At 70.1% G+C, this 98,615-nt stretch carries 106 protein-coding genes, 4 tRNA genes and 2 pseudogenes; 91 read left to right on the top strand and 21 right to left on the bottom strand.

Features of this window, described 5'->3' with window-relative positions:
• The 4 genes and pseudogenes from ACZ4XJ_RS30420 to ACZ4XJ_RS30405 all read right to left on the bottom strand — a co-directional run.
• Positions 1-350, bottom strand: a pseudogene (locus ACZ4XJ_RS30420) (2-oxoacid:acceptor oxidoreductase subunit alpha); the annotation flags it as partial.
• Between the two features lie 256 nt (positions 351-606).
• Positions 607-1,266: a response regulator transcription factor gene (locus ACZ4XJ_RS30415; RefSeq protein ID WP_362883886.1), complete on the bottom strand. Its 660-nt coding sequence runs from the start codon at positions 1,264-1,266 to the stop codon at positions 607-609.
• 260 nt (positions 1,267-1,526) lie between these two features.
• A complete protein-coding gene (locus tag ACZ4XJ_RS30410) occupies positions 1,527-2,846 on the bottom strand; it encodes a sensor histidine kinase (protein WP_468498039.1) in 1,320 nt (439 codons plus the stop codon).
• Positions 2,847-3,324: 478 nt separating this feature from the next.
• Positions 3,325-4,482, bottom strand: coding sequence for a sensor histidine kinase (locus ACZ4XJ_RS30405; protein ID WP_362883853.1), 1,158 nt, complete (start codon positions 4,480-4,482; stop codon positions 3,325-3,327).
• A 156-nt stretch (positions 4,483-4,638) separates the two neighbouring features.
• Between ACZ4XJ_RS30405 and ACZ4XJ_RS30400 the strand changes: the two genes are divergently transcribed.
• From ACZ4XJ_RS30400 to ACZ4XJ_RS30345, 12 genes are all read left to right on the top strand, one after another.
• On the top strand, positions 4,639-5,064 hold the full coding sequence (locus tag ACZ4XJ_RS30400) for an NADH-quinone oxidoreductase subunit A (RefSeq protein ID WP_362883854.1): 426 nt from the start codon (positions 4,639-4,641) through the stop codon (positions 5,062-5,064).
• On the top strand, positions 5,055-5,672 hold the full coding sequence (locus ACZ4XJ_RS30395) for an NADH-quinone oxidoreductase subunit B (RefSeq protein ID WP_468498038.1): 618 nt from the start codon (positions 5,055-5,057) through the stop codon (positions 5,670-5,672). Before ACZ4XJ_RS30400 ends, ACZ4XJ_RS30395 begins: the two co-directional genes overlap by 10 nt.
• Positions 5,673-5,847: 175 nt before the next feature.
• Positions 5,848-7,461: an NADH-quinone oxidoreductase subunit C gene (locus ACZ4XJ_RS30390; RefSeq protein ID WP_468498037.1), complete on the top strand. Its 1,614-nt coding sequence runs from the start codon at positions 5,848-5,850 to the stop codon at positions 7,459-7,461.
• Positions 7,458-8,426 (top strand): complex I subunit 1/NuoH family protein, encoded by a 969-nt coding sequence (locus tag ACZ4XJ_RS30385; RefSeq protein WP_362883857.1) that lies wholly within the window; start codon positions 7,458-7,460, stop codon positions 8,424-8,426. The genes ACZ4XJ_RS30390 and ACZ4XJ_RS30385 overlap by 4 nt, the downstream gene beginning before the upstream one ends.
• Positions 8,426-9,019, top strand: a complete 594-nt coding sequence (locus ACZ4XJ_RS30380) for a NuoI/complex I 23 kDa subunit family protein (RefSeq protein ID WP_468498036.1) — start codon at positions 8,426-8,428, stop codon at positions 9,017-9,019. Before ACZ4XJ_RS30385 ends, ACZ4XJ_RS30380 begins: the two co-directional genes overlap by 1 nt.
• Positions 9,016-9,666: an NADH-quinone oxidoreductase subunit J family protein gene (locus tag ACZ4XJ_RS30375; RefSeq protein ID WP_468498035.1), complete on the top strand. Its 651-nt coding sequence runs from the start codon at positions 9,016-9,018 to the stop codon at positions 9,664-9,666. Before ACZ4XJ_RS30380 ends, ACZ4XJ_RS30375 begins: the two co-directional genes overlap by 4 nt.
• Entirely contained in the window at positions 9,666-10,025 is a 360-nt protein-coding gene (nuoK, locus tag ACZ4XJ_RS30370) for an NADH-quinone oxidoreductase subunit NuoK (RefSeq protein WP_362883862.1), read from the top strand. Before ACZ4XJ_RS30375 ends, nuoK begins: the two co-directional genes overlap by 1 nt.
• On the top strand, positions 10,022-12,070 hold the full coding sequence (locus ACZ4XJ_RS30365; protein WP_468498034.1) for an NADH-quinone oxidoreductase subunit 5 family protein: 2,049 nt from the start codon (positions 10,022-10,024) through the stop codon (positions 12,068-12,070). The genes nuoK and ACZ4XJ_RS30365 overlap by 4 nt, the downstream gene beginning before the upstream one ends.
• Before the next feature lie 38 nt (positions 12,071-12,108).
• Positions 12,109-13,662: a complex I subunit 4 family protein gene (locus tag ACZ4XJ_RS30360; protein WP_383989244.1), complete on the top strand. Its 1,554-nt coding sequence runs from the start codon at positions 12,109-12,111 to the stop codon at positions 13,660-13,662.
• Positions 13,663-13,667: 5 nt separating this feature from the next.
• Entirely contained in the window at positions 13,668-15,215 is a 1,548-nt protein-coding gene (locus ACZ4XJ_RS30355; RefSeq protein ID WP_468498040.1) for an NADH-quinone oxidoreductase subunit N, read from the top strand.
• 205 nt (positions 15,216-15,420) lie between these two features.
• The gene (gene htpX, locus ACZ4XJ_RS30350; RefSeq protein WP_388888004.1) at positions 15,421-16,284 is read left to right on the top strand and encodes a zinc metalloprotease HtpX; all 864 of its coding nucleotides are present in this window, start codon (positions 15,421-15,423) and stop codon (positions 16,282-16,284) included.
• Positions 16,281-16,673, top strand: a complete 393-nt coding sequence (locus ACZ4XJ_RS30345) for a YccF domain-containing protein (RefSeq protein WP_362883867.1) — start codon at positions 16,281-16,283, stop codon at positions 16,671-16,673. Before htpX ends, ACZ4XJ_RS30345 begins: the two co-directional genes overlap by 4 nt.
• 394 nt (positions 16,674-17,067) lie before the next feature.
• Here ACZ4XJ_RS30345 and ACZ4XJ_RS30340 read toward each other — a convergent pair whose 3' ends face one another.
• The 3 genes from ACZ4XJ_RS30340 to ACZ4XJ_RS30330 all read right to left on the bottom strand — a co-directional run bounded on the left by ACZ4XJ_RS30340 (position 17,068) and on the right by ACZ4XJ_RS30330 (position 20,487).
• Positions 17,068-18,306: an APC family permease gene (locus tag ACZ4XJ_RS30340; RefSeq protein ID WP_362883869.1), complete on the bottom strand. Its 1,239-nt coding sequence runs from the start codon at positions 18,304-18,306 to the stop codon at positions 17,068-17,070.
• Between the two features lie 18 nt (positions 18,307-18,324).
• Complete coding sequence (locus ACZ4XJ_RS30335; protein WP_468498033.1) at positions 18,325-19,752, bottom strand: SulP family inorganic anion transporter; 1,428 nt, start codon at positions 19,750-19,752, stop codon at positions 18,325-18,327.
• A gap of 246 nt (positions 19,753-19,998) precedes the next feature.
• Positions 19,999-20,487 (bottom strand): YajQ family cyclic di-GMP-binding protein, encoded by a 489-nt coding sequence (locus ACZ4XJ_RS30330; protein ID WP_362883873.1) that lies wholly within the window; start codon positions 20,485-20,487, stop codon positions 19,999-20,001.
• A gap of 202 nt (positions 20,488-20,689) precedes the next feature.
• On the opposite strand from ACZ4XJ_RS30330, the gene ACZ4XJ_RS30325 reads away from it, so the two are divergent.
• A tRNA-Tyr gene (locus ACZ4XJ_RS30325) sits at positions 20,690-20,771 on the top strand.
• 195 nt (positions 20,772-20,966) lie between these two features.
• Here the strand turns inward: ACZ4XJ_RS30325 and ACZ4XJ_RS30320 are convergent.
• A complete protein-coding gene (locus ACZ4XJ_RS30320; RefSeq protein WP_468498032.1) occupies positions 20,967-21,215 on the bottom strand; it encodes a hypothetical protein in 249 nt (82 codons plus the stop codon).
• Positions 21,209-21,475 (bottom strand): hypothetical protein, encoded by a 267-nt coding sequence (locus tag ACZ4XJ_RS30315; protein WP_468498031.1) that lies wholly within the window; start codon positions 21,473-21,475, stop codon positions 21,209-21,211. The genes ACZ4XJ_RS30320 and ACZ4XJ_RS30315 overlap by 7 nt, the downstream gene beginning before the upstream one ends.
• A gap of 103 nt (positions 21,476-21,578) precedes the next feature.
• On the opposite strand from ACZ4XJ_RS30315, the gene ACZ4XJ_RS30310 reads away from it, so the two are divergent.
• Entirely contained in the window at positions 21,579-22,019 is a 441-nt protein-coding gene (locus ACZ4XJ_RS30310) for a DUF3574 domain-containing protein (protein WP_468498030.1), read from the top strand.
• A gap of 7 nt (positions 22,020-22,026) precedes the next feature.
• Here the strand turns inward: ACZ4XJ_RS30310 and ACZ4XJ_RS30305 are convergent, their stop codons facing one another.
• The gene (locus ACZ4XJ_RS30305) at positions 22,027-22,683 is read right to left on the bottom strand and encodes an SDR family oxidoreductase (protein WP_362883878.1); all 657 of its coding nucleotides are present in this window, start codon (positions 22,681-22,683) and stop codon (positions 22,027-22,029) included.
• A gap of 55 nt (positions 22,684-22,738) precedes the next feature.
• The gene (locus ACZ4XJ_RS30300; protein ID WP_468498029.1) at positions 22,739-24,028 is read right to left on the bottom strand and encodes an amidohydrolase family protein; all 1,290 of its coding nucleotides are present in this window, start codon (positions 24,026-24,028) and stop codon (positions 22,739-22,741) included.
• Positions 24,029-24,423: 395 nt separating this feature from the next.
• Between ACZ4XJ_RS30300 and ACZ4XJ_RS30295 the strand changes: the two genes are divergently transcribed.
• The 10 genes from ACZ4XJ_RS30295 (at position 24,424) to ACZ4XJ_RS30250 (ending at position 31,391) form a co-directional block, all read left to right on the top strand.
• Positions 24,424-24,496 (top strand) — tRNA-Thr (locus ACZ4XJ_RS30295).
• A 48-nt stretch (positions 24,497-24,544) separates the two neighbouring features.
• Positions 24,545-24,617, top strand: a tRNA-Met gene (locus tag ACZ4XJ_RS30290).
• Between the two features lie 88 nt (positions 24,618-24,705).
• Positions 24,706-24,870 (top strand): 50S ribosomal protein L33, encoded by a 165-nt coding sequence (gene rpmG, locus ACZ4XJ_RS30285; RefSeq protein ID WP_007265873.1) that lies wholly within the window; start codon positions 24,706-24,708, stop codon positions 24,868-24,870.
• Positions 24,871-25,055: 185 nt separating this feature from the next.
• Positions 25,056-25,508: a MaoC family dehydratase N-terminal domain-containing protein gene (locus ACZ4XJ_RS30280; protein WP_362883882.1), complete on the top strand. Its 453-nt coding sequence runs from the start codon at positions 25,056-25,058 to the stop codon at positions 25,506-25,508.
• A 1-nt stretch (position 25,509) separates the two neighbouring features.
• Positions 25,510-25,938 (top strand): MaoC family dehydratase, encoded by a 429-nt coding sequence (locus ACZ4XJ_RS30275; protein ID WP_468498028.1) that lies wholly within the window; start codon positions 25,510-25,512, stop codon positions 25,936-25,938.
• Positions 25,939-27,198: 1,260 nt separating this feature from the next.
• Positions 27,199-27,798, top strand: a complete 600-nt coding sequence (locus ACZ4XJ_RS30270; RefSeq protein WP_468498027.1) for a TetR/AcrR family transcriptional regulator — start codon at positions 27,199-27,201, stop codon at positions 27,796-27,798.
• 101 nt (positions 27,799-27,899) lie between these two features.
• The gene (locus ACZ4XJ_RS30265; RefSeq protein ID WP_468498026.1) at positions 27,900-29,354 is read left to right on the top strand and encodes a DHA2 family efflux MFS transporter permease subunit; all 1,455 of its coding nucleotides are present in this window, start codon (positions 27,900-27,902) and stop codon (positions 29,352-29,354) included.
• Positions 29,355-29,460: 106 nt separating this feature from the next.
• A complete protein-coding gene (locus ACZ4XJ_RS30260) occupies positions 29,461-29,859 on the top strand; it encodes a DUF3291 domain-containing protein (RefSeq protein WP_362884112.1) in 399 nt (132 codons plus the stop codon).
• A 45-nt stretch (positions 29,860-29,904) separates the two neighbouring features.
• Complete coding sequence (locus tag ACZ4XJ_RS30255; protein ID WP_362884114.1) at positions 29,905-30,960, top strand: UDP-N-acetylmuramate dehydrogenase; 1,056 nt, start codon at positions 29,905-29,907, stop codon at positions 30,958-30,960.
• Positions 30,961-30,974: 14 nt separating this feature from the next.
• On the top strand, positions 30,975-31,391 hold the full coding sequence (locus tag ACZ4XJ_RS30250) for a hypothetical protein (RefSeq protein WP_362884116.1): 417 nt from the start codon (positions 30,975-30,977) through the stop codon (positions 31,389-31,391).
• Here ACZ4XJ_RS30250 and ACZ4XJ_RS30245 read toward each other — a convergent pair.
• Together ACZ4XJ_RS30245 and ACZ4XJ_RS30240 are read right to left on the bottom strand one after the other, a co-directional pair.
• Positions 31,381-32,400: an adenosine deaminase gene (locus tag ACZ4XJ_RS30245; RefSeq protein ID WP_468498025.1), complete on the bottom strand. Its 1,020-nt coding sequence runs from the start codon at positions 32,398-32,400 to the stop codon at positions 31,381-31,383. The genes ACZ4XJ_RS30250 and ACZ4XJ_RS30245 overlap by 11 nt on opposite strands.
• 175 nt (positions 32,401-32,575) lie before the next feature.
• Positions 32,576-33,802, bottom strand: coding sequence for a pyridoxal phosphate-dependent aminotransferase (locus tag ACZ4XJ_RS30240; protein WP_388888044.1), 1,227 nt, complete (start codon positions 33,800-33,802; stop codon positions 32,576-32,578).
• A 191-nt stretch (positions 33,803-33,993) separates the two neighbouring features.
• Here ACZ4XJ_RS30240 and ACZ4XJ_RS30235 point away from each other — a divergent pair.
• The 10 genes from ACZ4XJ_RS30235 to ACZ4XJ_RS30190 all read left to right on the top strand — a co-directional run bounded on the left by ACZ4XJ_RS30235 (position 33,994) and on the right by ACZ4XJ_RS30190 (position 47,372).
• A tRNA-Trp gene (locus ACZ4XJ_RS30235) sits at positions 33,994-34,066 on the top strand.
• Between the two features lie 105 nt (positions 34,067-34,171).
• Positions 34,172-34,453, top strand: coding sequence for a preprotein translocase subunit SecE (gene secE / locus ACZ4XJ_RS30230; RefSeq protein WP_362884121.1), 282 nt, complete (start codon positions 34,172-34,174; stop codon positions 34,451-34,453).
• 84 nt (positions 34,454-34,537) lie between these two features.
• The gene (nusG, locus tag ACZ4XJ_RS30225; protein ID WP_468498024.1) at positions 34,538-35,503 is read left to right on the top strand and encodes a transcription termination/antitermination protein NusG; all 966 of its coding nucleotides are present in this window, start codon (positions 34,538-34,540) and stop codon (positions 35,501-35,503) included.
• A 184-nt stretch (positions 35,504-35,687) separates the two neighbouring features.
• Positions 35,688-36,122, top strand: coding sequence for a 50S ribosomal protein L11 (gene rplK, locus ACZ4XJ_RS30220; protein ID WP_351821568.1), 435 nt, complete (start codon positions 35,688-35,690; stop codon positions 36,120-36,122).
• A gap of 85 nt (positions 36,123-36,207) precedes the next feature.
• Positions 36,208-36,936: a 50S ribosomal protein L1 gene (rplA, locus tag ACZ4XJ_RS30215; RefSeq protein WP_362884124.1), complete on the top strand. Its 729-nt coding sequence runs from the start codon at positions 36,208-36,210 to the stop codon at positions 36,934-36,936.
• 190 nt (positions 36,937-37,126) lie between these two features.
• A complete protein-coding gene (locus ACZ4XJ_RS30210) occupies positions 37,127-37,993 on the top strand; it encodes an SCO4651 family lipoprotein (RefSeq protein ID WP_468498023.1) in 867 nt (288 codons plus the stop codon).
• Positions 37,994-38,289: 296 nt separating this feature from the next.
• On the top strand, positions 38,290-38,820 hold the full coding sequence (rplJ, locus tag ACZ4XJ_RS30205; RefSeq protein WP_030710304.1) for a 50S ribosomal protein L10: 531 nt from the start codon (positions 38,290-38,292) through the stop codon (positions 38,818-38,820).
• A gap of 110 nt (positions 38,821-38,930) precedes the next feature.
• A complete protein-coding gene (gene rplL, locus ACZ4XJ_RS30200) occupies positions 38,931-39,311 on the top strand; it encodes a 50S ribosomal protein L7/L12 (RefSeq protein ID WP_281204225.1) in 381 nt (126 codons plus the stop codon).
• A 566-nt stretch (positions 39,312-39,877) separates the two neighbouring features.
• Complete coding sequence (rpoB, locus tag ACZ4XJ_RS30195) at positions 39,878-43,360, top strand: DNA-directed RNA polymerase subunit beta (protein ID WP_362884127.1); 3,483 nt, start codon at positions 39,878-39,880, stop codon at positions 43,358-43,360.
• A gap of 97 nt (positions 43,361-43,457) precedes the next feature.
• Complete coding sequence (locus tag ACZ4XJ_RS30190; RefSeq protein ID WP_383989041.1) at positions 43,458-47,372, top strand: DNA-directed RNA polymerase subunit beta'; 3,915 nt, start codon at positions 43,458-43,460, stop codon at positions 47,370-47,372.
• Positions 47,373-47,517: 145 nt separating this feature from the next.
• Here ACZ4XJ_RS30190 and ACZ4XJ_RS30185 read toward each other — a convergent pair whose 3' ends face one another.
• Positions 47,518-50,052 carry a YfhO family protein gene (locus ACZ4XJ_RS30185; RefSeq protein WP_468498022.1) on the bottom strand — a complete coding sequence of 845 codons (2,535 nt, stop codon included), beginning with the start codon at positions 50,050-50,052 and terminating at the stop codon, positions 47,518-47,520.
• Positions 50,053-50,452: 400 nt separating this feature from the next.
• Here ACZ4XJ_RS30185 and rpsL point away from each other — a divergent pair, with 400 nt between their 5' ends.
• The 41 genes from rpsL to glmM all read left to right on the top strand — a co-directional run bounded on the left by rpsL (position 50,453) and on the right by glmM (position 79,591).
• Positions 50,453-50,824, top strand: coding sequence for a 30S ribosomal protein S12 (gene rpsL, locus ACZ4XJ_RS30180; protein ID WP_007265893.1), 372 nt, complete (start codon positions 50,453-50,455; stop codon positions 50,822-50,824).
• 2 nt (positions 50,825-50,826) lie between these two features.
• Positions 50,827-51,297 (top strand): 30S ribosomal protein S7, encoded by a 471-nt coding sequence (gene rpsG, locus ACZ4XJ_RS30175; RefSeq protein WP_330298073.1) that lies wholly within the window; start codon positions 50,827-50,829, stop codon positions 51,295-51,297.
• Positions 51,298-51,336: 39 nt separating this feature from the next.
• Entirely contained in the window at positions 51,337-53,469 is a 2,133-nt protein-coding gene (gene fusA / locus ACZ4XJ_RS30170; RefSeq protein ID WP_362882660.1) for an elongation factor G, read from the top strand.
• Between the two features lie 150 nt (positions 53,470-53,619).
• Positions 53,620-54,813, top strand: coding sequence for an elongation factor Tu (gene tuf / locus ACZ4XJ_RS30165; protein ID WP_281204230.1), 1,194 nt, complete (start codon positions 53,620-53,622; stop codon positions 54,811-54,813).
• Between the two features lie 222 nt (positions 54,814-55,035).
• Positions 55,036-56,220 (top strand): hypothetical protein, encoded by a 1,185-nt coding sequence (locus ACZ4XJ_RS30160; protein ID WP_468498021.1) that lies wholly within the window; start codon positions 55,036-55,038, stop codon positions 56,218-56,220.
• Positions 56,221-56,685: 465 nt separating this feature from the next.
• Positions 56,686-56,994 carry a 30S ribosomal protein S10 gene (gene rpsJ, locus ACZ4XJ_RS30155; RefSeq protein ID WP_003948644.1) on the top strand — a complete coding sequence of 103 codons (309 nt, stop codon included), beginning with the start codon at positions 56,686-56,688 and terminating at the stop codon, positions 56,992-56,994.
• 14 nt (positions 56,995-57,008) lie between these two features.
• Entirely contained in the window at positions 57,009-57,653 is a 645-nt protein-coding gene (gene rplC / locus ACZ4XJ_RS30150; RefSeq protein WP_281204232.1) for a 50S ribosomal protein L3, read from the top strand.
• 4 nt (positions 57,654-57,657) lie between these two features.
• The gene (gene rplD / locus ACZ4XJ_RS30145; protein ID WP_362882664.1) at positions 57,658-58,308 is read left to right on the top strand and encodes a 50S ribosomal protein L4; all 651 of its coding nucleotides are present in this window, start codon (positions 57,658-57,660) and stop codon (positions 58,306-58,308) included.
• Positions 58,308-58,631 carry a 50S ribosomal protein L23 gene (rplW, locus tag ACZ4XJ_RS30140; RefSeq protein ID WP_037792012.1) on the top strand — a complete coding sequence of 108 codons (324 nt, stop codon included), beginning with the start codon at positions 58,308-58,310 and terminating at the stop codon, positions 58,629-58,631. The genes rplD and rplW overlap by 1 nt, the downstream gene beginning before the upstream one ends.
• A 39-nt stretch (positions 58,632-58,670) precedes the next feature.
• The gene (gene rplB, locus ACZ4XJ_RS30135) at positions 58,671-59,507 is read left to right on the top strand and encodes a 50S ribosomal protein L2 (RefSeq protein ID WP_031146577.1); all 837 of its coding nucleotides are present in this window, start codon (positions 58,671-58,673) and stop codon (positions 59,505-59,507) included.
• 12 nt (positions 59,508-59,519) lie between these two features.
• Positions 59,520-59,801, top strand: a complete 282-nt coding sequence (gene rpsS, locus ACZ4XJ_RS30130; protein ID WP_008739713.1) for a 30S ribosomal protein S19 — start codon at positions 59,520-59,522, stop codon at positions 59,799-59,801.
• A 43-nt stretch (positions 59,802-59,844) separates the two neighbouring features.
• Positions 59,845-60,192, top strand: a complete 348-nt coding sequence (rplV, locus tag ACZ4XJ_RS30125) for a 50S ribosomal protein L22 (RefSeq protein ID WP_362882716.1) — start codon at positions 59,845-59,847, stop codon at positions 60,190-60,192.
• Entirely contained in the window at positions 60,192-61,034 is an 843-nt protein-coding gene (gene rpsC / locus ACZ4XJ_RS30120; protein WP_008739710.1) for a 30S ribosomal protein S3, read from the top strand. Before rplV ends, rpsC begins: the two co-directional genes overlap by 1 nt.
• Positions 61,035-61,039: 5 nt before the next feature.
• The gene (gene rplP / locus ACZ4XJ_RS30115) at positions 61,040-61,459 is read left to right on the top strand and encodes a 50S ribosomal protein L16 (RefSeq protein WP_030026326.1); all 420 of its coding nucleotides are present in this window, start codon (positions 61,040-61,042) and stop codon (positions 61,457-61,459) included.
• Entirely contained in the window at positions 61,459-61,683 is a 225-nt protein-coding gene (gene rpmC, locus ACZ4XJ_RS30110; RefSeq protein ID WP_008739703.1) for a 50S ribosomal protein L29, read from the top strand. The genes rplP and rpmC overlap by 1 nt, the downstream gene beginning before the upstream one ends.
• Complete coding sequence (gene rpsQ / locus ACZ4XJ_RS30105) at positions 61,683-61,967, top strand: 30S ribosomal protein S17 (protein WP_362882666.1); 285 nt, start codon at positions 61,683-61,685, stop codon at positions 61,965-61,967. Before rpmC ends, rpsQ begins: the two co-directional genes overlap by 1 nt.
• 109 nt (positions 61,968-62,076) lie before the next feature.
• Complete coding sequence (rplN, locus tag ACZ4XJ_RS30100; RefSeq protein WP_053682618.1) at positions 62,077-62,445, top strand: 50S ribosomal protein L14; 369 nt, start codon at positions 62,077-62,079, stop codon at positions 62,443-62,445.
• A gap of 2 nt (positions 62,446-62,447) precedes the next feature.
• Positions 62,448-62,759 carry a 50S ribosomal protein L24 gene (rplX, locus tag ACZ4XJ_RS30095; protein ID WP_030008468.1) on the top strand — a complete coding sequence of 104 codons (312 nt, stop codon included), beginning with the start codon at positions 62,448-62,450 and terminating at the stop codon, positions 62,757-62,759.
• Positions 62,759-63,310 carry a 50S ribosomal protein L5 gene (rplE, locus tag ACZ4XJ_RS30090; protein WP_030008469.1) on the top strand — a complete coding sequence of 184 codons (552 nt, stop codon included), beginning with the start codon at positions 62,759-62,761 and terminating at the stop codon, positions 63,308-63,310. Before rplX ends, rplE begins: the two co-directional genes overlap by 1 nt.
• A gap of 5 nt (positions 63,311-63,315) precedes the next feature.
• Positions 63,316-63,501, top strand: coding sequence for a type Z 30S ribosomal protein S14 (locus tag ACZ4XJ_RS30085; RefSeq protein ID WP_003956452.1), 186 nt, complete (start codon positions 63,316-63,318; stop codon positions 63,499-63,501).
• A 223-nt stretch (positions 63,502-63,724) separates the two neighbouring features.
• Positions 63,725-64,123, top strand: coding sequence for a 30S ribosomal protein S8 (rpsH, locus tag ACZ4XJ_RS30080; protein ID WP_007265911.1), 399 nt, complete (start codon positions 63,725-63,727; stop codon positions 64,121-64,123).
• A gap of 20 nt (positions 64,124-64,143) precedes the next feature.
• Complete coding sequence (gene rplF, locus ACZ4XJ_RS30075; RefSeq protein WP_362882669.1) at positions 64,144-64,683, top strand: 50S ribosomal protein L6; 540 nt, start codon at positions 64,144-64,146, stop codon at positions 64,681-64,683.
• Between the two features lie 2 nt (positions 64,684-64,685).
• A complete protein-coding gene (gene rplR, locus ACZ4XJ_RS30070; protein ID WP_008739696.1) occupies positions 64,686-65,069 on the top strand; it encodes a 50S ribosomal protein L18 in 384 nt (127 codons plus the stop codon).
• A 45-nt stretch (positions 65,070-65,114) separates the two neighbouring features.
• On the top strand, positions 65,115-65,717 hold the full coding sequence (gene rpsE, locus ACZ4XJ_RS30065) for a 30S ribosomal protein S5 (RefSeq protein ID WP_073912880.1): 603 nt from the start codon (positions 65,115-65,117) through the stop codon (positions 65,715-65,717).
• Positions 65,717-65,899, top strand: a complete 183-nt coding sequence (gene rpmD, locus ACZ4XJ_RS30060; RefSeq protein ID WP_053682614.1) for a 50S ribosomal protein L30 — start codon at positions 65,717-65,719, stop codon at positions 65,897-65,899. The genes rpsE and rpmD overlap by 1 nt, the downstream gene beginning before the upstream one ends.
• Before the next feature lies 1 nt (position 65,900).
• On the top strand, positions 65,901-66,356 hold the full coding sequence (gene rplO, locus ACZ4XJ_RS30055) for a 50S ribosomal protein L15 (RefSeq protein WP_008739693.1): 456 nt from the start codon (positions 65,901-65,903) through the stop codon (positions 66,354-66,356).
• 187 nt (positions 66,357-66,543) lie between these two features.
• A complete protein-coding gene (secY, locus tag ACZ4XJ_RS30050; RefSeq protein ID WP_362882671.1) occupies positions 66,544-67,860 on the top strand; it encodes a preprotein translocase subunit SecY in 1,317 nt (438 codons plus the stop codon).
• Positions 67,860-68,507 carry an adenylate kinase gene (locus tag ACZ4XJ_RS30045; protein ID WP_362882673.1) on the top strand — a complete coding sequence of 216 codons (648 nt, stop codon included), beginning with the start codon at positions 67,860-67,862 and terminating at the stop codon, positions 68,505-68,507. The genes secY and ACZ4XJ_RS30045 overlap by 1 nt, the downstream gene beginning before the upstream one ends.
• A 98-nt stretch (positions 68,508-68,605) precedes the next feature.
• Positions 68,606-69,457: a type I methionyl aminopeptidase gene (gene map / locus ACZ4XJ_RS30040; RefSeq protein WP_362882674.1), complete on the top strand. Its 852-nt coding sequence runs from the start codon at positions 68,606-68,608 to the stop codon at positions 69,455-69,457.
• Positions 69,458-69,595: 138 nt separating this feature from the next.
• The gene (infA, locus tag ACZ4XJ_RS30035; RefSeq protein ID WP_014047798.1) at positions 69,596-69,817 is read left to right on the top strand and encodes a translation initiation factor IF-1; all 222 of its coding nucleotides are present in this window, start codon (positions 69,596-69,598) and stop codon (positions 69,815-69,817) included.
• A gap of 71 nt (positions 69,818-69,888) precedes the next feature.
• The gene (rpmJ, locus tag ACZ4XJ_RS30030; protein WP_003956441.1) at positions 69,889-70,002 is read left to right on the top strand and encodes a 50S ribosomal protein L36; all 114 of its coding nucleotides are present in this window, start codon (positions 69,889-69,891) and stop codon (positions 70,000-70,002) included.
• Between the two features lie 199 nt (positions 70,003-70,201).
• Positions 70,202-70,582, top strand: a complete 381-nt coding sequence (rpsM, locus tag ACZ4XJ_RS30025) for a 30S ribosomal protein S13 (RefSeq protein ID WP_150518306.1) — start codon at positions 70,202-70,204, stop codon at positions 70,580-70,582.
• A gap of 54 nt (positions 70,583-70,636) precedes the next feature.
• Positions 70,637-71,041: a 30S ribosomal protein S11 gene (rpsK, locus tag ACZ4XJ_RS30020; protein WP_006376016.1), complete on the top strand. Its 405-nt coding sequence runs from the start codon at positions 70,637-70,639 to the stop codon at positions 71,039-71,041.
• 139 nt (positions 71,042-71,180) lie between these two features.
• Positions 71,181-72,203: a DNA-directed RNA polymerase subunit alpha gene (locus ACZ4XJ_RS30015; protein ID WP_008739666.1), complete on the top strand. Its 1,023-nt coding sequence runs from the start codon at positions 71,181-71,183 to the stop codon at positions 72,201-72,203.
• 97 nt (positions 72,204-72,300) lie between these two features.
• On the top strand, positions 72,301-72,765 hold the full coding sequence (rplQ, locus tag ACZ4XJ_RS30010; protein WP_281204238.1) for a 50S ribosomal protein L17: 465 nt from the start codon (positions 72,301-72,303) through the stop codon (positions 72,763-72,765).
• Between the two features lie 169 nt (positions 72,766-72,934).
• Entirely contained in the window at positions 72,935-73,786 is an 852-nt protein-coding gene (truA, locus tag ACZ4XJ_RS30005; RefSeq protein WP_362882676.1) for a tRNA pseudouridine(38-40) synthase TruA, read from the top strand.
• A gap of 66 nt (positions 73,787-73,852) precedes the next feature.
• Positions 73,853-75,472 (top strand): ABC-F family ATP-binding cassette domain-containing protein, encoded by a 1,620-nt coding sequence (locus ACZ4XJ_RS30000; RefSeq protein ID WP_468498020.1) that lies wholly within the window; start codon positions 73,853-73,855, stop codon positions 75,470-75,472.
• A gap of 107 nt (positions 75,473-75,579) precedes the next feature.
• Entirely contained in the window at positions 75,580-76,857 is a 1,278-nt protein-coding gene (locus ACZ4XJ_RS29995; RefSeq protein ID WP_362882680.1) for a glycosyltransferase family 87 protein, read from the top strand.
• A gap of 232 nt (positions 76,858-77,089) precedes the next feature.
• A complete protein-coding gene (rplM, locus tag ACZ4XJ_RS29990) occupies positions 77,090-77,533 on the top strand; it encodes a 50S ribosomal protein L13 (RefSeq protein ID WP_073912858.1) in 444 nt (147 codons plus the stop codon).
• Positions 77,534-77,575: 42 nt separating this feature from the next.
• A complete protein-coding gene (gene rpsI / locus ACZ4XJ_RS29985) occupies positions 77,576-78,097 on the top strand; it encodes a 30S ribosomal protein S9 (RefSeq protein ID WP_362882682.1) in 522 nt (173 codons plus the stop codon).
• A 135-nt stretch (positions 78,098-78,232) separates the two neighbouring features.
• Positions 78,233-79,591: a phosphoglucosamine mutase gene (glmM, locus tag ACZ4XJ_RS29980; RefSeq protein ID WP_362882684.1), complete on the top strand. Its 1,359-nt coding sequence runs from the start codon at positions 78,233-78,235 to the stop codon at positions 79,589-79,591.
• Positions 79,592-79,647: 56 nt separating this feature from the next.
• Here the strand turns inward: glmM and ACZ4XJ_RS29975 are convergent, their stop codons facing one another.
• The 3 genes from ACZ4XJ_RS29975 to ACZ4XJ_RS29965 all read right to left on the bottom strand — a co-directional run bounded on the left by ACZ4XJ_RS29975 (position 79,648) and on the right by ACZ4XJ_RS29965 (position 81,957).
• Positions 79,648-80,610, bottom strand: coding sequence for a DUF389 domain-containing protein (locus ACZ4XJ_RS29975; protein ID WP_362882685.1), 963 nt, complete (start codon positions 80,608-80,610; stop codon positions 79,648-79,650).
• A 31-nt stretch (positions 80,611-80,641) separates the two neighbouring features.
• Positions 80,642-81,661 (bottom strand): type I pantothenate kinase, encoded by a 1,020-nt coding sequence (gene coaA, locus ACZ4XJ_RS29970; RefSeq protein ID WP_383989078.1) that lies wholly within the window; start codon positions 81,659-81,661, stop codon positions 80,642-80,644.
• Positions 81,662-81,741: 80 nt separating this feature from the next.
• A complete protein-coding gene (locus ACZ4XJ_RS29965; RefSeq protein WP_468498019.1) occupies positions 81,742-81,957 on the bottom strand; it encodes a hypothetical protein in 216 nt (71 codons plus the stop codon).
• Positions 81,958-81,971: 14 nt separating this feature from the next.
• On the opposite strand from ACZ4XJ_RS29965, the gene ACZ4XJ_RS29960 reads away from it, so the two are divergent.
• From ACZ4XJ_RS29960 to ACZ4XJ_RS29925, 8 genes are all read left to right on the top strand, one after another.
• The gene (locus ACZ4XJ_RS29960) at positions 81,972-82,742 is read left to right on the top strand and encodes a hypothetical protein (RefSeq protein WP_362882688.1); all 771 of its coding nucleotides are present in this window, start codon (positions 81,972-81,974) and stop codon (positions 82,740-82,742) included.
• A 131-nt stretch (positions 82,743-82,873) separates the two neighbouring features.
• Complete coding sequence (gene glmS, locus ACZ4XJ_RS29955; protein ID WP_362882690.1) at positions 82,874-84,721, top strand: glutamine--fructose-6-phosphate transaminase (isomerizing); 1,848 nt, start codon at positions 82,874-82,876, stop codon at positions 84,719-84,721.
• A 26-nt stretch (positions 84,722-84,747) separates the two neighbouring features.
• Entirely contained in the window at positions 84,748-85,116 is a 369-nt protein-coding gene (locus tag ACZ4XJ_RS29950) for a holo-ACP synthase (protein WP_362882691.1), read from the top strand.
• A 27-nt stretch (positions 85,117-85,143) separates the two neighbouring features.
• Positions 85,144-86,556, top strand: a complete 1,413-nt coding sequence (locus tag ACZ4XJ_RS29945; protein WP_362882693.1) for an NAD(P)H-hydrate dehydratase — start codon at positions 85,144-85,146, stop codon at positions 86,554-86,556.
• Positions 86,557-86,665: 109 nt separating this feature from the next.
• On the top strand, positions 86,666-87,814 hold the full coding sequence (gene alr / locus ACZ4XJ_RS29940) for an alanine racemase (protein WP_362882694.1): 1,149 nt from the start codon (positions 86,666-86,668) through the stop codon (positions 87,812-87,814).
• A gap of 17 nt (positions 87,815-87,831) precedes the next feature.
• Positions 87,832-89,019, top strand: a complete 1,188-nt coding sequence (locus ACZ4XJ_RS29935) for an alpha/beta fold hydrolase (RefSeq protein ID WP_362882696.1) — start codon at positions 87,832-87,834, stop codon at positions 89,017-89,019.
• Positions 88,976-89,533 carry a tRNA (adenosine(37)-N6)-threonylcarbamoyltransferase complex ATPase subunit type 1 TsaE gene (tsaE, locus tag ACZ4XJ_RS29930; protein WP_383989247.1) on the top strand — a complete coding sequence of 186 codons (558 nt, stop codon included), beginning with the start codon at positions 88,976-88,978 and terminating at the stop codon, positions 89,531-89,533. Before ACZ4XJ_RS29935 ends, tsaE begins: the two co-directional genes overlap by 44 nt.
• Positions 89,534-89,699: 166 nt before the next feature.
• The gene (locus tag ACZ4XJ_RS29925; protein ID WP_383989097.1) at positions 89,700-89,885 is read left to right on the top strand and encodes a hypothetical protein; all 186 of its coding nucleotides are present in this window, start codon (positions 89,700-89,702) and stop codon (positions 89,883-89,885) included.
• Between the two features lie 71 nt (positions 89,886-89,956).
• Here ACZ4XJ_RS29925 and ACZ4XJ_RS29920 read toward each other — a convergent pair whose 3' ends face one another.
• Positions 89,957-90,514: a L,D-transpeptidase gene (locus ACZ4XJ_RS29920; RefSeq protein ID WP_468498018.1), complete on the bottom strand. Its 558-nt coding sequence runs from the start codon at positions 90,512-90,514 to the stop codon at positions 89,957-89,959.
• Between the two features lie 138 nt (positions 90,515-90,652).
• Between ACZ4XJ_RS29920 and tsaB the strand changes: the two genes are divergently transcribed.
• The 5 genes from tsaB to ACZ4XJ_RS29895 all read left to right on the top strand — a co-directional run bounded on the left by tsaB (position 90,653) and on the right by ACZ4XJ_RS29895 (position 94,032).
• Complete coding sequence (gene tsaB / locus ACZ4XJ_RS29915; protein ID WP_468498017.1) at positions 90,653-91,315, top strand: tRNA (adenosine(37)-N6)-threonylcarbamoyltransferase complex dimerization subunit type 1 TsaB; 663 nt, start codon at positions 90,653-90,655, stop codon at positions 91,313-91,315.
• A gap of 26 nt (positions 91,316-91,341) precedes the next feature.
• Complete coding sequence (gene rimI / locus ACZ4XJ_RS29910; RefSeq protein WP_383989250.1) at positions 91,342-91,824, top strand: ribosomal protein S18-alanine N-acetyltransferase; 483 nt, start codon at positions 91,342-91,344, stop codon at positions 91,822-91,824.
• A complete protein-coding gene (tsaD, locus tag ACZ4XJ_RS29905) occupies positions 91,817-92,950 on the top strand; it encodes a tRNA (adenosine(37)-N6)-threonylcarbamoyltransferase complex transferase subunit TsaD (RefSeq protein ID WP_362882704.1) in 1,134 nt (377 codons plus the stop codon). Before rimI ends, tsaD begins: the two co-directional genes overlap by 8 nt.
• A complete protein-coding gene (locus tag ACZ4XJ_RS29900) occupies positions 92,947-93,219 on the top strand; it encodes a hypothetical protein (RefSeq protein ID WP_362882706.1) in 273 nt (90 codons plus the stop codon). Before tsaD ends, ACZ4XJ_RS29900 begins: the two co-directional genes overlap by 4 nt.
• Before the next feature lie 144 nt (positions 93,220-93,363).
• Complete coding sequence (locus ACZ4XJ_RS29895; RefSeq protein WP_468498016.1) at positions 93,364-94,032, top strand: hypothetical protein; 669 nt, start codon at positions 93,364-93,366, stop codon at positions 94,030-94,032.
• Between the two features lie 28 nt (positions 94,033-94,060).
• Here the strand turns inward: ACZ4XJ_RS29895 and ACZ4XJ_RS29890 are convergent, their stop codons facing one another.
• The gene (locus tag ACZ4XJ_RS29890; protein WP_468498015.1) at positions 94,061-95,245 is read right to left on the bottom strand and encodes a class I SAM-dependent methyltransferase; all 1,185 of its coding nucleotides are present in this window, start codon (positions 95,243-95,245) and stop codon (positions 94,061-94,063) included.
• A 102-nt stretch (positions 95,246-95,347) separates the two neighbouring features.
• Between ACZ4XJ_RS29890 and ACZ4XJ_RS29885 the strand changes: the two genes are divergently transcribed.
• Positions 95,348-96,298: a polysaccharide deacetylase family protein gene (locus ACZ4XJ_RS29885; protein WP_468498014.1), complete on the top strand. Its 951-nt coding sequence runs from the start codon at positions 95,348-95,350 to the stop codon at positions 96,296-96,298.
• On the top strand, positions 96,298-97,185 hold the full coding sequence (locus tag ACZ4XJ_RS29880; protein ID WP_468498013.1) for a polysaccharide deacetylase family protein: 888 nt from the start codon (positions 96,298-96,300) through the stop codon (positions 97,183-97,185). The genes ACZ4XJ_RS29885 and ACZ4XJ_RS29880 overlap by 1 nt, the downstream gene beginning before the upstream one ends.
• Positions 97,186-97,210: 25 nt before the next feature.
• Here the strand turns inward: ACZ4XJ_RS29880 and ACZ4XJ_RS29875 are convergent.
• Positions 97,211-97,435, bottom strand: a pseudogene (locus ACZ4XJ_RS29875) (hypothetical protein); the annotation flags it as partial.
• Positions 97,428-97,562 (bottom strand): hypothetical protein, encoded by a 135-nt coding sequence (locus ACZ4XJ_RS29870; protein ID WP_362882713.1) that lies wholly within the window; start codon positions 97,560-97,562, stop codon positions 97,428-97,430. The gene ACZ4XJ_RS29870 and the pseudogene ACZ4XJ_RS29875, both read right to left, overlap by 8 nt.
• 179 nt (positions 97,563-97,741) lie before the next feature.
• Here ACZ4XJ_RS29870 and ACZ4XJ_RS29865 point away from each other — a divergent pair, with 179 nt between their 5' ends.
• Entirely contained in the window at positions 97,742-98,485 is a 744-nt protein-coding gene (locus tag ACZ4XJ_RS29865) for a GntR family transcriptional regulator (RefSeq protein WP_468498012.1), read from the top strand.
• Positions 98,486-98,615 lie beyond the last annotated feature (130 nt).

Raw genomic sequence — 98,615 nt, 5'->3', positions numbered from 1 at the left:
TTCATCGCGACCAGCACGTTCGGCGCGTCCCCCGGCGTCAGGATGTCGTGATCGGCGAAATGCAACTGGAACGACGACACCCCCGGCAACGTCCCCGCGGGAGCCCTGATCTCGGCCGGAAAGTTCGGCAACGTCGAAAGGTCGTTGCCGAAGGACGCCGTCTCCGAAGTGAAACGGTCACCCGTCAGCTGCATACCGTCACCCGAATCACCCGCGAAACGGATGATCACACGATCGACGCGGCGGATTTCCTTGCCGGATCCATCCGTACGGGGCGCTGCGCGCTGCCCCGCGATGGCTCCTCCGGCCCCGTCGGCCTGCTCGGCCGGGCTACTGACCTGGCTGGTCACTGAACTGGACCTCCTTCGAGGCTGGGCGTTCGTTCCCAAGGCCAACCCTACGTCCGCGGGGATGTCCAACCCTGGGTTTCCCACATCGTGGAACATCGCGCTGGACCGTGTGTCCAGCGGACGTCGTGCGCTACACGGATATTCCTAACCCCCCAGGGGCGATGTCGGGGGTCGAACCGCGCGACCCGCCGTCACCGCCACTGCTTCGCGTGCTTCCGACTTCCTGCGGCACTTCATCTGACAGAGTGTCAGTCGATCAAGATTTCAGATAGGTGAGAACCGCCAGAACGCGCCGGTGATCCCCGTCACTCGGGGACAGCCCCAGCTTCATGAAGATATTGCTGACGTGCTTCTCCACCGCCCCGTCGCTCACCACCAGCTGTTTCGCCACGGCCGAATTCGTGCGCCCTTCCGCCATCAGCCCCAGTACCTCGCGCTCGCGGGGGGTCAGCCCCGCCAGTACGTCCTGCTTCCGGCTGCGCCCCAGCAGCTGGGCGACGACCTCGGGGTCCAGCGCCGTACCGCCCCGCGCCACCCGCACCACCGCGTCCAGGAACTCCCGTACCTCGGCCACCCGGTCCTTGAGCAGGTACCCCACACCGGTGGTGGAACCGGCCAGCAGTTCGGTGGCGTACTGCTCCTCCACGTACTGCGACAGCACCAACACCCCGATCCCCGGGTACTCGCGGCGCAGCCGCACGGCGGCCCGCACCCCCTCGTCGGTGTGCGTCGGCGGCATCCGTACGTCGGCCACCACCACGTCCGGCAGCGCGTTCTCCGCCGCCAGCTCCGCCACCGTCTTGATCAGGGCTTCCGCGTCCCCGACGCCTGCCACGACGTCATGCCCCCGGTCGGTCAGCAGCCGGGTCAGGCCCTCACGGAGCAGCACTGAATCCTCGGCGATGACCACCCGCACCCTGTCGTCCACGTTTCAGCAGCTCCCGCATCGTCACTCGTCGTCCGCACACCCACATCCGTCACCGGGCGTGCCCGGCATGGCCAAGCATCCCAGCCCGGTGGCGCGGAACGGCCCGGTCCGGCCAACCCGTATGCGTACGGAGGGAGTTTCCGGGCACGGAAGGGGCCCCGGCGGTGTTGCGCGCCGGGGCCCGAGCGGTGGGGCGTTGGTAGGGCGTTGGGGTGGTGGTGCGGTGCGGAGTGCCGCGCGGCCGTGGGTCAGGGCCGCCAGGGGAGTTCGGCGGTCACCGTCGTCCCGTGGCCGGCGGCCGAGTCGACGACGAGCACGCCGTCCACGGCGTCCAGCCGCTCGGTCAGCCCCGCGAGCCCGCTCCCGCTCCCGACGCCGACGCCGACGCCCACGTCCGCCCCGCCCCGGCCGTCGTCCGCGACCTGGATCAGCAGGCGCTCACCGGACTTCCAGACGTCGACGGAGGCCGAACGGGCCCGGGCGTGCTTGCTGACGTTCTGCAGCAGCTCGGAGACGGTGAAGTACGCGATCCCCTCGATGGCGGCCGCCGGGCGGGCCGGCAGGTCCACCGCCACCCGCACCGGGACGGTGCACCGCGAGGCCACCGAGGACAGCGCCGCGTCCAGTCCGCGGTCGGTCAGGACGGCCGGGTGGATGCCGCGGGCGAGGTCGCGAAGCTCCTGGAGGGCCACCTTCACCTCGCCGTGCGCCTCGTCGACCATGCGGGCGGCGGCCCGCGGGTCCTCGGCCAGCTTCTCCTTCGCCAGCCCCAGGTCCATGGCCAGCGCCACCAGCCGGGCCTGGGCGCCGTCGTGCAGGTCGCGTTCGATGCGCCGCAGGTCGGCGGCGGCGGTGTCCACGACGACGCCGCGGTCCGACTCCAGCTCGGTGACCCGGCTGTCCAGGCGGGAGGGGCCCAGCAGCCCCGTGATGAGCACCCGGTCGACGGTGGCCAGCGCGCGGATGACCCAGGGCGTGGCCAGGGTGACGGTCAACCCGATCAGGCTGGTCGCGGCGATGGCGAGCGGCGAGTCGAGGTAGAAGGAGTAGTCGTCGTTCTGGAACAGCTGGAGGCCCGGCTGGTCGCTGAACGCGGGGAACACCCAGAACCACAGCGGGTACAGCAGGTAGCCCCACCCGGCCGCCCACAGCGTGAGCGACAGGACGAACGCGAACACCGCCCACGGGAAGTGGATCACCGAGTACAGCAGGTGCCGCCAGGCGCTGCCGCTCTTGAGTAGCGCCCCCACGGCCGGCAGCAGTCCGCTCTTGGCCGCCCGGATCGGAGCCGGATCGGCGAGCGGCACCCGCAGCAGACCCCGCACCCGGGCCCGCTCCACCTGACCGAAGCCCCGGCACATCGCCAGCACGCCCGCCAGCACCGGAACGCCGACGAAGGTCACCAGCAACCCGGCGCCGAGGCTCACCCCGGTGACGGCCAGCGAGAAGTACAGGGTGCTCAGCGGCAGACCGAGGAGCAGGTACGTCAACTCCCGCCAGGTCCGCGCCGCCAGCGGCGCCCGCAACACCTCGACGACCCCCCGCCCGCCGTCCTTGCCGTCGCCCATGTCCGACCCGCCCTTCGCGTCATCCCCGGTGCCCGGATGTCCCGGTGTCCCGATGCCCCCGTGTCCGGGTACACCTCCACAGTGCCGCCGCGGCCCCGCCCCGGACCATGCGGCGGGTCGGCGTCCGCGCAGGGGGGTTATCCCCACCCCGACCGCCACCCCGACCGCCACCCCAACCGCCGCCGCGACGACCCCGGACGGGGCGGGGCGTGTACGCGGCGTGCGGGGTCGGCCGGGGCGGCCCGGCCGACCCCGCACGCGGACGGGACCCCCGCCCGCGTGGGCAGGGGTCCCGGTCGGTGCCCGGTGGGGCCTGGGTACGGTCGCGCCGGGCGGTGCCCGCCGGGCGGGGGTCCTGGTGGGCAGAGGTTCTGGTGGGCAGGGTTCCCGGGCGGTGTCCGCCGGGCGGGGGGTCCCGGTGGGCAGGGTTCCCGGGCGGTGTCCGCCGGCGGGGGTCCTGGTCAGGGCCCGGTAGGGCCTACGTGCGGTCGCGCCACGGCAGTTCCGCCGTCACGACCGTGCCCTCGCCCTCGGGGGAGTCCAGGACGAAGACCCCGTCCACCGCCCCCAGCCGCTCCGCGAGGCCGGCCATGCCGGTGCCGCCCGACAACCGCGCGCCGCCCCGACCGTCGTCGGACACCCGGATCAGCAGCCGCTCCCGCGACCGCCACACCTCGACGCTCGCCCCCCGCGCCCCCGCGTGCTTGCTCACGTTCTGGAGCAGCTCCGACACCACGAAGTACGCGATCCCCTCGATCGCCTCCGCCGGGCGCCCCGGCAGGTCCACCGCCACCTTCACCGGCACCACGCACCGCGACGCCACCGACGACAGCGCCGCGTCCAACCCCCGGTCCGTCAACACCGCCGGGTGGATGCCCCGCGCCAGATCGCGCAGCTCCTGCAACGCCAGCTTCACCTCGCCGTGTGCCTCGTCGACCATCGCCGCCGCCCCCTCCGGGTCCTCCAGCAGCTTCTCCTTCGCCAGACCCAGCCCCATCGCCAGCGCCACCAGCCGCGCCTGCGCCCCGTCGTGCAGGTCCCGTTCGATGCGCCGCAGGTCCGCCGCCGCCGTGTCCACGACCACCCCGCGGCCCGACTCCAGCGCCGCGATGCGCCGCTCCAACTCGTCGGAGGGCGACAGCAGGCCCCGTACCATCGCGCGGTCCACGTTCGCCAGGCCGCGCACCACGTACGGCAGCACCGGCCACAGCACGAACAGCCCGGTCAGCGCGACGGTGAAGGTGAGCACCCCCCACGGCAGCCTGACCAGCTCGTACAGCACCGTCCGCCAGGCCACCGGGTCCTTGACGGCCGCCCACAGCCACGGGAAGAACCCGCCCGACCGCTTCGGACCGGGAAGCGGAGTCGGCTCGTCCACCCGTACGCCCAGCAGCGCCCGTGCCCGCGCGCGATCGAGTTTGCCGAGCTGCCGTGACCCGTAGAGCACGCATGCGAGCAACGGCAGACCGATCGCGGTCACCGACAGGCCACCCGCCGTCGAAATCATGACAACCGTGTAAACGAAACCGATCAGCGCCACCGGCAGGTTGCTCAGCAGGTACGCGATCTCCTTCCACGTCACCGCGTCGAAGGCCGGGCGCACCGGAGGAGGGGAGGCTTGATCGTTCACTGTCATGGGCCACAGCCTGCCAATTCGGGGGCGCCGCTGCCATGGGGTGACCAGGCGATGGTGAACGGGGGATAACCCCACCCCGCCGGGCCCAGGCCCTAGACTCCCGTCCGTACCAGATCAACAACACCGTCGACAGTGGCCCAGAAGCGAGGAACGGACGTGCCCGACCCCACGGTGGCGACCGTGCCCGCGAACGCGATCGCGAGCGTGCTCGCCGCGGACTATTTCCGAAGCTATTCGGTCGTCGGGCTGCTCGCCGTCCTCGGCGTGCTGTTCGTCGCCGTGGCCTTCGGCGCCGGCCGACTGCTGCGGCCCGTCGTCCCCACCCCCGAGAAGCTGCTGACGTACGAGTGCGGCGTGGACCCCGTCGGCGAGGGCTGGGCGCACACCCAGGTCCGCTACTACGTCTACGCGTTCCTCTACGTCATCTTCGCCGTCGACTCCATCTTCCTGTTCCCCTGGGCGACGGTGTTCGCCGCCGCCGGCTACGGCGCCACGACCCTCGTCGAGATGTTCATCTTCCTGGGGTTCCTGGCCGTCGGCCTGCTCTACGCGTACAAGAAGGGCGTCCTCGAATGGACGTGACACCGGCCCCGGCCGCGGCCGCGAGCCCCGCCGAGCCCCAGCTGCTCCCGGAACCCAAGCGCCTGGGAGTCCTCTCCCGTCTCGCCCCGGAACCGATGAAGGTCGTCCTCAACTGGGGACGCCGCTACAGCCTGTGGGTCTTCAACTTCGGCCTCGCCTGCTGCGCCATCGAGTTCATCGCCGCGTCCATGGCCCGGCACGACTTCATCCGCCTCGGCGTGATCCCCTTCGCGCCCGGCCCGCGCCAGGCCGACCTGATGATCGTCTCGGGCACGGTGACGGACAAGATGGCCCCGGCCGTCAAGCGGCTCTACGAGCAGATGCCGGAGCCGAAGTACGTCATCTCCTTCGGCGCCTGCTCCAACTGCGGCGGCCCGTACTGGGACTCGTACTCCGTGACCAAGGGCGTCGACCAGATCATCCCCGTCGACGTGTACGTACCCGGTTGCCCGCCGCGCCCCGAAGCACTCCTCCAGGGCATCCTGAAGCTCCAGGAGAAGATCGCCAGAGAGTCCCTCGCGGAACGCTATGCGGCGGGCCCCTCCGTCGCCCAGCTCACCAGCGGCCTGGTCACGCCCCCGCCCGCGACCCCGGGAGCCGGTGCGTGAACCTCTACGACAGCGTCCCGGCGACGGCCCCGTCCGCGATTCGGACGAGCGGGCGCGTACGCCTTTGCGCCGGTGGCCCGGCGATGGCCCCGCCCGCGACCCCGGTGAGCGGGCGCGTAAACCTTTGTGACGGCGGCCTGGTCACGGCCTCGCCCGCGACTCCGGGAGCCGGCGCGTGAACCTCTACGACTCCCTGCCCGACGCCGCCCCGGCCGTCTTCGGCGCCGAGGCCGTCGCCTCGTACGCGTACGAGGTCCTCACCGTCGACGTCCCCGTCGGTTCCTGGATCCCCGCGCTCGAAATCGCCCGCGACAAGCTGGGCTGCACCTACTTCGACTGGCTGAGCGCCGTCGACGAACCCGGCACCGGCTTCCGGATCTGCGCGCACCTCGTCTGCCTGGAGAACCACCGCGTACGCCGCCTGCTGCTGCGCACCACCGTCCCGCACGGCGCCCCCTCGCTGCCCTCCGCCGTCGCCGTCTACGCCGGCGCCGAATGGCACGAGCGGGAGACCTTCGAGATGTTCGGGGTGACCTTCACCGACCACCCCCACCTGGTGCCGCTGCTGCTTCCGGAGAACTTCGAGGGGCACCCGCTGCGCAAGGACTTCGTCCTCGCCGCGCGCGTCGCCAAGGCGTGGCCCGGCGCCAAGGAGCCGGGCGAGGGCCACGACCCCGACGCCCCGAAGCGCCGCCAGATGCTCCCGCCGGGCGTCCCCGACCCGAACGACTGGGGCCCCCTCAAGGGCCAACTCCCCCCGGCCCCCGCCCGCCCCGCCCGCACCCCCCGAGCCGGCGCCCCGACCCGCACCCCGCGCGAGGGCGCCCCGACCCGCGCCCCGCGCGAGGGCGCCCCGACCCGCCGCCCCCGCCCGGGCGCGGAGGGCGCGGCCCCCGCCGAGGCCTCGGCAACCCTGCCGTCCCCGGAATCGGACGCCCCGATCCGCCCGCCCCGCCGCACCCGCTCGGTGTCGGACGGCTCGGCGAGCCAGGGCGCGCCGGAGACCACACCGTCGCCGGAGCCGTCGGACGCCCCGCCCCGCCGCACCCGCTCGGTGTCGGACGGCTCGGCGAGCCAGTCGGCGGCGGAGGCGGCCGCACCGTCCCCGGAGTCGGAGACCCCGCCCCGCCCGGCCCGCCGCACCCGCTCGGTGTCGGACGGCTCGGCAAGCCAGTCGGCGGCGAAGCCCGCGCCGTCCCCGGAGCCCGACGCCCAGGCCGGCTCCGCGCCCGACGGTTCGGCGGGCTCGGCACCCGAGGCCGAGTCGGCCCCGGGCTCCGTGGCCCCCAACCGCCCGCCCCGGCGTACCCGTTCCGCCGCCGACGGGTCCACCGGTCAGGCCACCCCGCCGGGGACGGAGCCCGCACGCCGCCCGGCCCCGCGCAGCGCGGACGCGCCCTGGCACAACCCGAAGCCCGCCTTCGAAGACCCGGCAGCACCCGCCACGGCCGAGTCCGACCCCGCGCCGGCCCCCGAGCCGTCGCCCGCGCCCCGGTCTTCGCCCGCAGCCGGGCCCGACCCCAAGCCGGAGCCCGCAGCCGCGCCCGAGGGCGATGCTGCGTCACGGCCGGAGGCCGACCCCGAGCCGGAGCCCGCAGCCGCGCCCAAGGCCGAGCCGGAGCCCGTAGCCGGGCCCGACCCCAAGCCGCAGGCCGAGCCCGATCCCGCGTCCCGGGCGGAGTCCGAGCCCCGGCCCGACCCCGCGTCCCGGCCCCGACCCGCTCCCCAACCGAAGCCCGGCCAGGGCAACGGCAATCCCGACCACGACACCACCGGAGGCGACGCGTGAACGACGTCCTCGACGTCGCCCTGCGACTGATCGTCGTCTTCGCCGTCTTCCTCGTGCTCCCGCTCGTCGTCGGGCAGGCCGAGCACAAGGTGATGGCCCACATGCAGGGCCGCCTCGGCCCCATGTACGCCGGCGGCTTCCACGGCTGGGCCCAGCTCGTCGCCGACGGCGTGAAGTTCGCGCAGAAGGAGGACATCGTCCCGGCCAACGCCGACCGACGGATCTTCCAGCTCGCCCCCGCCGTCGCGCTGCTCCCGTACCTGCTCGTCCTCCTCGCCATCCCGGTGGGCCCGGGCGAGGGCGCCGTCGGGCAGGTCATCGACGCGGGCCTCTTCTTCGCGCTCGCCGTCATGGGCGTCGGAGTGCTCGGCTCGCTCATGGCCGGCTGGGCCTCCGCCAACAAGTTCTCCCTCCTCGGAGGCCTCCGCACCGCCGCGCAACTGCTCGCGTACGAGCTGCCCATGCTGCTCGCCGCCGCCTCCGTCGCGATGGCCGCCGGGACCGTGTCCCTGCCCGGCATCGTCGAGGCCTTCGAGTGGTGGTGGCTGCCCTGGCAGATCACCGGCGCGCTCGTCTTCTTCATCGCCGGCCTCGCCGAACTCCAACGGCCCCCCTTCGACATGCCCGTCGCCGACTCCGAGATCATCTTCGGCGCGTACACCGAGTACACCGGTCTGCGCTTCGCACTGTTCCTGCTCGCCGAGTACGCCGGCATCGTCGTGCTCTGCGCCCTCACCACCGTCCTCTTCCTCGGCGGCTGGCACGGCCCCTTCGGCGGTGACGACCTCGGCTGGGTCTGGACCCTCCTCAAGGTCGCCGTCCTCGCCTTCGTCGTGATCTGGCTGCGCGTGAGCTACCCCCGCCTGCGCGAGGACCAGCTCCAGAAGCTCGCCTGGACCGTGCTCATCCCCCTCGCGCTCGCCCAGATCGCGCTCACCGGCATCGTGAAGGTGGCGATCCAGTAATGTCCCCGGTTCCCGGATCCGGCCTCGCCAAGGGCCTGGCCGTCACCCTGCGCACGATGACCAAGCGCGCGCACACCGCCCAGTACCCCGAGGCACAGCCCGAGCTCCCGCCCCGCAGCCGCGGGGTCATCGGCCTGTTCGAGGAGAACTGCACGGTCTGCATGCTGTGCGCCCGCGAGTGCCCCGACTGGTGCATCTACATCGACTCCCACAAGGAGACGGTCCCGGCCGCCGCCCCCGGTGGTCGCGAGCGCAGTCGCAACGTCCTCGACCGGTTCGCCATCGACTTCTCGCTCTGCATGTACTGCGGCATCTGCATCGAGGTGTGCCCCTTCGACGCCCTGTTCTGGTCGCCGGAGTTCGAGTACGCGGAGACCGACATCCAGGACCTCGTCCACGAGCGGGACAAGCTCCGCGAGTGGATGTGGACGGTGCCGGCGCCGCCCGCCCTCGACCCGGCCGCCGAGGAGCCCAAGGAGATCGCCGCCGCCCGCAAGGCCGTGGAGAAGTCCGAAGCCGCCGCGGCCGCGGCCGCCGCAGCGGCAACCGCCACCGGCGACCAACCCCCGACCACCCCGGAGGCAGACGCGTGAGCCCCGCCGCGACCCTGGCCGCCGCCGCCACGACGACCGGCCCCGGCTTCCTCTCGCCGACCGGCGTCGAGATCGCCTTCCTCCTCGTCGGCCTCGCCACCCTCGGCGCGGCCGTCATCACGGTCACCACCAAGCAGCTCGTGCACGCCGCCCTCTGGCTGGTCGTCGCGCTGGGCGGGGTCGCCGTCGAGTACCTGCTGCTGACCGCCGAGTTCATCGCCTGGGTCCAGGTCCTGATCTACCTCGGCTCCGTGGTCGTCCTCCTCCTCTTCGGGCTGATGCTCACCAAGGCCCCCATCGGCCGCTCCCCGGACGCCGACTCCGCCAACCGCTGGGTCGCGCTCGGCGTCGCCGTCACCGCGGGCGCCGCACTCGTCTGGGTGGTCGTCGACGCCTTCCGCACGACCTGGATCGACCTCGACGGACCCGCCCAGGGTTCCACCGCGGTGACCGGCGAGATCCTCTTCCAGCACTGGGTGCTGCCCTTCGAGGCGCTCTCGGTGCTCCTCCTCGCAGCCCTGATCGGTGCCATCGTGCTCTCCCGCAGGAACACCCCCGCCGAGGACGCGGAGGACGCCGCGAACGCGGCCGCCTCCGCCGCCGCGGCGGCCGCCGACGCCACCGGCGACCGGAAGGGGCAGAGCTGATGCACCTCGTCTACCCCGCCGTACTGGCGTCCCTCCTCTTCGCCATCGGCCTCTACGGAGTCCTCGCCCGACGCAACGCCATCCTGGTCCTGATGTCCGTCGAGCTCATGCTCAACGCCGTCAACCTCAACCTGGTGGCCTTCGACGTCTGGCTGCGCGACGCCCTGCACGCGGGCCAGGCCCTCACCCTCTTCACGATCGCCATCGCCGCCGCCGAGATCGGCATCGGCCTCGCGATCGTGCTCATGGTGTACCGCAACCGCGGCACCTCGGACGTCGACCGGCTCCGGGACACCGCCGAAGGCCACGAACCCGCCCGGTCCGACGACACCACCGCCCGGCCGGAGGTCGCCGCGTGAGCACCACGACCCTCGCGGTCCTCGTTCCCCTCCTGCCGTTCCTGGGCGCCGTGGCGGGCCTCCTCCTCGGCCGCGCCGCACCCGGGTTCGTCCGGCCGCTGGCCGTGCTGCCGACCCTGGCCGCCGCCGTACTGGCCGTCCTCGTCGCCGTCCGCCAAGGCGGCGACGGCGCCATCGACACGGCCACCGAACTCACCCCGACCGGCTCCGTGCCGATCGAGCTGTCCCTGCACATCGACGGCTTCGCCGTGCTCGTCGCCGTCCTCGTGGGCGTCGTCGCCACCTGCGTGCAGCTGTACTCGACGGCCTACCTCCGTGACGACCCGCGCTACCCGTCCTACGCCGCGCTCGTCTCCCTGTTCACCTCCGCGATGCTGCTCGTCGTCTACTCCGGCGACCTGATGGTGCTGCTGGTCGGCTGGGAGGTCATGGGCATCTGCTCGTACTTCCTCGTCGGCCACTACTGGGAGACCGAAGCCGCGCGCTCCGCCTCCCTCAAGGCGTTCCTCGTCACCAAGCTCGGCGACGTCCCCTTCCTGATCGGCCTGTTCGCGCTCGCCACGGACGCCGGCTCCTTCCGGATCACCAAGATCCTGGACACCGTCGCCGCGGGTGGACTCGACCACCCGACCCTGATCGCGCTGCTCCTCCTCGCCGGAGTCGCCGGCAAGTCCGCGCAGTTCCCGCTGCACACCTGGCTGCCCGACGCCATGGCCGGCCCCACCCCGGTCTCCGCGCTGATCCACGCCGCGACGATGGTCGCCGCCGGCGTCTACTTCATCGCCCGCCTGCTGCCCGTCTTCGCGGCGTCCCGCGCCGCACTGGTCGTGATGGCCGTCATGGCGGCCATCACCATGATCGGCTCGGCCCTCGCCGCCCTCGCCCAGGACGACATCAAGCGGGTCCTCGCCTACTCCACCATCGGCCAACTCGGCTACATGACCGGAGCCCTCGCCGTCGGAGACCGCGGCGCCGCCGTCTTCCACCTCCTGTCCCACGGCGCCTTCAAGGCGCTCCTCTTCCTCGGCGCCGGCGTGATCATCCACGCGGCGGGCACCAACTCCCTCGCCGCGATGTCCCGCATGGACGGCCTCACCCGGCGCGTCCCCGACGCGTTCTGGACGATGACGCTCGCCCTGCTCGCGCTCGCCGCGATCCCGCCGTTCGCCGGCTTCTTCTCCAAGGAAGCCGTTCTCGTCGCCGCCGAGCAGACCGCCCTCGGGCACTCCGACTCCGCACCCTCCTCAGCCGGCTGGCTCGTCCTGGTCGCCGGCGTCCTCACCGCCCTGCTCACCGCCGCCTACGCCACCCGGCTGTGGCTGATGGCGTTCCGCGGCCGGGGCGCCGCCGCCCCCGACCACGGCAAGGAACCCGTCGCCATGACCGGCGTGCTGTGGCTGCTGGCCGTCCCCACGGTCGGTTTCGGCCTCGCCGCCGGTCCTCTCGGCGACTGGTTCGACGGCCAACAGCTCACCCCGACCGTGACCACCTCGGTCATCGGCACGGGCGCCGCCCTCATCGGCGTACTCCTCACCTACGGCCTCTGGCAGCGCGCCACGGCCCGCCTCGCGACGGCCCCCGCTCCCGTCGGCCCCGCCGCCGCGGCGGCCGCGACGGACACCCCCGCCGTCACCGCCACCGTCTCCGCGGCCACCGCCGCCGCCGAGTCCGCCGCCGAGACCCCCGAGGTCGCGGAGGTCACCCACGAGCACCCCGCCGTCCCGGCGGGACCCGCCCCCGACCCCGGACGCGCCCTCCTCGGCCCCCTGCACCGCCACGCCGCCGACGGATTCCACCTCGACGCCGTCTACGACCGCCTGTTCGTCCGCCCCGTCCGCGGCGCCGCGAGCCTGGTCCGTTTCCTCGACCGCGAGGTCGTGGACACGTACGTCCGCGGCGCGGGCACCGGCACCCGGCTGCTCGGCGGCCTCGTACGCCGCGCCCAGACCGGCAACGTACAGACCTACCTGAGCGCCCTGCTCGCCGGCGCCGTGGTCCTGGCGATCGCCACCGCCGTCCTCGCCAACGTCAACGCCGGATCGTGAGCCGTGAGTCAGCCGTGATTGATATCAGCCCGTCCGTGATGCAGTTCCTTCTGGCGTTCATCGTGGCCGCACCGCTCCTCGGGGCCGTCGCCGCCCTGCTGCCGGCCCCGCCCGGACTCAAGGGCAGGAGCCCGGAACAGGCCGTCCTGCGCCACGGCGTGACCGTCACCGGTGTCATCCTCGCCGCGGCGATCGCCCTCACCGCGGGCTTCGACCACGACGCCCCGTCCCGCTTCCAGGCGACGACGGACATCAGCTGGATCCAGGCGCTGAACATCCGGATCCACCTCGGCATCGACGGCATCTCGCTCCCCCTCCTCCTGATGACCGCGCTGCTGTTCTTCCTCTGCGCGGTGTACAGCTACTACAAGCTCCCCGAGGGCCCCTCCCCGAAGGCCTTCGTCGCGCTGCTCCTCGTCCTCGAATCGGGGACGCTCGCCACCTTCGCCGTCCTCGACCTGCTGCTCTTCTTCCTCGCCTTCGAGATGGTCCTCATCCCGATGTACTTCCTCATCGCCCGCTGGGGCGGTGCTCAGCGGCAGGCCGCCGCCTGGAAGTTCATCCTGTACACCCTCCTCGGATCCGTCGTCATGCTGCTCGGTCTCCTGCTGATCGGGCTGAACAGCGGCACCTTCGACATGGTGGCACTCGCCTCTGACAACGGCCGCGAACTGACGCACACCACCCAGCTCCTGGCCGTCCTCGCCATCGGCATCGGCCTCGCCGTCAAGACCCCCATGTGGCCGCTCCACAGCTGGCTGCCCGACGCCCACACCGCCGCTCCCACCGTCGGCTCCGTCCTCCTCGCGGGCGTCATGCTGAAGATGGGCACCTACGGGTTCGTCCGCATCCTGCTCCCCGTCACCCCCGACGGCATGCACACCTTCGCCCCGTACCTCGGCGCCTTCGCCGTCGTCGGCATCGTCTACGGATCCCTCGCCTGCCTCGCGCTGGCCCGCAAGGGCAACAAGGGCGACCTCAAGCGGCTCATCGCCTACTCCTCCGTCGGCCACATGGGCTTCGTCCTCCTCGGCATCGCCTCCATGACCCCGACCGGAGTCAACGGCGCCCTGTTCGCGAACATCGCCCACGGCCTGATCACCGGCCTCCTCTTCTTCCTGGTCGGCGCCCTCAAGGACCGCTACGGCACCGCCGACCTCGACACCCTCGCCGGCGCCACCGGCGCCGCCCTCTACGGCCGCGCGCCCCGCCTCGGCGCGCTGCTCGCCTTCGCCGCCGTCGCCTCCCTCGGCCTGCCCGGCCTCGCCGGCTTCTGGGGCGAGATGCTGGCCCTGTTCGGGGCGTTCGACCCCGCCGAGGGCCTCTCCCGACCGGCGTTCCTCACCTACACGGCCGTCGGCGCGTTCGGCACCCTGCTCACCGCCGCCTACCTGCTGATCGTCGTACGGCGCGTCTGCATGGGCGACCCGAAGGCCGACCCCGGGATCACCGTCGCCGACGTCCAGCGCTACGAGTTCGCCGCCTGGACCCCGCTCGTCGCCCTCACCGTCCTCGCGGGCCTGTGGCCCGCGGTCCTCCTCGGCCTCACCGACCCGGCCGTCCAGAAGCTCCTCGCAGGAGGCAACTCATGACGGCCATGACGGCCACGACGGCCCCGATGGTCCTCGCCGCCGAAACCCCCAGCCTCGTCCAGAGCGTCGACTGGCTCGCGATCATCCCCGTCGTGGTCCCCGCCGCCGTCGCCCTGCTCGTCCTGGTCGCCGACCTGTTCCTGCCCGAGGGCCGCAAGCCGCTGCTCGGCTGGATCTCCGTCGCCGGCCTCGCCGCCGCGACCGCCTCCCTGCTGCCCCTGCGCGCCGGCGACCGCACCACCTTCTGCCTCACCGGCGCCCCGACCGCCTGCAGCTACACCGCCGACCACTTCGCGCTCGTCGTGCAGTTCCTGGTCCTCGCCGGCGCGCTCGTCACCGCCCTCATGTCGGTCACCGCCGTCCGCGAGACCCGCATGCCCGCCGGCGAGTACTGGTTCCTGCTGCTCTCCTCCGCCGCCGGCGCCGCCCTGCTGCCCGCCGCCCGCGACCTCGCGACCCTGATCGTCGCCCTCGAAGTGGCCTCGCTGCCCGCCTTCGCCCTCGTCGGCATGCGCCGCGGCGACCGGCTGTCCTCCGAGGCCGCCCTCAAGTTCTTCCTGTCCTCGGTCACCGCCACCGCCGTCTCCCTCCTCGGCGTCGCCTTCGTCTACGCCGCGACCGGCTCCCTGCACCTCGACCGGGTCGCGGACCGCCTCGAAGACGTCCCCGCCCAGTTCGACACCCTCGCCATGGCGGGCGTCGCGCTCACCCTCGTCGGCTTCGCCTTCAAGACCGCGGCCGTCCCCTTCCACTTCTGGGTCCCCGACACCTACGTCGGCGCCCCGCTGCCCATCGCCGGCTACCTCTCGGTGATCGGCAAGGCCGTCGGCTTCACCGGCCTGATCCTCGTCACGGTCATCGCCTTCCCCGCGTACTCCGACATCTGGGGCCCCGCCCTGGCCGTCCTCGCCGCGCTGACCATGACCCTCGGCAACGCCGCCGCCCTGCGCCAGTCCGTGGACCGCCCCCACAGCGCCGTACGGCTCCTCGCCTGGTCCTCCGTGGGCCAGGCCGGCTACCTGCTGGTCCCGATCGCGGCGGCCGCGTACTCCGAACGCGACCAGATCGGCTCCACCGTCGCCTACGCCCTCATGTACGGGGCCGTGAACCTCGGAGCCTTCGCCGTGGCCGCGCTCGTCGCCCGGACCAAGCCCCTGCACCGGATCGCGGACTACCGCGGCCTCTGGGCCGAGCGCCCGTTCGCCGCCCTCGCGCTGGCCTTCTTCCTGCTCTGCCTCGCGGGGCTGCCGCCGGGCATCATCGGCCTCTTCGCGAAGGTCACCGTCTTCCGGTCCGCCGTCGACGCCGGGCTCGGCTGGCTCGCCGTGGTCATGGCCGCCAACGTCGTCGTCGCCCTGTACTACTACCTGCGCTGGACGGCGCTGCTCTTCCGCACCCCCGAGGAAGGGACCGCTCCCGGGCGGCCCGCCGCGGCAAAGGTGCCCTGGCCCGTCACCGCCGCGATCGTGCTCACCGCGGCCACCGCCCTGGTGCTCTCCGGCGCCCCCCAGCTCGTCCTCCGGTTCGCCTCGGGCAGCCTCTTCCCGCAGTAGGCCGTCGCAGGTCGCAGCAGGTTCACCCGCACGGCCCAACGCCCGCCGGTGCCTCCGGGCGGGGCCCGCCGGGGCGGCGGCCCCGCCGCGCCCTGGGAACCGTACGGCTCCATCTGGCGTTGACCAGGAAGGGAGGGTCCACTGGACCGTAGACCCTCAGACCTTGGACGGGGTCCCCCCTGCCGCACCACTTGGAGGGCGTACCGTGCACCGCCGGCACAACGGGCTCAAGACCGCCGTACTCCTCGGCGGGCTGTCCGCACTCATCATCGGCATCGGAAGCTTCTTCGGACGGACGGGTCTCATCGTCGCCGTCCTCGTCGCCCTCGGGACGAACGCCTACGCGTACTGGAACAGCGACAAGCTGGCTCTACGCGCGATGCGCGCCCGGCCCGTGAGCGAGTTCGAGGCCCCCGAGCTGTACCGAATGGTGCGCGAACTCTCCACGTCCGCGCGCCAACCCATGCCACGGCTCTACATCTCGCCGACCGAAGCCCCCAACGCCTTCGCGACCGGCCGCAACCCGCGCAACGCCGCGGTCTGCTGCACCGAGGGCATCCTGCGCATCCTCGACGAACGCGAACTGCGCGGGGTCATCGGCCACGAGTTGAGCCACGTCTACAACCGCGACATCCTGATCTCCTCGGTCGCCGGAGCACTGGCCTCCGTGATCATGTTCCTGGTGAACTTCGCCTGGCTGATACCGATCGGCCGGTCCAACGACGACGAGGGCCCGGGGCTCCTCGGCATGCTGCTGATCATGATCCTCGGCCCGTTGGCCGCGTCCGTGATCCAGCTCGCGATCAGCCGCTCGCGCGAATACGAGGCCGACGCCTCCGGCGCGCAGCTCACCGGCGACCCCCTCGCCCTGGCCAGCGCCCTGCGCAAGCTCGACGCGGGCACCAAGCAGCTCCCGCTGCCCGCCGAACCGCGCATCGAGACGGCGAGCCACATGATGATCGCCAACCCCTTTCGGCCGGGCGAAGGACTGTCCAAGATGTTCTCGACGCACCCTCCGATGGCCGAGCGCATCGCCCGGCTCGAACAGATGGCAGGCCGTAGTCAGTGAAGACCATCCTCAACATCATTTGGCTCGTGCTCAGCGGGATCTGGCTGTTCCTGGGCTACTGCCTGGCCGGCGTGATCCTCTGCATCACGATCATCGGCATTCCCTTCGGCGTAGCGGCGTTCCGCATCGCCCTGTACGCCCTCTGGCCGTTCGGCTACACCGCCGTCGAACGCCATGACGCCGGCGCCGCCTCCTTCGTGGGCAACGTCCTGTGGCTGGTCCTGGCCGGCTGGTGGCTGGCCCTGGGCCACATCGTCACGGGCATCGCGCTGTGCGTCACGATCATCGGCATCCCGTTCGGCATCGCCAACTTCAAGATGGTCCCGCTCTCCCTGCTCCCGCTCGGCCGCGAGATCGTCCCGACGGACGCCCCCTTCGCTCCCCGCTGACCTCGGTCTTCCCGGAGTTGTCCACAGGCCCGGACGGATGTGGGCGTCATGCGTCACCATGAACGCATGAACGAATCCGAGCAGTTGCAGGAGCAAGCCACCGACGGGGTACGAAGCCGCGCGGACGGGCGGCACGCCCGCCCGCCCGCGCGGCCCGGCCCCGGGGAAACGGCCCGGGCCGGGCCCTTGGCCGGCCCTGCCGGGTTCCCCGCGCCGCCACCGGCCGCCGGGCTCTCGTACGCGGGGCTGCCCCGCAGGCCCCGTCCTGCCGCCGCCCCGCCGGGCGGCCCCGCACCCCCGGGGGCCCACCGGTCGCCCCGCACCCGCGGGAGCCCCTCCCCGCCCGGCACATCGCCTTCCCGGGCGCCTCCCGGAGCCCCGCCGCGCCACGGGTTCAGAGCCCGGACCCGCGCCAACTCCGCACGCCGTAGGCCAGCGCGCCCACGGCCAGCACCGCCGCCCCCGTGATCACCGACGAGAGGGGCAGCGCACAGGCCAGCACCACACAGCCGAGCAGCCCGACCGCGGCGACGGCCCGCCCCTTGACAGCTGAACCGAGAGTCCACGCGGAGGCATTCGCGATCGCGTAGTAGGCCAACACTCCGAACGAGGAGAAGCCGATCGCGCCCCGCAGATCGGCCGTGGCCGCGAGTACCGCCACCACCGCGCCCACCGCCACCCCGGCATGGTGCGGAACGCGATGCCGAGGATGTACGGCGGCCAGCGCGCGCGGCAGATGACCGTCCCGCGCCATGGCCAGCGCGGTGCGCGACACCCCGAGCACCAGGGCCAGCAAGGACCCCAGCGCGGCCAACACCGCACCCACCCGGACGGCGGGAGCCAGTTCGGGCAGACCGGCCGCGCGCACCGCGTCCGCCAGCGGGGCGGCCGACCCCGCCAACACGTCGGCGCCGAGCACCGACAGGACCGCCACGGCCACGGCGGCGTACACCGACAGGGCGATCCCCAACGCGATCGGCACCGCCCGCGGGATCGTCCGCTGCGGATCGCGCACCTCTTCGCCGAGGGTGGTGATCCGGGCGTAGCCCGCGAAGGCGAAGAACAGCAGACCGGCGCCCTGGAGCAGCCCCGCGGCGCCGCCCCCGTCCCCGCCCCACAGGCGCCCCGCCTCGGCCGCGCCCGAGCCCAGACAGGCCACGACGACCCCGGCCAGCACCACCAGTACCGCCGCCACGATCAGCCGGGCGATCCGGGCGGACTTCTGCACCCCGCCGTAGTTCGCGGCGGTCAGCGCCACCACGGCCGCCACCGCCACCGCGTGCTGGTGCTCCGGCCAGGCGTAGGCGCCGACGGTCAGCGCCATCGCCGCGCAGGAGGCCGTCTTGCCGACCACGAAGCCCCAACCCGCCACGTAGCCCCAGAACGGCCCGAGACGCTCGCGCCCGTACACGTACGTCCCGCCCGAAGCCGGGTAGCGGGCGGCGAGCCGCGCCGAGGAGTGCGCGTTGCAGTACGCGACGACGGCCGCCACCGCCAAGGCCGCCAACAGCAGGCCGCCGGCCGCGCCCGCCGCCGGCGCGAGGGCGGCGAAGATGCCGGCGCCGACCATCGCCCCCAGTCCGACGACGACCGCGTCGAACACTCCGAGGCTGCGCTTCAATTCCTGGGTCACGGGCGGAGGGTAGCCGGGCTAGACGACGCCCTCCCGACCGGGAAGCGGCTCCCGCTTGCGTTCCCAGCCCTCCAGGGCGGTCAGGCAGGCGTGGTCCAGGTGCCGCAGCCCGCTCAGGTCGAGCCGCACCTGCTTCCCGTTCGGCAGCGCGTCCAGGGCGTCGAGCAACTTGGGCAGCCTCAGGAAGCTGGCGTTGCCCAGGACCCTTACGCACAGTTCCTCGCCCTCCCAGACCTCCTCGATGTGTACGTGTGAGGTCTCCCAGGCCGCCTTGGCGATGGCGAGCCCGAGACCGATCAGCACTCCTTCGAAGAGGTTCGTGACCACGATCGCCGCGGCCGTGACCAGCAGGACCACCGCCTCCCCCCGGTGCGTGCGCCACAGCCCGGCCACGGCCCGGGCCGGCAACAGCTTCCAACCCGCGTGCAGCAGCACCCCGGCCAGCGCGGCGAGCGGGACGATCTCCAGCAACTGCGGGAAGGCGACGGCGAACAGCAGCAGCCACACCCCGTGCATCACCCGGGAGGCGCGGGTCCGGGCGCCCGCCTCCACGTTGGCGGCGCTGCGGACGATGACGGCGGTCATCGGCAGGGAACCGAGCATCCCGCAGACGCTGTTGCCGACGCCCTGGGCGATGAGCTCCTTGTCGTAGTGCGTCCTCGGCCCGTCGTGCATCCGGTCGACGGCGGCCGCGCTGAACAGCGTCTCGGCGGAGGCGATCAGCGAGAGCGCGATCACGGTTCCGACGGCTCCGACGGAGGCGAGCACCCCGAAGTCGCCCCAGCCCGGCGGCGCCACCGCCTCCAGCACCCCCGTCACCCGCACCTTCTCCACGGGCAGGCCCAGCAGCACGGCCACCGCCGTCGCCGCCGCCACCCCGACGAGCGCCCCCGGCACGATCCGCAGCCGGGCCGGCACCCGAGGCCACGCCACCAACACCGCGACGGTCGCCGCGCCCAACGCCACCGCCGACCAGTCGGCCCGCGCCGCGAGCGCCGGTAGCCCGCCCAACTTGGCCAGGGTGTGCCCCGGCGCGGTCACCCCGGCCAGGGCGTAGAGCTGCCCGGCGATCAGCACGAGCCCGATCCCGGCCAGCATCCCGTACACGACGGCGACCGAGATCGCCCGGAACCACCGCCCGAGCCGCAGCACCCCCATGCCCAACTGCAACAGTCCGGCGGCCAGCACCAGGACCCCGAGCGCGGGCAACCCGTACGCCCGCACCGCCTCGTAGACCAGCACGGTGAGCCCGGCCGCCGGCCCGCTGACCTGGAGCGAGCTGCCCCGGAACCAGCCGGTGACCAGCCCGCCGACCACCCCGGTGACGATCCCCAGTTCGGCCGGCACCCCGGAGGCGACGGCCACCCCCACACAGAGCGGAAGCGCGACCAGCGCGACGACCACGGACGCCGCGAGGTCTTGGCGGAACGTGCCGGCCCCAGGCATGCGGAACCCCCCTGCCATCAGGTGATTGACGATTCACCCAGCGTGGAGGCGGCACCGGCCGGTGCCTAGTGATCACAGGGTGGCCGCGCAGGAGCACGCGCCGCTCACGCCCCGCACACACCCTGCGAGCGCCGACGACGAAGGGCGCGACACGGGCGCCCGCCGAAACCTCCCGACGAACCACCCCCGTCGCGCCCTCGGGGCCGTTCAACACCGCACGAACGGGCCCGAACCCGGGCCCGCCGGTCAGCGGTAGTTCACGTACTGGATCGCGAAGTCCAGGTCCTTGCCCTTGAGCAGGGCCTGGATGGCCTGGAGGTCGTCACGGCTCTTCGAGCTGACGCGCAGCTCCTCGCCCTGGACCTGGGCCTTGACGCCCTTGGGGCCCTCGTCACGGATGATCTTCGCGACCTTCTTGGCGTTCTCCTGGGAGATGCCTTCCTCGATCGTGGCGAAGATCTTGTACTCCTTGCCGGACAGCTGCGGCTCACCGGCGTCCAGCGCCTTCAGCGAGATCCCGCGCTTGACCAGCTTGGTCTCGAACACGTCGAGGACGGCCTTGACGCGCTCCTCGGAGTTCGCCTCCATCAGGATCTTCTCGCCGGACCAGGCGATCGACGCGCCCGTGCCCTTGAAGTCGTAGCGCTGCGAGAGCTCCTTCGCGGACTGGTTGAGGGCGTTGTCGACCTCCTGCCGCTCGACCTTCGAGACGATGTCGAAACTGGAGTCGGCCATGTGCTGTGGCTCCTTGAAGTCGGCTGTGATGTGCCCCGAAGGGCGCGGCCGGACATCCCCGGCCCGCTCCGTAAAGCCTAGCCACCGTGCCCGCGTGGAGGGCTGATCAATCCGGTGGCGGACCACCCCCGCACATCGGGTATTGTTTACGTCGTTGCCGCAGAACAACGCCGCAAGGCGAAGTATCCCGGCGACAACCCATGGCGATGTGCCCGAGTGGCCAATGGGAGCGGACTGTAAATCCGTCGGCTTAGCCTACCCAGGTTCGAATCCTGGCGTCGCCACGCGAGTGAAACCCTCGTCCACCTGCGGAAACGCAGTGGACGAGGGTTTCTTCGTTCTCGAACGCAGTCGTGAGCCCCTGCGCCGACCGAGGACGGGGACCCTCAGCAGCCCCGAGGCGCGAAACCAACTTCGGCGGGATGGTCTCGGGTCTGGCGCGGCGGGGGCTGTGCTTGTTCGGTGGGTCAGGGTCAGGGTCAGGTGGGGGTGGCGACCGTCAAGTGGTAGGTCGTGTCCACCCAGAAGCCGCTCGTTGCCGAGGCTTCGATCTCCAGCACGAACTGGCCCGCCGGCAGCGGTTCGAGCGCGCACCACAGGCCCCACGCGACCCGCGGTATCCCCATGAACCGGAACGTTCCCGAGGCGAACTCGCTCACCGTCAGCGGGCAGCTGTTCACCGCCGCCGACGCCCGGGTCACCTCCATCCGCCACGGCTTCGTCAGCAACGGGGGACCACCGGGCGCTGCGTGTTCAGGACAGGGAAGAACAGCCGGCGCCCCGCCGGAACGGTGCAGCGCCGCACCACCCTGCCGCCGAACGTCCCCGCGAGGAACCAGAGGTCCGCCGGCTGCCGCCAATCGGCGTACGCGCCCGTCGTATCGCTCACCGGACTCCGGTCCTCCGGCGCCGACAGGGCCCACTTCCACCACCGGGCCGCCAACCGGCCGCCCTCCGCCGCCCCGACCTGCCAATCGCCGTCGCCCATGCCCCGACCCCGCACCCCGCGCGACCACCCCTGCGGCCGACATCCGGGTGACCCTATCGGGCGCTCCCGCGCACCGATGGGGGCGGCCGGTCGTTCACCGGCCGTGACATGGACAAAGGACACACGCGGAAAGGTCGGCGGCGGCGTCCTGCTCGCCCTGCTCGGCGCCGGCATCCCCGCCCTGGTCGGGGCCGCACTGCACACCCAGGTCGGAGAGCCGTACCGGGAAACCCGGCTGTACTTCGGCACGCAGCGCCCCGACGGCCGGGAACCCGTGGGGGAGGCGGAGTTCCTCCGGTTCCTGGACCACGACATCACCCCGGCCTTCCCCGAAGGACTCACCCTCCAGGACGGCCGCGGCCAGTGGAGCGGACCGGACGGCGCCACCGTCCGGGAGACCTCGTACGAGGTCATCCTGCTCTACCCCGAGAAGGAGGCCGAGGAGCGCACGGTCCGCGTCGAACGGATCCGGCAGGCCTACGAGAAGCAGTTCCAGCAGGACTCGGTCGGTCGCTCCGACGACAAGCTGGACGCCGACTTCTGACGCACGCTCAGCTGCCCGCCATGTTCTTGACGGCCACCGACACCGGCGTCGAGCCCGCGACCAGTTCCAAGGTCAGGCCCGCCGTCGCCGGGGTCTCCACCAGCTCGGCCAGCACCGCCGCGACGTCGTCGCGCGGGACGGACCCGCGGCCCGTGTCCGCTTCCAGACGGACCTCGCCCGATCCCGCCTCATCGGTCAGCGAACCGGGCCGCAGGACCGTCCACTCCAAGCCCAGCCGGGTCCGTACGTACGCGTCGGCCTCGCCCTTCGCCCGCAGGTAGACGTCGAACACCTCGTCGCCGGCGTGCCGCGCGTCCGCGCCCATCGAAGACACCATCAGGAAGCGCCGCACCCGCGCCCGTTCGGCCGCGTCGGCGAACAGCGTCGCCGCGCCCCGGTCCACGGTGTCCTTGCGTTCCGCCCCGCTGCCCGGACCGGCGCCGGCGGCGAACACCGCCACGTCCGCGCCCTGCAGGATCCCCGCCACGTGCTCGACGGACGCCGACTCCAGATCGCACAGCACCGGTTCCGCGCCCGCCCGCCTGAGGTCGTCGCCCTGCGCCGGATCTCGGATGATGCCCGCGACCTCGTACCCGCGCGCGGCGAGCAGGCGCTCCAGCCGCAGCGCGATCCGACCGTGTCCACCCGCGATGACGATGCGCATGTCCCGACCGTACGTCCAGCCGGGCGACGGCGCTCGCGAACCCCCGCCGGCTGCCTCAGGGACCGGACTCCGTGCGACCCTGCCTGGGCAGGTCCAAGGCCACAGCGACCGCCGAGTCGCAGTACTCCCGTACGGCACTCGTACGGGCTACGACGCGCCCCCGGTGGATCACGATCCGGCTGTACGCCAACGACAGCACCCCCGCGATCCGCTCCCCGCGCACGGCGAGCAGCTCCGCCGGGAAGCCGGCCTCCACCCGCACCTCGGGCAGCCCCATCGCCTCGCGGGCGGCACTGCTCACGGTCTCGTAAGCCTCCTGCGCCCGCAGCCCGCCCTGGGAGGCCAGCAGGTACGCGGCTTCCAGCGGATCTCCCCGCCCCACCGGGTTCCCGGCGTCCCGCAGCGCCCCGCTCCCGGCCGTGACGCGCACACCGGCCGCCCGCAGCAGCCGTACGGGGGCGGTCCGCAGGCCGCGCCGCTCCAGGGCCGCGCAGTCCCCCTGGGGCAGGCACGTCACGCGCACGCCCGCCGCCGCGAGCTGGTCGGCGGCCCGCGAAGCCACGTCCAGCGGCAGCCGCGACAGGCCTCCGCAGGGGCCGATGCTCACCCCGGGTCGGAGCCCGCCGGCCATCGCCGCGAGCCGGGCGAGGCGGCCGGGGTCGTCGCCGTCCGTGTGCAGATCGACGGGGCAACCGTGCTCGGCGGCCAGCTCCAGGACCGCTTCGACGAAGCCCGTCGGATCGGGATCCAGATCCGGGCAGCCGCCGATCACGGCCGCGCCCATCTTGACGGCGTCGCGCAGCATGGCCAGCCCGTCCGCCCCGGCGACCCCGGTCAGCAACCGGGGCACGGCCACGGCCGTCAGATCGGCCAGCCCCCGCAAGGACCGCCGCGCCTGGAGGACGGCCTCCAGCGGGCCGAGCCCGTGCACGTCGCCGATCCGCACGTGGGAGCGGACGGCGGTCGCGCCGTGCCCGAGCTGGAGCAGGGCCGCCTCGGTGGCCCGGCGCTGCACCTCGTCGGTTCCGTACGAGACGGGCCCTTCGGCGTCGGCGGTCAGAGCGGTGTCCCCGTGCGCGTGGGGCTCGGCGGGGGCGGGGAGCAGCAGATAGCCGCTCAGGTCGACCCGGGACAGGGCGGGGGCCGTCAGGCTGCCCGCGGTCCCGACGGCCTGGATGCGACCGCCGCCGAGGCGGACGTCGACCGTGCGACCGTCGGCGAGCCGCGCCCCGGCGAGGAGCAGCCCGGTGCCCTCGGGGGCGCTCCCGCCGGCGGGAGCCCGGGAGGGGCCCTCGGCCGGGTTCCGCGAGGAGTGGGAGGGCTGCTGCGGCTGGCTGTCGGACATCGCGCTCCTGCGGTGGCTCGGGCGGTTCCTGCGCCGTGGACACAGCCCGCGGCCCAAGATCACGCAGCGTGGTCAGAGCCTAGGGCGCCCGACTGCCCGCTTCGCGGAAGAGCGCAATAGTCGTACCGGTGTGGTGCCAGAGCCGGCGTGGTGTCCATGCCGGTGTGGACACCACGCCGGTGTGTGCCCGCGCCGTGTGGTGACCTCGTCCGCGCCGGCGCCAACGGCGGACGTGCCGGGTGCGAGTTGGTGTGAGCCCGCGCACATTTGGTTCGCAAAACCGTCGGACAGGCGCTGAAGCGGTGATCAAGAATCTTCACCGGCCCACCCCCGAGCCCAGTCGCCGCAAAGGATTTGGGCGATCGGCGGGCAACCGTGTAATGTCTTCATCGCTCGCCCCAATAGCTCAGTCGGTAGAGCGTCTCCATGGTAAGGAGAAGGTCTGCGGTTCGATTCCGCATTGGGGCTCTGATGAGTGAGGTTCCCCACCCTCGGGTGGGGAGCGGATCACATCAAAGCGGCGTAGCTCAGTCGGTAGAGCAAGCGGCTCATAATCGCTGTGTCACCGGTTCAAGTCCGGTCGCCGCTACAACTAGTAGCCGATTGCGGGGTCGGTCTCCCGATCGGCTACTCTTTTATGCGTTCATCCGTCCCATATTCCGTCAAGGAGCACTCACGTGGCTGCCACCGACGTCCGCCCGAAGATCACGCTGGCCTGCGTGGAGTGCAAGGAGCGGAACTACATCACCAAGAAGAACCGGCGTAACAACCCGGATCGCATGGAGATGAAGAAGCACTGCCCGCGTTGCAACTCGCACACCGCGCACCGCGAGACCCGCTGATCCTGGCGAAGTCTCGAATAACAGGCACCGTCACGAGGTCGTCCCCGTCATTGGGGGGCGGCCTTGTGTCGTTTCCGCACGGATCGGATCCGGGGCGGTTCGGGGCTGCCCGGCCGGTACGGGACGGTGCGCGTCTCCCTTCGTCTGCTGTTCTTTCGTGTTCCTTCCACAGGAGGTAGTGAGCCATGGCCCTCGACCAGACCTTCGTCGGGCGGACCTACCCGCCCACCGATCCGTACGAGGTCGGCCGGGAGAAGATCCGCGAATTCGCGGTTGCGGTGGGTGACGAAAATCCCGTCTACACCGACCCGGAAGCTGCCAAGGCGTTCGGCCACCCCGATGTGATCGCCCCCCCGACCTTTGTGTTTGCCATCACGTTCAAGGCGGCGGGCCAGGTCGTCGAGGACCCCCAGCTGGGTCTCGACTACAGCCGCGTCGTGCACGGCGACCAGAAGTTCTCGTACGTCCGTCCCGTCCGTGCGGGCGACCAGCTCTCGGTGACTTCCACCATCGAGGCCGTGAAGTCGATGGCCGGCAACGACATCATCGACATCCGCGGTGAGGTCCACGACGCATCCGGCGAGCACGTGGTGACGGCCTGGACCAAGCTCGTTTCCCGCGCCCCCGAGGAGGCCTGAGATGGCTGCACAGATCCAGTACGCCGACGTCGAGGTCGGCACCGTCCTGCCGGCGGCCTCCTTCCCGGTGTCGCGCGCGACGCTCGTGCGCTACGCCGGTGCCTCCGGTGACTTCAACCCGATCCACTGGAACGAAAAGTTCGCCAAGGAGGTCGGACTGCCGGACGTGATCGCCCACGGCATGTTCACCATGGCCGAGGCGATCCGCGTGGTGACCGACTGGGTCGGCGACCCGGGCGCGGTGGTCGACTACGGAGTCCGCTTCACCAAGCCGGTCGTGGTCCCGAACGACGACAAGGGCGCGCTGATCGAGGTCACCGCGAAGGTCGCCGTCAAACTGGACGACAACCGCGTACGGGTCGACCTGACGGCGATGAGCGCAGGCCAGAAGGTCCTCGGCATGTCCCGCGCGGTGGTCCAACTCGCCTGAGGCGGGGTGGGGTGGGGTGGGGCTGCGGGCGTGGTGGCTGCGGCGGGGCGGGGTTGAATCCGCTGGGCGGGGGTGGGGGCGGGGGGTGTGCGGGGTGCCGATGGTCCGGATCAGAGCTGGTTTGGTGGTTTCCCGCCGGTCTCATCGTCTCTTCGTGGTGGGCCGGTCCCTCAAGGGCGCTCCTCCTTCGTCGTCGCGTCGCTTCGCGATGGCCTTCGGCCACCCTTGACCGACCGCCCCACCACGAAAAGCCGAAGACCGACGGGAACCCCCCAAAAGAACGGTCACGGGTCAGAGAGGACAGGAGCGGGTCCCTCAGTGACGAGACGAGGGCCCGGGGGCTGCCCGATGGGGCATACGGGCACCTCAGAGGGCCGTTGGTCGGGCCCCGGGCGCGGCCAAGAGCCCTACCCGCCCATCAGAACCACCAGAGCAGTCTGGAGTGCGGGTAGGCGGGGACGCGCGCCGGTTCGCCGTGTCTCTTCGCTCGGCTCAGCGTCCGTCGACCGTCCGTGGCTGGACATAAGCAGCCCACACCGTCCGTGGAATCCGTTGGCGGCGAGCGCCTGCGGCCCGTCCGCACCGTCCCCACCATCTGATTTTTGTGGTCTGTGGTCTGTGGTCTGTGGTCTGGGGTCCGGCCTCGGGCGGTCGGCGGACGCTGAGACGGCCTCGGCCATGGACTGGGCTGGTGCGGCTTATGTCCAGCCACGGCCGGTGGTCAGTCGCTGAGCCGAGCGACGAACTTATGGCGAACCGGCGCGTCCCCCCGCCTACCCGCACTCCAGATCACTCTGGTCGTTCTGATGGGCGGGTAGGGCTCTTGGCCGCGCCCGGGGCCCGGCCGCCGGCCTCTTGGCGTGCCCGTGTGCCCCATCGGGCAACCCCGGGTCCCTCGCCTCATCGCTGAGGGACCCGTTCCTCGTCTCTCTGACCCGTGACCGTTCTTTTGGGGGGTTCCCGTCGGTCTTCGTTTTTCCGTGGCGGGTCGGTCGGTCAAGGGTGGCCGTAGGCCATCGCGTAGCGACGCGACCGAAGGGAGCGCCCTTGAGGGGCCGGCCCGACGCGGAGAGACGATGAGACCGGCGGGAACCCCCCAAAGCTGCTCTGATCCGGATCAACGGCACCCCGCTACCCCCGGCCCGCCCCGCCGTCCGAACCCCCGCCCCGCTGCACCCGCCCCCCGACCCCACCCCGACCCCACCCCGACCCCACCCCGACCCTTGACCAAGTTAGTGATTGAGCACTAACTTTCCATCCATGGCAAGGATGAGTGCGGAAGAGCGGCGCGAGAGTGTCGTGCGGGCGGCCATGTGTGAGTTTGCGCGTGGGGGCTACTACGGGACGTCCACCGAGGCGATCGCCAAGCGGGTGGGTGTCTCGCAGCCGTACTTGTTCCGGCTCTTCCCCAACAAGCAGGCCATGTTCCTCGCCGCCACCACCCGGTGCATGGAGGAGATCAGGCTGGTCTTCGAGAAGGCCGCCGAGGGGCTCAGTGGTGAGGAGGCCCTGGGTGCCATGGGGGCGGCGTACCTGACGCTGATCGCCGAACAGCCCGACAAGCTGCAGATGCAGCTCCAGGTGTACGTGACCGTGGCGGCCGCCGAGGCCGCCGGGGAGAAGGAGTTCGGGGAGCTGGTCCGGGCCGGTTGGATGGATCTCTGGGACACCGTACGAATGCCCCTCGGCGGCGACAGCGCACAGGCGGGGTCCTTCATGGCCTACGGAATGCTTATCAACACCCTCTCGGCCCTCGGGTTCCCGTCCGGGCACCGGGTGTGGGAGGGGTGCTGGCTCTCCGGGTCCACCCATGGCTCCGGCTCCGGCTCCGGCTCCGGCGAGCCCCCGCCGCAGGGCTGAAACCGTCCTTCCTTGCCGACTCCGCCCTTGCTTGCCCCAGAAAGTTAGTAATCAGTCACTACCAAGCCGCCAAGCCGCCAAGCCGATCAGGGGGAACAACCGTGAGCAGCACTCAACCCGCCGTCAGAGCGCCCGCCCTCAGAGCGCCCGCCATCTGGGCGCTCGTCCTCACCGGCGCCGCCAGTTTCATGGCCGCGCTCGACAACCTCGTCGTCACCACCGCCCTCCCCGCGATCCGCGCCGACCTCGGCGGGAAGTTGGAGGACCTGGAGTGGACGGTGAATGCCTACACGCTGACCTTCGCCGTCCTGCTCATGTTCGGCTCCGCCCTCGGTGACCGGTTCGGGCGGCGGCGGCTCTTCGTCATCGGGCTCGGGATATTCACGGCCTCCTCCGCCGCGGCCGCGCTCTCGCCCGGTATCGACGCGCTCATCGCCGCCCGCGCCGTCCAGGGCGTCGGAGCGGCGATCATGATGCCGCTCACCCTCACGCTGCTCACCGCCGCCGTCCCGGCCGCCCGCCGGGGCATGGCCCTCGGGATCTACGGGGCCGTGACCGGGCTCGCCGTCGCCAGTGGCCCCCTCATCGGCGGCACGCTCACCGAGCACATCTCCTGGCAGTGGATCTTCTGGCTGAACGTTCCGATCGGTCTCGCCCTCATCCCCCTCGCCCGGCTGCGCCTCGCCGAGTCCACCGCGCCGAACGCCCGCCTCGACGTGCCCGGCACCCTGCTGATCAGTGCCGGCCTCTTCGGGATCGTCTACGCACTGGTCAACGCCAACGCCGACGGTTGGACCAGTGCGCCCGTCCTCACCGGCCTCATCGCGGGCGGCGCGCTGGTGGGCGCCTTCATCCGGCACGGCATGCGCGCCGCCGACCCCGTGCTGCCCATGCGGCTCTTCCGTGACCGCGGGTTCCTCGGGATCAACATCGCGGGGCTGCTCATGTTCCTCGGCATGTTCGGCTCGATCTTCCTGCTCAGCCAGTTCCTCCAAGGGGTCGTCGGCTACTCGCCCACCGAAGCCGGCCTGCGCATGCTCCCCTGGACCGGCATGCCGATGATCGTGGCCCCGCTCGCCGGGATCCTCTCCGACCGGATCGGCGGGCGACCCGTGGTCGCCGCCGGGCTGGCGTTCCAGGCCATCGGGCTCGGCTGGTTCGCCGTGATCCTGAGCACGGACGTCTCCTACGCCGCCCAGCTGCCGGCGCTGATCCTCAGCGGGATCGGCATGGCCCTCTACTTCGCCCCGGCCGCCAACGTGCTGATGTCCACCGTGCGCCCCGCCGACCAGGGCAAGGCCTCCGGGACCAACAACGCCCTGCGCGAGGTCGGCGGGGCCCTCGGTGTGGCCGTCCTGGCCTCCGTGTTCTCCGCCCAGGGCGGCTACGAGACCCCGCAGGCCTTCACCGACGGGACCGTCCCCGCGCTGTGGATCGGGGCCGTCGCCGTCGCCCTCGCCGCCGGGTTCGCGCTGCTGGTGCCCCGTCGGGGCGGCGGGGCGCGGACGGGCTCGCAGCCGGTCGCCGAGGTCCGCAAGGTGCCCGTCGCCGGCTGAGGCGCCGCTCGCCGGCCGGGGCCGACGCCCGGGCGCGGCCGGGAGAACCGCAGCACCGCCCGCACACGAAGTTCCGTACGACGACGCGTCGCGAAGGAGCCCCGTCATGCCCGACGTCCCCTGGTACACGCCCGCGCAGGCCGATCCCGACGCCGAGGTGTACGTCATGGCCTCCCGCTTCGAGACCGACGGCCTCCTCGGAGCGCTGCGGTTCCTCCTCAAGGCGCCCGGCATCGTCGCCCAGGTCCGCAAGGCGCCCGGCGCGCACGGCGCCGCCCTGCGGGCCCGGGTCCTGCGCCGGACCTTCCTCACCCTGTCCGCCTGGGAGGACCGCGAGGCCCTCCAGCGCTTCGCGGCCAGTGAGCCGCACCGCGCCTCCGCGCGCGCCGCGGCCGCCTACACGAAGGAGGCCGAGTTCACCTTCTGGACCGTGCGGGCCGCGGAACTGCCCCTCGGCTGGGCGGAGGCCGAGCGCCGTCTGGCCGAGCGGAAACGGGCCCACTGAGTGCCCCGCCGGGATGCGAGGGGGCCGGACCGTACTCTTGTGCTCGTGCAGGAACTCCACGACGCCCCCCTCGCCCCGCTGACCACCTTCCGCCTCGGCGGCCCCGCGGCCCGGTTGGTCACCGCGACCACCGACGCCGAGGTCGTCGACGCCGTCCGCGCGGCGGACGCCGCCGGCACGCCGCTGCTGATCATCGGCGGCGGCAGCAACCTGGTCATCGGTGACCAGGGCTTCGACGGCACCGCCCTGCGCATCGCGACGACCGGGTTCGACCTCGACGGGACCCGCCTGGAGCTCGCCGCCGGCGAGAACTGGAGCGACGCCGTCGCCCGCACCGTCGACGCCGGACTCGCGGGCATCGAGTGCCTCGCCGGGATCCCCGGCTCGGCCGGCGCGACCCCGATCCAGAACGTCGGCGCGTACGGGCAGGAGGTCTGCGACACCATCACGGAGGTCGTGGCCTACGACCGCACCAGCGGCGCGACCGTCACCCTGACCGCCGCCGAGTGCGACTTCCGCTACCGCAACAGCACCTTCAAGGACCAGCCCGACCGGTACGTCGTCCTGCGCGTGCGCTTCGCCCTGGAGGACGCGGGCGGCCTCTCCGCCCCGATCAAGTACCCGGAAACGGCCCGCGCCCTCGGCGTCGGCGCCGGCGACCGGGTCCCGGCCGCCGCCGCCCGCGAGACGGTGCTGCGGCTGCGCGCCGGCAAGGGCATGGTCCTCGACCCCGCCGACCACGACACCTGGTCCGCCGGCTCCTTCTTCCACAACCCGATCCTGACCGACGAGGCGTACGCAGCCTTCCTCACCCGCGCCCAGGACCGCCTCGGCCCCGACACGGCGCCGCCCGCCTACCCGGCCGGCGAAGGGCGTACGAAGACCAGCGCGGCCTGGCTGATCGACAAGGCCGGCTTCACCAAGGGCTACGGCACCGGCCCCGCCAGGATCTCCACCAAGCACACCCTGGCCCTGACCAACCGCGGCGAGGCCACCACCGAGGACCTCCTCGTCCTGGCCCGCGAGGTCGTCGCCGGCGTCCACGAGGCCTTCGGCGTCACGCTCGTCAACGAGCCGGTGACGGTCGGCGTCCGCATCTGACGTGAACCGCTGACATGAACTGCCCCCGGCACGGGGCCGGCACCGATCCCACGCGTCTGGTGGGCCGCGAGATCAGCCGGGTCGTCGCGTCCTGGCACGTCTGTGAGGGCGAACGCTCCGAGGCGCCGCTCGACGTGTGGCTGATCGACAGCGTCGGCGACTCCACGCGCATCACCACCGGCTCCGACCGCTGCCTCATCGTCGAGGCCGCGACCCCGCACGAGCCCTACGACCTGGGGGAGTGGGGCCGCATCGAGGTCGGCGAGGACCTCGGGGACCACCCGTTCCTGCCCCACGTCGGGCGCACGATCGCCTCCGTCGCCGAGTTCGCCCTGCCCGAGCAGGGCCGCACCCACCTGGAGATCGGCTTCCCCGGCGGCCACCGGGTCCGGGCCGACTGCTACCAGGGGGACCTGCGGCTCACCCGCTGAGCCAGTGGTCGATCCCGCCCAGCAACTTGGCCTGGACTTCCTCCGGCGCCGCCGAACCGCGCACCGACTGCCGGGCCAGCTCGGCCAGCTCCGCGTCCGTGAAGGCGTGGTGGCGGCGGGCGAACTCGTACTGCGCCGCGAGCCGCGAACCGAACAGCAGCGGGTCGTCCGCGCCCAGCGCCATCGGCACCCCCGCCTCGAAGAGGGTGCGCAGCGGCACGTCCTCGGGCCGCTGGTACACGCCGAGGGCGACGTTGGAGGCCGGGCAGACCTCGCAGGTGATCTGCCGGTCGGCCAGCCGCTTGAGCAGCCGCGGGTCCTCGGCGGCCCGTACGCCGTGCCCGATGCGGGCGGCGTGCAGGTCGTCCAGGCAGTCCCGGACGGAGGAGGGCCCGCTCAGCTCGCCGCCGTGCGGGGCCGCGAGCAGGCCGCCCTCGCGGGCGATGGCGAAGGCCCGGTCGAAGTCGCGGGCCATGCCGCGGCGTTCGTCGTTGGAGAGCCCGAAGCCGACGATGCCGCGGTCGGCGTAGCGGACGGCGAGTCGGGCGAGGGTGCGGGCGTCGAGCGGATGCTTCATGCGGTTCGCGGCGATGACGACGCGCATGCCGAGGCCGGTCTCCCGGGAGGCCGCGTCGACGGCGTCCAGGATGATCTCGACGGCCGGGATCATGCCGCCCAGCAAGGGGGCGTAGGAGGTCGGGTCGACCTGGATCTCCAGCCAGCCGCTGCCGTCGCGGACGTCCTCCTCGGCGGCCTCGCGGACCAGCCGGCGGATGTCGTCGGGCTCGCGCAGGCAGGACCGGGCGGTGTCGTAGAGCCGCTGGAAGCGGAACCAGCCGCGTTCGTCGGTGGCCCGGAGTTTGGGGGGTTCGCCGCTGGTCAGGGCCTCGGGCAGGCGAACGCCGTACTTGTCGGCCAGCTCCAGCAGCGTCGAGGGGCGCATCGACCCGGTGAAGTGCAGGTGGAGGTGGGCTTTCGGCAGAAGCGTGAGATCGCGTACGTGCTCCATCCGGTGATCCTGCCGTACTTGTCACCCGATCGACAGCCGCTTTCCCTGAACGGGACCTTGCCCGAACGTAAACCCGAGCCACCGGGCCCCGGGCGCGGCGGCCGGTCCCGGGAACGACGGAGCGGCGCCGCCCCACCGGGACGACGCCGCTCCGTACCGCTTCCTACCGCGACGCCTAGGCCTTGGCCTCGGCGAGCAGCTTCTGGATCCGGGACACGCCCTCGACCAGGTCCTCGTCGCCCAGGGCGTACGAGAGGCGCAGGTAGCCGGGGGTGCCGAAGGCCTCGCCCGGGACGACCGCGACCTCGGCCTCGTCCAGGATCAGCGCGGCCAGCTCGACGGAGGTCTGCGGGCGCTTGCCGCGGATCTCCTTGCCGAGCACCTCCTTGACCGACGGGTACGCGTAGAACGCGCCCTCGGGGGTCGGGCAGAACACGCCGTCGATCTCGTTCAGCATCCGCACGATGGTCTGGCGGCGGCGGTCGAAGGCCGTGCGCATCTCGTGGACGGCGTCCAGGTTGCCGGAGACGGCGGCGAGCGCCGCGACCTGGGCCACGTTGGAGACGTTGGAGGTGGCGTGCGACTGCAGGTTCGTCGCGGCCTTGACGACATCCTTCGGGCCGATGATCCAGCCCACGCGCCAACCGGTCATCGCGTACGTCTTGGCGACGCCGTTGACGATGATGCACTTGTCGGCGAGCTCGGGGACGATCGCCGGCAGCGAGACGAACTTGGCGTCGCCGTAGACCAGGTGCTCGTAGATCTCGTCCGTCAGGACCCACAGGCCCTTGTCGGCGGCCCAGCGGCCGATGGCCTCGGCGTCGGCCTCGGTGTAGACGGCGCCCGTCGGGTTGGACGGGGAGACGAAGAGGACGACCTTCGTGCGCTCGGTGCGCGCGGCCTCCAGCTGCTCGACGGAGACCCGGTACCCGGTGGTCTCGTCGGCGACGACCTCGACCGGTACGCCGCCCGCGAGGCGGATCGACTCCGGGTAGGTGGTCCAGTACGGGGCCGGGACGATGACCTCGTCACCCGGGTCGAGGATGGCCGCGAACGCCTCGTAGATGGCCTGCTTGCCGCCGTTGGTCACCAGGACCTGGGACGCGTCCACCTCGTAGCCGGAGTCGCGCAGCGTCTTCGCGGCGATCGCGGCCTTCAGCTCGGGCAGGCCGCCGGCCGGCGTGTAGCGGTGGTACTTCGGGTTGCGGCAGGCCTCGACCGCCGCCTCGACGATGTAGTCCGGGGTGGGGAAGTCGGGCTCGCCCGCACCGAAGCCGATCACCGGACGCCCGGCGGCCTTGAGGGCCTTGGCCTTGGCGTCGACGGCGAGGGTGGCGGACTCGGAAATGGCGCCGATACGGGCGGACACCCGGCGCTCGGAGGAAGGCGTTGCAGAGGTCATGCGGCCAATCGTCCCAGACGGCCCGGAAGGCCCGCACACCGTTTCAGGGACCGGACGGAGCAGGTCCGGCTCTGTTCTGTTCGACGTCAGGGCCCGGACCACGTACACTCACCTGTCGTTGGTCCTCACCAGCCGTCCGGAACGTGAGCACTCCGTGCACTCGCTCGGATGCGGTAGGTTGGGGAACGCAAAGGGTCGTAGCTCAATTGGTAGAGCACTGGTCTCCAAAACCAGCGGTTGGGGGTTCGAGTCCCTCCGGCCCTGCTCCACACTCCTTCTCGGACGTGTGCGCAGGTACGTACTTCGATGCAATGCCGTGCGGCGCAACCGGGCGCGGCTACGGCCACGACCCGGATTCAGGTGAGAGACGTGACGGACGCCCTCGGCTCCATCGACATGCCTGACGCCGAGGACGACACTCGCGAGAAGAAGGCCCGCAAGGGCGGTAAGCGCGGCAAGAAGGGCCCTTTCGGCCGGCTCGCGCTCTTCTACCGTCAGATCGTCGCGGAGCTCCGCAAGGTCGTCTGGCCCACTCGTAACCAGCTCACGACGTACACCACCGTGGTGATTGTCTTCGTCGTCATCATGATCGGTCTGGTGACCGTGATTGACTATGGGTTCCAGGAAGCCATCAAGTTCGTCTTCGGCTGATCCCCGCGGAGGGCGGCGCCTTGATGGGTGCCGCCCGTTTTCGCATGTTCCACCACCTTTTGTATCCAGGAAGAAGCAGCCACCGTGTCTGACCCGAACCTGAACGTGAGCGACGAGTCCGTCGAGTCCGTCGAGTCCGTTGAGGACCAGCTCGACATCGTCGAGGCTGCCGACGCTGTGGACCCCGATGAGGCCGAGCTCGCCGACGCCGACGCAGGCATCGCCGCCGAAGAGGCCGCGCTGCACGTCGAGTCCGCCGAGGGCGAGGGTGCTGTCGACGCCGAGGCCGCGGAGGCCGACGAGGCCGCGGACGCCGACGAGGTCGAAGGGGCCGCGGACGCCGACGACGAGGCCGAGGCCGCCGTCGAGGACGCGGACGAGACCGACGTCGAGGACGCGGAGGAGGCCGAGGAGGCCGCCCCCGCCGAGCCCGTCGACCCCACCCAGGCCCTGCGCGACGAGCTGCGCCTGCTCCCCGGTGAGTGGTACGTCATCCACACCTACGCGGGCTACGAGAAGCGCGTGAAGGCCAACCTCGAGCAGCGTGCCGTCTCGCTGAACGTCGAGGAGTTCATCTACCAGGCCGAGGTGCCCGAGGAAGAGATCGTCCAGATCAAGAACGGCGAGCGCAAGAACGTCCGGCAGAACAAGCTGCCCGGTTACGTTCTCGTCCGCATGGATCTGACGAACGAGTCCTGGGGCGTCGTCCGCAACACCCCCGGTGTCACCGGCTTCGTGGGCAACGCGTACGACCCGTACCCGCTGACCCTGGACGAGATCGTCAAGATGCTCGCGCCGGAGGCGAAGGAGAAGGCCGACAAGGCCGCCGCCGAGGCCGCGGGCCTGCCGGCTCCCGCCGTGAAGCGCGCCATCGAGGTCCTGGACTTCGAGGTCGGCGACTCGGTCACCGTCACCGACGGCCCGTTCGCGACGCTCCAGGCGACCATCAACGAGATCAACCCGGACTCGAAGAAGGTCAAGGGTCTCGTCGAGATCTTCGGCCGCGAGACCCCGGTCGAGTTGAGCTTCGACCAGATCCAGAAGAACTGATCCGGATCCGCTGATCCAGTTCTTCTGAACAACGCTTCCGAAGCAGGTCAGATCGCCCCGTAAAGGGGGGTCTGACCTGCTCGGTTTTTAGCCCCGCACCTGTACCCGTTATCGTGGTGCGGTATGCCTCCATCCGGATGACCGGTTGGCGGCTGAAAACTCTCACTAGGACCCGGAGAGAGCAATGCCTCCCAAGAAGAAGAAGATCACGGGGCTTATCAAGCTCCAGATCAAGGCCGGTGCGGCCAACCCGGCTCCGCCGGTCGGCCCCGCGCTCGGTCAGCACGGCGTCAACATCATGGAGTTCTGCAAGGCCTACAACGCCGCGACCGAGTCGCAGCGCGGCATGGTCGTGCCGGTGGAGATCACGGTCTACGACGACCGTTCCTTCACCTTCATCACCAAGACTCCGCCGGCCGCGCGTCTCATCCTGAAGAGCGCGGGCGTGGAGAAGGGCTCCGGCGAGCCGCACAAGACCAAGGTCGCGAAGCTCACGCGTGACCAGGTCCGCGAGATCGCCACGATCAAGATGCCTGACCTCAACGCGAACGACATCGACGCCGCCGAGAAGATCATCGCCGGCACCGCGCGTTCGATGGGCATCACGGTCGAAGGCTGATCCAGCCACCCAGCACGACAGTGGTAGGGCCAAGCGCTGGTCCGCACCACGACTCCACGCCTGAAGTCACTACACAGGAGCAGAAGTGAAGCGCAGCAAGACTCTCCGCGCTGCGGACGCCAAGATCGACCGGGACAAGTTCTACGCCCCGCTCGAGGCCGTCCGTCTCGCCAAGGAGACCTCCGCGACCAAGTTCGACAGCACCGTCGAGATCGCCTTCCGCCTGGGTGTCGACCCGCGCAAGGCCGACCAGATGGTCCGTGGCACCGTGAACCTCCCGCACGGCACCGGCAAGACCGCCCGGGTCCTGGTCTTCGCGACCGGTGACCGTGCAGCGGCCGCGGAAGCCGCCGGCGCCGACATCGTCGGCGACGACGAGCTGATCAACGAGATCGCCAAGGGCAACCGCCTGAACGAGTTCGACGCCGTTGTCGCCACGCCGGACCTCATGGGCAAGGTCGGCCGCCTCGGCCGCGTGCTCGGTCCCCGTGGCCTCATGCCGAACCCGAAGACCGGCACCGTCACGATGGACGTCGCCAAGGCCGTCACCGAGATCAAGGGTGGCAAGATCGAGTTCCGCGTCGACAAGCACTCGAACCTGCACTTCATCATCGGCAAGGTCTCCTTCTCCGATGAGCAGCTGGTCGAGAACTACGCGGCGGCCCTGGACGAGATCATCCGTCTGAAGCCGTCCGCCGCGAAGGGCCGCTACATCAAGAAGGCCGCCCTGAGCACCACGATGGGTCCGGGCATCGCCCTGGACTCGAACCGCACCCGGAACCTCCTCGTCGAGGAAGACCCGGCCGCCGTTTGATCAGGCCGAGCCTGACCGGCTCCCTGCACGGCTGAACGGGCCCTCCACCACCCTTCACGGGCGGTGGGGGGCCCGTTTTCCGTGTTCCGTGCCACAGAGGGGGCACGAGGGCGTAATGGCCGCGCGTTCGAGCGTGACGGGAACGTAAAGTCGAAATCAAATGACGATCACACAAGGGGTGGGGACCTTCATGTCTGCATACCGCAGGAAGACCATCGGCGGCGCACTGACCGCCGTACTGCTCGTGGGCGGGGCCACGGCGTGCCAGGACGGGAAGGACGCGAAGAAGGACGGCGCCGCCGCCCCGGCGCAGTCCCCGGCCGCCCAGGCGCCGGCCGTGGTCGCGCCGGCCGCGTTCCTGGAGAAGACGAAGAAGAAGTCCGCGGACATCACCTCGCTGCGGTACACCATGTCCGGCACCGCCGCGGGCAACGCGATCTCCGGCGAGGCCGCCATGCGCCTCAAGCCCGACGTCGCGATGTCCATGACGATGGCCTCGCCGCAGACGCCCGGCCAAAGCGTCGGCATCCGCCTCCTCGACGGCGCCCTCTACCTGGGCAGCGAGGACAAGTGGATGAAGTTCGACCTGAAGTCGCTCGCTCCGGAAGAGGCCAAGAAGCTGGACGCCCTCGGCGGCGGCCAGCAGGGCGAGAACCCGGGCGACAAGGCGAACGACCTGAGCTTGGCCAAGGACCTGAAGACCGTCGGCGAGGAGACCATCGACGGTCAGAAGACCACCCACCTGACGGGCACGGTCACGCTGGACCAGCTGAAGGACCCGAGCGCCGCGACCACGCCCGAGGCCAAGGCCCGTCAGGAGAAGAACCTGAAGATGCTGGAGGCCCAGGGCATCAAGGAACTGACGATGGACATCTGGATCGACGAGGCCGACCAGACCAAGCAGGTCCGCACCCGCGGCCAGGGCACCGAGGGCCCGATGGACCTCACCATCAAGTTCCACGACGTCAACAAGCCCGTCGAGGTCACGGCCCCGCCGGCCGACAAGGTCGTGGACCTGGCGGAGATGATGAAGGGCAGCACGGGCGGCACCGCCTGAGTGCTGTCGAGGGCACCGCGGTACCGGTGTCCCGGGGCGCTCCCGAGGCGATTTGCCTCGACTGGACCGCTTCACGTACGCTTCACCAGAAGCCAAAGACCGCTGGTCGTTGCCGTGCTCGCAAGAGCGTGGCGGCCGAAGGATCCGCTGACTGCGGACGTCCTGCGCAGGTGTTCGTGGAGAAGCTCCCGGAGTGATTCGGTTGAGCTTACGCCCCGTGCGCTTGCGCCGGGGCGTTTCGTTTTGTTCAGCCCCTTCTGAGCGGTCCTCATCACCCGGAAGGAGGCCGACGCTCTATGGCAAGGCCCGACAAGGCTGCCGCGGTAGCCGAGCTCACGGACCAGTTCCAGAGCTCGAACGCCGCCGTGCTGACCGAGTACCGGGGTCTCACCGTCGCGCAGCTCAAGACGCTGCGTCGTTCGCTCGGTGAGAACGCCCAGTACGCCGTGGTGAAGAACACGCTGACCAAGATTGCGGCCAACCAGGCCGGGATCACCGCGCTGGACGAGCACTTCGCTGGTCCGACCGCGGTCGCCTTCATCACCGGTGACCCGGTGGAGTCGGCGAAGAGCCTGCGTGACTTCGCCAAGGACAACCCCAACCTCATCATCAAGGCGGGTGTCCTTGATGGTAAGGCGCTCACCGCCGATGAGATCAAGAAGCTTGCGGACCTCGAGTCCCGCGAGGTTCTGCTCAGCAAGCTGGCCGGCGCGTTCAAGGGCAAGCAGTCCCAGGCTGCCTCGCTCTTCCAGGCGCTGCCGTCGAAGTTCGTCCGCACCGCGGAAGCGCTTCGCGTCAAGCTCGCCGAGCAGGGCGGTGCCGAGTAACTCGGCTCGCGCACTGATCCACGCCGCCTAGTGCGTGGGTCAAAGCGGGCCGTTACGCCCGCCCCCATATACATCCGGCACCTGCCGAATTAGTGGAAGGATCGCCCATCATGGCGAAGCTCACCCAGGACGAACTCCTCGCCCAGTTCGAGGAGCTCACCCTCATCGAGCTCTCCGAGTTCGTTAAGGCGTTCGAGGAGAAGTTCGACGTCACCGCCGCCGCGGCCGTCGCCGTTGCCGGTCCGGGCGCCCCCGCCGCCGTTGAGGCCGCTGAGGAGCAGGACGAGTTCGACGTCATCCTCACCGGTGCCGGCGACAAGAAGATCCAGGTCATCAAGGTCGTGCGCGAGCTGACCTCCCTGGGTCTGAAGGAAGCCAAGGACCTCGTTGACGGCGCCCCGAAGCCCGTCCTCGAGAAGGTCGCCAAGGAGGCCGCTGACAAGGCCGCCGAGGCCCTCAAGGCTGCCGGCGCCGGCGTCGAGGTCAAGTAACACCTCAGAGGCTCTCCGAAGCCTCTTCCAAGGGCGATCACCCGTAAGGGTGGTCGCCCTTTGGCGTACCCGTAGTGCCTGACTTGCCCTGGTCCCCTTGGGGAGTAGGGTGATCATCGTTGCCCTGGAGCAGGGTCCGAAGATGATCCGCTCGGAGCACGGGGCCTTGACGAACGGCCGGCGGCGCGCAATTCTCAGTCCCGTTGCCGACTCCGCCCGGTGGGATTCGAGATACCAGGCATGGATCGGTTACGAAGAGGGCAGTACTGATACGCGCTCTGTGTGCGAGGCCGAGCGTTGGCAGGGGTAGTTCAAACGACATGGGGAAGGCCTGTTGCCGGTTTCCGGAAACCTGGTCTGGACATCAGTGAGCCGAGTGGCTACACTGACCCTTTGCGCTGCCTGTTAGCTGCCCCCTGCCCGTCGCCAGGGGCATGCCCACGCTTGAGCACACTGATTGATCGTCTCCGACCTGGTCTTTTCTGCCGGATCGAGAACGTCCGTCTTCCGTGTCGGCTGGGACCGGTACGCGCGTAGTGAGTCCGAGCCCTCGGAAGGACCCCCTCTTGGCCGCCTCGCGCAACGCCTCGACCAATACGAACAACGGTGCCAGCACCGCCCCGCTGCGCATCTCCTTTGCAAAGATCAAGGAACCCCTCGAGGTTCCGAACCTCCTGGCGCTGCAGACCGAGAGCTTTGACTGGCTGCTCGGCAACGCCGCCTGGAAGTCTCGCGTCGAGTCGGCGCTTGAGAGTGGACAGGACGTCCCCACCAAGTCCGGTCTGGAAGAGATCTTCGAGGAGATCTCGCCGATCGAGGACTTCTCCGGGTCGATGTCGCTGACCTTCCGCGACCACCGTTTCGAGCCGGCGAAGAACTCTGTCGACGAGTGCAAGGACCGCGACTTCACGTACGCGGCGCCGCTGTTCGTCACAGCCGAGTTCACGAACAACGAGACCGGAGAGATCAAGTCTCAGACGGTCTTCATGGGCGATTTCCCGCTCATGACCAACAAGGGCACCTTCGTCATCAACGGCACCGAGCGTGTCGTCGTGTCGCAGCTTGTCCGCTCCCCCGGTGTCTACTTCGACTCCTCCATCGACAAGACGTCCGACAAGGACATCTTCGCCGCCAAGATCATCCCGTCCCGGGGTGCCTGGCTGGAGATGGAGATCGACAAGCGCGACATGGTCGGTGTCCGCATCGACCGCAAGCGCAAGCAGTCCGTCACCGTCCTCCTGAAGGCCCTCGGCTGGACCACCGAGCAGATCCTGGAGGAGTTCGGCGAGTACGAGTCCATGCGCGCCACCCTGGAGAAGGACCACACCCAGGGCCAGGACGACGCGCTGCTCGACATCTACCGCAAGCTGCGTCCGGGCGAACCGCCGACCCGCGAGGCCGCTCAGACGCTGCTCGAGAACCTCTACTTCAACCCGAAGCGCTACGACCTCGCGAAGGTCGGCCGCTACAAGGTGAACAAGAAGCTCGGCGCCGACGAGCCGCTCGACGCCGGTGTGCTGACCACCGACGACGTCATCGCGACGATCAAGTACCTGGTCAAGCTGCACGCGGGTGAGACCGAGACGACCGGCGAGTCCGGCCGTTCGATCGTCGTCGAGACCGACGACATCGACCACTTCGGCAACCGTCGTCTGCGCAACGTCGGCGAGCTCATCCAGAACCAGGTCCGCACGGGTCTGGCTCGTATGGAGCGCGTCGTCCGCGAGCGGATGACGACCCAGGACGTCGAGGCGATCACGCCGCAGACCCTGATCAACATCCGGCCGGTCGTCGCCTCCATCAAGGAGTTCTTCGGCACCAGCCAGCTGTCGCAGTTCATGGACCAGAACAACCCGCTGTCGGGCCTGACCCACAAGCGCCGCCTGTCGGCGCTGGGCCCCGGTGGTCTGTCCCGTGAGCGGGCCGGCTTCGAGGTCCGAGACGTCCACCCGTCGCACTACGGCCGCATGTGCCCGATCGAGACCCCCGAAGGCCCGAACATCGGTCTGATCGGCTCGCTCGCGTCCTACGGTCGCGTCAACGCGTTCGGTTTCGTCGAGACCCCGTACCGCAAGGTCATCGAGGGTGTCGTCACCGACGACGTCGACTACCTGACGGCCGACGAGGAAGACCGCTTCGTCATCGCCCAGGCCAACGCCGGCCTGAACGACGAGATGCGCTTCACCGAGAACCGCGTGCTGGTTCGTCGTCGTGGCGGCGAGATCGACTACATCGCCGGCGACGACGTCGACTACATGGACGTCTCCCCGCGCCAGATGGTGTCCGTCGCGACCGCGATGATCCCCTTCCTGGAGCACGACGACGCCAACCGTGCCCTCATGGGCGCGAACATGATGCGCCAGGCCGTTCCGCTCATCAAGGCGGAAGCGCCGCTCGTCGGCACCGGCATGGAGTACCGCTGTGCGGTCGACGCCGGTGACTCGATCCGTGCGGAGAAGGACGGTGTCGTCCAGGAGGTCTCGGCCGACTACATCACCGTCGCCAACGACGACGGCACGTACACCACGTACCGCGTCGCCAAGTTCTCCCGCTCGAACCAGGGCACCTCGGTCAACCAGAAGGTCATCGTCAACGAGGGTGACCGGATCATCGAGTCCCAGGTCCTCGCCGACGGTCCCGCGACCGAAGAGGGCGAAATGGCCCTCGGCAAGAACCTGCTCGTGGCGTTCATGCCCTGGGAAGGTCACAACTACGAGGACGCGATCATCCTGTCGCAGCGCCTCGTACAGGACGACGTCCTCTCCTCGATCCACATCGAGGAGCACGAGGTCGACGCCCGTGACACCAAGCTGGGCCCCGAGGAGATCACCCGGGACATCCCGAACGTCTCCGAGGAGGTCCTCGCGGACCTCGACGAGCGCGGCATCATCCGCATCGGTGCGGACGTCGTCGCCGGCGACATCCTGGTCGGCAAGGTCACGCCCAAGGGTGAGACCGAGCTGACCCCGGAGGAGCGTCTGCTCCGCGCGATCTTCGGTGAGAAGGCCCGCGAGGTGCGTGACACCTCGCTCAAGGTTCCTCACGGTGAGATCGGCAAGGTCATCGGCGTCCGCGTCTTCGACCGCGAGGAGGGCGACGAGCTTCCTCCGGGCGTGAACCAGCTGGTCCGCGTCTACGTCGCCCAGAAGCGCAAGATCACCGACGGCGACAAGCTCGCCGGTCGTCACGGCAACAAGGGCGTCATCTCCAAGATCCTTCCGATCGAGGACATGCCCTTCCTGGAAGACGGCACGCCGGTCGACATCATCCTCAACCCGCTGGGTGTCCCGTCCCGAATGAACCCGGGTCAGGTCCTGGAGATCCACCTCGGCTGGCTCGCCAGCCGCGGCTGGGACGTCTCCGGTCTCGGCGAGGAGTGGGCCGAGCGCCTCAAGGTCATCGGCGCCGACCGCGTCGAGCCCGGCACCAACGTCGCCACCCCGGTGTTCGACGGTGCCCGCGAGGACGAACTCACGGGTCTGTTCGAGCACACCATCCCGAACCGCGACGGTGACCGCCTGGTCCTCCCGTCCGGCAAGGCGCGTCTGTTCGACGGCCGCTCCGGCGAGCCGTTCCCGGACCCGATCTCCATCGGGTACATGTACATCCTCAAGCTCCACCACCTGGTCGATGACAAGCTCCACGCGCGGTCGACCGGTCCGTACTCGATGATCACGCAGCAGCCGCTGGGTGGTAAGGCGCAGTTCGGTGGCCAGCGCTTCGGTGAGATGGAGGTGTGGGCGCTTGAGGCTTATGGCGCCGCTTACGCCCTCCAGGAGCTGCTGACCATCAAGTCCGATGACGTCACCGGCCGCGTGAAGGTCTACGAGGCCATCGTCAAGGGCGAGAACATCCCCGAGCCGGGCATTCCCGAGTCCTTCAAGGTGCTCATCAAGGAAATGCAGTCGCTCTGCCTCAACGTGGAGGTGCTGTCCTCGGACGGCATGTCCATCGAGATGCGCGACACCGACGAGGACGTCTTCCGCGCGGCGGAGGAGCTCGGTATCGACCTGTCCCGGCGTGAGCCGAGCAGCGTCGAAGAGGTCTGACGGGCCTGACGGGGGGCTCGCTCAAGAGCCCCCCGTCATCCCCGGGACCGTTCAGACCATGATTGAGACTCGACCCCGAAAGAGGGATTGACGCACAGTGCTCGACGTCAACTTCTTCGACGAGCTGCGGATCGGCCTTGCCACCGCGGACGACATCCGAACCTGGTCCCACGGCGAGGTCAAGAAGCCGGAGACCATCAACTACCGCACGCTCAAGCCCGAGAAGGACGGACTCTTCTGCGAGAAGATCTTCGGTCCGACCCGGGACTGGGAGTGCTACTGCGGCAAGTACAAGCGTGTTCGCTTCAAGGGCATCATCTGCGAGCGCTGCGGCGTCGAGGTCACGCGCGCCAAGGTGCGTCGTGAGCGGATGGGCCACATCGAGCTTGCCGCTCCCGTCACCCACATCTGGTACTTCAAGGGCGTCCCGTCGCGCCTCGGATACCTGCTGGACCTCGCGCCGAAGGACCTCGAAAAGGTCATCTACTTCGCCGCGTACATGATCACGTTCGTGGACGACGAGCGCCGCACCCGCGACCTGCCGTCGCTGGAGGCCCACGTCTCCGTCGAGCGCCAGCAGATCGAGAACCGCCGCGACTCCGACCTCGAAGGCCGTGCCAAGAAGCTCGAGACCGACCTGGCCGAGCTCGAGGCCGAGGGCGCGAAGGCCGACGTACGCCGCAAGGTGCGCGAAGGTGCCGAGCGCGAGATGAAGCAGCTCCGTGACCGCGCCCAGCGCGAGATCGACCGCCTCGACGAGGTGTGGAACCGCTTCAAGAACCTCAAGGTCCAGGACCTCGAGGGCGACGAGCTGCTCTACCGCGAGCTGCGCGACCGCTTCGGTACGTACTTCGACGGTTCGATGGGTGCCGCGGCGCTGCAGAAGCGCCTGGAGTCCTTCGACCTGGAGGAGGAGGCCGAGCGCCTCCGCGAGATCATCCGTACCGGCAAGGGCCAGAAGAAGACCCGTGCGCTCAAGCGCCTCAAGGTCGTCTCCGCGTTCCTGCAGACCAGCAACAGCCCCAAGGGCATGGTGCTGGACTGCGTGCCGGTGATCCCGCCGGACCTGCGTCCGATGGTGCAGCTGGACGGTGGCCGCTTCGCGACCTCCGACCTGAACGACCTGTACCGCCGCGTGATCAACCGCAACAACCGCCTGAAGCGCCTTCTCGACCTCGGTGCCCCCGAGATCATCGTGAACAACGAGAAGCGCATGCTCCAGGAGGCCGTCGACGCCCTCTTCGACAACGGTCGTCGTGGTCGTCCGGTGACCGGTCCCGGTAACCGTCCCCTGAAGTCCCTCAGCGACATGCTGAAGGGCAAGCAGGGTCGATTCCGTCAGAACCTCCTCGGCAAGCGCGTGGACTACTCCGCGCGTTCCGTGATCGTCGTCGGTCCGCAGCTGAAGCTGCACCAGTGTGGTCTGCCCAAGGCCATGGCGCTGGAGCTCTTCAAGCCGTTCGTGATGAAGCGCCTGGTCGACCTGAACCACGCGCAGAACATCAAGTCGGCGAAGCGGATGGTCGAGCGCGGTCGCACGGTCGTCTACGACGTCCTCGAAGAGGTCATCGCCGAGCACCCGGTCCTGCTGAACCGTGCGCCCACGCTGCACCGCCTCGGCATCCAGGCCTTCGAGCCCCAGCTGGTCGAAGGCAAGGCCATCCAGATCCACCCGCTCGTCTGCACCGCGTTCAACGCGGACTTCGACGGTGACCAGATGGCCGTGCACCTCCCGCTCTCCGCGGAGGCGCAGGCCGAGGCCCGCATCCTGATGCTGTCCTCGAACAACATCCTGAAGCCCGCCGACGGCCGTCCGGTCACGATGCCGACCCAGGACATGGTCCTCGGTCTGTTCTTCCTGACCACCGACGGTGAGCTCCGTGACGTCAAGGGTGAGGGCCGCGCGTTCGGCTCCTCCGCCGAGGCGACCATGGCGTTCGACAACGGCGAGCTCGCTCTCCAGTCGTCCGTCGACATCCGCTTCCCGGTGGGCACCATCCCGCCGCGCGGTTGGGTGCCGCCGGTCGCCGAAGCCGGCGACGACGTCGTCGGGGAACGCGAGTTCCAGCCGGGCGACAGCTTCCGTCTGAAGACGACCCTGGGTCGCGCGCTCTTCAACGAGCTGCTGCCCGAGGACTACCCGTTCGTCGACTACTCGGTGGGCAAGAAGCAGCTCTCCGAGATCGTCAACGACCTGGCGGAGCGCTACCCCAAGGTCATCGTGGCGGCGACGCTCGACAACCTGAAGGCGGCCGGCTTCCACTGGGCGACCCGTTCGGGCGTCACCGTGGCCATCTCCGACGTCGTCGTTCCCGAGGCGAAGAAGGCGATCGTCGCGGGCTACGAGGCCAAGGACGAGAAGGTCCAGAAGCAGTACGAGCGCGGTCTGATCACCAAGGAGGAGCGCACTCAGGAGCTCATCCAGATCTGGACGCAGGCGACCAACGAGGTCGCCGAGGCGATGAACGCGAACTTCCCCAAGACGAACCCCATCTTCATGATGGTTGACTCGGGTGCCCGAGGAAACATGATGCAGATGCGACAGATCGCCGGTATGCGTGGTCTGGTGTCGAACGCGAAGAACGAGACCATCCCGCGTCCGATCAAGGCGTCCTTCCGTGAGGGCCTCACCGTTCTGGAGTACTTCATCTCCACGCACGGTGCCCGTAAGGGTCTGGCGGACACCGCCCTGCGTACCGCCGACTCGGGTTACCTCACCCGTCGTCTGGTGGACGTCTCGCAGGACGTCATCATCCGCGAGGAGGACTGCGGCACCGAGCGCGGCCTCAAGCTCAAGATCGGTGTCAAGAACGAGGCGGGTGTCCTCCAGAAGGCGGACGACGTCGAGACCTCCGTGTACGCCCGCATGCTGGCCGAGGACGTCGTCATCGACGGCAAGGTCATCGCGCCGGCGAACGTGGACCTCGGTGACGTCCTCATCGACGCCCTCATCGCGAACGGCGTCGAGGAGGTCAAGACCCGCTCGGTCCTGACCTGCGAGTCCGCGGTCGGCACCTGTGCCTTCTGCTACGGCCGCTCGCTGGCCACCGGCAAGCTGGTCGACATCGGTGAGGCGGTCGGCATCATCGCCGCCCAGTCCATCGGTGAGCCCGGTACCCAGCTGACGATGCGTACCTTCCACACCGGTGGTGTGGCCGGTGACGACATCACGCAGGGTCTGCCGCGTGTCGTCGAGCTCTTCGAAGCCCGTACCCCGAAGGGTGTCGCCCCGATCTCCGAGGCCGCCGGTCGCGTGCGGATCGAGGAGACCGAGAAGACGAAGAAGATCGTCATCACGCCCGACGACGGCAGCGAGGAGACGGCGTTCCCGATCTCCAAGCGCGCCAAGGTCATCGTGCACGAGGGCGACCACGTCGAGGTGGGCCAGAAGCTCACCATGGGTGCCACCAACCCGCACGACGTGCTGCGCATCCTCGGCCAGCGTGCCGTCCAGGTCCACCTGGTCGGCGAAGTCCAGAAGGTCTACAACTCGCAGGGCGTGTCGATCCACGACAAGCACATCGAGATCATCATCCGGCAGATGCTGCGCCGCGTGACGATCATCGAGTCCGGCGACGCGGAGCTCCTGCCGGGCGAGCTCGTCGAGCGCTCGAAGTTCGAGACCGAGAACCGTCGCGTGGTCACCGAGGGCGGTCACCCCGCCTCCGGTCGTCCGCAGCTGATGGGTATCACCAAGGCTTCGCTGGCGACGGAATCCTGGCTGTCGGCCGCCTCCTTCCAGGAGACGACCCGAGTCCTGACGGATGCGGCGATCAACGCCAAGTCCGACAGCCTCATCGGCCTCAAGGAGAACGTCATCATCGGTAAGCTCATCCCGGCCGGTACGGGCCTCGCCCGCTACCGCAACATCCGGGTGGAGCCGACCGAGGAAGCCAAGGCCGCGATGTACTCGGCCGTCGGTTACGACGACATCGACTACTCGCCCTTCGGCACCGGCTCCGGCCAGGCTGTCCCGCTGGAGGACTACGACTACGGCCCGTACAACGGCTGAGTCGCAGCAGAGCACCCACCGCAGGGCGGTCACCCGAGAGGGTGGCCGCCCTGCGGCGTTCCCCCGGGGGCCGGCCCGTCCCGTGCCCGGGTACGCGTGAGCCCCCCGGCCGTCCGGCCGGGGGGCTCACGCGTGGGTCGGGGCGCTACGCGTTCTTCTCGCGCCGGCGGCGGACGTACGTGGTGGTGGTGACCGAGACGAGGGTGAGGAGGGCCAGGGCGGCGGCTGCCAGGCCCGGGGTGAGGCCCTTCGGGGTGAAGGCGCAGGAGACCTTCGAGGTGCCGGGGGCGATGTCCAGGGCGACCAGGCCGTGGAAGGGGCGGATCGGTGCCGAGCACTGCCAGCCCGGGACGTTCGTCATGGCCAGGACGGCGGTGCCCGAGGCGCCGCGGGGGAGGGTCGCCTCGATGGTGTGGCCGCCCGTGTCGACGGAGGTGGCGCCGGTGGCCGTCAGGTCGCGGATCCGGGCGTCCAGGGCGGTCCGGTCGAGGCAGCCGATGGGGTGCGCGCCGGCCGTGGCGTCGGCGGTCCGGGTGTCGACGGTGACCTCGACGGCGCCCGAGGCGGGGACGGGGCCCAGCGGGAGGACCCCGCTCATGCGGTCCTCCAGGGGGCGGCGGGCGGAACCGTGCGCCAGGCTGCCGTAGAGCTCGGGGGAGTACCAGAAGGCCGCGGAGCCGGGAGCGCACTGCGCGGTGTACGCCTGCGCGGTGGGGGTGCCGCCGCGGCGGACCTCGGGGACGCGGTACACCGTGGCGCCCAGGACGTTCTCCTGGTGGGCCCAGACGCTGTCCGCGGGGTTCGGGGAGGCGTACGGGGTCGAGCGGAGGGTGACCAGGGGCGGCGCCGCGAAGGTGGTGGCCGTCCAGGAGTCGGGGGCGGTGCCCGGGCGGACCCGGGCGCCGATCGAGAAGATCGCGTCGAGCACCGGGTTGTCGGCGCCGAAGAAGGTCCGGCCGTCGTTCTTCCAGCCGTAGCCCAGCGGTTCCAGGGCCTGGTACGTGGCCGCCGGGAGGTAGCTGCTGTAGTACTGCGGCCCCTCCGCCCGAAGGGCGAGCGCGTCGTTGTACGAGGTCTGCGGCGCGCCCGAATCCGTCCGGTGGGCGGGCCATCCGTCCACGCCTCGGACGGCCTCGAAGTGGTTCGCGATGGACTGGCTGGAGGTCGCGGCCGGTTTCGCCCAGCGTTCGCGGGCGCGCCGGGCGTCCGCGTTGGCCGCGGCGGCCGTGGACTCGGCGAAGACGACGGCGACCATCAGGGCGGCGGCCACCGGGACCAGGAACCGGCGCTTGTCGCCGAGCCTGGACCCGTGCCCGTGCCCGTGCCCGAGCCCGTGTCCCTGCCCGAGCCCCAGCAGGACCAGGGCCAGCAGCGAGAGAGAGCCGCCGCCGAGGACCGCGGGCCACGTCCAGCCGCCGAAGTCGTCGGTGCGCCGCAGCACGAAGGCGGCCACGACCAGCAGCGCGGCGGCGAGCGCCAGGTGCAGCGGGCGGGGCCGGTTGGCCAACGACAGCCAGGCCAGCACCACGACCATGCCGCTGAAGACGAACGCCTCGCGGTACGGGTTGCCGTTGGGCACGGCCAGCCCGTGCCAGACGTACTGCGTCGGCGGGAACTGGAAGGAGACGACGACGAGCAGGGTCGCGGCCGCCCACACCAGCCGGGTCCGCTTCGCGATGGCGGTGTTGAAGAGGAAGGCGCCGGCCAGGATCAGGCCGAGCGAGGCGACGTAGAGCCGGGGCCGGCCGCCCCACAGGTGCGTCGCCGGCAACATCCCCGCCAGGAAGATCTCGATCCGCACCGGGTCGAAGGCGGCCGCCTTCGTGGGCTGCGCCGCCCCGCTGGACAGGAACGACGGCAGCAGCAGGGGCAGCGTCAGCAGGATGCCCGTCACCGTCGCCGTGGCGGCCCGGGCCAGGGCCCGCAACCGCTGGGCGCCCGTCAGGTCGAGGGTGATCAGGCGGACGGCGAGCAGCACGCAGGCGGCCATCGTCGCCATCATCGCGGTGTAGAAGTTGCCGAACCAGGCGAGCGAGACCAGCAGCGCCACCCCCGGCCACCGGCGCCCCTCCAGGCACCACTCGACGGCGATCCCGAGCAGCGGCAGGGCCACCAGGCCCCACAGCCACATCGGGATGTACGAGGCGTCGCTCAGCGCCCAGCCGCACAGCCCGTACGTCGCCCCGAGCACGCCCCGCTGCCACCACGGGCCGCTCCGGAGCTTGCCGAGGTACACCGTCATCAGGGCGGCGGCGGTGCCCATGGTGATCGGGGTGATCGCGAAGACGGCCAGGTCCACGTGCTCGCGCGGGACGAGCACGGCCGGCCAGGAGAACGGGTTGCCGAGGTAGGTGTAGTAGTCGGACAGGAACTGTTGACCGAAGCCCCCGCGCCAGGTGAACAGCACGTCCCCGGCGGCCTGGCCGTGGACCAGGTCCCATAGCGCGCGGTGGAACGGGACGTACTGGTTGGCCTGGTCGTTGAGGGCCCGGCCGGTGTTGCCGAAGGGGAAGGTGCCGCGGGCCACCCAGGCCGCGCAGAAGGCGCCCGCGGTGACCAGGAACGCGAGGAGCGGACCGTACAGGCCGGTCGGGCGGGTGCGTCGGCGCGTGGCGGGGCCCCGGCCGTCGCCGGGGGGCGGGCTGCCGGCCGTCTTCGGCTCCGAGGTGACCGTCCCCAATGTCCTGCTCCTGGCGCTCGTACGTTTTGGACTGACCTGCTGGGATTCGCTGGAAGTGTAGTTGGCCCGCTCTACCACGTCGGCTCGAACTCCGCGCGGCCGGGCCGCCTCAGAGGGCGTACGCCCGTGCGGCACCTGACCTGTGGAGGTGCGGAGGTCGGGGCGGCTGGGCTCATGTTTTGACCGGAGTGGATGCGGTGGGTACGCTCAGACCTTGTGCCTGGGGTGTGCCTGGGCTCCTGTGCGTGTCCACCAACCGCACGTGAGCCCGCATCGGCCACCGCGATCCATGCGTTTCCGTGCTTGCGCGGAGGTCCGCCGGATCCGACACACCCGACCGCGTGGGTCGGAGATGTTCCAGGTTAGTTTCACTACACGGCACACAGAAACCGGAGAAGTAGTGCCTACGATCCAGCAGCTGGTCCGTAAGGGCCGGCAGGACAAGGTCGAGAAGACAAAGACCCCCGCGCTTGAGGCTTCGCCCCAGCGTCGCGGCGTCTGCACGCGTGTGTTCACGACCACCCCGAAGAAGCCGAACTCGGCGCTCCGTAAGGTCGCGCGCGTGCGTCTGACCTCCGGCATCGAGGTCACCGCTTACATTCCGGGTGAGGGACACAACCTGCAGGAGCACTCGATCGTGCTCGTGCGTGGTGGCCGTGTGAAGGACCTGCCGGGTGTTCGTTACAAGATCATCCGCGGTGCGCTTGACACCCAGGCTGTCAAGAACCGCAAGCAGGCCCGCAGCCGCTACGGCGCCAAGAAGGAGAAGTAAGAATGCCTCGTAAGGGCCCCGCCCCGAAGCGCCCGGTCATCATCGACCCGGTCTACGCATCTCCTCTGGTGACGTCGCTCATCAACAAGATCCTCCTGAACGGCAAGCGCTCCACCGCCGAGCGCATCGTTTACGGCGCCATGGAAGGCCTCCGCGAGAAGACCGGCGCTGACCCGGTCATCACGCTGAAGCGCGCGCTGGAGAACGTCAAGCCGTCGCTCGAGGTCAAGTCCCGCCGTGTCGGTGGCGCGACCTACCAGGTTCCGATCGAGGTCAAGCCCGGTCGCGCGGCCACCCTCTCGCTGCGCTGGATCGTGGGTTACTCCCGCGCCCGTCGTGAGAAGACCATGACCGAGCGCCTCATGAACGAGCTCCTCGACGCCTCGAACGGCCTCGGTGCGGCCGTCAAGAAGCGTGAGGACACGCACAAGATGGCCGAGTCCAACAAGGCCTTCGCGCACTACCGCTGGTAGTCCCACCCCACATCGAGACCGAGAGAAGACCGAAGCCTTATGGCTACCACTTCGCTTGACCTGGCCAAGGTCCGCAACATCGGGATCATGGCCCACATCGACGCGGGCAAGACGACCACCACCGAGCGCATCCTGTTCTACACCGGTGTGTCTTACAAGATCGGTGAGGTCCACGACGGCGCCGCCACGATGGACTGGATGGAGCAGGAGCAGGAGCGTGGTATCACCATCACGTCTGCCGCCACCACCTGTCACTGGCCGCTCGAAGACGTCGACCACACCATCAACATCATCGACACCCCGGGTCACGTGGACTTCACCGTCGAGGTGGAGCGTTCGCTCCGCGTCCTCGACGGCGCCGTCACCGTGTTCGACGGTGTCGCCGGTGTTGAGCCGCAGTCCGAGACCGTTTGGCGTCAGGCGGACCGCTACGGCGTCCCGCGCATCTGCTTCGTCAACAAGCTGGACCGCACCGGCGCCGAGTTCCACCGCTGCGTCGACATGATCAAGGACCGCCTCGGTGCGGTTCCGATCGTCATGCAGCTCCCCATCGGTGCCGAGGCCGACTTCCAGGGTGTCGTCGACCTCGTCACGATGAAGGCGTTCGTCTGGTCCGCCGAGGCGACCAAGGGCGAGATGTACGACATCGTCGACATCCCGGCCACGCACACCGAGGCTGCTGAAGAGTGGCGCGGCAAGCTGGTCGAGACCGTCGCCGAGAACGACGACGAGATCATGGAGCTGTTCCTGGAGGGCAACGAGCCCTCCGTCGAGCAGCTGCACGCCGCCGTGCGTCGCATCATCCTCGGCTCCGGCAAGGGCAAGGGCGAGCCCACGATCACCGCGGTGTTCTGTGGTACGGCGTTCAAGAACAAGGGTGTTCAGCCCCTGCTCGACGCCGTCGTCCGCTACCTCCCGTCGCCGCTGGACATCGAGGCCATCGAAGGCCACGACGTCCGTGACGCCGAGGTCGTCGTGAAGCGCAAGCCCTCGGACGAGGAGCCCCTCGCGGCGCTCGCGTTCAAGATCATGCGTGACCCGCACCTCGGCAAGCTCACCTTCGTCCGGGTTTACTCGGGCCGCCTGGAGGCCGGCACCGCGGTGCTGAACTCCGTCAAGGGCAAGAAGGAGCGCATCGGCAAGATCTACCGCATGCACGCGAACAAGCGTGAGGAGATCGCGTCGGTGGGCGCCGGTGACATCGTCGCCGTCATGGGCCTGAAGCAGACCACCACCGGTGAGACGCTGTGTGACGACAAGGCGCCCGTGATCCTGGAGTCCATGGACTTCCCGGCTCCGGTCATCCAGGTCGCCATCGAGCCCAAGTCCAAGGGCGACCAGGAGAAGCTGGGTGTCGCCATCCAGTCCCTGGCGGAGGAGGACCCCTCCTTCCACGTCCACTCGGACGAGGAGACCGGCCAGACCATCCTCGGCGGTATGGGCGAGCTGCACCTCGAGGTGCTGGTCGACCGCATGAAGCGCGAGTTCAAGGTCGAGGCCAACGTCGGCAAGCCGCAGGTGGCCTACCGCGAGACGATCCGCAAGACCGTCGAGCGTCACGACTACACCCACAAGAAGCAGACCGGTGGTACCGGTCAGTTCGCCAAGGTGCAGATCGCGATCGAGCCCATCCTCGAGGCCGACGGTCCGGCGTACGAGTTCGTCAACAAGGTCACCGGTGGCCGCATCCCGAGGGAGTACATTCCCTCGGTCGACGCCGGTGCGCAGGAAGCCATGCAGTTCGGCATCCTGGCCGGCTACGAGATGACCGGCGTTCGCGTCATTCTTCTCGACGGTGGCTACCACGAGGTGGACTCCTCGGAGCTCGCCTTCAAGATCGCCGGTTCGCAGGCCTTCAAGGAAGCCGCTCGCAAGGCGTCTCCCGTCCTGCTCGAGCCGATGATGTCCGTTGAGGTCACCACGCCCGAGGAGTCCATGGGCGACGTCATCGGTGACATCAACTCCCGCCGTGGCCAGATCCAGGCCATGGAGGAGCGTCACGGCGCTCGTCTCGTGAAGGGCCTCGTGCCGCTTTCGGAGATGTTCGGCTACGTCGGAGACCTCCGCAGCAAGACCTCGGGTCGCGCCAGCTACTCGATGCAGTTCGACTCCTACGCCGAGGTTCCCCGGAACGTCGCTGAGGAGATCATCGCGAAGGCCAAGGGCGAGTAACTCTTCCGAGTACACGCTTTAGGCTTGTCACCGGAGCCTCTGGGGCAACAGGAGCAACCCTCCCGCTGCCCCGGGGGAACCGGCTATCCAGCAAAGATCACCTGGCGCCGACCATTCAAGGCGTACAGAACCACTCTCAGGAGGACCCCCGTGGCGAAGGCGAAGTTCGAGCGGACTAAGCCGCACGTCAACATCGGCACCATCGGTCACATTGACCACGGTAAGACGACCCTCACGGCCGCCATTACCAAGGTGCTGCACGACAAGTACCCGGACCTGAACGCGGCTTCGGCCTTCGATCAGATCGACAAGGCTCCTGAGGAGCGTCAGCGCGGTATCACCATCTCGATCGCGCACGTCGAGTACCAGACCGAGGCGCGTCACTACGCCCACGTCGACTGCCCGGGTCACGCGGACTACATCAAGAACATGATCACCGGTGCCGCGCAGATGGACGGTGCCATCCTCGTGGTCGCCGCCACCGACGGCCCGATGCCGCAGACCAAGGAGCACGTGCTCCTGGCCCGCCAGGTCGGCGTCCCGTACATCGTCGTCGCCCTGAACAAGGCCGACATGGTGGACGACGAGGAGATCCTGGAGCTCGTCGAGCTCGAGGTCCGTGAGCTGCTCTCCGAGTACGACTTCCCGGGCGACGACCTTCCGGTCGTCCAGGTCTCCGCGCTGAAGGCGCTCGAGGGCGACAAGGAGTGGGGCGACAAGCTCCTCGGCCTGATGGACGCCGTCGACGAGGCGATCCCGACCCCGCCGCGTGACACCGAGAAGCCCTTCCTCATGCCCGTCGAGGACGTCTTCACGATCACCGGTCGTGGCACCGTCGTCACCGGTCGTATCGAGCGTGGTGTCCTGAAGGTCAACGAGACCGTTGACATCATCGGCATCAAGCAGGAGAAGACCACCACCACGGTCACCGGCATCGAGATGTTCCGCAAGCTGCTCGACGAGGGCCAGGCGGGCGAGAACGTCGGTCTGCTCCTCCGTGGCATCAAGCGCGAGGACGTCGAGCGCGGCCAGGTCATCATCAAGCCCGGTTCGGTCACGCCGCACACCGAGTTCGAGGCCGCCGCGTACATCCTGTCGAAGGACGAGGGTGGCCGTCACACCCCGTTCTTCAACAACTACCGCCCGCAGTTCTACTTCCGTACCACGGACGTGACGGGCGTTGTGACCCTCCCCGAGGGCACCGAGATGGTCATGCCCGGTGACAACACCGACATGACGGTCAACCTCATCCAGCCCGTCGCGATGGAAGAGGGCCTGAAGTTCGCCATCCGTGAGGGTGGTCGTACCGTGGGCGCCGGCCAGGTCACCAAGATCACGAAGTAATTTCGTGCTCTGACCCGGTCGTCCGCGCGAGCGGACACCATGCATGACGGAAGGGCCCCTTCCCACCGCTCCGGCGGCGGGAAGGGGCCCTTCCGCATGCCCGGCGGCCCGGGGGGAGCGGACGGGCGCCGGAGGGGCTGTCGGTGGCGTATGAGACGCTCGCACCGCAGATGCAGGGGGCGCCTTCGGGCGCGGTGGAACGGTTCACGGGGTGGGGCAGGGATGGCACAGCAGGACGACGGACCGCGCATATCCGACGAGGAGTGGCAGCGGTTCGGCGAGCAGGCGGGGCAGCGGAGTTCGGACGTGCCGAAGGAACCGTCCGCGCGGGCGCGGATGGTGACCGAGCGGCTGCGGCGCGAGGACGAGGAACGGCGGAAGGCGGCGGGCCGCTTCGGACGCGGGCGGAACGCGACCGCGGCGGAGCCGCCGGGCTGGCGCACCGGGCCGACCTGGCAGGAGCGGGAGCGCCGGGGGAGGGGCAAGCGGCGACTGAAGGGCGCGGCGGCGATCCTGTTCGTGGCCGGCCTGGCGCTGATCGCCCTGCGGCCGGAGCTGCTGATCGACCGGGTCACGGGAAAGGCCGATGCGCGCCAAGAGGCGGAGCGCGTCGGCCCGTTGGCGGCGGAGTCCGGCCGCCCGACCGGGGCGCCGGAGGTCGAGCACCCCGACAGGCCGACCGTGAAGGATCCGTTCCGCGGCTCGCCGGCCCTCCAGTGGGCGGACGGCGCCGCCGCCATCGAGGTGCCGCCGGCCCGGGCCCTCAACGGCGTGGACCAGGACCGGATCGCGGACGGGCTCGCCAAGGCGAAGCAGTTCCTGGTGGCCGCCAACCTGGACCCGGCCGTACTGCGCGGCGAGCGCCCGGCGGCCGCGCTGGCGCTGCTCGATCCGAAGGACGGCGACACGCACCGGCGGATGCGGACGGCGTACGAGCGGCCGACCGAGGAGACGGACCCGCTGGAGCTGTTCACCCGGTACGACCCCGCGGAGCTGCGACCGGTCGGCGACGTGGTCAAGGTGCGCGGGCGGATGTGGCTGGAGGCGGGTCCCGAGCCCGGCCAGGCCGAGATCAAGGTGGACTACTCCTTCGTCCACCCCTTCGTGAAGGTCCGGGGGAACCCGGAGGACGTGGCCCGGACCATCGTGCGGCGCGAGATGACGTTCCAGGTCGTGGACCCGAAGGCGTGGGAGTCGACGCCGGGGACGTTGTGGATCCGCACGAACCTTCGGGACGTCGCCAACACGGCCTGTGACCGGTACGACGGCTATCTGCACCCGTCCTTCTTCTCGGACGGCGAGGCAAGCGGACCGGAACCCTCCGGCGCGGCGGTCGATCCGTACGACCGCAGCGGCGGCATCGACACCGGCCGCCAGGAGGAGTGCGGGACGCTTTCCCGCTCCTGACCAGGCAGGGACCCCGTCGGGCAAACGCGCGCCGTAGTTTGACGTGTCCGCGCGGCGGGGTATTCTCTTCCGCCCGATTGGCCAGGTACGTGTCCCGTATGGCAGACTACTCAAGTTGCTCGGTTGAGTGCCGATGCTGCGCGCCTCCCGCCGGGAGGACCGGAAGCGAGTCCCACAGTACTCGTCGTCCTTAATCTGCCTTTCGGGGCAGCAATGGGGACGGACGTACGGGAATCTTCTGGGAAGTGTCAGCAAGGTGCTTACCAGGCACTCGGTGGGTGTCTCTCCCCCGATGCGCGGTCAGGGACCGCATCCCCTTGGACGAGGGAATTTCCGTATGGGAATTTTCTGTAGAGGGTGTGCGACACGCCCGACCGCGTGGGTCGGAGGAAAGACTGCGGGAGTCATCCCGCGGCCAACCGGGAGCCAGAGCGTTCCACATACAGACAGGACTACGGAGTAGCCATGGCGGGACAGAAGATCCGCATCCGGCTCAAGGCCTACGACCACGAGGTCATCGACTCCTCGGCGAAGAAGATCGTCGAGACGGTGACCCGCACTGGTGCGTCGGTCGCAGGCCCGGTGCCGCTGCCCACTGAGAAGAACGTGTACTGCGTCATCAAGTCGCCGCACAAGTACAAGGACTCGCGCGAGCACTTCGAGATGCGCACGCACAAGCGCCTGATCGACATCCTCGACCCGACTCCCAAGACCGTTGACTCGCTGATGCGCCTGGACCTTCCGGCCGGCGTTGACATCGAGATCAAGCTCTGAGAGGCGTCGAGAAGATGGCAAAGCAGATCAAGGGCGTCCTGGGCGAGAAGCTCGGCATGACCCAGGTCTGGGACGAGAACAACCGTGTCGTCCCGGTCACCGTGGTCAAGGCCGGACCCTGCGTCGTTACCCAGGTCCGTACGAACGACATCGACGGCTACGAGTCGGTCCAGATCGCCTTCGGCGAGATCGACCCGCGCAAGGTGAACAAGCCCCTCAAGGGCCACTTCGCCAAGGCCGACGTCACCCCCCGCCGCCACCTGGTGGAGCTCCGCACCTCCGACGCCAGCGAGTACACGCTCGGCCAGGAGATCACTGCTGAGGTGTTCGAGTCCGGCGTCAAGGTTGACGTCACGGGCAACAGCAAGGGCAAGGGCTTCGCCGGTGTCATGAAGCGTCACAACTTCAAGGGCCTCGGTGCCGGTCACGGCGTCCAGCGCAAGCACCGCTCCCCCGGTTCGATCGGTGGCTGCGCCACCCCTGGGCGTGTCTTCAAGGGCATGCGCATGGCCGGTCGTATGGGTAACGAGCGCGTCACCACCCAGAACCTGACCATCCACGCGGTTGACGCGGAGAAGGGTCTGCTCCTCATCAAGGGTGCGGTCCCCGGTCCGAACGGCGGCCTCGTCCTGGTCCGTACCGCGGCCAAGGGGGCTTGAGGTAATGAGCACCATTGACATCCTTTCGCCGGCAGGCGACAAGGCCGGTACCGTCGAGCTCCCCGCGGAGATCTTCGACGCCAAGACCAGCGTTCCGCTGATCCACCAGGTCGTTGTCGCTCAGCTGGCTGCTGCCCGTCAGGGCACGCACAAGACCAAGCGTCGTGGCGAAGTCCGTGGTGGTGGCCGCAAGCCGTACCGCCAGAAGGGCACCGGCCGCGCTCGCCAGGGTTCCACCCGCGCTCCGCAGTTCGTCGGCGGTGGCGTCGTCCACGGCCCGCAGCCGCGTGACTACTCCCAGCGGACCCCGAAGAAGATGAAGGCCGCCGCTCTCCGCGGTGCCCTCTCGGACCGTGCGCGTCACTCCCGCATCCACGTCATCACCGGCGTGGTCGAGGGTGCCGCCTCCACGAAGGCCGCCAAGACGCTGTTCGGCAAGATCTCGGAGCGCAAGAACCTGCTCCTGGTCGTCGACCGCGCCGACGAGGCCGCGTGGCTGTCCGCCCGCAACCTGCCCCAGGTTCACATCCTGGAGCCGGGCCAGCTGAACACGTACGACGTGATCGTCTCTGACGACGTGGTCTTCACCAAGGCCGCTTTCGAGTCCTTCGTGTCTGGCCCCAAGGCCGACGAGACCGAAGGGAGCGACGCCTGATGTCTGAGGCGACCGTTACCAGCAAGACCTTCACTGACCCGCGCGACCTGCTGATCAAGCCGGTTGTCTCGGAGAAGAGCTACGCGCTGCTGGACGAGAACAAGTACACGTTCATCGTCGCGCCCGGCGCCAACAAGACCCAGATCAAGCAGGCCGTCGAGGCGGTCTTCTCGGTCAAGGTCACCGGGGTCAACACGATCAACCGTCAGGGTAAGCGCAAGCGCACCAAGACCGGTTTCGGCAAGCGCGCGAACACCAAGCGCGCCATCGTGACCCTCGCTGAGGGCGACCGAATCGACATCTTCGGCGGCCAGGCCTCCTAACGGAGGTCTAGTCGTCCGGAATCGGACGAGGACTGAGAAATGGGTATCCGCAAGTACAAGCCGACGACCCCGGGCCGTCGTGGCTCCAGCGTCGCCGACTTTGTCGAGATCACGCGGTCCACGCCGGAGAAGTCGCTGGTTCGCCCTCTGCACAGCAAGGGCGGCCGTAACAACACCGGTCGGATCACTGTTCGCCACCAGGGTGGCGGTCACAAGCGCGCCTACCGCGTGATCGACTTCCGTCGTCACGACAAGGACGGCGTGCCGGCGAAGGTCGCGCACATCGAGTACGACCCCAACCGCACGGCGCGCATCGCGCTGCTGCACTACGCCGACGGCGAGAAGCGCTACATCATCGCGCCGAAGAGCCTGAAGCAGGGCGACCGGATTGAGAACGGCCCCACGGCCGACATCAAGCCCGGCAACAACCTGGCACTCCGCAACATCCCGGTCGGTACCACGATCCACGCGATCGAGCTCCGTCCCGGTGGCGGCGCCAAGTTCGCCCGCTCCGCCGGTGCCTCGGTGCAGCTGCTGGCGAAGGAGGGCGTCATGGCCCACCTCCGCATGCCGTCCGGCGAGATCCGTCTCGTCGACGCGCGCTGCCGCGCCACGGTCGGCGAGGTCGGCAACGCCGAGCAGTCGAACATCAACTGGGGCAAGGCCGGCCGCATGCGCTGGAAGGGCGTTCGCCCCTCCGTCCGCGGTGTCGCGATGAACCCGGTCGACCACCCGCACGGTGGTGGTGAGGGTAAGACCAGCGGTGGTCGCCACCCGGTCTCCCCGTGGGGTCAGAAGGAGGGTCGTACTCGCTCGCCGAAGAAGGCTTCGAGCAAGTACATCGTCCGCCGCCGCAAGACGAACAAGAAGCGCTAGGAGCGGGTTTAGATGCCGCGCAGTCTCAAGAAGGGGCCCTTCGTCGACGACCACCTCGTAAAGAAGGTGGACGTCCAGAACGAAGCCGGCACCAAGAACGTCATCAAGACCTGGTCCCGTCGCTCGATGATCATCCCCAGCATGCTGGGTCACACCATCGCGGTGCACAACGGCAAGACCCACGTCCCGGTGTTCGTCACCGAGTCGATGGTCGGCCACAAGCTCGGCGAGTTCTCGCCGACTCGCACCTTCCGCGGCCACGTCAAGGACGACCGGAAGTCGAAGCGCCGCTAAAGGCGGGGTGGTTACGACTATGACTTACACCGAAGGGACAACCATGGAAGCCAGGGCCCAGGCGCGGTACATCCGCGTCACGCCCATGAAGGCCCGCCGAGTGGTGGACCTTATCCGTGGCATGGATGCCACGGAGGCTCAGGCGGTCCTGCGTTTCGCCCCGCAGGCCGCGAGCGTGCCGGTTGGCAAGGTGCTGGACAGCGCCATTGCCAACGCCGCACACAACTACAACCACCCGGACGCCTCTTCGCTGGTCATCAGCGAGGCGTACGTGGACGAGGGCCCGACCCTGAAGCGGTTCCGTCCGCGTGCCCAGGGCCGTGCCTACCGGATCCGCAAGCGGACCAGCCACATCACCGTGGTCGTCAGCAGCAAGGAAGGTTCCCGGTAATGGGCCAGAAGGTAAACCCGCACGGGTTCCGGCTCGGCATCACCACCGACTTCAAGTCGCGTTGGTACGCCGACAAGCTGTACAAGGACTACGTCAAGGAAGACGTCGCCATCCGCAGGATGATGACGTCCGGCATGGAGCGCGCCGGCATCTCGAAGGTTGAGATCGAGCGCACCCGTGACCGCGTGCGTGTGGACATCCACACCGCTCGTCCGGGCATCGTCATCGGTCGCCGTGGCGCCGAGGCCGACCGCATCCGCGGTGACCTCGAGAAGCTCACGGGCAAGCAGGTCCAGCTGAACATCCTCGAGGTCAAGAACCCCGAGCTCGATGCCCAGCTGGTCGCCCAGGCCGTTGCCGAGCAGCTCTCCTCCCGCGTCTCCTTCCGTCGCGCCATGCGTAAGAGCATGCAGGGCACGATGAAGGCCGGCGCCAAGGGCATCAAGATCCAGTGTGGCGGTCGCCTCGGCGGCGCCGAGATGTCCCGCTCCGAGTTCTACCGCGAGGGTCGTGTGCCGCTGCACACGCTGCGCGCGAACGTGGACTACGGCTTCTTCGAGGCCAAGACCACCTTCGGCCGTATCGGTGTGAAGGTCTGGATCTACAAGGGCGACGTCAAGAACATCGCCGAGGTTCGCGCCGAGAACGCTGCGGCCCGTGCGGGTAACCGCCCGGCCCGTGGTGCTCAGGGCGCTGGCGACCGTCCCGCCGGCCGTGGTGGCCGTGGTGGCGAGCGCGGCGGCCGTGGTGGCCGCAAGCCGCAGCAGGCTGCTGGTGCCGAGGCCCCCAAGGCCGACGCTCCCGCCGCCGCTCCGGCCGAGAGCACCGGAACGGAGGCCTGACCGACATGCTGATCCCTCGTAGGGTCAAGCACCGCAAGCAGCACCACCCGAAGCGCCGCGGTATGGCCAAGGGCGGTACTGAGGTCTCGTTCGGCGAGTACGGCATCCAGGCGCTGACCCCGGCGTACGTGACGAACCGCCAGATCGAGGCGGCTCGTATCGCGATGACCCGCCACATCAAGCGTGGCGGCAAGGTCTGGATCAACATTTACCCGGACCGCCCGCTCACCAAGAAGCCTGCCGAGACCCGCATGGGTTCCGGTAAGGGTTCTCCCGAGTGGTGGATCGCGAACGTGCACCCGGGCCGGGTCATGTTCGAGCTGTCCTACCCGAACGAGAAGATTGCTCGTGAGGCGCTCACCCGCGCTGCTCACAAGCTTCCGATGAAGTGCCGGATTGTTCGGCGCGAGGCAGGTGAGTCGTGATGGCGACGGGAACCAAGGCGTCCGAGCTGCGCGAGCTCGGCAACGAGGAGCTCGTTGGCAAGCTGCGCGAGGCCAAGGAGGAGCTGTTCAAGCTCCGCTTCCAGGCGGCCACGGGTCAGCTGGAGAACAACGGCCGGCTCAAGTCCGTCCGTAAGGACATCGCTCGCATCTACACCCTGATGCACGAGCGTGAGCTCGGTATCGAGACGGTGGAGAGCGCCTGATGAGCGAGAAGAACGTGACTGAGACCCCCGAGCAGCGCGGTTTCCGCAAGACCCGTGAGGGTCTGGTCGTCAGCGACAAGATGGACAAGACCGTCGTCGTCGCTGTCGAGGACCGCGTCAAGCACGCGCTGTACGGCAAGGTCATCCGCCGTACGAACAAGCTCAAGGCTCACGACGAGCAGAACGCTGCCGGCGTCGGCGACCGCGTCCTCATCATGGAGACGCGTCCGCTGTCGGCGAGCAAGCGCTGGCGCATCGTCGAGATCCTCGAGAAGGCCAAGTAATCAGTCCGGGGGGTTTCCCCCGGATTCGTTCCGCCAGGCTCGGTGGGGGCGAGCGCTCTTCGGAGCGTGAAGCCCCCGCCGGGAACCGGCAGACAAACAGGAGATACACGTGATCCAGCAGGAGTCGCGACTGCGTGTCGCCGACAACACTGGTGCCAAGGAGATCCTTTGCATCCGTGTTCTCGGTGGTTCCGGTCGCCGCTACGCGGGCGTCGGTGACGTCATCGTCGCCACCGTCAAGGACGCGATCCCCGGCGGCAACGTGAAGAAGGGTGACGTCGTCAAGGCTGTCATCGTTCGCACCGTCAAGGAGCGCCGCCGCCAGGACGGCTCGTACATCCGCTTCGACGAGAACGCCGCTGTCATTCTGAAGAACGACGGCGACCCTCGCGGCACCCGTATCTTCGGCCCGGTGGGCCGTGAGCTGCGCGAGAAGAAGTTCATGAAGATCATCTCGCTCGCGCCGGAGGTGCTGTAAGCATGAAGATCAAGAAGGGCGACCTGGTTCAGGTCATCACCGGCAAGGACAAGGGCAAGCAGGGCAAGGTCATCGTCGCCTTCCCCGCTGACAACCGCGTCCTGGTCGAGGGTGTCAACCGGGTCAAGAAGCACACCAAGGCCGCGCAGAACCAGGCCGGCGGCATCGTCATCACCGAGGCCCCGGTCCACGTGAGCAACGTTCAGCTGGTTGTGGAGAAGGACGGCAAGAAGGTCGTCACCCGCGTCGGCTACCGCTTCGACGACGAGGGCAACAAGATCCGCGTTGCCAAGCGGACGGGTGAGGACATCTGATGGCTACCACTCCGCGTCTCAAGACGAAGTACCGCGAGGACATCGCGGGCAAGCTGCGTGAGGAGTTCTCCTACGAGAACGTCATGCAGATTCCCGGCCTCGTGAAGATCGTGGTCAACATGGGTGTGGGCGACGCCGCCCGCGACTCCAAGCTGATCGACGGCGCCATCAAGGACCTGACGACGATCACCGGTCAGAAGCCGGCCGTCACGAAGGCCCGGAAGTCCATCGCGCAGTTCAAGCTGCGTGAGGGTCAGCCGATCGGCTGCCACGTCACCCTCCGTGGTGACCGCATGTGGGAGTTCCTGGACCGTACGCTGTCGCTCGCGCTGCCGCGTATCCGTGACTTCCGTGGTCTGTCGCCGAAGCAGTTCGACGGCCGTGGCAACTACACCTTCGGTCTCACGGAGCAGGTCATGTTCCACGAGATCGACCAGGACAAGATCGACCGTACCCGGGGTATGGACATCACCGTGGTCACCACGGCGACCAACGACGCTGAGGGCCGCGCGCTCCTTCGTCACCTCGGCTTCCCCTTCAAGGAGGCGTAAGCGAGATGGCGAAGAAGGCTCTCATCGCGAAGGCTGCCCGCAAGCCCAAGTTCGGTGTGCGTGCGTACACCCGCTGCCAGCGCTGCGGTCGCCCCCACTCCGTGTACCGCAAGTTCGGCCTGTGCCGCGTGTGCCTTCGTGAGATGGCTCACCGTGGCGAGCTGCCGGGCGTGACCAAGAGCTCCTGGTAACTCCCTCTCGTCCGTAAGGACTTGAGAAGTACCAGGCACTCTCGGTAAGCATCTGGACGGCGGATGCCCACCCGCGCATGCCTTAGGCTTGTGTGGTTGGGCGTCCGCCGCCCATAACGACTTACTACGCCGTAGGTCCCCGCGCCGCACCCGTCCCGCCTCTGAGTGGGGAGAGGGATGGCGCATACAGGAAACCCCGGCGAGAGAGGCCGAAGGCCACTTCATGACCATGACTGACCCGATCGCAGACATGCTCACTCGTCTGCGTAACGCTAACTCGGCGTACCACGACACCGTCGTGATGCCGCACAGCAAGATCAAGTCGCACATCGCAGAGATCCTCAAGCAGGAGGGTTTCATCACCGGCTGGAAGGTCGAGGACGCCGAGGTCGGCAAGAACCTCGTCCTCGAGCTGAAGTTCGGGCCGAACCGCGAGCGCTCCATTGCGGGCATCAAGCGGATCTCGAAGCCCGGTCTGCGCGTGTACGCGAAGTCCACCAACCTGCCGAAGGTGCTCGGCGGCCTGGGCGTGGCGATCATCTCCACGTCCCACGGTCTCCTCACCGGCCAGCAGGCAGGCAAGAAGGGCGTAGGTGGGGAAGTCCTCGCCTACGTCTGGTAGTCGGGAACGGAGGAAAAGCAATGTCGCGAATCGGCAAGCTCCCCATCCAGGTTCCCGCCGGTGTGGACGTCACCATCGACGGCCAGACGGTCGGCGTGAAGGGCCCCAAGGGCACCCTCACGCACACCGTCAAGGCGCCGATCGAGATCGTCAAGGGTGAGGACGGCGTCCTGAACGTCACCCGCCCCAACGACGAGCGTCAGAACAAGGCCCTGCACGGCCTGTCCCGCACGCTGGTGGCGAACATGATCACCGGTGTGACCACGGGATACGTCAAGGCTCTCGAGATCAGCGGTGTCGGTTACCGCGTCGCCGCGAAGGGCTCCAACCTGGAGTTCCAGCTTGGTTACAGCCACCCGATCCTGATCGAGGCGCCCGAGGGCATCTCCTTCAAGGTCGAGTCGCCCACCAAGTTCTCGGTCGAGGGCATCGACAAGCAGAAGGTCGGCGAGGTCGCCGCCAACATCCGCAAGCTGCGGAAGCCCGACCCGTACAAGGCCAAGGGTGTCAAGTACGCCGGCGAAGTCATCCGCCGCAAGGTCGGAAAGGCTGGTAAGTAGCCATGGCATACGGTGTGAAGATCGCCAAGGGCGACGCGTACAAGCGCGCTGCCAAGGCTCGCCGCCACATCCGCATTCGCAAGAACGTGTCGGGTACGGCGGAGCGTCCGCGCCTCGTCGTGACGCGTTCCAACCGCAACATCGTTGCTCAGGTCATCGACGACCTCCAGGGTCACACCCTGGCGTCCGCGTCGACCCTGGACACCTCGATCCGCGGTGGCGAAGGCGACAAGAGCGCCCAGGCCCAGGCCGTCGGCGCGCTCGTGGCCGAGCGTGCGAAGGCTGCCGGCGTGGAGACCGTTGTCTTCGACCGCGGTGGCAACCGATACGCCGGGCGCATTGCCGCTCTGGCTGACGCCGCCCGCGAAGCCGGGCTGAAGTTCTAAGCCCCGGTTCCGGGACTCACGGACGTAACAGAGAGAGGTAATCCAATGGCTGGACCCCAGCGCCGCGGAAGCGGTGCCGGTGGCGGCGAGCGGCGGGACCGGAAGGGTCGCGACGGTGGCCCTGCCGCCGAGAAGACCGCTTACGTTGAGCGCGTTGTCGCGATCAACCGCGTCGCCAAGGTTGTCAAGGGTGGTCGCCGCTTCAGCTTCACCGCGCTGGTCGTGGTGGGCGACGGTGACGGCACTGTAGGTGTCGGTTACGGCAAGGCCAAGGAAGTTCCCGCGGCCATCGCCAAGGGTGTCGAGGAAGCCAAGAAGTCCTTCTTCAAGGTTCCGCGCATCCAGGGCACCATTCCTCACCCGATCACGGGCGAGCGTGCCGCGGGCGTCGTGCTCCTGAAGCCGGCTTCCCCCGGTACCGGTGTTATCGCCGGTGGCCCGGTGCGCGCCGTTCTGGAGTGCGCCGGCGTTCACGACATCCTGTCGAAGTCGCTCGGCTCTTCGAACGCGATCAACATCGTGCACGCGACCGTGGCGGCCCTCAAGGGCCTGCAGCGTCCCGAGGAGATCGCGGCTCGCCGTGGTCTGCCCCTCGAGGACGTCGCCCCCGCGGCTCTGCTTCGTGCACGTGCCGGGGCGGGTGCGTAATGGCTCGCCTCAAGATCACGCAGACGAAGTCGTACATCGGCAGCAAGCAGAACCACCGCGACACTCTGCGTTCGCTCGGGCTCAAGCGCCTGAACGACGTGGTCGTCAAGGAGGACCGCCCCGAGTTCCGCGGAATGGTGCAGACCGTCCGCCACCTCGTGACGGTTGAGGAGGTTGACTAACATGGCTGAGAACAGCCCGCTGAAGGCCCACAACCTCCGTCCCGCCCCCGGCGCCAAGACCGCGAAGACCCGTGTCGGTCGTGGTGAGGCGTCGAAGGGTAAGACGGCCGGTCGTGGTACGAAGGGCCAGAAGGCCCGTTACCAGATCCCGCAGCGCTTCGAGGGTGGGCAGATGCCCCTCCACATGCGTCTGCCGAAGCTCAAGGGCTTCAAGAACCCGTTCCGCACCGAGTTCCAGGTCGTGAACCTGGACAAGCTCGGCGCTCTCTACCCCGAGGGTGGAGAAGTCACGGTGGCCGACCTGGTCGCCAAGGGCGCGGTTCGCAAGAACAGCCTCGTCAAGGTCCTGGGCCAGGGCGAGCTCTCCGTGGCGCTGCAGGTTTCGGTTGACGCCGTCTCCGCCTCCGCCAAGGAGAAGATCGCCGCTGCCGGCGGCACCGTCACCGAGCTCGTCTAAGACAAAACTCAGTGACAAATAGCTAGAAACCCGACCGGGGATGCCTCACATATGGGGCATCCCCGGTTGGTCGTTCCACGGGGGGTGTAGTCGCCGGTAAGGTGGCCTGCACCTTTGCTTGTACGTATTCGTCGATCCCTCAGACCGTCACCTCTGACGCAGTAGCGCGGGGGTCGCAGGAGGCACCGTGCTCACCGCGTTCGCCCGGGCGTTCAAGACGCCCGACCTGCGCAAGAAGCTGCTCTTCACGCTCGGCATCATCGTGCTGTATCGGCTCGGGTCCCACATCCCGGTACCCGGCGTGAGCTACAAGAACGTTCAGATCTGTCTGGACCAGATGGGGAATGGCAGCAACAGCCTCTTCGGTCTGGTCAACATGTTCAGCGGCGGTGCGCTGCTGCAGATCACGATCTTCGCGCTCGGCATCATGCCCTACATCACGGCGAGCATCATCCTGCAGCTGCTGACCGTGGTCATCCCGAAGCTGGAGACCCTCAAGAAAGAGGGCCAGTCCGGCACGGCGAAGATCACTCAGTACACGCGCTATTTGACGGTCGCGCTCGCGATCCTGCAGGGCACCGGTCTCGTCGCCACCGCGCGGACCGGAGCGCTGTTCGGGAACTGCTCGGTCGCCTCGCAGATCGTCCCCGACCGGTCGATCTTCACCACCGTCGTCATGGTGATCACCATGACCGCCGGTACCTGTGTCGTCATGTGGCTCGGTGAGCTCATCACCGACCGCGGCATCGGCAACGGAATGTCGATCCTGATGTTCATCTCGATCGCCGCCGGCTTCGTCGGCTCCCTCTGGACGATCAAGCTCCAGGGCAAGATCGCCGGAGGCTGGGTCGAGTTCGGCGTGGTCATGCTCGTCGGTCTCGCGATGGTCGGCCTCGTCGTCTTCGTGGAACAGGCACAGCGCCGGATTCCGGTCCAGTACGCGAAGCGCATGATCGGCCGCCGTGCCTACGGCGGTACCTCGACCTACATCCCGCTCAAGGTGAACCAGGCGGGCATCATCCCCGTCATCTTCGCCTCGTCGCTGCTGTACATCCCGGCCCTGGTGGTGCAGTTCAGCGGCTCGACCGCCGGCTGGGCCAACTGGATCCAGAAGCACTTCGTCAAGGGCGACCACCCGTACTACATCGCCGTCTACTTCCTCCTGATCGTCTTCTTCGCGTTCTTCTACGTGGCGATCTCGTTCAACCCCGAGGAAGTTGCCGACAACATGAAGAAGTATGGTGGCTTCATCCCGGGCATCCGCGCCGGCCGGCCGACCGCCGAGTACCTGAGCTACGTACTCAACCGGATCACCTGGCCCGGCTCGCTGTACCTGGGTCTCATCGCTCTTGTGCCGACAATGGCGTTGGCGGGCTTCGGGGCGAACCAGAACTTCCCGTTCGGCGGGACGAGCATCCTGATCATCGTGGGTGTGGGTCTGGAAACCGTGAAGCAGATCGAGAGCCAGCTCCAGCAGCGCAATTACGAAGGGTTCCTCCGCTGATGCGAATCGTCCTCGTCGGACCGCCCGGTGCGGGCAAGGGAACGCAGGCTGCGTACCTCGCCAAGAACCTGAACATCCCGCACATCTCCACGGGCGACCTGTTCCGGGCCAACATCAGCCAGGGCACGGACCTGGGCCTGCGCGCGAAGGCGTTCATGGACGCCGGCGACCTCGTCCCCGACGAGATCACCATCGGCATGGCCAAGGACCGCATGGAGCAGCCGGACGCCGTGAACGGTTTCCTGCTCGACGGGTTCCCGCGCAACGTCTCGCAGGCCGAGGCCCTCGACGCGATGCTCGTGTCCGGAAGCATGGAGCTGGACGCCGTCCTCGACCTGGAGGTCGAGGAGGACGAGGTCGTCAAGCGCATCGCCGGCCGTCGCGTGTGCCGCAAGGACTCCGCGCACGTCTTCCACGTCACGTACGCCGCGCCGAAGACCGAGGGTGTCTGCGACACCTGCGGTGGCGAGCTGTACCAGCGCGACGACGACTCCGAGGCCACGGTCCGCAACCGGCTGGAGGTCTACCACACGCAGACCGAGCCGATCATCGACTACTACAAGGCCCAGGGCCTGCTGGTGACCATCCCGGCCCTCGGTGAGGTCGCGGACGTCACCAAGCGTGCGATGGACGCCCTGCAGAAGTAGTCCCGCTGTAAATGCGTGCGCGTACGGCCGCGGTGTCCTTGGGGCATCGCGGCCGTACTGTTGAGAAGACCCGGTTTCGAAGGTGGAAGGCCCGTTTCATGGTTCAGATCAAGACCCCCGAGCAGATCGCGAAGATGCGCGAGGCAGGGTTGGTCGTCGCCGCGATCCACGCGGCGACCCGTGAGGCCGCGGTGCCCGGCTCCACGACCCGGGATCTGGACATGGTGGCGCGCAAGGTCATCGCGGACGCCGGCGCCAAGTCGAACTTCCTCGGCTACGGCGGTTTCCCCGCGACGATCTGCACGTCGGTGAACGAGGTCGTCGTCCACGGCATTCCGGACGACAAGACGGTCCTCAAGGACGGCGACATCATCTCCATCGACGCGGGCGCCATCATCGACGGCTGGCACGGCGACGCGGCGTACACGGCCTTCGTGGGCGACGGTCACGCCCCGGAGCTGGTCGAGCTGTCCCGGGTCACCGAGGAGTCGATGTGGGCGGGCATCGCGGCGATGAAGCTCGGCAACCGCCTGGTCGACATCTCGAAGGCGATCGAGACGTACATCAAGCGCCAGCCGCGTCCCACGACGGGTGAGCACAGCCTCGGCAAGTTCGGGATCATCGAGGACTACGGCGGCCACGGCATCGGGTCCGAGATGCACATGGACCCGCACCTGCTGAACTACGTCTCGCGCAAGCGGGGCAAGGGCATCAAGCTCGTCCCCGGCCTGTGCCTGGCGATCGAGCCGATGGTCTCGCTGGGCACCGCCCAGACGGAGGTACTGGCGGACGACTGGACGGTCATCACGACGGACGGGACCTGGTCCTCGCACTGGGAGCACTCCATCGCGCTGACCGAGGCCGGGCCCATCGTCCTGACCAGCCCGGACTGCGGGAAGGCGAAGTTGGCGGAGTACGGCGTCACGACGGCGCCGGACCCGCTCGGTTAATGATCTAGACTCTGGGGCACACTTTCCGGATTCGTCTTTCTCGGTGCCCTGACGTAGACTGACTCGTCGGCTCTCGTGCACTTCCATGTCTGCATGGCGCATGAGGTCGATCAAGGTAGCCGATTCGAAAGGCGAAGCGTGGCCAAGAAGCAAGGTGCCATCGAAATCGAGGGCACCGTGATCGAGTCCCTCCCGAACGCGATGTTCCGGGTGGAACTCCAGAACGGTCACAAGGTCCTCGCGCACATCAGCGGCAAGATGCGCATGCACTACATCCGCATCCTCCCTGATGACCGGGTCGTCGTGGAGCTCTCCCCGTACGACCTGACGCGTGGCCGGATCGTCTACCGATACAAGTAGATCTTGTCTTCACTCCCGACCGGGCATTCGTCCGGCGCGGGTGGTGGCACTGACCCGGAGAACCTCACCCAATGAAGGTCAAGCCGAGCGTCAAGAAGATCTGCGACAAGTGCAAGGTGATCCGCCGTCACGGTCGGGTCATGGTCATCTGCGACAACCTGCGCCACAAGCAGCGCCAGGGCTGACGCACGCCGACCGACCTGCCTTCCGCAGTTCTTCGCGCGACGTAAGAAAACGTACATACGCAGAATCCGCCCAGCTCCGACAGGAGCCGGCGGCACCTCCGGCGGGGGCCGGGGACCCGGACGTACCACCACCCATCAGGTGTGGTCGGCGGTCGGGGTCGATTCTGCTGAAGACCCCCGAACACACAGGAGCCATTGAATGGCACGCGTTTCCGGTGTTGACATCCCGCGCGAAAAGCGCGTGGAGATCGCACTCACCTACGTCTTCGGTGTCGGTCGCACCCGGTCCAAGGAAATCCTTGCGGCCACCGGTGTGAACCCGAACACCCGCGTTCGTGACCTGGCCGAAGAAGACCTGGTCAAGATCCGCGAGTACGTGGACGCCAACCTCCGCACCGAGGGTGACCTCCGCCGCGAGATCCAGGCCGACATCCGCCGCAAGGTCGAGATCCAGTGCTACCAGGGTATTCGCCACCGTCGTGGCCTCCCGGTGCACGGTCAGCGCACCAGCACGAACGCCCGTACCCGCAAGGGTCCGCGTCGCGCGATCGCCGGTAAGAAGAAGCCGGGCAAGAAGTAGTCCTGTTCAGCGGTCTTGCGCTGTAGGACCGACCACCTCCCGTAGGAGATTTAGATGCCCCCCAAGGGTCGTCAGGGCGCTGCCAAGAAGGTGCGCCGCAAGGAAAAGAAGAACGTCGCTCATGGGCACGCCCACATCAAGAGCACGTTCAACAACACGATCGTCTCGATCACGGACCCCGCGGGCAACGTGATCTCCTGGGCCTCCGCCGGCCACGTCGGCTTCAAGGGCTCGCGCAAGTCCACCCCCTTCGCCGCGCAGATGGCCGCCGAGTCGGCCGCCCGCCGCGCGCAGGAGCACGGCATGCGCAAGGTCGACGTCTTCGTCAAGGGTCCCGGCTCCGGCCGTGAGACCGCGATCCGCTCCCTCCAGGCCACCGGCCTCGAGGTCGGCTCGATCCAGGACGTCACCCCCACCCCGCACAACGGCTGCCGTCCGCCGAAGCGCCGCCGCGTCTGACGCGACGGACGCACCTGTGCGTCTTTGAGTGTTCGGGCGGTACGAACCCCTTCGGGGGGACGTGCCGCCCGTACCCTTGCGGTACGTAGTGCCCGTCGGACGTCAAATAGTGGGCGTCCACGAATGAAGGAACACAGACATGCTGATCGCTCAGCGTCCCTCGCTGACCGAAGAGGTCGTCGACGAGTACCGCTCGCGGTTCGTGATCGAGCCGCTGGAGCCGGGCTTCGGCTACACCCTCGGTAACTCCCTGCGCCGCACCCTGCTCTCCTCGATCCCGGGTGCCGCCGTCACGAGCATCCGCGTGGACGGCGTGCTGCACGAGTTCACCACCGTGCCGGGTGTCAAGGAAGACGTCACCGACATCATCCTCAACATCAAGCAGCTGGTCGTCTCCTCGGAGCACGACGAGCCGGTCGTGATGTACCTGCGCAAGCAGGGTCCCGGCCTGGTCACCGCCGCCGACATCGCGCCCCCGGCCGGTGTCGAGGTGCACAACCCGGACCTGGTCCTCGCCACGCTCAACGGCAAGGGCAAGCTGGAGATGGAGCTGACCGTCGAGCGCGGTCGCGGCTACGTCTCCGCCGTCCAGAACAAGCAGCTGGGCCAGGAGATCGGTCGCATCCCGATCGACTCCATCTACAGCCCGGTCCTCAAGGTCACCTACAAGGTCGAGGCGACCCGAGTCGAGCAGCGCACCGACTTCGACAAGCTGATCGTCGACGTCGAGACCAAGCAGGCCATGCGCCCGCGCGACGCCATGGCGTCCGCCGGTAAGACCCTGGTCGAGCTGTTCGGTCTGGCGCGCGAGCTCAACATCGACGCCGAGGGCATTGACATGGGCCCCTCGCCGACGGACGCGGCCTTGGCCGCCGATCTGGCGCTGCCGATCGAGGAGCTCGAGCTCACGGTCCGCTCGTACAACTGCCTCAAGCGCGAGGGCATCCACTCCGTGGGTGAGCTCGTGGCGCGTTCCGAGGCCGACCTGCTCGACATCCGCAACTTCGGTGCGAAGTCGATCGACGAGGTCAAGGCGAAGCTCGCCGGCATGGGTCTGGCCCTCAAGGACAGCCCGCCCGGATTCGACCCGACCGCCGCCGCCGACGCCTTCGGCGCCGACGACGACGCGGACGCCGGTTTCGTCGAGACCGAGCAGTACTGAGCCTCGGCTCGCAGCACAGACTTTCCCGCGGCGTCCGCCTCGGGGGAACTGACACCGGTACCTGACACGGCCGGTGCAGATATGAAGGAGTAACACCATGCCGCGTCCCGCAAAGGGTGCCCGTCTGGGCGGCAGCGCCGCGCACGAGAAGCACCTCCTCGCGAACCTCGCGAAGTCGCTCTTCGAGCACGGCCGCATCACCACCACCGAGGCCAAGGCCCGTCGCCTGCGTCCCTACGCCGAGCGTCTGGTCACCAAGGCCAAGAAGGGCGACATCCACAACCGTCGCCTGGTGCTGCAGACGATCACGGACAAGAGCATCGTGCACACGCTCTTCACCGAGATCGCCCCGCGCTACGAGAACCGCCCCGGTGGTTACACGCGCATCACCAAGATCGGCAACCGTCGTGGCGACAACGCCCCGATGGCGGTCATCGAGCTGGTCGAGGCCCTGACGGTCGCCCAGCAGGCCACTGGTGAGGCCGAGGCCGCCACCAAGCGCGCCGTGAAGGAGGCGGAGGCCACCGAGGCTCCCGCCGCCGAGGAGACCAAGGAGGCCTGATCCCCTTCCGGGATCACGCCGAACGGCTCTGAACGGGCCCGCCCCTTCCCGGGGCGGGCCCGTTCCCGCGTTCTCCCGGGTACACGGCCCGGGAACACGACCCTGGAACACGGCCCGGGAACACAGCCGGGGAACACGGCCCTGGAACACCCCTGAGAGGATCGGTCACGTGAGTGACGAGGTGGAGCCCGGGCACGTCCGGGTGCGGCTGGACCTGTCGTACGACGGCAAGGACTTCTCCGGCTGGGCGAAGCAGCGCGTGCTGCGGACCGTGCAGGGCGAGCTGGAGTCGGCACTGCGGACCGTGATGCGGCTCGCGGACCCCGTCGAGCTGACCGTCGCCGGTCGTACGGACGCGGGTGTGCACGCCCGCGGGCAGGTCGCCCAGTTCGACCTGGCCGAGGAGGTGTGGGCCGAGCACCGGGACAAGCTGCTGCGCCGGCTCGCCGGACGGCTCCCGCAGGACGTACGGGTCTGGCGGGCCGCCGAGGCCCCCGAGGGCTTCAACGCCCGGTTCTCGGCCATCTGGCGCCGCTACGCCTACCGCGTCGGCGACCACCGGGCCGGGGTGGACCCGCTGCGCCGCGGACACGTGCTGTGGCACCAGTGGCCGCTGGACGTCGACGCCATGAACGAGGCCGCCGCCGCGCTGCTCGGGGAGCACGACTTCGCCGCGTACTGCAAGAAGCGCGAGGGCGCCACGACGATCCGTACGCTCCAGCAGCTCCGCTGGGAGCGGGCCGACGACGGGATCATCACCGCGACCGTCCGCGCCGACGCCTTCTGCCACAACATGGTCCGCTCGCTGGTGGGCGCGCTGCTGCACGTCGGCGACGGGCACCGGCCGGTGACCTGGCCCGGCGAGGTGCTGGCCGCCGGCGTACGGGACTCCTCGGTCCACGTGGTGAAGCCGCACGGGCTCACCCTGGAGGAGGTCGGCTACCCCGCCGACGAACTGCTGGCCGCCCGCAGCAAGGAAGCGCGCAACCTGCGGACCCTGCCGGGAGCCGGCTGCTGCTGATCCATCGGTCCGCCGATCCGCATGTGCGTTTGGGCGGATCGCGGGGGGACCGGGACAATGCCCGGCATGGGACATCTTGAAGCCAACCACCTGGAGTACTACCTTCCCGACGGGCGGGTCCTGCTCCCCGACGTCTCCTTCCGCGTGGGGGAAGGCTCGGTGGTGGCCCTGGTGGGGGCGAACGGCGCCGGCAAGACCACCCTGCTCAAGCTGATCTCCGGCGAGCTCCAGCCGCACGGCGGCGGCGTCGCCATCAGCGGCGGGCTCGGCGTGATGTCGCAGTTCGTGGGCTCGGTCCGGGACGAGACGACCGTACGGGACCTGCTGGTCTCGGTGTCGCAGCCGCGGATCCGGGCGGCGGCCGAGGCCGTGGACCGGGCCGAGCACCTGATCCTGACCGTCGACGACGAGGCCGCGCAGATGGCCTACGCGCAGGCGCTCAGCGACTGGGCCGACGTCCAGGGTTACGAGGCGGAGACCCTGTGGGACGTCTGCACGACGGCCGCGCTGGACATCCCGTACGACAGCGCCCAGTACCGCGAGGTGCGCACGCTGTCGGGCGGTGAGCAGAAGCGGCTCGTGCTGGAGGCGCTGCTGCGCGGACCGGACGAGGTGCTGCTGCTCGACGAGCCGGACAACTACCTCGACGTCCCGGGCAAGCGGTGGCTGGAGGAGCAGCTGAGGGCCACCCGCAAGACGGTGCTCTTCGTCTCCCACGACCGGGAGCTGCTGACCCGGGCCGCGGAGAAGATCATCAGCCTGGAGGCGAGCCCGACCGGCTCCGACGTGTGGGTGCACGGCGCGGGCTTCGGCACGTACCACGACGCCCGCAAGGAGCGCTTCGCCCGTTTCGAGGAGCTGAAGCGGCGCTGGGACGAGGAGCACGCCCGGCTGCGGGCGCTGGTGCTGCGGCTGCGCAACCAGGCGGCGAGCAGCCCGGACATGGCCTCGCGGTATCGGGCGATGCAGACCCGCTTCCAGAAGTTCGAGGACGCCGGCCCGCCGCCGGAGCCGCCGCGGGAGCAGGACATCCGGATGCGGCTCAAGGGCGGTCGTACCGGGGTGCGGGCGCTGACGGTGGAGAACCTGGAGCTCACCGGGCTGATGAAGCCCTTCTCGTTGGAGGTGTTCTACGGGGAGCGGGTCGCGGTGCTCGGCTCGAACGGCTCCGGGAAGTCGCACTTCCTGCGCCTGATGGCGGGCGAGGACGTCAAGCACACCGGTACGTGGAAGCTGGGCGCCCGGGTGGTGCCGGGGCACTTCGCGCAGACCCACGCGCACCCCGAGCTGTTCGGGCGCACGCTCGTGGACATCCTGTGGACGGAGGCGGCCAAGCCGCTGGGCCAGGCGATGGGCGCGTTGCGCCGCTACGAGCTGGAGCGACAGGGCGACCAGCCCTTCGAGAAGCTTTCGGGCGGTCAGCAGGCGCGCTTCCAGATCCTGTTGCTGGAGCTGGCCGGCACCACGGCGCTGCTGCTGGACGAGCCGACGGACAACCTCGACCTGGAGTCGGCGGAGGCGCTGCAGGACGGCTTGGAGTCCTACGACGGCACCGTGTTGTGCGTCACGCACGACCGGTGGTTCGCGCGCACATTTGACCGTTACCTGGTCTTCGGTTCGGACGGTGTTGTGAGGGAGACTCAGGAGCCCGTCTGGGACGAACGTCGGGTTGAGCGCAAGCGCTGAGGGGAAGCCGCGCGTTCGACGGACGCGGTCCCGCCCGGGACGAACGTCGGGTTGAGCGCGAGCGCTGAGGGGCGACCATCCCCCGCGCCGGTGAAGTGGGAGGCGTCGTGGGGCTGCGGCCTAGCACCTGGCTCATCAAGTGGGACCACCCGGAAGCGGGGGACCGGCTGACCGTCTGGCTGCTCAGGCCGGCGCCCCGGTCCCTGCGGGTGGTCTCCCTCGTGGTGCTGCTGACCGTCGCGGTGTCGACGAGCCTGCGCGCCAACTGGGGTTCGGACAACGCCTTCGTGGTCAAGGCCGCCGACGCGCTGATGGCCGGGATCTCCCCGTACGAGGACAAACGCTTCCTCTACCTGCCGAGCGCCGTGATCATGGCGGTGCCGGAGGCCCTGTTGCCGCGCGAGGTGCTGCGCTGGCTGTTGCCGGTGGGCATCTCGGGGCTGGTCGGGGTGGGGTGGTGGGCGGCGCTGCGGCTGTTCTCGGTGCCGCTGTGCTCCCGGTTCGCGGTGGGCGGCCTCGGCCTGTTGGCGTTGGCCTACGAGCCGTACGCGAACCTCGTGCTGATCGGCAACTGGACGGCGATCTCGGCGGCCGCCCTGCCGGTGGCGCTGCTGCTGGCGCACCGGCGTTCGTGGGGCGCGGCCGGGTTGGTGGTGGGGCTGGCGATCGCCTGCAAGCCGATGCTGGTGCCGATCGGGTTGCTCTTCGTGCTGGCCCGGCAGTGGCGGGGGCTCGCGCCGGCGGTGCTGGTGCCGGTGGGGATGTCGCTGGTCGGGGCGCTGCTGATGCCGAGCCCGACGTTGTTCTTCACCAAGACGCTGCCGTTCCTGTTCCAGGGGCAGGACGCCTACGCGCTGCCGTGGGACGCCTCGCCGATCGCGGTGCTGCCCCGGCTGGGGGTGCCGGCGCCGGTGGCGGTGCTGGTGGCCTTCGCGGGGGCGTCGGTCGTGCTGTGGGGGGCGTGGACGCGGTGGCGGCGGGCCGACGCGGACGCGGGGGAGCTGCGGCTGGTGGAGACGGCCTGCATGGTGATGCTCGCCGCGTTCCTGGTGTCGCGTCCGTCCTTCGACCACTACCTGCTGGTGGTGCTCCCGCTGCTGCTGGCGTCGGGGGTGCGGGAGGGCTCGATGCCGCGCACGCCTTGGTTCTGGGTGGCGCTGGTGCCGCAGACGGCGGGCATCCCGTGGCCCTCGGAGGTCGAGCGCAAGCGGCGTGCCTTTCGGGACGCGGCGACCCTGTGCGGGCTGGCCTTTCTGCTGGCGCGTCGTGTGCTGCGTCCGGGACGGGTTACTCTGGACCCTGTAACAACTGCGGGGTCCCCACCCAGGACCGAACCGGAGTGCGCCGCGACGCCAGCAGAATCGGCATCGCGGACCGCGTTTTGACCCGTCTCGGGTCTGCTGGGTATCCTGCTGGTTTGTTATGCGTATTGGCTTTCTCATTCTCACGTGAAAGGCCTTGCGCCGGTCCACCGGACCGATGACCAGCAGTTCGCGCACGGGTTGCGTCCCCGATGCGAACGAGGGCTGTCGTGATCGTCCGTGGTGACCCTGTCAGGACCTTCCCGTGGGGCTTGCGCCCTTGGGATACCACCACTGAAGAAGCGAAGGCATACGCGTGCGTACGTTCAGCCCCAAGCCCGGCGACATCTCGCGCCAGTGGCTCGTCATCGACGCCCAGGACGTTGTCCTCGGCCGTCTGGCGACCCAGGCCGCTGCCCTCCTGCGGGGTAAGCACAAGCCGACCTACGCCCCCCACATGGACATGGGCGACTTCGTCATCATCGTCAACGCCGACAAGGTTCACCTGTCCGGCAACAAGGCGACCCAGAAGATGGCGTACCGCCACTCGGGTTACCCGGGCGGTCTCCGTTCGGTGCGCTACGACGACCTCCTGGCGAACAACCCGGAGAAGGCCGTCGAGAAGGCCATCAAGGGCATGCTCCCCAAGAACACCCTGGGCCGTCAGATGCTCTCGAAGCTGAAGGTCTACTCGGGCGACCAGCACCCCCACGCTGCCCAGCAGCCGGTGCCGTTCGAGATCACCCAGGTCGCGCAGTAGTTCCGGCCACCCCCTAAGACGTAGAAAATTCTGAGGAGCATCGTGGCCGAGACCACCGCCGAGACGACCCCCGTCGAAGAGTTCGAGGGCAACGTCGAGGAGTACACCAGCGAGTCCGAGGTCGTCGTCGAGGGCGACTACACCTCCGAGTCCCTTGCCGGCCGCTTCGGCGACCCCCAGCCGGCCGCCGGCCTGGGCCGTCGCAAGAACGCCATCGCCCGCGTCCGGATCGTTCCGGGCACCGGCAAGTGGAAGATCAACGGTCGCACCCTTGAGGACTACTTCCCCAACAAGGTGCACCAGCAGGAAGTCAACGAGCCCTTCAAGCTCCTGGAGCTCGACGGCCGCTACGACGTCATCGCCCGCATCTCGGGTGGCGGCGTCTCCGGCCAGGCCGGTGCCCTGCGCCTCGGTGTCGCCCGTGCGCTGAACGAGGCGGACGTGGACAACAACCGCCCGGCGCTGAAGAAGGCCGGCTTCCTCTCCCGCGACGACCGTGCGGTCGAGCGCAAGAAGGCCGGTCTCAAGAAGGCCCGTAAGGCTCCGCAGTACAGCAAGCGTTAATCTGCGCCTGCTGTTCTGCAACGAAACCGCCCCGGCAGCACTCTCTGTGCTGCCGGGGCGGTTCGTTTACCGCCATAAGCGGCAAATAGATGTCACAAGCGGTCACAAGCGATGCGTGAACTCGGGAGGACAACAGTGGGACGACTCTTCGGGACGGACGGTGTACGAGGCGTCGCCAACGCGGATCTGACGGCCGAGCTCGCGCTCGGCCTCTCCGTTGCGGCGGCGCACGTACTGGCCGAGGCGGGCACCTTCGCGGGCCACCGGGCCACGGCGGTCGTGGGCCGCGATCCGCGCGCGTCGGGCGAGTTCCTGGAGGCCGCGGTCGTCGCGGGCCTCGCGAGCGCCGGCGTGGACGTCCTGCGCGTCGGTGTGCTGCCCACCCCGGCGGTGGCGTATCTCACCGGTGCGCTGGGCGCCGACCTCGGCGTGATGCTCTCCGCCAGCCACAACGCCATGCCCGACAACGGCATCAAGTTCTTCGCGCGCGGCGGGCACAAGCTCGCCGACGACCTGGAGGACCGGATCGAGTCCGTCTACGAGGAGCACCGCACGGGCGCGCCCTGGGACCGGCCCACCGGCTCCGGCGTCGGCCGGGTCTCCGACTACACGGAGGGCTTCGACAAGTACGTCGCCCACCTGATCGGCGTGCTGCCCAACCGTCTCGAAGGCCTCAAGGTCGTCCTGGACGAGGCGCACGGCGCGGCGGCGTACGTGTCCCCGGAGGCCTTCACCCGGGCCGGCGCGGAGATCATCACCATCGGCGCCGAGCCCGACGGGCTGAACATCAACGACGGCTGCGGCTCCACCCACCTCGACCTGCTGAAGCAGGCCGTCGTGGAGCACGGCGCCGACTTCGGCGTCGCGCACGACGGGGACGCCGACCGCTGCCTGGCGGTGGACCACACCGGAGCCGAGGTCGACGGCGACCAGATCCTCGCGGTGCTGGCCCTGGCCATGCGCGAGTCGGGTCAGCTGCGCGAGAACACCGTGGTCGGCACCGTCATGTCGAACCTGGGCTTCAAGCTGGCGATGGAGGCCGAGGGCATCCAGGTCGTGCAGACCGGGGTCGGCGACCGCTACGTGCTGGAGTCGATGAAGGAGCACGGCTACGCGCTGGGCGGCGAGCAGTCCGGCCACGTGATCATCCTCGACCACGCGACGACGGGCGACGGCACCCTGACCGGGCTGCTGCTGGCGGCGCGGATCGCGGCCACCGGGCGGACCCTGGCCGAGCTGGCCGGGGTGATGACGCGGCTGCCGCAGATCCTGATCAACGTGCCCGACGTGGACAAGTCCCGGGTGACCACCTCCGGCGAGCTGGCCGCGGCGGTCACCGAGGCCGAGCGGGAGCTCGGGACGACCGGCCGGGTGCTGCTGCGTCCGTCCGGTACGGAGCCGCTCGTACGGGTGATGGTGGAGGCCGCCGACATCGAGCAGGCCCGCGCGGTCGCCGGGCGGCTCGCGGACGTCGTGAAATCGGCGCTCGGCTAGGTCGAACTCCTGCCGCACGCGTGGGCCGGTCCGTAGGTCGGGCCGGCCCGCGCGCGTCAGCGGCCGGGGGCGCCGCCCTTGGTCAGGCGGGTCCAGCGTCCCTGCTGGGTCCGCCACAGCGCTTTCTGCCCGTACATGGTCAGGACGCCCGCCAGCATGATCCCGGCCAGGTTCAGCAGGAGCTGTTCCACCGAGCCCCACATCTGGGCGAACTCGGCGTAGGCGAGGGCCACGGCCGCGTTCGCGGCGGCCGGGACGGTGGTCACCGAGATGGCCACGCCGACCAGCGCCCCCGACTTCGCGGAGGTCAGGGAGAGCACCCCGGCCGCGCCGGCGAGCAGCGAGACCACGAAGGAGAACGGGTCGGGCTGCCAGATGAACCCGGTGTTGGGGCGGGGCCGATCCAGCATCCCCGGCTCGAACTGGCCGATCGCGTCCATGCCCAGGGTGAACAGGGTGGTGGCGGCCATCGCCGCCGCGAAGCCGATCAGCAGCGCGGACAGGGACCGCAGCGCGAGCCGGGGCTCGCGCCGTACGATCCCGACGCACACCCCGGCGAGCGGGCCGAACTCCGGTCCGACGGCCATGGCGCCCACGATGAGGACCGCGTTGTCGAGGACGACGCCGCAGGCCGCGATCATCGTCGCGAGGATCATGAACGCGCAGTAGGTGACGCTGAGCGTCGACTCCTCGTGGGTGGCCTCCGTCAGCTGCTTCCACAGCACGGCGTCGGCGGCCTCTCCCGGGGCCTCCTCCTCGGCGGAGTCGGCCCGCCGCGACAGCGACAGGTCGATGTTCTCCACGGCGATGGAGCCGTCCGCGTCGAGGCCCAGTTCCTGGAGCTCCTGGAGGAGCTCGTCACCGGCCTCGCGGGCGACGTCGCACAGGACGAGGTCGCCGGGCGGGACGCGGGCCGCGCCCTTGAGCACGACCAGATGGGTGGTTCCGACCGTCTTCTCGACGACCGCGACCACGGCGTCCGTCCGGTCCGGCGGGCTGATCATCCGCAGGTGCAGCATGCACCGCACCCTAGCGAAGCGGTCGGCGCCGCTACAGCTTGCGCAGGCTCAGCTTCTGCACCTTGTGGTCCGGCCCCTTGCGCACGACGAGGGTGGCGCGGCCGCGGGTGGGGGCCACGTTCTCCATCAGGTTGGGCTTGTTGACGGTCCGCCACATCGTCTGCGCGTACTCCAGCGCCTCCTCCTCGGAGACCTGCGTGTACTTGCGGAAGTAGGAGAACGGGTTCTGGAACGCGGTGGCGCGCAGCTTGCGGAAGCGGCCCAGGTACCAGCGCTCGATGTCCTCCGGGCGGGCGTCCACGTACACGCTGAAGTCGAAGTAGTCGGCGAGACCGACACGGGTGCGGCCGTCCTTGCCCGGCAGGGCCGGCTGGAGGACGTTGAGGCCCTCCACGATGAGGATGTCCGGGCGCCGCACCACGAGTTGCTCGTCCGGGACGATGTCGTAGATGAGGTGGGAGTAGACCGGGGCGGTCACCTCGTCCTTGCCGGCCTTGATGTCGGCGACGAACCGGGTCAGCGCCCGCCGGTCGTAGGACTCGGGGAAGCCCTTGCGGGAGGTCAGGCCGCGCCGCTGGAGCTCCTTCATCGGGTACAGGAAGCCGTCCGTGGTGACCAGTTCCACCCGGGGGTGCTCCGGCCAGCGGGCCAGCAGTGCCTGGAGCAGACGGGCCACCGTGGACTTGCCGACGGCGACCGAACCGGCGACGCCTATGACGAAGGGCGTGCCCTGCTGGGCGCCGTGGCCGTTGCCCGCGTCGCCGAGGAAGGTGTTCAGGGTGCCGCGCAGGTTGCTGGTGGCCCCGACGTACAGGTTCAGCAGCCGGGACAGCGGCAGGTAGACGTCGCGCACCTCGTCGAGGTCGATGACGTCCCCCAGCCCGCGCAGCTGCTCCACCTCGTCCGCGGTCAGGGGCAGCGGCGTGCGCTCGCGCAGCGCGCTCCACTCGGCCCGGGTGAGGTCGACGTACGGGGAGGCGTCGGGGGCCCGGCGGGGGCCGGTGCGCTCCGCCCCGCGCTCCGGCGTGCCACGCGTCGGCGATGTGATCACAGGGCCATTGTCGGGGCTCGGGGGCGTCCGTGGGTGGTGGGGTCGGTCACGTCGCCCGGTACGGGACGGATCGGGGCAGGTCAGACACGGTTTCGGGGGAAGTGCGCGGGGTTGTGCGCGAGCAGGTGTCGATCGGAGCCCCGGGACGTCTCGGCAGCATCACGATTGCCGGGGCGCGCCGCGATCCCGATCGCTTGATCGACCGGCGCCCGTACATTGATCGTCATCGCGGCCTTGACGCACGCCCCGCCCGGCGGGGCGCCGCTCGGGCTGCCCTGCTGCTCGTCGTGATCCATGGGGGAGAACCATCGTGCGTACCGCACTCGTCCGTCGTACCGTCCTGACCGCTTCCGCGGTGTCCCTGGGCCTGCTGGTCACCGCCTGCGGTTCGGGTGACTCCGACGCCAAGACGGACGCCAAGCCGTCGGCGGCCGCCAGTGGCGCGGCGTCCTCGGCGCCCGCCGCGAAGGGCCGGACGGACGCCGAGGTGGCGGCCCTGGTCGTCACCCAGGCCGACCTCGCGGACCAGATCGTCTCGGCCGAGAGCGCCGCCAAGGTCGTCGCGATGCCGGCCGAGGCCGACAACGCCGCCTGCAAGCCGCTGGTCCAGATCATGGCGTCGCAGAAGCCCGGCGCGGCCAGTGGCCTCGGCCGCACCGGCTCCAAGGAGAAGCCCAAGGAGCTGCCGGCGAGCGCCACCGCCGAGGAGAAGGTCGAGGCCGCGCTGAAGGCGATCGGCGGCTCCCAGACGCTGGTGACCGTCACCTCGTACGACGGCAAGGGCGCCGAGGAGGCCCTCGCCGCGGTGAAGACCGCGGCCACCGCCTGCGCCGCCGGTTTCACCGTCACCTCGGACGGCGACAAGGTGAAGTTCGGCGCCGTCGCCCCGGGCACCGCCGTCACCGGTGGCGACGAGGCCGTGTCCTACGCCGCGCCCATGGACCTGGAGGACGGCGACAAGTCCGCCACCCACTTCGTGGTGGTGCGCAAGGGCAACACGCTGGCCACCTTCTACACCTGGGGCCTGAAGGCCGAGCAGCCGAAGACCGTCGTCGACGCGCAGGTCAAGAAGCTGGGCTGACCCGCCGGCGCCCGACCGGGCGCCCGCGTTCGAACAGGTCGTCGACCCCGTTCCGGTGGATTCACCGGAGCGGGGTTTTCGTCCTGTTCGGGTACGGGGCACGGGGCCGACATCGGCGTACGCTGCCGCCTATGTGCGGAATTGTGGGTTACGTAGGAGCGCAATCGGCGCTCGATGTGGTCATCGCCGGACTGAAGCGGCTGGAGTACCGCGGCTACGACTCGGCGGGCATCGCCGTGCTCGCCGACGGGGAACTCGCCAACGTCAAGAAGGCCGGCAAGCTCGTCAACCTGGAGAAGGAACTCGTCGGGCAGCCCCTGCCGGTCGGCTCCACCGGCCTCGGGCACACCCGGTGGGCCACCCACGGTGGGCCCACCGACGTCAACGCCCATCCCCATCTGGACAACTCCGGCCGGGTGGCCGTCGTCCACAACGGCATCATCGAGAACTTCGCCGAACTGCGCGGCGAACTGACCGAGCGCGGGCACCGGCTGGAGTCCGAGACCGACACCGAGGTCGTCGCGCACCTGCTCGCCGAGCAGTTCGCCGTCCACGGGGACCTCGCCGAATCCATGCGCCGCGTCTGCCGGCGGCTCCAGGGCGCCTTCACCCTGGTCGCGGTGCACGCCGACCAGCCGGACGTCGTCGTCGGCGCCCGCCGCAACTCCCCGCTGGTGGTGGGCGTCGGCGAGGGGGAGAACTTCCTCGCCTCGGACGTCGCCGCCTTCATCGCGCACACCCGCGCCGCGATCGAACTCGGCCAGGACCAGGTCGTCGAACTGCGCCGCGACGGGGTCGTGGTCACCGACTTCGACGGCGCGCCGGCCGAAGTGCGGGCCTACCACGTCGACTGGGACGCCTCCGCCGCCGAGAAGGGCGGCTACGACTACTTCATGCTCAAGGAGATCGCCGAGCAGCCCAAGGCGGTCGCCGACACCCTCCTCGGCCGCATCGACGGCAACGGCCTGCTGACCCTCGACGAGGTCCGCATCCCCACCTCGGTGCTCCGCGAGGTCGACAAGGTCGTCATCGTGGCCTGCGGCACGGCCTACCACGCGGGGATGATCGCCAAGCTCGCCATCGAGCACTGGACCCGCATCCCCTGCGAGACCGAACTCGCCAGCGAGTTCCGCTACCGCGACCCGATCCTCGACCAGCGGACCCTCGTCATCGCGATCTCGCAGTCCGGCGAGACCATGGACACCCTGATGGCGCTGCGGCACGCCCGCGAGCAGGGCGCCAAGGTGCTGGCCGTCTGCAACACCAACGGCTCCACGATCCCGCGCGAATCGGACGCCGTGCTCTACACGCACGCCGGCCCCGAGGTCGCCGTCGCCTCCACCAAGGCGTTCCTGACGCAGCTGGTGGCCTGTTACCTCGTCGCGCTCTACCTCGGCCAGGTCCGCGGCACCAAGTGGGGCGACGAGATCCGGGCGGTGATCCGGGAGCTGTCGGACATCGCCGCCGCCGTGGACACCGTGCTGGAGACGATGGAACCCGTACGGGCCCTCGCGCGCTCCCTCGCCGACAAGAACACCGTGCTGTTCCTCGGCCGGCACGTCGGCTACCCGGTGGCGCTGGAAGGCGCGCTCAAGCTCAAGGAACTCGCGTACATGCACGCCGAGGGCTTCGCGGCGGGCGAGCTCAAGCACGGGCCGATCGCGCTGATCGAACAGGACCTGCCGGTGGTCGTGGTCGTACCGTCCCCGCGCGGCCGGTCCGTGCTCCACGACAAGATCGTGTCGAACATCCAGGAGATCCGGGCCCGCGGGGCGCGCACCATCGTGATCGCGGAGGAGGGCGACGAGGCCGTCGTCCCGTACGCCGACCACCTGATCCGGATCCCGGCGACGCCCACGCTGCTCCAGCCGCTGGTGGCGACCGTGCCGCTCCAGGTGTTCGCCTGCGAACTGGCGACCGCGCGCGGCAACGAGGTCGACCAGCCGCGTAACCTCGCCAAGTCGGTGACCGTGGAGTGAGCGATCAGTAGGGCTGGTTCATTGCTGTGATTGTCGGTGTGGGGATCGACGTGGCCGAGATCGAGCGGTTCGGCGCCGCGCTGGAGCGCACGCCGAACATGGCGCACCGCCTCTTCCTCGAATCCGAGCTGACGCTGCCGAGCGGCGAGCGACGCGGAACCGCCTCGCTCGCCGCCCGCTTCGCCGCCAAGGAAGCCCTCGCCAAGGCCCTCGGCGCGCCCGCCGGGCTGCTGTGGACCGACGCCGAGGTGTACGTGGAGGACACGGGACAGCCCCGGCTGCGGGTGCGCGGCACGGTCGCCGCACGGGCCGCGGCCCTCGGCGTGACGTCCTGGCACATCTCGCTGAGCCACGACGCCGGTATCGCGTCTGCGGTGGTGATCGCCGAGGCCTAGCGCCTTTCCTGGGGCAGGCTGGTGGACATGCGTACTGCTTACAGCGTGGAGACCGTACGGGCCGCCGAGCGGGAGCTGATGGCCCGGTTGCCCGAAGGCGCCCTGATGGCCCGGGCGGCGGCCGGACTGGCCGTCGTCTGCGCGGGCCTGCTCACCCGCCGCCGCGGCCGGGTCTACGGGGCGAAGGTCGTGCTGCTGGTCGGCTGTGGCGACAACGGCGGCGACGCGTTGTACGCCGGCGCCCGCCTGGCCCGGCGCGGCGCCGGGGTGACGGCCGTGCCGATGGACCCGCGGCGGGTGCACCCGGGCGGGCTGGCCGCGCTGCTGGCAGCCGGCGGACGGGTCGCCGACGGCGTTCCGGCGCGGGCGGACCTCGTCGTGGACGGGCTGCTCGGCATCGGCGGCCGCGGCGGGCTGCGACCGGCCGCCGCCGCGCTCGTGGAGCGGGTGCCCGAGGGGGCGCTCGTCGTCGCCGCCGACCTGCCCAGCGGGGTCGACGCGGACACCGGGGAGACGGCCGGCCCGGCCGTCACGGCCGCCGTCACGGTCACCTTCGGGGCGTACAAGCCCGGGCTGCTCATCGACCCGGGGGCCTCGCGGGCCGGCGCCGTACGGCTCGTCGACATCGGGCTGGAGCTGCCCGACCCGGACCTGGAGGCCCTCCAACACGCCGACGTGGCCCGGCTGCTGCCCGCCCCGACGGCGTCCAGCGACAAGTACCGGCGGGGCGTCGTCGGCATCGTCGCCGGGTCCGACCGCTACCCGGGCGCGGCGGTGCTGGCCGTCGCCGGGGCCCTGCGCGGCGGCGCCGGCGCGGTGCGCTACGTGGGGCCGCCGGCCGTCGCGGAGGCCGTGCTCGCCCGGTACCCGGAGACCCTGATCGGCCGCGGCCGGGTGCAGGCGTGGGTGGTCGGGCCGGGCATCGGCGACGGGCGGGGCGCGGACGTCGCCGAGGCCCTGGCCGACCGGGACGCGGCCGTGCTCGTCGACGCCGACGGGCTGCGCGGACTGGACCCGGCCGTGGTCCGCGCCCGCCGGGCGGCGACCCTGCTGACCCCGCACGCGGGCGAGGCCGCGGCCCTGCTCGGGGTGGACCGGGCGGCGGTCGAGGCGGGCCGGCTGGGCTCCGTACGGGCCCTGGCCGCGCGGTACGGGGCGAGCGTGCTGCTGAAGGGGTCGACGACGCTGGTCGCCGCCGACGCGGCCCCCGTACGGGCCAACCCGACCGGGACCCCCTGGCTGGCCACCGCCGGGAGCGGTGACGTGCTGTCGGGGTTGGCCGGATCGCTGCTCGCGGCCGGGCTCGGCGGGGTCGACGCCGGGTCGGTGGCGGCGTACCTGCACGGCCTGGCCGGCCGGCGGGCCGCCGCCGGGGCCCCGGTGACGGCCCACGAGGTGGCGCACGCCCTGCCCGACGCCTGGCGCGACGTCCTGCGCTGACGGGTGCCCGGCCGGTGGGGCGGTGGTTTGCCCCGGAGCGCCGGATTGGCCCCCTGCCGCGGCCGGTGCGGGGCGGGCGGTACGGGGCGGTTCTGAGAGACTGACCCCGATGAACGAGACTCCGACGCGCGTGTACGCCGAGATCGACCTCGACGCAGTACGGGAGAACGTCCGCGCCCTGCGCGCGCGGGCGCCCCGTTCCCGGCTGATGGCCGTCGTCAAGGCGAACGCCTACGGGCACGGGGCCGTCCCCTGCGCCCGCGCGGCCCAGGAGGCCGGCGCCGACTGGCTCGGGACCGCCACCCCCGAGGAAGCCCTCGAACTGCGCGCCGCCGGCATCGGGGGACCCGTCCTGTGCTGGCTGTGGACCCCGGGCGGCCCCTGGCGGGAGGCCATCGAGGCCGACATCGACGTGTCCGTCAGCGCGATGTGGGCCCTGGACGAGGTGCGCGCCGCGGCCCGTGCCGCCGGCCGCCCCGCCCGCGTCCAGCTCAAGGCCGACACCGGCCTCGGCCGGGGCGGCTGCCAGCCGGCCGACTGGGCGGAACTCGTCGGCGCCGCCGTCGCCGCGCAGGCCGAGGGCACCGTCCAGGTCACCGGCGTCTGGTCGCACTTCGCCTGCGCGGACGAGCCCGGCCACCCGTCCATCCAGCTCCAGCTCACCGCCTTCCGCGACATGCTCGCGTACGCGGAGAAGGAGGGCGTGGACCCCGAGGTCCGGCACATCGCCAACTCCCCGGCCACGCTCACCCTCCCCGAGAGCCACTTCGACCTCGTGCGCCCCGGCCTCGCCGTCTACGGCGTCTCGCCCGCGCCCGAACTCGGCACCCCAGCCCAGCTGGGCCTGCGCCCCGCCATGACCGTCAGGGCGTCCGTCGCCCTGGTCAAGACGGTCCCCGCCGGGCACGGCGTCAGCTACGGCCACCACCACGTCACCGCGTCCGACACGACGCTCGCGCTGATCCCCGCCGGGTACGCCGACGGCTTCCCGCGCAACGCCTCCGACGCCGGGCCCGTCCTGGTCGGCGGCCGGATCCACCGGGCGGCCGGGCGGATCGCCATGGACCAGTTCGTCGTCGACCTCGGCTCCGACCCCGCGGCCGCCGAGGTCCGCGCCGGCGACGAGGTCGTCCTGTTCGGCGACGCCGAACGGGGCGAACCCACCGCCGAGGACTGGGCTCGAGCGGCGCATACGATCGGGTATGAGATCGTCACCCGTATCGGAGGCCGGGTCCCCCGGGTGTACCTGGGCGGCTGAGTGAGGACGGCGACGGCATGAGCGAGAACTGGCGCAAGGCCGGCTGGGCCGGCGCGGCCATCGGCGTGCTGGCGGCGGGCGCGGCGGCCGGCGTCGCCGTCGAACGGATCACCGTCGGCCGCGGCCTGCGGATGAAGGCCCGCCTCGCGCTCGACGCGGCCGGCGACTACGGCTCCCTGCGCGGCACCGAGGGCACCTGCCGGGCCGAGGACGGCACCGAGCTGTACTGGGAGAGCGACGAACTGCCCGACGGGCAGGCCCTCGACGACAAGAAGCGGCGCACCCGCCGGCCGGCCGCCCCCGGCGCCACCGTCGTCTTCTGCCACGGTTACTGCCTCGGCCAGGACTCCTGGCACTTCCAGCGCGCCGCCCTGCGCGGGGTCGTCCGCGCCGTCTACTGGGACCAGCGCAGCCACGGCCGCAGCGGGCGCGGCGTCGCCCAGGCCGAAGGCGTGCCCGTGACCATCGAGCAGCTCGGCCGGGACCTGAAGGCCGTCATCGACGCCGCCGCCCCCGAGGGCCCGCTCGTCCTCGTCGGCCACTCCATGGGCGGCATGACCGTCATGGCGCTCGCCGAGCAGTTCCCCGACCTGGTGCGCGAACGCGTCGTCGGGGTGGCGCTCGTCGGCACCTCCGGCGGCCGGCTCGACGAGGTGACGTACGGGCTGCCCGCGTACGGCCTGGGCGCCGTCCGCCGCGTGCTCCCCGGCGTGCTGCGGGCCCTCGGCACGCAGACCGAGCTGGTGGAGCGGGGCCGGCGGGCCACCGCCGACCTCTTCGCGGGCATGATCAAGATGTACTCGTTCGGCTCCCGGGACGTGGACCCCGGCGTCGCCCGGTTCGCCGAGCGGCTGATCGAGGCGACCCCGATCGACGTCGTCGCCGCGTTCTACCCGGCGTTCCAGACCCACGACAAGACGGTCGCGCTCCAGCGGTTCGCGGACGTCCCCGTCACCGTCATCGCCGCGGACCGCGACATGATCACCCCGCCCGAGCACAGTGTGGCCATCAAGGAGACGCTGCCGGCCGCCGAACTGGTGGTCCTGGAGAACACCGGGCACCTGATGATGCTGGAGCGCCCCGAGATCGTGACCGGGCTGCTGACCGACCTGCTGGCGCGCGCGGGGGCCCTGCCCGCAGCGGCTACCGTTGGGACGCATGATGGAAGAAGTACCGCGGGAAGCGCCGCGCAGCCCGGCCGCTGAGGTCCTCGCCGAAACCGCCGCCGAAGCCCTGATCACCGTCGACTCGCCCGCCTCCATGCAGGAGTTGGGCCGCAGGATCGCCGGCCTGCTGCGCCCCGGCGACCTCGTCCTGCTGACCGGCGAACTCGGCGCGGGCAAGACCACCCTGACCCGCGGCCTCGGCGAGGGGCTCGGCGTGCGCGGGGCGGTGACCTCCCCGACCTTCGTGATCGCCCGGGTGCACCCGCCCCTGGCCGACGGACCGGCGCTGGTGCACGTGGACGCGTACCGGCTCGGCGGCGGGCTCGACGAGATGGAGGACCTGGACCTCGACGTCTCGCTGCCCGAGTCCGTCGTCGTCGTCGAGTGGGGCGACGGCAAGGTGGAGGAGCTGTCCGACGACCGGCTGCACGTGGTGATCGGCCGCGCGGTCGGCCACGAGGAGGTCCTGGACGACGTACGCGAGGTCGCGGTGCGCGGCGTCGGCGCGCGCTGGGCCGGCGCGGGGCTGACGGGGCTGGCCGGGCCGCTGTAGGAGCGGCCCGCGCGGCGGGTCCCCGCACCTTCGGGGGACCCGCGCGGAAAAAGGTACCGACAAGTCGTCGGGAAAACATTGCGCCGGCGGTGGGCTGCGTGGTCACATGGTATCCAGCACTGGTTAGGTTTACCTAAGTACGGTGTCCCGGGTCCAGGAGGCAGCCATGTCGGCAGCAGGAGCAGAGCGAGCGTCCGTCGTGCCCATGCGGGTCCTGCTCGCGGCGGGCGCGGCCGCCACGGCGGTCTCGACCCCGCCCTCGTGGCGCGGTCGGGCCCCGGAGGCGCCGCGGGACGGCGCCGCGCCCGCGGCGCACGCGGAACAGGCCGCCCCGGAGTCGGAAGCGGCCTGATACCCACGTACGGGTGAAAACGCGGCGGGAGTCGCCGGGAGCGCCCGGCGGCGCGGTCGGAAGGCGTCGGGTCAGGGAACGACGACGATCTTCGCGCCGATCGTCGCGAACGCCCACATCGCGTCGCCGTCGGCGCGCGCCATGCGGATGCCGCCGGTCCTCTTCCCCGCGTCCGGCGCCGGCGTCGCACCGTCCACGCGGGCGCTGAAGCCCACCGCGATGCCGTCGCTGCTGGTGAACCGCACCACGTGCTCGATCGGCACCCCGTCGGTGCCGGTGACCGAACCCGAGCGCGAGGTGACGGCGTAGCTGCCGGGCGGCGGGTTCACCGTGCTCGGCATCACCGTGAAGGTCCGCGGCTCCGCGCCGCCCTCCGTGACCAGCCAGACCCGCTTCTGGGCCAGCGAGTACACGACGCGCGCACCGGCCCCGGAGTCGGCCGGCAGGGCCCCCGGCTTCGCCGGCTGCGGGGCCTGCGCCTGGTCGGGGGCGGGCGTCGCCGGAGCGGACGGGGCCGCCTTCGGGGGGAGCGCGGGTGCGGTCGCCGAGGCCTGGTAGCCGAGGAACCCGACGGCGGCGATCGCCGCGACCGTGAGCCCGGCCACGATTCCCGAGCTGCTGCGTGCCACCTTGCTCCACCTCTCCGCGCCTGTGTGTGGACCTGCGTCCGGATCCGGGGTGCGATGACCCCGGTCGAAAGGTAGCAGCAGGACCGTCCGACGCCCCGGCCGCAAGGCCCGGGGGCCCGGGAGTCGTAGGCTGTTCGCGTGCTCTTGCTCGCTGTAGATACCGCCACGCCCGCCGTCACCGTCGCCCTGCACGACGGGGAGTCCGTCCTCGCCGAATCGAACCAGGTCGACGCCCGCCGTCACGGGGAGCTCCTGCTGCCCTCCGTCGACAAGGTCCTCGCCGAGGCCGGGGTGAAGCTCGAAGCCGTCACCGGCATCGTCGTCGGCGTCGGCCCCGGCCCCTACACCGGGCTCCGCGTCGGCCTCGTCACCGCCTCCACCTTCGCCTCCGTCCTCGGCGTCCCGGTCCACGGCCTGTGCACCCTCGACGGACTCGCGTACGCCGCGGGCGCCGCCGGCATCGAGGGCCCCTTCACCGTCGCCACCGACGCGCGGCGCAAGGAGGTCTACTGGGCCCGGTACGAGGACCCCCGCACCCGGACCGGCGAGCCCGCCGTGGACCGCCCGGCCGACATCGCCGAGCGCGTCGCCGGACTGCCCGCCGTGGGCCAGGGCGCCCACCTCTACCCCGAGGTGTTCACGGACGCCCGCGCCCCCGAACACCAGTCGGCCGCCTCCCTCGCGGCGCTGGCCACCGAACGGCTCGCGGCGGGCGCGGAGTTCCTCCCGCCCACCCCGCTCTACCTGCGCCGGCCCGACGCCCAGGTGCCCAAGAACTACAAGGTGGTCACCCCGAAGTGACCCCCGAGACCCCCGCGCTGCGCGAGATGCGCTGGTGGGACATCGACCCGGTGCTGGAGCTGGAACACGAGCTCTTCCCCGACGACGCCTGGTCCGCCGGCATGTTCTGGTCCGAACTCGCCCACGCGCGCGGCCCGCAGGCCACCCGCCGCTACGTCGTCGCCGAGGACCCGGCGACCGGCCGGCTCGCCGGCTACGCCGGGCTGGCCTCCGCCGGTGACCTGGCCGACGTACAGACCATCGCGGTCGCCCGCGAGCAGTGGGGCACCGGCCTCGGCGCCCGGCTGCTGTCCGAACTGCTGCGCGCCGCGACCGCCTTCGAATGCGCCGAGGTGCTGCTGGAGGTCCGGGTCGACAACACCCGCGCCCAGCGGCTCTACGAGCGCTTCGGCTTCGAACCGATCGGCTTCCGCCGGGGCTACTACCAGCCCGGGAACGTCGACGCGCTCGTGATGCGACTGACCGACCCCGCACAAGCACGAACTGAGAGCAGTGAGAGCAATGGCTGACGAACCTCTCGTCCTCGGCATCGAGACCTCCTGCGACGAGACCGGCGTCGGCGTCGTCCGCGGCACGACCCTGCTCGCGGACGCGATCGCGTCGAGCGTCGACGAGCACGCCCGCTTCGGCGGCGTCGTGCCCGAGGTCGCCTCCCGGGCCCACCTGGAGGCCATGGTCCCGACCATCGAGCGCGCCCTGAAGGAGGCGGGCGTCAGCGCCCGCGACCTCGACGGCATCGCGGTCACCGCCGGACCGGGCCTCGCGGGGGCGCTGCTGGTGGGCGTCTCCGCGGCGAAGGCGTACGCCTACGCCCTCGGCAAGCCGCTCTACGGGGTCAACCACCTCGCTTCGCACATCTGCGTCGACCAGCTGGAGCACGGGCCGCTGCCCGAGCCGACCATGGCGCTGCTGGTGTCCGGCGGCCACTCCTCGCTGCTGCTGGCCCCGGACATCACCTCCGACGTCCGGCCGCTCGGCGCGACCATCGACGACGCCGCCGGCGAGGCCTTCGACAAGATCGCCCGGGTGCTCCAGCTCGGCTTCCCCGGCGGTCCGGTCATCGACCGGCTCGCCCGCGAGGGCGACCCGAAGGCGATCAACTTCCCGCGCGGTCTGACGGGGCCGCGCGACGCGGCGTACGACTTCTCCTTCTCCGGCCTCAAGACGGCCGTCGCCCGCTGGATCGAGGCGAAGCGGAAGGCGGGCGAGGAGGTGCCGGTGCGGGACGTGGCCGCCTCCTTCCAGGAAGCGGTGGTGGACGTGCTGACCCGCAAGGCGATCCGCGCCTGCAAGGACGAGGGCGTCGACCACCTGATGATCGGCGGCGGCGTCGCCGCCAACTCCCGGCTCCGCTCGCTCGCGCAGGAACGCTGCGACGACGCGGGGATCATCCTGCGCGTGCCGCGGCCCAAGCTGTGCACGGACAACGGCGCGATGGTCGCGGCGCTGGGCGCCGAGATGGTCAAGCGGAACCGACCGGCCTCGGACTGGGACCTGTCCGCCGACTCCTCGCTGCCGGTGACCGAACCGCACGTCCCGGGGGAGTCCCACGGTCACGGCCACGCGGCCGGGCACGGCCACGGCCACGATCATGACCACGTGCACGAGCTGAGCAAGGACAACCTGTACTCGTGAGCACCGTCGCGCTGATGTGGGAGGCCCGGGCCGCCGAGGGCCGGGGCAACGAGCTGCTGGAGTGGGCCCGCGCGCAGGTGCTGGCCCGGGAACCGGTGCGCCGCGAGGTGCTGCGGGCCGGCCAGGACCGGGTGCTCGTCATCACCTGGTGGGAGGCCGCCGAGGGCACGGCCGCGGACCTGCCGCAGCTGCCGGAGCCGGCCGACGACCTGATCACGCGGGCCGTGCACCGGTGGCGGTTCGAGTCGGTGGAGGTCACGGGCGGCTGAGGGCCGGCCGGTCGGGGCGGGCGGCTCGGGGCGTGCGGGGTCGGGGCTTCCGGGCCAGGGCCTTCGCCCGGCGGCCGGCGCCCGGCGGCCGGAGCGCGGGTCGAACGGGGCTCCGCCGGGGCTGTATCGGCGGACGCTATCGTCATGTCCATGCCTCCCCGTGACCTCCCGCCCCCGCCGCCGCCCGCGCACCTGCGCGAGTGGCTGGACGAGGACGCCGTACGGGCCGACCGTGCGCGGTTCCTGGCGGACCTGAGCCGGCGCAGCCTGGGCCTGGAGCGGCTGCTGCTGCTCTGGGCCGTCGCCGCGCTGTTCGTGATCGGCTGGACCTTCGTCGGCATGGCCGTCGCCGCCTTCGCGTCCGGCGACCCGCTCTCGTGCTTCTTCGGGTTCGTCTTCGGCCTGATCGGGCTGGGCGTGCTGGTACCGGCCGGGTCCTGGTTCGTCCGCGGGTTCCGGCAGGAGCGGCAACTCAGCCGGTTGCTGTGGGCCTGGGTCGAAGCGGTACGGGACCCCGCCGCCCGCGCCGGCGGGCTGCGCGCGCCCGGGCGGAGCCTGGTGTGGCTGGCCGGCTCGCTCGCCCTGGGGGTGACCGGGCTCTGGGTGGCCTTCGGGGCCGCGGCCGCGGCGCGGCCGGGGGAGCACACGTACGGCGAGGTCGGCTACTTCATGGGCCTCGGCATGATCCTGTGGATCACCGGCCTGCTGGGGCTGGCCCGGGCGGGCGTGCACCACCACCGACTGGCCCGCTCCGGTCGCCCCGTACGGGCGGCCCGCCAGGCCCTGCCGGTGCTCCGGGACACCGCGTACTGACGGCTCCCGGCGGGGGCGGCGGTCCGCCTCAGGCGTCCGGGGGCTGGGCGGGGGAGCCGATCAGCATCGAGGGGGCTCCCGCCACCCGCGTCAGGAACACGGTCGCGGAGTTCGGCCCCTGCGGCTTCACCTTCTTGCGCAGTTCCTCCGGCTCGACGGCCGACCCGCGCTTCTTCACGGTCAGGACGCCGACCCCGCGCTCGCGCAGCAGGGCCTTCAGCTTCTTGAGGCCGAACGGCAGCACGTCGGTGATCTCGTACGCCGTCGCGTACGCCGTCGGGCGCAGCTCGTCGGCGGTGACGTAGGCGATGGTCGGGTCGATCAGCCGACCGTCCAGTTCCTCGGCCACCTCGGCGACGAGGTGGGCACGGATGACGGCCCCGTCCGGCTCGTAGAGCCAGCGCCCGACCGGGCCGGCTTCCGGGTCGGGAAGCGGGTCGGTGGTGTGCAACCGGCGCGGGCCGGGCAGCAGGGTGGCCCGTACGGTGCCGGGAGCGGTCCCGAACCACAGGACGGCCTCCTTCACGTCCCCGTGGTCGGAGATCCACTCCGCCTCGGCCTCCGCGGGCACCGCCTCGTGCGGAATGCCGGGGGCGACCTTGAGGGCCGCGTACTTCGCCGTCCGGGCCGTGGCCACGGCCCAGGACAGCGGCGGCGAGTACGACTCCGGGTCGAAGACGCGGCCGCGGCCGCCGCGGCGCGCGGGGTCGATGAACACGGCGTCGTACGCGGACACGTCCACGTCCGTCACGTCCGCCTCCCGGACCTCGATCAGGTCCGCCAGCCCCAGCGCCTCGGCATTGGCCCGCGCGACGGCCACCGTCAGCGGGTCGATGTCCACCGCCAGCACCCGGATCCCGAGCCGGGCCAGGGCGAGGGCGTCCCCGCCGATGCCGCAGCACAGGTCCGCGACGCTGCGTACGCCGAGCTCCGCGAGCCGGTTCGCGCGGTACGCGGCGACCGGCGCGCGGGTGGCCATCTCGCCGCCGCCGGGCGTGAAGTACATCCGGAACGCGTCCTCGGCCCCGAACTTCGCCACCGCCCGCTGCCGCAGCCTGGCCTGCCCCAGCGCGGCCGACACCAGGGGGGCGGGGTGCTCGCGGCGCAGCCGGGTGGCGAGGGCCAGCTCCTGGGCGGGGTCGTGGTCGCGGAGCGAGTCGAGGAGGGCGTGGCCCTCGGGGGTGAGGAGCGCGGCGAAGTCTTCGGGGGTCACCGCACCATTGTGGGCCAGTCGGTGGAAGGGGGGAGGCCGGCCGTGGTGTCGGCCGGGGTGTCGGCTCGGGCGGGCGGTTGCCCGATGTAAAGATCCGCAGCTATGCAGCTAGTACGACAAAAGGGAAAGACTGCGCACATGGGTCACCGGTCCGCGGCACGTCCGCGCGGCCGGTACGGGGTGGCCGCGGCCGCGCTGCTGGTGGCCGCCCTCGGAACGGGATGCGGCGCCGGGGAGCAGGAGACGCCCGCCAAGTCCAAGCCCGCCAAGGGCGCCGAGGTGGGGACCGGAGCGGCGGGCGCGGCCGGCAGCGTCGCCGACCGGCTCAAGGCCGCCCAACAGGCCCGGATCGCCGCCGCGAAGCGGTGGGGCCTGGCCAAGCCGCCCCTCGTCGCCCCGCCGGGGCCGAAGGAGAAGCCGGAGATCACCACCCGCGACGGCTTCGAGGTCGAGGACCAGGAGGAGCTCCCGCCCGTCTTCACGACGGTCCCGACGGAGGACAAGGTCGTCTTCCTGACGGTCGACGACGGCGCCGAGAAGGACCCCGAGTTCATCAGGATGATGAAGGAGCTGAAGATCCCGTACACGGCCTTCCTCAGCGACTACATCGTCCGCGACAACTACCCCTACTTCAAGGAGATGCAGGCCGCCGGCGTCACCTTGAACAACCACACCCTCAACCACCGCTACATGCCGGCGCTCTCGTACGAGAAGCAGCGCCAGGAGATCTGCGGCCAGCAGGACACCATCCAGAAGACGTTCGGCAAGCGGCCCACGCTCTTCCGCCCGCCGTACGGCAACTACAACCAGGACACGCTCATGGCGGCGAAGTCCTGCGGCATCAAGGCCGTTCCGCTGTGGAACGCCGAAGCCTTCCCGAACCGGATGGACTACCGGGAGTGGGACCGCGACCTGCACCCCGGTGACATCATCCTGACCCACTTCCGGGGACGGGAGGACTGGAAGGGCACGATGCCTGACATGATCCGTCATGCCATGAAGACGATCACGGACAAGGGGTACGCCGTGGCCCGCCTGGAGGACTACCTGTGATGTGCGCGCGCCGGTTGCTGGCCGGGACGCTGATGGCCGGCGCGCTCGCGCTTTCCCTGTCGGGGTGCGGGAACAGCGTGGATCCCATCGAACGGCTCGGCCGCAAGGCCACCCAGGACGGGGCGACCCCCACGGCCTCCCCGTCCGTCGGGGCCTCCCCCTCCGCGGGGGCCTCCTCGTCCACCCGTTCCTCGGACGAGGCGTACCGCAAGTGGGGGCTGACCGCCCCCGTCCAGTACGCCCCCAAGCCGGAGCGCAAGCCCCCACTGCCCAAGGCCGAACCGGGCAAGGCGGCGGTCGTCGACCGAATACCCGTCGCGCCGCACGAGAAGGTCGTCTTCCTGACCTTCGACGACGGCGCGGAGAAGGACCCCGAGTTCCTGAGGATGGCAGCCGACCTCCAGCTGCCGATCAGCATGTTCCTCACCGACAACGTGGCCGCCGCGGACTACGGACACTTCGAGAAGCTCCGCGACAACGGCTCCGGCAGCACGGTGAACAACCACACCCTGACGCACCCGAACCTGCGGACCCTGCCCTTCGCGGCGCAGAAGCGGGAGATATGCGGCCAGCAGGACCGCCTGCAGCAGCGCTTCGGCCAACGCCCGCCGCTCTTCCGCCCGCCGTTCGGCAACTACAACGACGACACGCTCAAGGCCGCGGCCGAGTGCGGCATCTCCTCGGTCGTCCTGTGGCGCGCGTCGATGCAGATCAACAACTTCCAGTACGCCGAGGGCTCCGCCCTCCGGCCGGGCGACATCGTCCTGGCCCACTTCCGCGGCCCGTCGGAACTCAAGGGCGCGACGGAAACCCAGATGGCCACGCGCATGCTCCGCAGCATCCAGGAACAGGGCTACCGCATAGGGCGGTTGGAGGACTGGTTGTAGGGCGGGGGTGGGGGTACGGGGACGGCGTCCGCGGCCGGCCATCGGCGGGCTGGACGTTGTCGATCGCTGTAGTGAACTCGCGGCCTGACGCAGCGCGGATGTAGGCCAGCTGCATCCAGTGATCGCGCAGGGGCGAGTCCGAGACGTTCTCATTTACCACGGCCATCAGCTCTCCCTCGACGCCGGAGGCGACGTCGCGTACGCGGTGGCGTAGAAGTCGATGCGCCACGTCTTCGTAGCGCTCATTCATCGGGCACTCCCTCAAAGGTGTCGAGGAAGCGCTCCCAGCCGGCCGGCGCCCGGTCAAGCAGTTCCGTGCTGGGCTCGGTCAATGCTGGAACGTCGTTGGCGTTCGGTTCGACAGGATTCGGGCGCATGCGCATCACTCCTCGATCTGAGACCACCCTCGCGAGGGTCTCTCTAGAGAGGTGACCATTGCAGCCGATCCAGCCTCCCGACGTCAATACATCTCTAGAGATGTTGCCGTGAGGGGGTCAGCGCGAGGTCCTACCCCTGGCCTTAGGGTGTCTAGAGAGGAAAGGGAGTGATCGGGGCGATGGCCAGTCAGCCGAAGTACCGGCGGATCGCCGATGCGCTGAGGGCGGGCATTGAGGCGGGCGAGTACGGGCCGGGGGACCGGCTGCCGGGTGAGAACGACCTCATGGCCGCCTACGACGTCGCTCGGATGACCGCGCGTCAGGCTCTCGGCGTACTTCAGAACGAAGGGCTCGTCGAGGCGCGGAAGGGTGCAGGCGTCTTCGTCCGCACGTTCAGGCCGCTACGACGACGTGGCGTTCAGCGGTTGGCGCAGCAGGAGTGGGGTTCGGGCCGGTCCGTCTGGTCCACCGACACCGAAGACCGCGAGCTCATCGTCGATCGGATCGAGGTGCGGGAGGAAGAAGCCGGCAGCCGCATCGCCGAAGCTCTCGACGTGCCGGTGGGGTCCAGGGTCTGGGCTCGTGGACGCCGCTTCGTGCTCGATGGGAAACCGGTGCTGTTCGCGACGTCGTACCTGCCGTCGGACGTGGTCGCCGGCTCCGCCATCACCGGGATCGACACCGGCCCGGGCGGAACGTACGCGAGGTTGGCCGAGCTGGGGCACGGACCCGTTCGTTTCCGGGAGGAGATCCGCTCCCGCATGCCTTCGGCCGACGAGGCCGAGCGGCTCGCGCTCGCCATGGGTACGCCCGTCATCCGGATCGTCCGCACCGCGTTCGCCGAGGACGGGCGCGCGGTCGAGATCAACGAGATGACGCTGGACTCCGCGTCCTACGTCTTGGAGTACGACTTCGACGCGTAGGGCGGCGTACGGTGCGGGGGCGGGCCCCCGGGACCGCGGGCCCCCCCCCCGCCCCCCCGGGGGGCGGGGGGGGCCCCGGGGGGGGGCCCCCCCCCCCACCCCCACCCCCACCAAGGGGGGGGTAGAGGTG

The organism is Streptomyces sp. NPDC029836, from assembly GCF_055574495.1.
Note: the sequence above shows the minus strand (reverse complement) of the source record. Positions and strands in the feature narration are given on the sequence as shown.

What these genes read in the sequence shown, in the direction of transcription:
- ACZ4XJ_RS30410 (WP_468498039.1), bottom strand. Translation starts at nt 2,846, where the DNA reads ATGGGCGACGGCAAGGACGGCGGGCGGGGGGTCGTCGAGGTGTTGCGG.
- ACZ4XJ_RS30405 (WP_362883853.1), bottom strand. Translation starts at nt 4,482, where the DNA reads ATGACAGTGAACGATCAAGCCTCCCCTCCTCCGGTGCGCCCGGCCTTC.
- ACZ4XJ_RS30395 (WP_468498038.1), top strand. Translation starts at nt 5,055, where the DNA reads ATGGACGTGACACCGGCCCCGGCCGCGGCCGCGAGCCCCGCCGAGCCC.
- ACZ4XJ_RS30380 (WP_468498036.1), top strand. Translation starts at nt 8,426, where the DNA reads ATGTCCCCGGTTCCCGGATCCGGCCTCGCCAAGGGCCTGGCCGTCACC.
- nuoK (WP_362883862.1), top strand. Translation starts at nt 9,666, where the DNA reads ATGCACCTCGTCTACCCCGCCGTACTGGCGTCCCTCCTCTTCGCCATC.
- ACZ4XJ_RS30360 (WP_383989244.1), top strand. Translation starts at nt 12,109, where the DNA reads ATGCAGTTCCTTCTGGCGTTCATCGTGGCCGCACCGCTCCTCGGGGCC.
- ACZ4XJ_RS30355 (WP_468498040.1), top strand. Translation starts at nt 13,668, where the DNA reads ATGACGGCCACGACGGCCCCGATGGTCCTCGCCGCCGAAACCCCCAGC.
- ACZ4XJ_RS30335 (WP_468498033.1), bottom strand. Translation starts at nt 19,752, where the DNA reads ATGCCTGGGGCCGGCACGTTCCGCCAAGACCTCGCGGCGTCCGTGGTC.
- ACZ4XJ_RS30330 (WP_362883873.1), bottom strand. Translation starts at nt 20,487, where the DNA reads ATGGCCGACTCCAGTTTCGACATCGTCTCGAAGGTCGAGCGGCAGGAG.
- ACZ4XJ_RS30315 (WP_468498031.1), bottom strand. Translation starts at nt 21,475, where the DNA reads ATGGGCGACGGCGATTGGCAGGTCGGGGCGGCGGAGGGCGGCCGGTTG.
- ACZ4XJ_RS30305 (WP_362883878.1), bottom strand. Translation starts at nt 22,683, where the DNA reads ATGCGCATCGTCATCGCGGGTGGACACGGTCGGATCGCGCTGCGGCTG.
- ACZ4XJ_RS30300 (WP_468498029.1), bottom strand. Translation starts at nt 24,028, where the DNA reads ATGTCCGACAGCCAGCCGCAGCAGCCCTCCCACTCCTCGCGGAACCCG.
- ACZ4XJ_RS30280 (WP_362883882.1), top strand. Translation starts at nt 25,056, where the DNA reads ATGGCCCTCGACCAGACCTTCGTCGGGCGGACCTACCCGCCCACCGAT.
- ACZ4XJ_RS30275 (WP_468498028.1), top strand. Translation starts at nt 25,510, where the DNA reads ATGGCTGCACAGATCCAGTACGCCGACGTCGAGGTCGGCACCGTCCTG.
- ACZ4XJ_RS30270 (WP_468498027.1), top strand. Translation starts at nt 27,199, where the DNA reads ATGGCAAGGATGAGTGCGGAAGAGCGGCGCGAGAGTGTCGTGCGGGCG.
- ACZ4XJ_RS30260 (WP_362884112.1), top strand. Translation starts at nt 29,461, where the DNA reads ATGCCCGACGTCCCCTGGTACACGCCCGCGCAGGCCGATCCCGACGCC.
- ACZ4XJ_RS30250 (WP_362884116.1), top strand. Translation starts at nt 30,975, where the DNA reads ATGAACTGCCCCCGGCACGGGGCCGGCACCGATCCCACGCGTCTGGTG.
- ACZ4XJ_RS30245 (WP_468498025.1), bottom strand. Translation starts at nt 32,400, where the DNA reads ATGGAGCACGTACGCGATCTCACGCTTCTGCCGAAAGCCCACCTCCAC.
- ACZ4XJ_RS30240 (WP_388888044.1), bottom strand. Translation starts at nt 33,802, where the DNA reads ATGACCTCTGCAACGCCTTCCTCCGAGCGCCGGGTGTCCGCCCGTATC.
- rplK (WP_351821568.1), top strand. Translation starts at nt 35,688, where the DNA reads ATGCCTCCCAAGAAGAAGAAGATCACGGGGCTTATCAAGCTCCAGATC.
- ACZ4XJ_RS30210 (WP_468498023.1), top strand. Translation starts at nt 37,127, where the DNA reads ATGTCTGCATACCGCAGGAAGACCATCGGCGGCGCACTGACCGCCGTA.
- rplJ (WP_030710304.1), top strand. Translation starts at nt 38,290, where the DNA reads ATGGCAAGGCCCGACAAGGCTGCCGCGGTAGCCGAGCTCACGGACCAG.
- rplL (WP_281204225.1), top strand. Translation starts at nt 38,931, where the DNA reads ATGGCGAAGCTCACCCAGGACGAACTCCTCGCCCAGTTCGAGGAGCTC.
- rpsG (WP_330298073.1), top strand. Translation starts at nt 50,827, where the DNA reads ATGCCTCGTAAGGGCCCCGCCCCGAAGCGCCCGGTCATCATCGACCCG.
- fusA (WP_362882660.1), top strand. Translation starts at nt 51,337, where the DNA reads ATGGCTACCACTTCGCTTGACCTGGCCAAGGTCCGCAACATCGGGATC.
- ACZ4XJ_RS30160 (WP_468498021.1), top strand. Translation starts at nt 55,036, where the DNA reads ATGGCACAGCAGGACGACGGACCGCGCATATCCGACGAGGAGTGGCAG.
- rpsJ (WP_003948644.1), top strand. Translation starts at nt 56,686, where the DNA reads ATGGCGGGACAGAAGATCCGCATCCGGCTCAAGGCCTACGACCACGAG.
- rplC (WP_281204232.1), top strand. Translation starts at nt 57,009, where the DNA reads ATGGCAAAGCAGATCAAGGGCGTCCTGGGCGAGAAGCTCGGCATGACC.
- rplD (WP_362882664.1), top strand. Translation starts at nt 57,658, where the DNA reads ATGAGCACCATTGACATCCTTTCGCCGGCAGGCGACAAGGCCGGTACC.
- rplW (WP_037792012.1), top strand. Translation starts at nt 58,308, where the DNA reads ATGTCTGAGGCGACCGTTACCAGCAAGACCTTCACTGACCCGCGCGAC.
- rplB (WP_031146577.1), top strand. Translation starts at nt 58,671, where the DNA reads ATGGGTATCCGCAAGTACAAGCCGACGACCCCGGGCCGTCGTGGCTCC.
- rpsS (WP_008739713.1), top strand. Translation starts at nt 59,520, where the DNA reads ATGCCGCGCAGTCTCAAGAAGGGGCCCTTCGTCGACGACCACCTCGTA.
- rplV (WP_362882716.1), top strand. Translation starts at nt 59,845, where the DNA reads ATGGAAGCCAGGGCCCAGGCGCGGTACATCCGCGTCACGCCCATGAAG.
- rpsC (WP_008739710.1), top strand. Translation starts at nt 60,192, where the DNA reads ATGGGCCAGAAGGTAAACCCGCACGGGTTCCGGCTCGGCATCACCACC.
- rplP (WP_030026326.1), top strand. Translation starts at nt 61,040, where the DNA reads ATGCTGATCCCTCGTAGGGTCAAGCACCGCAAGCAGCACCACCCGAAG.
- rpmC (WP_008739703.1), top strand. Translation starts at nt 61,459, where the DNA reads ATGGCGACGGGAACCAAGGCGTCCGAGCTGCGCGAGCTCGGCAACGAG.
- rpsQ (WP_362882666.1), top strand. Translation starts at nt 61,683, where the DNA reads ATGAGCGAGAAGAACGTGACTGAGACCCCCGAGCAGCGCGGTTTCCGC.
- rplX (WP_030008468.1), top strand. Translation starts at nt 62,448, where the DNA reads ATGAAGATCAAGAAGGGCGACCTGGTTCAGGTCATCACCGGCAAGGAC.
- rplE (WP_030008469.1), top strand. Translation starts at nt 62,759, where the DNA reads ATGGCTACCACTCCGCGTCTCAAGACGAAGTACCGCGAGGACATCGCG.
- ACZ4XJ_RS30085 (WP_003956452.1), top strand. Translation starts at nt 63,316, where the DNA reads ATGGCGAAGAAGGCTCTCATCGCGAAGGCTGCCCGCAAGCCCAAGTTC.
- rpsH (WP_007265911.1), top strand. Translation starts at nt 63,725, where the DNA reads ATGACCATGACTGACCCGATCGCAGACATGCTCACTCGTCTGCGTAAC.
- rplF (WP_362882669.1), top strand. Translation starts at nt 64,144, where the DNA reads ATGTCGCGAATCGGCAAGCTCCCCATCCAGGTTCCCGCCGGTGTGGAC.
- rplR (WP_008739696.1), top strand. Translation starts at nt 64,686, where the DNA reads ATGGCATACGGTGTGAAGATCGCCAAGGGCGACGCGTACAAGCGCGCT.
- rpsE (WP_073912880.1), top strand. Translation starts at nt 65,115, where the DNA reads ATGGCTGGACCCCAGCGCCGCGGAAGCGGTGCCGGTGGCGGCGAGCGG.
- rpmD (WP_053682614.1), top strand. Translation starts at nt 65,717, where the DNA reads ATGGCTCGCCTCAAGATCACGCAGACGAAGTCGTACATCGGCAGCAAG.
- rplO (WP_008739693.1), top strand. Translation starts at nt 65,901, where the DNA reads ATGGCTGAGAACAGCCCGCTGAAGGCCCACAACCTCCGTCCCGCCCCC.
- ACZ4XJ_RS30045 (WP_362882673.1), top strand. Translation starts at nt 67,860, where the DNA reads ATGCGAATCGTCCTCGTCGGACCGCCCGGTGCGGGCAAGGGAACGCAG.
- map (WP_362882674.1), top strand. Translation starts at nt 68,606, where the DNA reads ATGGTTCAGATCAAGACCCCCGAGCAGATCGCGAAGATGCGCGAGGCA.
- rpmJ (WP_003956441.1), top strand. Translation starts at nt 69,889, where the DNA reads ATGAAGGTCAAGCCGAGCGTCAAGAAGATCTGCGACAAGTGCAAGGTG.
- rpsM (WP_150518306.1), top strand. Translation starts at nt 70,202, where the DNA reads ATGGCACGCGTTTCCGGTGTTGACATCCCGCGCGAAAAGCGCGTGGAG.
- rpsK (WP_006376016.1), top strand. Translation starts at nt 70,637, where the DNA reads ATGCCCCCCAAGGGTCGTCAGGGCGCTGCCAAGAAGGTGCGCCGCAAG.
- ACZ4XJ_RS30015 (WP_008739666.1), top strand. Translation starts at nt 71,181, where the DNA reads ATGCTGATCGCTCAGCGTCCCTCGCTGACCGAAGAGGTCGTCGACGAG.
- rplQ (WP_281204238.1), top strand. Translation starts at nt 72,301, where the DNA reads ATGCCGCGTCCCGCAAAGGGTGCCCGTCTGGGCGGCAGCGCCGCGCAC.
- ACZ4XJ_RS30000 (WP_468498020.1), top strand. Translation starts at nt 73,853, where the DNA reads ATGGGACATCTTGAAGCCAACCACCTGGAGTACTACCTTCCCGACGGG.
- ACZ4XJ_RS29975 (WP_362882685.1), bottom strand. Translation starts at nt 80,610, where the DNA reads ATGCTGCACCTGCGGATGATCAGCCCGCCGGACCGGACGGACGCCGTG.
- ACZ4XJ_RS29965 (WP_468498019.1), bottom strand. Translation starts at nt 81,957, where the DNA reads ATGGATCACGACGAGCAGCAGGGCAGCCCGAGCGGCGCCCCGCCGGGC.
- glmS (WP_362882690.1), top strand. Translation starts at nt 82,874, where the DNA reads ATGTGCGGAATTGTGGGTTACGTAGGAGCGCAATCGGCGCTCGATGTG.
- ACZ4XJ_RS29945 (WP_362882693.1), top strand. Translation starts at nt 85,144, where the DNA reads ATGCGTACTGCTTACAGCGTGGAGACCGTACGGGCCGCCGAGCGGGAG.
- alr (WP_362882694.1), top strand. Translation starts at nt 86,666, where the DNA reads ATGAACGAGACTCCGACGCGCGTGTACGCCGAGATCGACCTCGACGCA.
- ACZ4XJ_RS29935 (WP_362882696.1), top strand. Translation starts at nt 87,832, where the DNA reads ATGAGCGAGAACTGGCGCAAGGCCGGCTGGGCCGGCGCGGCCATCGGC.
- tsaE (WP_383989247.1), top strand. Translation starts at nt 88,976, where the DNA reads ATGGAAGAAGTACCGCGGGAAGCGCCGCGCAGCCCGGCCGCTGAGGTC.
- ACZ4XJ_RS29925 (WP_383989097.1), top strand. Translation starts at nt 89,700, where the DNA reads ATGTCGGCAGCAGGAGCAGAGCGAGCGTCCGTCGTGCCCATGCGGGTC.
- rimI (WP_383989250.1), top strand. Translation starts at nt 91,342, where the DNA reads ATGCGCTGGTGGGACATCGACCCGGTGCTGGAGCTGGAACACGAGCTC.
- tsaD (WP_362882704.1), top strand. Translation starts at nt 91,817, where the DNA reads ATGGCTGACGAACCTCTCGTCCTCGGCATCGAGACCTCCTGCGACGAG.
- ACZ4XJ_RS29895 (WP_468498016.1), top strand. Translation starts at nt 93,364, where the DNA reads ATGTCCATGCCTCCCCGTGACCTCCCGCCCCCGCCGCCGCCCGCGCAC.
- ACZ4XJ_RS29885 (WP_468498014.1), top strand. Translation starts at nt 95,348, where the DNA reads ATGCAGCTAGTACGACAAAAGGGAAAGACTGCGCACATGGGTCACCGG.
- ACZ4XJ_RS29880 (WP_468498013.1), top strand. Translation starts at nt 96,298, where the DNA reads ATGTGCGCGCGCCGGTTGCTGGCCGGGACGCTGATGGCCGGCGCGCTC.
- ACZ4XJ_RS29870 (WP_362882713.1), bottom strand. Translation starts at nt 97,562, where the DNA reads ATGCGCCCGAATCCTGTCGAACCGAACGCCAACGACGTTCCAGCATTG.
- ACZ4XJ_RS29865 (WP_468498012.1), top strand. Translation starts at nt 97,742, where the DNA reads ATGGCCAGTCAGCCGAAGTACCGGCGGATCGCCGATGCGCTGAGGGCG.